Consider the following 115,343-nt stretch of genomic DNA (forward strand, 5'->3'; position numbering starts at 1 on the left):
TAAGCGTTATGCTCTTCCAAACAGTGAAGTCATGATTCACCAACCACTAGGCGGTGCCCAAGGTCAAGCAACAGAAATTGAAATTGCGGCAAAACGAATCCTTTCTTTACGCGATAAACTGAACCAAGTACTTGCTGAACGTACTGGTCAGCCAATTGAAGTCATTGAGCGCGATACAGATCGTGACAACTTCAAAACAGCGGAAGAAGCACTTCAATACGGACTCATTGACAAAGTCTTGACCCGTAATACAGAAGAACAAAAATAATGATCACAACACAAACCGTCTGCTCCTTGAACAGACGGTTTTTTGTTTTAATCCTACTTTAAGACAGCTCCGTCCATTTCTGCTGAAGAGACGGTGTTTGATAAGAAGCCATCTGCGTGATTAATTCCTCCGGTTCGCTCGAAGCATGTAACAATTGAAGGTGTGATTCATTTGAAAAGCCTTCCTGTACACTAAACTTCACCATGTCCATAAGCGGGTTGAAATAGTCATTCACTTGATACAATCCAATCGGCTTTTGATGGATGCCGATTTGTGCCCAGCACAGCACCTCAAATAATTCTTCATATGTACCAAAGCCACCTGGCATCGCAATAAACCCATCGGCCAGCTCGCTCATTTTCGCTTTTCGCTCATGCATGCCTGTTACCTCAATTAACTCTGTCAGCTCTTGATGCACGACTTCTCCTCTAAAAAGCCCCTTAGGCATGACACCGATCACTTGCCCGCCATGTCTCATGACCTCATCGGCAATCGCGCCCATTAACCCGATACGCGATCCGCCGTAAACAAGACGAATGCCCTGCTTCGCCATATAAGCCCCCAGCTCTACAGCCTTTTGTTTGTAGACATCGTTTACACCTGGATTTGAACCAGCAAACACACAAATCGTTTTCATCAAAACAGCTCCATCTCTCTCTATGATTTCTTCACTCATTCTACTATAATGATTTGTAAAAAAACAGCCGTTTCTTCTATATATAGTGTAAAATCAAAAGAGTGAACACCATATAAGGAGCTGTATAGAGAGAATGCAAACAACTGAAATGGAGAAGTGGATCAAGGATTTTTATCAAATGAGAAATTGGACAGAATATGGACCGTTTATCCGGTTAGGCTTCTTAATGGAAGAAACGGGAGAACTCGCTCGTGCTGTTAGAGCAATAGAAATTGGACGAGACCGGCCTGATGAGCAGAGACAGGAATCATCTGAGCTGAAGAAAGAACTCATTGAAGAAATGGGAGATGTCTTAGCAAACCTCCTCATTTTAGCGGATCTCTATGACGTCACAGTAGAAGAGGTCTTCAGCGCTCATCAACAGAAACTCACAAAGCGTTTTTCTGGAGAAAAAGAGTCAGTAAAAAACACGTGACCAAGCTGTCACGTGTTTTTCTAAGCCTTAAAGATGCTGTGGTGAGATGTCATCTGTTCGTTCAAAGAAATGCTGCTTTCCGATATGATGGAAAAGACCTGTTCGATGCAAAAGCTCCTTAGGCTGTGATTGAAGCCCAACGATCATCAGCTTTCCATTATGATGCTTTAACCGATTGGAGATATTCATGAGAACCGCTTCTGCCGACGTGTCCATATAATTGACTTTATTCATAAGCAGAATGAGTGTTTTCGGTTTTGTTTGAACATGGTCCAAAATCGAATTTTCCAATGAATCTGTTGTTCCGAAGAAGAGCGGCCCTTCGATGGAATACATACTGATCCCTTTCTCGTCTACCTGTTTTTCTAAAGCAGCTGCTGTTTCCATCTGAGGAACAGCGACATTTGTATGGATATTGGTCGTCTGGCTCATTTTTTTGATAAAAGCGATAAACGCTAAAATGAGCCCAGCGGTAACGCCAATAATCAAATCACCGATCACTGTGAGCAGGAAGGTCACGACAAGTACAAGCGAATCGGCATTTTTCACTTTCACAATATTGATAAATTCTTTTCTCTCACTCATATTCCAAGCAACAAACATTAAAATTGGTGCCATTGCAGCAAGTGGAATCATCGACGCATATGGCGCAAATACCATTAAAATTAACAAAACGACAACGCCATGCACAACACCAGAAATCGGACTTGCTCCGCCATTTTTTATGTTCGTTGCCGTGCGGGCAATAGCGCCCGTCGCTGGAATTCCTCCGAAAAGCGGTGCCGCCATATTGGCAATTCCTTGCCCAACAAGCTCTTTATTGCTGTCATGCTTAGAGCCTTTCATATTATCAGCAACCATTGCGGACAAAATCGATTCCACACCGCCTAAAAGTGCAATGATAATTGCTGGAGGCAGGAGGTATATCATTTTTTCAATCGTCAATTCAGGAAAAGCGAAGGTTGGCAGCTGACGAGGGATTTCACCATATGCAGAGCCAATCGTTTCAACTTGTCCTTGAAAGAAGAGAACAGCGAGAAACGTAGAAGCCAATAGACCTAATAGAGCACCAGGTATTTTGGGAATGTATTTTTGTGCCGCCAAAATCACAATGAGCCCGGTGACGGCTGTGATGATGGCGAGACTGTTTGTGGTACCGAGATGGACCACGATTTCTCTCATATTGAGGAAAAAACTTTCATGTTTTTCAACACCCTTTAATCCGAGGAAGTTGGCAATCTGTCCTGAAAAAATAATGACAGCAATGCCAGCAGTAAAACCGATGATAACCGGACGAGGAATAAACTTCATGAGCTTTCCTAGTTTGAATATTCCGAATAATACAAGCATACAGCCTGCCATAAAACCGGCAATGAGCAAGTTTTCAATACCGTACTGGCTGACGATCCCGAATAAAATTGGAACAAACGCCCCAGTCGGCCCACCGATCTGATACTTTGAACCACCAAACAATGAAATCAAAATGCCGGCAACGATGACTGTGTATAATCCATATTCTGGTCCGACACCAGATGCAATGGCAAATGCCATGCCTAAAGGAATTGCCACAACCCCCACGACAAGCCCAGCGATTAAATCGCGTCTAAACTTTGATGAATTGTACCCTTCAAATCTTCCATAAAAACGCATGGTATGTGTTGGCCTCCTTTAAGTATGTGTAGATGATTTAGGTATACTGCGGGTCAATCAGTTTATCTTTCACAACGACATCCAGCTTTCCTGTTGCTGGATGAATCACCAGTCCATGAACAGCCACATCACTTGGCATCAGTGGATGCTCTTTCACTAATTTCACACTTTGGGCCACGCTCTCTTCAACTGAATCAAAGCCTGTCAGCCAGCCCTTTAAATCGACTCCTGAGTTTTTTACAATGCTTAAGCATTTCTCTTCGATTCCACGTGCTTTCGCCTTTTCAAGTAAAGGATCCGCCGCAAGACCTGCCATTCCGCATTCATGATGACCTACAATGCATACTTCCTCTGCCTTTAGCTCATAGATAGCTAAAAGGATACTCCGCATCACACTGCCGAACGGATGTGTCACGATGGCTCCAGCATTCTTAATGATCTTTGCATCCCCGTTGCGCAGCCCCATAGATTGCGGCAATAATTCCAAAAGGCGGGTATCCATGCATGTTAAAATGACCAGTTTTTTCTCAGGAAATTTCCCCGCTTTGTAAGGCTCATAATGTCTCTCATTCACAAACTCTGAATTGTGCTGAAGAATCTGTTCTAATTTTGATCCCATTTTGCCATCTCCCATCTTTTTTTAAGTAACGTAAGCTCGTGCCCGTCCCCCTTTTCCTTCTCGTGTTCTCAAGAATAGAGAAGAAAAATGATAGAAAAAAAAGAAAAAAATGAGAAAACGATGAGAAGAAATATCATTATTTTCTCTATTTTACGCTGCATCCCAGCGGATTCGCGGGTTTGTTTTCAATCTATTATTCTCATCACACTAAAAGACAATAAAATGGTTTAGTAGAAAATGACCATCCCGTTTAATACATTTCAAATATAATAAATTTTCTATCAAAAAGTCTCGATCTATTTTCCAGTTTGTCAGATAATCTCTCGTAAAATCTTGCAAATTCACATGTCTCCTCTACTATCCGCTTATTTTTATATAGATAAAAAATGCATCAGATGGCATATGAATCTACTTTTTCATTAAGAAAATGTCTTTCTTTACCGTTATTTTAGTATATTAAATATTGAGCTGCTAACATTCAAACGTGTTCTGCCGAAATGGTTGCTTTATAATAAAAGGAGTAAGATGACCATGTGAAAGGAGCGAATTGACTGTGACACCACACATTTTTGTCGCCAAACCCTTACCTGCTTCTTTTGAGGAAATGCTAAAGGAACATTGTACATACGAGGTTTGGCAATCCAAAGACCCTATTCCAAGAGACATTTTGTTTGAAAAGCTGCAGCACGCTGATGGTCTTTTAACGTCTGGAACGAAAATCGATCAAGAGCTGTTAGATCACGCACCAAAACTCAAGGTAGTGAGTAATAACTCTGTCGGCTATGACAATTTCGATATAGAAGCGATGAGGCAAAGAGGCGTGATTGGTACGCACACCCCTTATACGCTCGATCATACCGTGGCTGACCTTGCCTTTTCGCTCATTCTCTCCTCTGCGCGAAGAATCGCCGAGCTTGATCGTTTTATCCGTGAAGGAAAATGGACAAAATTCGTACAGGAAGAAGAGATCTTTGGCATCGATGTACATCACCAAACGCTCGGTATTATTGGCATGGGACGTATTGGAGAACAAGTTGCCAAACGGGCAGCACATGGTTTTGATATGAATGTTCTTTATCATAACCGAAGCCGGAATGAAAAGGCTGAATCGGCGTATGGCGCTGTCTATTGTGCACTTGATGATCTTTTAAAACAAGCTGATATCATTGTGTTGATTACACCGCTGACCGAGGAAACGTATCATATGATTGGGGAACGAGAATTGAAGTTAATGAAGCAAACGGCTTTATTTGTAAACATTTCCCGCGGGAAAACAGTGGATGAAAAAAGCCTCATTCAAGCACTTCAGAAGGGATGGATCAAAGGCGCTGGTCTTGATGTGTATGAGCAGGAACCGCTTCAAGAGGATCATCCTTTCAAAGAGATGAACAATGTCACCCTAGCCCCTCACATCGGTTCCGCTACTGAAACAACAAGGGATCTCATGCTGAAACGAGCCATTCATAATGTGATTCATGGAATAGATGGGAAGGCGCCTGTTGATGTTGTGAAGGAGCTTGCTTCCTCTTGATCAAATAAGACGCAGGGAACTGAACTGCGTCTTTTTATTTATTTCTTTAAGAGGCTTCAGGAGAAAAGTCTCATTTTAGCAAAGATCCTGATTCTTTACATTTCCTTCATGTTCGGGTGCTATAATATGAGGTAGACAAGCATCAAGAGGACGGCATCGGATTTCCTTAATAGGAGGATGAAGATGAAAAGATTGAGTTCAGTTTTGACTATGTTCGCTCTGATCGCTGCTATTCTGTTTTCTGGATTTATCCCGCAGCAAGTTCATGCAGAAACACCTCTTACACCAACAGCCACAACTGAAAATGCTTCTATTCAGCTCACGCCAGATGTACGTACCCTTGCCGTCATTAATACGTTTGATGGTGTAGCAGATTATTTAATTCGCTACAAACGACTGCCTGATAACTACATTACGAAATCACAAGCAAGTGCTCTCGGATGGGTGGCATCTAAGGGAAATCTAGCAGAAGTGGCGCCAGGTAAAAGCATCGGTGGAGATATTTTCTCAAACCGGGAAGGACGTCTTCCTTCAGCAAGCGGCCGCACATGGCGTGAGGCAGACATCAACTACGTTTCAGGCTTCCGCAATGCTGACCGTCTTGTGTATTCAAGCGACTGGCTCATTTACAAAACAACAGACCATTATGCGACTTTCACACGTATTCGATAATCAATAAAAAAGACAGCCCTGTTTCATCTGGGGCTGTCTTTTAGTATGGTTTACGGTATAAGCTTTTTCACGTAATCCTCAAAAGGAACCGGAAGCGGCTTTTTCGACACTTCTTCATGTTCATGTGTGGTGACATGATCCTCAGTAACGACCACACGTCCTGTTGGCGTGAGCTTTGACGCAAGTGGTCTTTTGTTAAAAGTAGAGGATTCATTTTCATAAATCTCGTGTCTCAATTGGACCAATGCAGCCTCGTCCACCTCGTTCAATGTGAAAGCATAGCCTGTTTCAGCACCATCTCCCCTATCTAATTGGAGTAGATGTGTCCCCTTTTCGGTTTTCTCTGCTTTGACGCGAAACCGAATAGACGCTCCTTCCACCCAATCTTCTGTAAAAGGCACAGGCTGAAGAGGTAAATTCACACCAAATCCCCCATCAATGAGAAAGCGTTCGTTATGATGCTTCAACATAATGGCTACATGCGTGCCATCAATGGCCCACGTGTCCGCTTCTTTGATATACACTGTCCCTTGAAGAAGCTGTACAGAGAGCCCAGCCTCTTTTAACACATAGTATAAGAGAGGATTGAGATCGTAACAAAGACCTCCTCTGTTTTCTTCAAGAAGATGCTGCTTCAACCCTTCTTGATTCAAAGCGTAGGATTGTTTGTTCAGAACAGATCTATTTTCAAATGGAAAGGTATAGGCCATTTTTTTTAATAATACAGGTAAGTCATTAAAGGTGATCGACTGGCCTTCATATCCGATCTTCTGTAAAAAAGCTGATTGAATCATGACATTCCCTCCTAAAAAACTGAGCCTTTGAAGAGACTCAGTTTTCTTGATTGATAAAATCTGTTAACGCCTCAATGGCTTCTTGTTCGTCCGCACCATCTGCAATCAGTGTGACAGTAACCCCAGAGCTGATCGCTAGACTCATGAGACCCATAATGCTTTTCGCATTGACTTTTTTCCCATCTTTCTCTAGAAAAATATCAGCTCCAAAGCGATTAGCCTCTTGTACGAACAAAGCAGCTGGACGTGCCTGCAAGCCTGTTTTCAGCTGGATGGTGACCGTTTTTTCCACCATATGATCTGCCTCCCTTTTTCATTCTCCTATTTGAGTGTAACAGCTTGTCCGTTTCGTAATTGTTCTGCGATTTGATCTAGCTTTCTTAAACGGTGGTTAATCCCTGACTTGCTGATCTTGCCGCTTTCCACCATTTCTCCAAGTTCCTTCAGCGTGACCTCTTGATAGTCGACTCGCAGTTTAGCAATTTCACGAAGCTTTTCCGGCAGGGCATCAAGTCCAATTTTTTCATCAATAAATTGAATGTTCTCGACCTGACGCAGTGATGCACCAATCGTTTTATTCAAGTTTGCTGTTTCACAATTGACGAGCCGGTTGACGGAGTTCCTCATGTCTCGAACGATTCGCACATCTTCAAAGCGAAGCAGTGAGTTATGAGCGCCCACAACACTTAAAAATTCCGTGATTTTTTCTGCTTCCTTCATGTACGTAATGTACCCTTTTTTGCGCTCAAGTGTTTTACTATTGAGATGAAATTGATTCATCAGCTCACAAAGGGCATCATTATGTTCTTTATATAGTGAAAAAATCTCAAGGTGATAGGAGGACGTTTCTGGGTTATTCACAGAACCGCCTGCTAAAAAAGCACCTCTCATATAGGAGCGCTTGCAGCATCTTTTCTTCACGAGCTCTTCTGAAATATTGCGCTCAAATACAAATTGCTCACCTAATATTTTTAAATCCTCTAAAATGGTTTTCGCTCGTTCTACCAGTCTGACAATATACACGTTATTCTTTTTCAATCTCATTTTTTTACGGACGAGCAGTTCGACTGTCACATCGTATTTCTTTTTGAGCAGCGTATAAATACGTCTTGCAATGGCTGCGTTCTCTGTCTGTATATCTAAAATCAATTTTCGATTAGAGAAAGATAATGAACCGTTCATACGGATGAGGGCAGAAAGCTCTGCTTTTGTGCAGCAGTCCTTCACGTCCAGATTAGTCAGCTCTTTTTTTGTTTCGGATGCAAATGACATCCTTGCCACCCCCATTCCTATTTTTTCTGATGCAGCAGATCAACAAGCAGCGAGGCTACTTTCAGCGTGTCATGACGAATGACATGCTGGTCGTATGTAATGATTTCTCCAGGAATCACTTCTAGTCCCATTGCTTTCAGTGCATCTGTGTCGAATTGGACAGGCTGTGCCTGTTCTTCTGCATATTTTGCTTTGATTTCTTCTGGAATTTCTTTATTGTTCACAAAAATCGTATCAATAAATGGACGATCCATATGATCATTTAATGCCTGAACATGATCTGCTGCACTGTAGGAAAGCGTTTCCCCCGGCTGCGTCATGACATTGCAAATATACACTTTTTTCGCCTTTGAGCGAATCACTTCTTCTCCAATATGCGGCACAAGCAAGTTTGGCAAAATACTCGTATACAGACTACCAGGCCCAATGACGATCAAATCCGCCTCACGAATGACTTGAATAGATTCTGGCAGCGGTTCAATCGTATCGGGTGTGAGAAACACTCGTTTAATTCGCTCACCATAGGTGGGAATTTTCGATTCTCCTGTCACCATTTGCCCATTTTCTAATTCCGCATGAAGAACAACACTTGAATTTGCTGCTGGCAATACTTTTCCTCTCACATTTAAAACCTTGCTCATTTCAGTGACGGCATGAAAAAAATCACCGGTTATATTTGTCATGGCCGCAAGAATGAGGTTGCCGAGTGAGTGGCCTGTTAAGTCATTCCCTTTGTTAAAACGGTGCTGAAATAAATCTTCTACAAGCGGTTCAACATCAGAGAGAGCTGCAAGGACATTTCGAATATCACCTGGAGGGGGAATATTCAAATCATGCCGCAGTCTGCCTGAGCTGCCTCCGTCGTCAGCAACCGTTACTATAGCGGTAATGTCCACTGGCTTCGTTTTTAGCCCTCTGAGCAAAACAGATAAGCCAGTGCCACCGCCAAGAATGACCACCTTTGGTAGTGTCGTCATCTATTTTCTGCTTCTCTTTTCAATGTCCCGGTGAGTGACATGTGTATAGTAATCGTTTTTAAAATACTCCGATAAATAGTTGGCCAGCGTCACAGATCGATGCTGCCCGCCTGTACAGCCGATGGCGATCACAAGCTGACTTTTTCCTTCCCTCTTATACGACGGAAGCATAAAGCTGAGAAGATCGATTAATTTCTCTGTGAATTTTTGCGTTTCACTCCATTTCATCACATAGGAGCGCACTTCTTCATCGTTTCCAGTCTGTGGACGCATACTCTCAATATAGTAAGGATTCGGCAGGAATCTCACGTCAAAGACAAGATCAGCATCAATCGGCAGACCGTATTTAAAGCCAAAGGACATCACGTTTACTGTAAACACCTGACCTTGGTTTGTCGCAAAGTGCGTGACGATTTTTTCTCGCAGCTGTTTTGGTTTTAAATCCGATGTATCAAAAATCATTTGAGACCGGCCTTTTAACTCCTCTAACAGCTCGCGCTCCATTGCAATTCCTTCAAGCGGCAAACCTGTTGTCGCAAGGGGGTGCGAACGTCTCGTTTCTTTGTATCTTGAGACAAGCACCTTATCATTTGCATCTAAAAATAGAATCCTTGGCGTGATCCAGTCAAGATCACTCATTTCATCTAATGCCGCAATTAAGCTGTCAAAAAATTCGCGTCCGCGCAAATCCATCACAAGAGCGACCTTGCTCATCTTGGAATTCGATTCCTTCATGAGCTCTAGGAACTTCGGTAAAAGTGATGGCGGCAGGTTATCAACACAAAAGTAGCCTAAATCTTCAAAGCTTTGAATGGCGACGGTTTTCCCCGCACCTGACATTCCTGTAATAATCACAAGCTGAATATCTTCTTGTTTGTGTGTATTCATGCCTGCTTCCTCTCCTTCTTTATGAAAACGGTTCATGTATTATTCTCCCTGAGGATCTAACCGATAAGCAATCAGCTCAAAATCGGGTGTATACGTAAAAGTGCCGTGCAGAAGTCCTTTTCCTTTGAGCATGAAATCAAGAATATGGGAATCTCCTGGAGCCATCGGCAAATGAGGCACATCCTTTACGTCATGCCATTTTAAAATGCCTTCCTCTGACTCTGTTACGTTTTTTCCGGTAAATGAATCTGCCATAAAGGTGAACATCATCCACTCTTGAACGATTTGATCGCCTTCTTTTATGATAAAGGTAAAAACACCTTTCAGTTGCGGATTTAAAATATAAATACCTGTTTCTTCTCTATATTCTCGAACGACTGAATCTTTGACCGATTCTCCGCTTTCCATTTTGCCGCCCGGTGCTACCCACCAGCCCCGTCTTGGCTTTTGCAGCAAGAGAACTTGATCTTCGTGATGCAGCACACAATTGGTTACTCGTTGCATCAGCTGTCACCTACTCTTTTATGTCTTTAACTTATTATACAGGTTCAACCTGACTCCCACAATGAACATGCCCGTTCTTCCCCGAAAACAGACCGGTTTTCGTTTGAATGATGTAACGAGCCATTTCTCTACTCTTTATTTTACAGCATCTAACGGTTCTCCATGCGTCATTTGTGAACATCTCGTGAATTTCTGATTTCAGGCAAAAAAAAGGACACGGATTCACATCCGTGCCAAACATGTATTCCTTATAAAAGGGGGTCAATTACTAGTTTTATCATAACGGAAAATTATTTCACCCGTGTTACATTCCAGTTAAAAGCCCATGACGCTATATTAAGGATTTACGACAGCCATTTATTTCGTTGCTTTGAGTTTTTCAGCAAGCTCTTCTACATAATGCTGTGCGCTTTGTGCTGCAATACTTCCGTCTCCTGTTGCTGTGACAATTTGACGAAGTGTTTTTTCACGAATGTCACCCGCTGCGAAAATACCTTCCACTCTCGTTTCCATTCTTTCGTTTGTCTCGATGTAGCCTTCTTTATTTGTAATGCCGAGATTTTCAAATGGTTTAGACAGTGGCAGCATTCCGATATAGATAAAGGCGCCGTCTGTTTTAAACTCTTCTTCTTCACCAGTCACCGTATCAACCAATGTCACACTGCCGACTTTCCCGTTTTCTTCATTGATCTGTTTCACGGTTTTGTTCCACATGAAGTCAATTTTTTCATTATCAAAGGCACGCGCTTGTAAAATGCTTTGTGCACGAAGTTTATCGCGTCTATGGATAATCGTTACTTTAGAAGCGAAGCGTGTGAGATACACACCCTCTTCTACAGCAGAATCTCCGCCGCCAATGACGACAAGCTCTTTGTTTTTAAAGAATGCTCCGTCACATACTGCACAATATGATACGCCGCGGCCGCCAAGTTCTTTTTCACCTGGTGCACCGATTTTTTTGTATTCAGCCCCTGCCGCGATAATGACAGAGCGTCCTTTGTATTCTTTTGAGCCGGCTTTGACGATTTTGTATTCTTCACCGTTCACGATTTCTTTGATATCGCCATACGCATACTCTGCACCGAATTTCTTCGCATGCTCAAACATTTTATTTGAAAGTTCCGGCCCCAAAATGCTTTCAAAGCCAGGATAGTTCTCGACATCTTCCGTATTCGCCATTTGTCCGCCTGGAATTCCTCTTTCAATCATTAATGTTGAAAGATTTCCCCGTGATGTATAAACAGCGGCTGTCATTCCGGCAGGACCCGCTCCAATGATGATCGTATCGTAGATTTTTTCTTCTGACACAACTGTCACTCCCTCTTCAATTGCTGCTCGCATTTCTTATTAGAATGCCCTTGGGTGATGCTTCCATTCATGACAGAGAGCATCATTTCCACTCTTAGTTTTTATTCCTTACCCATATCCTATTAAATCTGCGGGGAATAAGCGAATCATTTGCTCATATCTTCAAAAAAAGAAAAAGCTTCCTTAAACTGCTGTTTAAGGAAGCCTGTTTACGGTTATATAAAAAGTAATGATTTATTCAACGACTCTTCTTACAACGCCTTTGAATGCTTTTTTCCAGTATACGTTGCTCATTGAGTCAACTGAAACACCGCGAGAGCTGTTATCGTTCAAGAATGTACCGTTTCCTAAGTAAATACCAACGTGTCCATTTACTTTATACGTATCAAAGAACACAAGGTCTCCGCGTTTCATGTCAGATGCACTTACAGCTCTTCCTTTACCTACAAGCGAATCTGTTGTTGTACCGCCAACTGGTCCAAGGTTGATACCTGCTGATGCAAAAGCCCAGCGAACGAATGAAGAACAGTCAAAACGACGTGCGTCAATATCGGCTTGTGATCTGCCGCCGCCCCATTTATATGGAGATTGTCCAACAATAGTAGAACCTGTGCTGATTGCACCTTCAATTCCGCCTACGTTACTGCTGACAGGTGATCCACCGCCAGTAGATGGCTTCTTGCTTGGTGAACTGCTGTTGCTGTTATTATTGTTATTGTTGTTATTAGATGACCCGCTGTTACTTGAAGATGGGCTGCTATCGTTATTTGAGCTGTTGTCTTCCGCTTGAACACTAGCTTGACGCTGCTGCTGTTGTCTTTGCGCTTTTTCTTCTTTTGCTTTTTGAGCTGCTTCTCTAGCTTCTTTTTCAGCTTGTTTTTGTGCAGCTACTGTTGCGTCCTTTTCAGATGCAATGCTGTTAGCCTCACTGTTTAACTCGCTGATTTCAGAAAAAGCACTTCCTTTTTGCTTTTTCACTTGCTTGAATAGCTTGTCTTTTTCATCAAGCTGTTTATTCAGGTCTGATTGAAGTGTTTCAAGCTTTGCAAGTGTGCTTTGCACATTTTCAAGCTTTGTGTTTAATTCGTTTTCAGACTTTTGAAGCTCTGCCTTGTCTTTTTCCTGCTCTTTAATGATTTCACTGTCTGCGTTGATCAGTGTAGAAACTGCACCTGCACGGCTGATGAAATCGCTAAAGCTTTTTGCTCCTAGTAATACATCTATGTATTTCGTAGAACCACCGCTCTCTTGAAGGGCACGTACACGCTTTTTCAAGAACTCGTTTCTTTCTTCAATACGTTTTTCTGTATCAGCAATTTCTTTTTTCAGTGCTTTGATTTCTTTTTTTGTTTTTTCATTTTCTTTTTGTTTTTCTTCGATTTGATCACTTGTTTTTAAAGCTTTCTCATCAATATCTTTAAGCTTTTGTGCAAGTGCCTCTTGTTTTGCTTCAAGCTTTGAAAGCTCTTCTTTTTTCTTTTGAAGATTCTTGTTTACCTCAGATTGCTTGCTGTCTAGTTCTTGTTTCTTTTGTTCAAAGTTCTGTGCGTTTGCTTCATGTGTAAATGGAATAAATAAACCGCTCGCTCCGATCACCGAAGCTAAACCGAAAGTAATAAACTTTTTCACAAATAGTTCCTCCTTTGACAATTTCCCAAGCGACATTAGAAAGCAGCAAATTCTCTGCGACCAATCTGTGCTCTCTATGTCTTTCTTCCTGATTGTTCAGTCAGATGTTGACCAGATTGTTTCATCACTGGGTGTTTCATTATGTATAGTAAAATATTTAAATATCTATCTTTGTTTTAATCCACGATTTTCATTATACATGAGACATCGACAAAATGAGCTAATATTTTTATTACATTTATGTTTCAAAAACATGTCGTGATTGTCATACTTCGCCAATTCCTTGCAAATCCCACCTTTTTATCCAAGAAAAAAGCATGACCTTTTCGGCCATGCTGGGATGTTCTGAATCTATTTACCTATTTAATCAATTAACGTACAGATTTCTCGTTCGTATTTTGACAGTGTTTGAACACTGATTTGAAAAGCAGACGCAATGTCTTTTTTGCTGACAGCTGATTCTTCTTGTTCATTCATCCATAGATAATAAGATGCTGCTGCCCAGGCAGGCGCATTTTTCTTATCAATACCAGAAGCACGTGCCTGCTGAATAATATGGAATAACCAAAAATAAGGCATATGGCTGTCAGGCTGAACGGCTTCCTCTAAACTGGATGCCGCCTGTTTTGCAAAAACTGCATCTTCTGAAAAAGACTTTTCTTTCATTTCATCTTCATACAAAAGCAGTTCTATGAATTGCTGTTCAAAGGCCGTTTTCGCTGCACGTGCATCAAGGACAGACTGCAGAACGTCACGTTCTCCTTTTTGTTTGCTGACATAGTACGCAGTCAGACGTTCCTCAATCGAGACCATTGGCTCAGTCTCCTCAGGTTTATCCTGCCACGGCTTGATCTCATCTGCGTCGATATCTTCTTCGACCATCTTATCCCAAACCGTTTGGGCGAGCGTTTTGTGGCCTGTATGATAGGCTGCGCTTGCAAGCCAGTATAAAAATGTACTATCTCCCTGAAAACCTGTTTTGTACAAAGAATAAAGCCATTTAAAGGCCCATTCAAATTCTCCTACAAGGGCAAATGTTGCACCAAGCTTATAACGCTGTTCACTTAGTATTGGATACACGTGCGTTAATTGCTTCGCTAACTTGTTGACCTTCTCTTCTTCTTTTTCATAATGGTAGAAGACTAGCTGATTGCAAAGGGCATGCAGATTACCGGGATTTTCATGAAGGACCCGGTTCAACATTTCTTTCGCCTGATGGATTCGGCCAGAATAAAAATAGGCCAAAGCGAGATTGTTATACGCTGACCAAAATTCTGGATACTCAACAATCATCTGTTCCAGCATCTCAATGGCTTCATCGAGTCTGCCGCTTTCAAGCAAATGGTTTGCTTGATCCTGCTTCACAATCAGGTCATCCTGATCATAAGGAAAATCTTCGTCCTCTTCGTCGCTCATATCGAGCAGGTCCAGGAGGTCGTCATTTTCATCCGCAAATTCCCCGTTCTCTTCCAGTGCGGCATAAGCAGTAGCTGATTTATATGCCTCTTGAAATAGTCCGAGATTGGCATAATTATTGGCTTTAAAGTAGTGACACTCAGACATGTTTTCATCGATGTGTTCGAGGATGAAATCAAGCAGTTCGTTTGATTGCTGGTAATGACCCATTTCAGTATAAATAATGGCAAGCTGTGACAGCATTTCTACATTTTCAGGCTCAAGTACGATGGCCCGCTGTATTAGCTTACTTGCCCTAGACAAATTTCTTTCTCTATATGCTTTAAGACCTTTATGAAAAAAGTAATGCCCATCTTGAAAAAGCTGGACGACTTGTGTGTGATTATTTTGAGAAGTGTATTTACTCACCGATACCCTCCATTTCGAACAGTGTACCGTGTGTAGTATAACATACTTCACCAGTCGTCACATAGAACAAAAGGAAAGGAAGGATTTGTTTTTCATTTAAAAATAAAAAGCCTGGGATATCCCCCGGCTTTTCATTCACCTTGATGACGCTTTTTTAATACCTTTAATACATCATCAAGCGGTAATTGCTGTTCACGTAATAGCACAAGAAGATGATAGAGGAGGTCCGCTGTTTCCCATTTCAATTCTTCTTGATCCCGGTTTTTCGCTGCAATGATCACCTCAGACGCTTCTTCCCCTACCTTTTTCAGGATTTTATCGACCCCTTTTTCAAATAGATAGGTAGTATAAGCACCTTCAGGCATTTCCGCCTGACGCTTTGCAATGACCTGTTCAAGTTCATTTAATATCGCAAAACGATCCTGCTCTTCGCTTTGACGCTTTACGCCTTCTTCCGAAAAACAGCTATAGCTGCCAGTATGACAGGCTGGGCCGCTTGGCGCGACAAGGACAAGCAAAGCGTCCTTGTCGCAGTCATATCGGATAGAACTCACTTGCTGGGTATGTCCGGAGGTGGCGCCTTTGTGCCAAAGCTCGTTTCTCGACCGGCTATAAAACCATGTTTCACCTGTCTCCAGCGTTTTTTCATAGGATTCTTGATTCATATATGCCAGCGTCAGTACTTCCTTACTTTGAGCATCCTGTACAATCGCAGGAATCAGGCCTGCTTCATTAAAAGTTAATTCATTTGCCTGTTTCATCTGACCTTCACCCCGTGTTCTCTCAAATATGTCTTTACCTCGTGAATGGAGGTTTCTTTGTAATGGAAAATGGAGGCTGCTAATGCTGCATCAGCTTCTCCTTTTGTAAATGCCTCCAGCATATGCTGGGCATTGCCAGCGCCGCCAGAAGCGATAACTGGCACAGTGACTGCCTCTGATACAAGCTTTGTCAATCGATGATCAAAGCCTGTCTTTTCACCATCGGCATCCATACTTGTCAGTAAAATCTCTCCTGCACCTCTTTGCACAGCTTCCTTCGCCCAGTCGCTAACCTCTAAATCTGTTTGACGGCGTCCCCCGTGTGTATAGACCATATATGCTTTTTTCTCTTCATCGTATTTTGCATCAATTGCGACAACGATACACTGGGAGCCAAAAAAGTCAGCACCTTCTGAAATCAGTTCTGGCCTTAACACAGCTGCTGTATTGACAGATACTTTGTCTGCACCCGCTCTTAATATACGCTTCATGTCATCAAGGTGGTTAATCCCGCCTCCTACCGTAAATGGTATGGCAAGAGTGGACGCGACTTGTTTAACCACATCCACCATCGTTTTCCGGCCTTCATGCGACGCAGAAATATCTAGAAAGACAAGTTCATCCGCCCCTGCCTCATCATAGATCTGCGCTAATTCTACCGGATCACCAGCATCCTTTAAGCCTAGGAATTGCACTCCTTTGACAACACGCCCTTCCTTCACATCAAGACATGGGATGATTCGTTTTGTCATCATATGCGGTCAAGCCCTTCAAATGCTTCCGCTAAAGTAAACTGCTTCGTGTAAAGTGCTTTTCCAATGATCGCACCAGACACACCAGTTTCTTTTTGCGCTGACAGCTTTTGAAGATCAGCTACCGCGCTGACACCGCCTGAAGCAATCACTTGTTTGCCGGTTGCTTCTGCTAAGCGAACCGTGCTTTCCACATTGGGACCAGACAGCATGCCATCCATTTGAATATCGGTGAAAATAAAGACCTCTGCGCCTTCCTTTGCCAATTCCCTGCCGAGCTCCTCTGCCTTCACTTTAGACGTTTCAAGCCACCCTTCAGTCGATACAAAGCCATTTCGCGCATCAATCCCAATTGCGATTTTCTCTCCAAATTGCGCCAGCATTTTTTTCACAAAGGCTGGGTTAGATACAGCTGAGCTGCCAAGTATCACTCTATCGACGCCGCTCTTTAAATAAAAAGCAACGTCTTCTTCTGTCCGAATACCGCCGCCGATTTGTACCTTCACATCTAAAGAAGATGCAATCGCCAGCACATGCTCATGATTGACACGTTTCCCTGCTTTTGCACCATCTAGATCCACAAGATGAATCCACGTTGCTCCATCCTTCGCAAATTTCGCGGCCATGTCGAGCGGTGAATCTCCATAAATGGTTTCTTGATCATAATCACCTTGTACAAGACGTACACATTTGCCATTTCTCATATCAATCGCTGGATATAATGTAAACTCACTCATTTGCTCACCCTCTGTTCGTTTGCTAATTGAATAAATTGTTTGAGCAGCGCCATTCCCGTTGTACTGCTTTTTTCAGGGTGAAACTGTGCACCAAGCACATTTCCCTTGCCAACGATTGCTGGTACTTGAACACCATAGTCCGCGCTTGCTAATTGCTCATCTGGGTTCATATCACTCACATAATAAGAGTGAACAAAGTATGCAAATCCTTCTGGTACACCGTCAAACAATGGGGAGGGCTGATGAAATGTGAGCTCATTCCACCCCATATGAGGTACCTTCAGCCTTTTCCCGTCCTGATCACGATCTTTTAAAAGAACGACACGCCCTTTTAACAGCCCCAATCCTTTTGTGCGGCCTGCCTCTTCGCTTTCTTCAAATAACAGCTGCATGCCAAGGCAAATGCCGAATAACAGCTTTCCTTCCTGCACAACTTGATGAATAAACGCCTCAAGTCCAGTCTCTTTTAACAGCTGCATTGCATCACGAAACGAACCAACTCCGGGCAAAATATAAGCATCTGCTTTTTTCAGCTCCTCCACATCAGAGGAAACGATATAACGGGCACCTGCTCGTTCCAATGCTTTTGATACGCTGAACAAATTTCCCATTCCGTAATCAATGACTCCGATCATTAGAGCATCCCCTTTGTCGAAGGAATTCCTTTCACACGTGGATCAATGGTTGTTGCTTCATCTAAGGCACGTGCCATCGCTTTAAAAATGGCTTCAATCATATGGTGTGTATTGGTTCCGTAGTGAACAATGACATGAAGGTTGATCCGGGCTTCAAGTGCAAATTTCCACAGAAACTCATGTACTAGCTCTGTATCAAAGGTACCTACCTTTTGACTTGGAAAGGCCGCTCTCATTTCCAAATGAGGACGATTGCTTAAATCGACCACGACCTGGGCAAGAGTTTCGTCCATCGGAACAAAGCTTGAACCATACCGCTTAATTCCCTTTTTATCGCCTAACGCTTCCTTAAACATTTGCCCGAGCACAATGCCGATATCTTCTGTTGTGTGGTGATCATCAACATCCGTATCTCCTTTCGCATCGACAGTCAAATTAAAGTGTCCATGCTTCGTGAATAAATCAAGCATGTGCGTCATAAAAGGGACGTCTGTTTGAATATCTGCTTTTCCTTCTCCATCAATTTCTAGCGCTAATGAAATGTTCGTTTCATTTGTTTTTCTCGCTGTTTTCGCCTGTCTCATTACGATTCCTCCCGCTTTCTCGCTTCAATCGACCTTGCATGTGCTTCAAGCCCTTCTAATCTGGCAAAAGCGGCAATGCTTTCCCGATGTGTTTCAAAGGCCTCTTGACTATATGAAATAATGCTCGTTTTCTTTTGAAAATCAGTCACACCAAGCGGGCTGGAGAATCGAGCTGTTCCGTTTGTTGGCAGCACATGATTCGGCCCTGCAAAATAATCGCCCACCGGCTCTGGACTATAGCGTCCTAAGAAAATCGCACCCGCATGCTTGATTTGACCAAGAAGTGATTCTGGATATGCTGTTAGCACCTCTAAGTGCTCTGGTGCTAATTGATTGACGACGTCTACTGCACGATCGATTGATTCTGTCACGTAAATATGGCCATGATCTTGAATGGATTGTGCTGCGATTGATTTTCTCGGCAAAGTATCCAGCTGCTTTCTGACTTCAGCCTGCACGCTTTCAGCAAGTGTCTTAGACGGTGTTACCAAAATACTAGATGCAAGGGCATCATGCTCTGCCTGCGAAAGTAAATCCGCCGCTACCTCATGCGCGATTGCTGTTTCGTCTGCTAGAACTGCAATTTCACTTGGACCTGCAATCATATCAATATCTACCTGACCAAATACTTCCCTCTTTGCCAGCGCTACATAAATGTTCCCTGGACCCGTGATTTTATCAACAGGCTTGATGCTTTCCGTTCCATAGGCAAGTGCCGCAATCGCCTGTGCACCGCCCATTTTATACATCTCAGAAATACCAAGCTCCTTCGCCGCAGCTAAGACAGCGTCAGAGAGACGTCCATCTTTCCCAGGGGGTGTCACAAGAACGATTCGTTCAACGCCAGCAACTAGCGCAGGGATTACATTCATTAAGACGGATGATGGATAAGCAGCTGTTCCACCCGGGACATACACACCTACCGCATCAAGCGGTGTCACCTTTTGACCAAGCATTGAGCCGTCCTTTTGGTGATAAAACCAAGAAGAGGTCAGCTGGCGCTCGTGGTATGTGCGAATATGCTTGATAGCCGTTTGGATAATCTGAACCATCTCTTTATCCAAACGTTGGTAAGCTTCTTCCATTTCACCTTCTGTGACAAGCGGATGTTCAATCAACACACCGTCAAATTGCTTTGTAAAAGACCGTACAGCTTCATCACCATTTGTTCTCACTTCTTGTATAATGCGCTGAACAGCCTGACGCTGCTCTTCTGTTCCTGTATCTAAAGACCGTTTGAGTGAGAGAGTATCTGTCTCACCTTCTTGTATGCAGGTGATGTTCATGATGATTCCTCCCCTTCTCCTTCAATGATTCTTGCAAGACGCTGTGCCATTTCATCGATCACCGTATCCTTCATCCTGTAGCTCACAGGATTGACAATAAAACGTGACGTGATATCACAAATATGCTCCGTTTCCACAAGTCCATTTTCCTTTAGTGTTTGACCTGTAGAGACAATGTCAACAATGCGATCGGCAAGCCCAATGAGCGGTGCTAATTCAATGGAGCCATTTAGCTTAATGATCTCCACCTGCTCCCCTTGCTCTCTAAAATAGGAAGATGCGACATTTGGGTATTTTGTTGCCACACGCGGTGCGACACCACCCCAGCTCGCTCCTGGCAAACCAGCAACAGCTAAATGACATTTACTGATGTTTAAATCGAGCACTTCGTACACATCACGAGCTTCTTCGAGCATGACATCCTTCCCTGCAATGCCAACATCCGCCACACCGTGCTCTACGTAGGTGGTCACATCCATTGGCTTAGCTAAAATAAAGCGGAGGTTTTCTTCTGGTACATCTATGATTAATTTTCTTGAATCCTCGAATTCCTCTGGCAGCTGGTACCCCGCCTGTCTTAACAGCCCGGCTGCTTCTTCAAATATCCGGCCCTTTGGCATCGCCATCGTCAACACTTTACCCATTTCGCTCTTCCTTTCTAGCGCCGATAAAATAAGTCACCTGTTCAAATGCCTTGGTCATCGCGTCAATATTTTCAATCCCCGCTAAGTCTTGCAGGACGATCTTTTTCCCTTTTGACCGCTCCTTTTCTGCAAAAGCAAAAGCTTCAAGTCTTTGTTCTTTGCTAAAAATCACAGCTTCCTGCGGCTCATTGATCTCTTTCGCATCCAGCGCTTCAAGAAGACGGTCTAGTCGAAGTCCGAACCCTGTAGCTGGTGCGGGTGCATTAAAATGAGCAAGTAATTGATCATATCTACCGCCACTTCCGATGACCGATCCAACATGATCAGCAAATACTTCAAACAAAATACCCGTATAATAGCTCATATGACTCACCATGCTTAAATCTAAACGGATATATTCTGTACAGCCGTAATCTTCAAGTGTCTCCCATAGCGACTTTAGCTGTGCGAGCACCTCTTTTCCTTCTTGTGAAACGACGATTTCCTCTGCCCGCTCTATCACTTCTTGGCCGCCTCTTAACTCTAAAAGCTGTAACAGCCTCATTTTATCGATGGAGGAAAGCGGTAATTGTTTCACATGCTGACGGTATCCTACATAATTCTTTTCATATAAGAAGCGGCGAAGGACGTTTGCACGCTCTGTATTTCCGAGTACATCGACAAATAACGTCTCTGCTAAAGCGACATGCCCAATCGCGATTTTGAAGGACCTTAGCCCGGCATTTTTTAAGGCAAATACGGCAAGTGCGATGACTTCAGCATCTGCACTAATTGAACCATCACCAATCAATTCAATTCCGACCTGCTCAAATTCCGAAGGCCTTCCGCCTTCTCTTTCCTGCGCACGAAACACACTCGCTGCATACCCGACACGAAGCGGATACGCCTGTTCATGAAGCTTAGAAGCCGCCACCCTTGCAATCGGACCTGTCATATCAGGTCTCAGTACAAGGGTTTGCCCGTTTTGATCAAGAAGTTTAAAAAGTTGTGTATCAGTAATCGCCGATTGCACACCGACTGTATCGTAAAATTCAAGCGTTGGTGTCTCCATTAAACGGAAACCCCAACCATTCATGACCTCTGTTAAAGAATGTCTCACTTTTTTCTTCGTCTCATACAATCCAGGTAATGAATCCCGCATACCATATGGTTTCTCAAACATAAACATGTTCTTCCGCACCTCCAACACATTAAAACAAAAAATTCCGAATCCTTTAGTTCGCTAATATGATAATATGCTAACAAAATAAAGTGATTAAATCAATCATTTTTATTTCTCTCTATTTTCATCAACATATTCTGGAATTATTACATTCAAGTGACACCTGTGCCTTTTCTGTATGTTCGGTGAAGGAACGTGCTATAATACTTAAAAATATTGAATAACACAGGAGATTAACAGTGAAGTTCATCCAGACATTAATCTTAACTTTGTTGTGCGCATGTCTTGTTTATTTCGGCTTTATATACGTTTCACAAATCGACCAAGTCAAGAAAACAGCTTCGCCGCAAGAAGCAGCAAAAAAAGAAAACGATACGGCACTCGCAGCTGAAGAAACTCGTTCAACAAAAAAAGCAGAAACCACACATCATTCACTAAAAGGAAGCAAAAAAGCCATGGACGTCATTCTCTACAATCAAATGGATGCACCAAGGCTTTATAATGGATGCGAAGTCACGAGCTTAGCGATGCTGCTTCATTACAGCGGCTATGAGCAAGTAACGAAAAACGCATTGGCAAATGAAATCAAACGTGTTCCGCTCAATTATGAAAATGGCTTAAAAGGTGACCCTCATGACGGGTTTGTAGGCGATATGGAGAATGGACCGGGTCTTGGGGTTTACCACGAACCGATTTATCAGCTTGCGAAAAAATACGCGGGCGATCAAGTTGTCGACTTAACCGGAAAGCCTGTTAAAAAGGCCATCTATCAGTCACTTGAAAAGGGCTACCCTGTTTGGGTGATTACGACATCCACCTTTGACAAAACCGATAATATCGAAACTTGGAATACACCAAATGGCAAAATAGATGTAAGCTTTAATGTGCATAGCGTAGTTATCACAGGCTATGACAAGAAGCATGTCTACTTGAATAACCCATATGGAGAAAAGAATCAAAAGGTCGACCGTGATCAATTTGAAGATTCTTGGAAACAGATGGGCAGTCAGGCGATTATCATTAAAGCGTAAAAAAACAACCTCTATCCGCATAGAGGTTGTTTTTAAATGATTTATTTTTCTAGTAATTCCTTCAGGCGGTCTTCAAGCTTTTCAGCCGTCATTGCACCTCCGCCCAAGCTGAAGTATTCATCCCCTCTTTTTAATAAAAGTGTAGGATAGCCATTCACATGAAGTTGATGAACCTTCGCAAAGTCAGCATATGCATCATTGATCGCTTCTTTTGTTTTCATACGTTCAATGACTGCGTCAGGATCAAGATGATGCGCCAAAGCGATCTCCCGATACGTTTCCTCATCACTCAGACTTTTTCCGTCTTGATAAAAAGCCTTTTGCATCGATGAAGCCAAGTACAATGAACGCTCAGGTGCGATGGATCTTAATGCAGAAAAACCAATGGCCGCAGCCTCAGAGTCTAAAAGAAACGTTCCGTTTGCTAGCAGCTTTTGATAACGTTCACCAAACTCGACACCAGTCAGCTGACTAATACGTTGATTTGCTTCTGGGATGTGTGGATAATCTTTTATCGGTAGACTCCTTTCCCCTACAAATAAACCACCCGACACAAGTGTTAGTGATATATCCGGATGATTTTCATGCAAAGTGCGGATACTGTTTGAAAATCCATAACACCAGCCACAATACGCATCCCATACATAAATGAAAGACAATTCTTGCTCGTTCATACGTTAGATTCCCCATTTATCATTTTTAGGCGGCCATGAAACTGCTTATTCAGCTTCAGATACAACGGTAAAACGTTCTCCAACATGGGCTGCCTGCTCCACTTCATCAACCAGTGCAATGGCGTAGTCAGCATAGCTTACATAGCTGTCACCTTTAGAATTGACAATTAGATTGTCTTTCCCTTTCACGTATGAACCTGTACGTTTGCCAGCTGGATTAAAGAATGCGGCAGGGCTGAGGAATGTCCATTTTAATCCCTCTGACTGTTGAAGATCTTTTAGATTTTCTCCTTGCTGAGAAGCAGTAGGCACATACTCCTTCGGAAATTCTGGTGTGTCCACAAGTCTTGTTGTTTTCGCCTCATCTACAAATAGACTTCCTGCTCCGCCCACAACGATTAAACGAGTCTCAGGTGTTTCTTTTAAAATATCAATCAGCTTTTTCCCAGCTTCTACGTGAAGATGCTCCTGTCCAGGGGGTGCGCCAAATGCATTCACAATCACATCAAATCCTTTGATGTCATCTGCTTGCAAGTGAAACACATCCTTCTCAAGAACAGCTAGTGATGAATCAGTCATTTTTTGTGCATCTCGGACGATTGCCGTTACTTCATGTCCTCTTGATTGAGCCTCTTTCACAATTTCTTGTCCTGCTTTTCCTGTTGCGCCAATAATTCCAATTTTCATGTTAACTCCTCCTACAATATGGTTTTATGTTGATAAAGAAAGGTGTAACTATTTCGGTTACAACAGAGGTAAAAAAAATTGAATTGATCATCCAATTTTTTTGATTAGCACATGCGTTAGTTCACTTAATTTGATCTCAGCAAGTACTTGCTCCATCGCACTTTGAGCGCGGCATAAAATTAATTCAAGCACCGCTTGAATATTTGCACCGATCGGACAGTCAGGATTTGGGCTTTCATGAATTTGAAACAATTCACCCTCATCTACGACTTCAACCGCTTTATACACATCGAGCAATGTGATGTCGTCTTCACTGCGGTTCAGCTGCGAACCACCTTTGCCAAGACTCGTTGAGATTAGGCCTGCTTTTTTCAATTTACTCATAATGCGGCGGATGACCACTGGGTTTGTATTCACACTTCCTGCGATATCCTCCGATGTCTGTAAAGATCCTTTTTCAAGTGATAGCAAGGCCAGAATATGGACAGCGACAGTAAATCTGCTGCTGATTTTCATGTTTTCTCACCTCTGTTGTAATCATTATAGTTACACCATGTCACATTGTCAACAAAAAAGTCTGCCGAGCTACTCAGCAGACTTAGATTGACGTGCTTCCATTTCTTCCTTCGTATAAATCATGCGCATTGGATTTCCTCCAACAAATGAGCCTGCTGGCACATCCTTATGAACAAGTGTACCAGCCGATACGATCGCTCCATCCCCAATGGTCACACCAGGTAAAATAGTGGAATTAGCTCCAATTAAGACTTCATCACCAATATAGACTTCCCCAAGTCTGTACTCTTTAATCAAATACTCATGGGATAAGATGGTCGTGTTATAACCGATTACACTATTTCGTCCGACGGTGATTTTCTCAGGAAACATCAGATCAACCATTACCATTAAGGCAAACGCCGTATCCTCGCCGACCTTCATACGAAGAAAAGTTCGGTATATCCAATTTTTCATTCCCATAAACGGCGTGTACCTTGCCATTTGAATAAAAATGAAATTTTTCACCACTTTGAAAAAGGGAACTGTCCGATAGACTTGCCGCAGCGAATTGACCCCTTTTACTGGATATCGATCTGTTTTTCTCAACTTAATCAGCTCCAACAATCGCCAGGAGATCACTCATTTTCTTCAGCATGAAGTCAGGGCGATGCTTTAAAAGGGCCTCTTCTCCTTTAATAGACCAAGCCACACCTGCCGTTTTTGTCCCTGCCGCTTGACCAGACAAAATGTCATGATAATTATCACCAACCATCACCGCTTCATGCGGATCACTGCCAAGCTTTGATAATGCAAGCTGAACAGGCTCCGGATGCGGCTTCTCATTTTGTACATCATCGAGCGTCACAATAACCTCAAAGAACGGCTCTAAACCGGTCAGCTTCAATCCCATTAAAACCGTATCCCGTATCTTCGTTGTGACAATACCGAGCTTAAATCCTCGATCCTGCAGGACTTTCAATGTGTCTAAAACGGTCTCATATTCAGTCACAAGCAGATCATGCTGCTCATGATTAAACGTGCGGTACATCTGAATCATGTCATCCGTCAACTCAGGATCCATCGCAGAGAATGTATCAAACAAGGACGGACCAATGAAATGAAGAATATCCTCACGGCTGTACTGACCAGGGTAATAATGGTCCAGCGTATGCTGAAATGAAGCAATAATTAATTCATTTGTATTGATTAATGTGCCATCTAAATCAAATAGCACTGTGTTGATCGTCGATTCGTTCATATGGCTTCCTTTCTAACAGCTGCATGTTCCCGCTTCCGCCAAATATAGCTAATGGCAGCTGTCAATAAAATTGCAGAAATCAGGCGGATCACAAGAAGCGGCCATACTGGAATACCAAGTGGAATAAAAACCAGCGTATCTTCGACCACCGCATGGCAGGCAACGAGGAAAATAAAAGCTAGGGTTAAGTCCTTTTTACTCACACCGTCCTCTTCCACTGCCTTCATCATCACGCCGGCTCCATACGCCAGACCAATCGTTAATCCAGCCACCATTGTCATAGACGTATTTTCTTTCATCCCAAGCATTCTAGTAAAAGGTGACAGCCACTTAGACAGTGTATGAAGCCAGCCTAAATCTCTCATGAATTGAATGATGATCATGAGCGGTATAACGATACAGGCAAGCTGCAGCACACCGAGTACTGCTTTTTGTATAGCAAGAAGAACGATCATGTACCAGCTGGAAGGCACATCAGCCGCCTGAGCTGCACTCAAAAGTCCATATTGCGCCGGCTCCTCGCCTCCCTGCCAAACGAGATGAATGACAATAGCAGAAATAACAGCAAGACTGATTCTAACCAGCAAAATCACAGATACTCTCAGTCCAACCTTTGCCGCCACTGTCGATTCGATGATCAGGTTATGGCAAAAGGACAGCATCACTGCCAAAATAAACACTTCCTTCACAGGAAGCTCTAATGTCAAAATGGCTGCAATTCCCGCATACAAATTCAGCATGTTTCCTAATACAAGCGGAATCGCTGCTTCCCCCGAAAGACCAAACAGCCCCATAAATGGCTGAATGAATCGGATGATCCAATCCATGACAGGCGTATGCTGCAAGATACTGACGAGAATAGTTACTGGAAAGATAACTTTGCCAAGAGTCCAAGTTGTCGATAGCCCTGCTTTCAAGCCGTTTTTCCATGTCTCTCTCATCTCTTCTCATCCCCCCTGCTTAATTCGATGAATTGTTCTCTTTATACGGAATTGATGCGTATCCTTTCATTCTTCTAAAGAAAATCAGTAGAACAGCCACTGCGAATATCACAATTGAAATCATCTGTGCAATTCGAAGATGTTCTGTCAGCATTAAGCTGTCTGTTCTCATCCCTTCAATGAAGAAACGGCCGATTGAATACCAAATTAAATAAGACAAGAAAATTTCGCCTCTGCGCAGCGAAGTTCTCCGTAATAAAATCAATATGACAACACCGGCAAGATTCCATAATGATTCGTATAAGAACGTCGGGTGATAATAGGTACCATCAATATACATTTGATTAATGATAAACTCAGGCAGATGCAAATTTTCTAAAAAGGCTCTTGAAACCGCCTCACCATGCGCTTCTTGGTTAATAAAGTTCCCCCAGCGTCCAATTGCCTGCCCTAGTAAAATACTTGGTGCTGCGACATCAGCTATTTTCCAAAACGATACCTTTCTCACTTTTGTAAAAACGATGGCTGTCAGCACGGCACCAATCAGCCCGCCGTGAATCGCAATTCCACCATTCCAGATTTTAATGATTTCGTTTGGATGCTGCTGATAGTAATCCCATTCGAAGGATACATAATAAATTCGGGCACAAATAATCGCGATTGGAATGGCAAATAAGATTAAGTCAATAAACAGATCTTTATTGATTCCTCTTTTTTCACATTCTCTCAGTGCGAGCCAGAGTCCAAGCAAGGCTCCGACCCCAATAATCACACCATACCAATGAACCGAAATAGGTCCGAGCTGAAAAGCGATCGGATCAATTGGCTGAATTGCTTCGTTCATATAGTCAACTCCTATTCATCTTGGCCATTGTCTTCAATGACATCGGCAAGCTTACTTGTAAATTGTTCTGCTGCATTATGCCCCATACGTTTCAGCCTGAAGTTCATCGCAGCCACTTCAATGATAACCGCTAAGTTTCGACCTGGCCGCACAGGGATCGTCAGCTTCGGCACATCTGTATCAATAATTCTCATTTTCTCTTCTTCAAGTCCTAAACGATCATACTGTTTGCCTTGTTCCCAAAGCTCCAGATTCATCACAATCGTAATTCTCTTATAGCTTCTGACAGCGCCTGCTCCAAATAAGGTCATCACATTAATAATGCCTAACCCGCGGATTTCTAAAAGATGTTCAATCAGCTCTGGTGCACTTCCGACTAACGTATCCTGATCCTCTTGACGGATTTCCACGCAATCGTCTGCAACGAGGCGATGTCCCCTCTTCACTAATTCTAAGGCTGTTTCACTTTTTCCTACTCCGCTTTTCCCAATTAATAATACACCTACACCATATACATCGACGAGCACACCATGAATGGCAGTCGTTGGTGCCAGCTTACTTTCTAAAAAGTTGGTCAATCGACTCGAAAGTCTTGTCGTTTTTAGACTAGATCGTAAAACGGGCACACCATTTTCATTTGATGCTTCGATTAATTCCTTCGGCACATCACGATCTCGAGACAAAATAATGGCAGGGGTAATATCTGTACAAAGAGACATCATTCTCTGCTTTCGTTCGCGTTCTGGGAGCTGTTCAAAAAAAGAAAGCTCTGTTTTCCCTAAAAGTTGAACTCTTTCTTTTGGGTAATATGTAAAATAACCAGCCATTTCAATACCTGGTCTGGAAAGATCACTGATTGTAATGGGACGATTAATCCCTTCTTCCCCACTTACCAGTTCAAGATGAAATTGTTCCATTATGTCCTTCGTACGAACTTTCGGCACGCTTCTTCCTCCTTTTATCACAGGCGATTCAGAAATACAGCTCTATTTTATCACTTTCAATGATGAACCCAAAACAGTATTTTATCCTGTTCCTGTTTCACCGCCCTCACTGGTATAGACAACTATACTTAAAAAGAGTAAACTTAAATGAAAGATAACGAATAAGGGGGCTCAAACATGAGCGGTTCTTTATTGCTCTCCAATATTCATATTGTGACAAAGACAAAGATCATTGAAAACGGTTTTGTCGGTTTACGCGATGGCAAGATTGACTATATTTCAACATCACTACCGACAGGAAATTATGAAAAAGTATATATTTCCCGGGAAAACTTTTATTTACTCCCTGGAATGATTGATATTCACATCCATGGTGGATATGGTGCAGACATGATGGATGCGACAGCAGAAGCGATGAATACACTCGCTGACAACCTTCCATCAGAAGGAACGACAAGTTTTTTAGCGACAACCATTACACAAAACCATCATGAGATTGAGCAGGCACTTAAAAATGTCGCTCAGTGGAAACAAAGTAATGAAGAACATGCAGGAAGTCAGGCGCAATGTCTAGGAATCCACCTAGAAGGTCCATTTATTTCTAAAGATAAGGCAGGGGCACAGCCTGTTCAATGGATTAAACAGCCCGATATTCCGCTTTTTAAAAAATGGCTGGATGCAGCTGAACAGCTAATTCGAATTGTCACGTTTGCGCCTGAGGAAGACACAGATTTTGCTTTTCTGTCCCTGTTACAGGAAAAGAACATGATCCCTTCTATTGGACATACGAATGCCCAACATGACATGATTAATTTAGCAGCTAAGCATGGTGCACGCCATGTAACGCACCTTTATAATGCACTGAGTTCGTTTCAGCATCGTGAACCGAACGCTGTAGGTGCTGCTCTTACGAATGAGAACCTTTATACCGAGCTGATCACAGATGGGGTTCACTCCCATCCTCTTTCCATCAAGCTTGCGTATTTGGCAAAAGGAAGTGATCGTTTAATCATGATCACAGACTCGATGCGTGCAAAAGGGCTCGGTAATGGAACATACGAATTTGGTGGTCAGACGGTCACAGTCAGCGGCGAAAAAGCATTGCTGGAAGATGGTACACTTGCAGGATCGATTTTGCGAATGAAAGATGGCGTCAAACGGATGAAACAGCTCACAAATTGTGAGTGGACAGAGATTGCGAAAATGACCTCAACCAATGCAGCCGCTCAGCTGGGACTTGATCAACAGCTCGGTTCCATCGAAATTGGAAAACTAGCAGATTTGGTGATTTGGGATGAATCTGGTGAACTGATGATGACGATCTGCCGTGGACAAATCGTCTTTGAAAAAAAGGAGGCCAACCACTAATGAACATCATCGAATTTGAAAGCAAGGAGCAATTAGGAAAAGAAGCAGCCGCCATTATTGCACATGCAATAGCTGCTAAACCCGATGCCGTACTCGGCCTAGCAACGGGCGGTACACCTATTGATACTTACAAAGAGTTAATTCAACTTCATCAAGCACATCAATTGTCTTTCAAGCAAACAAAAACAATCAATTTAGATGAATATGCAGGGCTTGATCCAGAACACGAAAATAGTTATATGACCTACATGAAACGTCATTTATTTGACCATATTGATCTCCCTCAGAGTCAGTATTTTCTTCCAAATGGCAATGCAGCTCACTTAGAAAAGGAATGCTTAAGATATGACCAGCTTATTGAGGATGTAGGCGGCATCGATCTTCAGCTCCTTGGAATCGGTCAAAATGGACATATCGGTTTTAACGAACCTGGTACCCTTTTCAACTCAAAGACTCATGTCGTGCAATTAGATGAGAACACGAGACAGGCTAACGCAAGATACTTTTCTTCTATTGATGAGGTACCTACTCATGCGATCACAATGGGAATTGCGAGCATTCTTTCAAGTAAAAAGATTCTCCTTCTTGCTTCGGGAAAATCAAAAGCGAAAGTGATACAATATTTAGAACAGGCAGAGATTCATCCAGACTTCCCAGCATCTGCACTGAAACTCCATGAAGATGTAACAGTTTTGATTGATCGAGAAGCTGGATCACTACGCTAAAAACGAGAGGATTTTCACATGTTTATTGATAAGCAGTCACCTATTCCGATGTACCATCAGATTATGGAGAACTTGAAAAAGCAGATTGAGGATGGAACATTAGCACCTGATACACTCATTCCTTCTGAAAGAGAATATGCCGAACGCTTTGGTATTAGTCGAATGACTGTCAGACAAGCCTTATCGAATCTTGTGAACGAAGGATATTTGTATCGACAAAAAGGTAAAGGCACCTTTGTTAGCCGAAAAAAATTTGAACAGCCGCTTCAAGGCTTAACAAGCTTTTCAGAGGATATGCGGCAACGAGGGCTCAAAGCATCAAGCCAGCTGATTGACTTCAAAAAAACCGTATGTCCAGAGCACTTGCTGCCAGCCTTACAACTGTCAAATAGTGATGATGTCTTTGAACTAAAACGGATACGCCTTGCAAATGATGAACCGATGGCGATTGAAACGAGCTATATACCTGAAAGATTTGCAGGAGCTTTAACAAAGGAACATTTAACTGGCTCTTTATATGAATATATAGAAACTCATACTGGTCATGTCATTGCTCATGCCAAACAGGAGCTTGAAGCCAATGTTGCCTCAAAGGAAGAAGCATACTTGCTGTCTATTTCAACAGGCGATCCTGTACTGTCCATAACAAGAACGACTTTTTTTCAACAAGACGTTCCATTTGAGTATGTAGTTTCCGTTTATAGAGGGGATCGTTACAAGCTCATTCATACAATGGAAAGATAAACAGTGCCCCTGACACGGAGCACTGTTTTTTTATTTCCTAAGAAATTTTGTTTCGTCATCATCTTTTGTATGAATTTTCCATATTGGTGAAATGGCTTTTCCTTGGAAACGATCTTTTGCTACAGTGTACCAATAATAATCTTCATTTGGCTTTAAGCCCTTCCACTCAAAGCTCGCTTTTTTGCCGCTTTTTACGCCGCGCGCTTCTCCTAAAAGAACATTCGTGTACACATTGAGTTCAAAATAATTGGTTTTGACAGATTTCATTTTCGGTGTCAAATCCACATCGATTGAAAATTCATCTTGATCTCCATACGTTTTAGGATCGTAAAAATGCTCTTTATTCAAGTAAGGTGAATATGTTGTAAAATGAAGTTGATTTTTTTCTTGATCGGCTGTTATGACCCTCATAAACCCTTGCCCACCTTCAGGTCCTGACTGATAATCGGCGAGTATTTGATATACTTTCCTGTCTGCTTTTCCATCATGGTCATCATCAAGCTCATCTACTTTCCTGCTGGCTCCATGGTAGTGGCCGCTAAATACTGCCACAATATTAGGATGGCGTTTCACCACTTGATGGAAGATGAGATCGCCAATCGGGCTTCGGTTGCCGCTCACTAACAAATACTCATGGAAATTTAAAATGACAATACGATCTGGATGCTCAGAAATCACGCGGTTTAACCAATCAATTTCATCTTGCTTAATCCCCCAGCCCATGTACACCATCATATAATCATTGCCGCCGGCAGAGATGAGATCATAATGACCTTTATTGTTTCGATAGGATTCACCATAGTAAGGCTTATCAGCAAAGCGTTTTTCCCCGAAATATTTCCCGTATTCCGCATATAAACCGTCCTTGTGTCTAACATCATGATTTCCTGCTAAAACACCATAGGGAATGTGATTCTCATCTAATACACGCATAAATGTATCAGCACGGTGCCATTGCTTATCCTTTGAATCATCCACAATATCGCCTGTATGGAACACATATTGAATGTTTAATTTCTCCCTCTGATCTCTGATCCATTCGACCATTTGTTTAAAGATATGAGGATAGCTCTTTGCATAATATTGAGTGTCAGACATCCACACCATCTTATACGGCTTTTGCGATTTGCTGATTTCATCCTGTACTAGCAAATCAAACGTTTGATTCCTCATGTACTGTCTCACTGACAGCAGCCCTTTTAGGTAAAATTCCTTTTGATCCTTCGCAAAGTGATGAGTGATTTTATCCCACTTTTCCTGCTGGTGATTCCATGCGTACATTGTCACCTTTCTCCCCGACAATGAACTCCCTTTCCATACAGCTTCGACGACATCCTTTTCGCGCACATCATGATGAATCTTAATTTGAAAACGATGATAAGGAAAACGCTGTAAATCCTTCGTTTCAACTGCCTTCCCATCAACAAATGCAATGCGGTTCCTTTCTTGATCAGAAAAAATCATTTCTCCTTTTTGAAGAAAACTCTTTGGCGGCTCTGTCTCTGCTGCATACTTAAAAATCTTCATTGAAGGATGCAGCGATGTATATTGATAGGCACGATAAAAAGAGTAATCTAACTTATCATTGGTTGGATCCTTGGTTAGCACAGTTTGCTTTGATGATTTCATTTTCGTCTTATCTGCCACCCGTTCTGGTGTTTCTGGATGCTCATGTACGGTCTTGAACTCTTTTTTCAACGTCGACATGTTCCCAGCAGCGTCTTTTGCTTTGATCATAAACGTGTGCTTCCCAGGCTTTAATTCACTAGAGGACGTCTGATATGGCAAAGAAACTGGTTTGCCATCTACATACGCCTTCAACTCCTCTATGTCACTCCAGCGATCCGTTACTTTTGCTTTTAATGTAAAGGCGCCTTTATATTGATCCTTTGCTTGTACGTTGGTCTTAATTCTCGGCCCAATGTTATCAACTTTCACACGTACTGAAGCATGCTCGTCTGAGGTTTTGGCCTCAATTAGGTGTGGCCCTTCTTTCAGCCTTTTTGTATCCCACTTTATATAGGTTGAGACATAAGCCTCTTTTGGAATCTCAAATTGAAACGTTCTAACCTTTTTTGCGTTCCCGCTGTCTCCCATTCTCCATTCCTTTTGCGGCTTCGCATTGATTGGCTGAATTTGTGTTCCATTCGATAAGATCATCCTGACATTTTTCAATTCAAAATCATCATGATTCTCTCCAGGGAGCCTGTCTATCGGAGAAGACTTTGTGCCAGCGTGGAATGAGATCGTTTGGAGACCTGCCTTTTTTATCTCTTCTTCTGGTATTGGCATTGTATAGGTACGGTACACTTTTGTCGAATCATCAAAAACAGAAAGTAAACGCTTACCTATAGACACCCCATTTTTAAAATATAAATTTGTTCCTTTGACATCAAATGCGATATATGGATCTGCTTCAAGGGCAGCGGATACTTGCTGATTCCGTTTTCCATCAATCCGTAATTCGATGCTTTTTTTCTGATCAGACGTTGCCTTTAATGAAAATAACCCTGAAACCGTATCTCCCTCTTCTACATTGAATCGGAGACCGTGGGCTTTGCTAACCTGCTCAACATCAACCGTTTTTTTCAACGTTTTGGCTTCATTTTCGCCATCTGACGCTTCAAGCTGATATTCCAATTGTTCCTTCCCAATCAACTCAGGTGAATAAATAATATGATGAAATAACCGGTCATTTTGGTCTTTTTGCAGCAGTATTTCCTTGAACGCTTCTTTTCGATTCGTTCGATAACGCAGCTTGACGGTTTTCACGGCCTGATCATCCTGGACATCTGCTTTAATCTCTACGCTTTCAGTTGGTTTCACCGGTTTCCTTATCGTCATATCTTCAATCACAGGTTTATGGATATCTTGAGAAATTTCCTTTTTCTCAGATGGAATTTGTGCTTTTAGCACTTTACCTGGAGTGGGCTCTTCCTCAATTTTCGAAATCAGCTTCGTCTGCGTCGTACCATCCATTGGATACTTAAACAGCAAGGATTTATGCTCGCTAAACCATGATGGCTTCAAACGAAATGCGGCAGAAGAAATCTCTTCACCTATATTTGTTGTGATCGAAACAAGACGAGATTTAGAGTTGGACAGCCCTTTGCTCTCGATAATGGTTAGATGCTCGCCCTCTTTTAATTGGGTTTTGTACATGGCATTAAAGTCCGCTACAGTTAAATGCTCCTGCCCTTTTTTTCTCAGCCAAAAAACATAAGGTTTTCCAGGTGAAATGGTGATTGGATTTTTATGAAAGGAATATACATCATCCAATTCGATACCCTGCGTGGGATTGCGGTAGCGGAGCTGATAATGTTTAAGTGAGATAGGCGCATGTGTCGTGTTATACACTTCGATAAACTCAAAAGCATCTTTGCCTTTTCGGTTTTTTGAATTAACGACAATTTCTGTGATGAATAAGTCCGGAATATGCGAAAGATCCTCTTCAAATCCATTTAAATGAACCGATTTCTCTGCTGTTTTGATCACTGATTTTTGCGTAAGGAACTCTGTATAGTAATGAACGGTTGGATTCCATAATTGATCTGGCGGAATTTTCGCTGTAAATTCTGGCTTCATTCCGGGCAGCCGTTCCATTGGAATCAAGCGATACCCCAGTTCATCACTTTGTTTATAATACAAGTTCGCAGACAAAATCTGTTCTTGGTCACTAATGGACGCACGAAACTGAAGGTCATGGCTTTTTCCTTGAACCGGGCGGACATCCACATGAAATTGATCAAAGATAAAAGGCGAAAAAGGCTTGTCCGGTACATTCACTTCTGTTTGAAGAAAAGGCCTTGCTGAAGCAGGCTGACTGAAACAAAAAAGAATGATAAAAAAACATAAAAGCATGATTTGTCTGCTCACGTTCACCATCTTGCACCGCCTCCCTTCGGATATTGTGTCTCCTGAAGGTGGTTTTTATGTCAGATGGAACGGAGAAACGATACAAATTTGCACAAAAAAACCGTTAGCTTTTTTTCGCTAACGGCTCTACGATTCCTTTTTGTATCAACAGATGGAAAATGGACAAAATGACAGCCATCCAAATGGCCGTTCCGAATCCATCAATGTTAAAGCTATCTCCCATAAAGCTCGATGTCATCATGAGTGTAATGGCATTGATGACAAATAAGAACAATCCTAGAGAAAGGACGGTCACTGGAAGCGTTAAAATGATCAAAAACGGCTTCACTAAAATATTGAGCAAGGACAAAATGATACTTGCCACAATGGCTGCGCCAAACCCTTCAATATACACGCTCCCGAGCCCAGGCAGAATGCCTGAATCAAAATATCCAGCAATGACGATTAAAAGTAATGCATTTACTAAAATACTGACGATCCATCTAAGCATTTATTTAGTGCCTTCTTCCGGAACAACAAAATACCAGATGAAGTAGATCAGGAAGATCGGCATAAATGCTGTCAAAAATCCGATGATGACGGTTAAAATGCGAAGCAGCGATGCATCAACACTTAAATATTCCGCAAGTCCACCAACAACACCCGCTATTTTTTTATCTGTTGCTGAACGATAAAGCTTCTTCATGTAGAATCACTCCTTGTCTGATTGGTGCTTTACTTGTATTGAGCCTGTTTTTGTTTCTGCAAAAATGGATATACTGTGTGCCGCTTGTTGATTGGCTTTGATCATTTTCTCTTTTTGTAATGTTTCATTTTTTTCTTTAATCATCTCTGCATCAAGTAAATCGTGAGAGATAGACCCGAGATTGCTTTTCAGCTCAGCGGTCACTGCACATGCGCGCGGGATCTGAACGTCCACACTGCCTGTTGTCGTTTTCGCATAGATGGAACGGCACTTTTCATCTGACAGCTGAACCGCAATATTTCCGTTAAAGCTTTGGGCATCAATTGATTCACTTTTCCCGCGCAGGTCTATGAGCCCATTGATGGTTTCTACTTCAATCATACCACACTCGTGATCTGCCAGTTTGATTTGTCCGTTTGCTGTTTCAATTCCGACTTTTTCTGCCTGTAACGAGGCAAAAGAGACAACACCATTTGTGGTTTTCGCGGCAAGTTCTTTTGTCTTTAGCTTTTCCCCGCGAATCGGCCCATTAAACAGCTTGACCTTGATCTTATCGTATTGGATACGCGGTACGTATAAAGTAACATTGACTTTCATCGTCTTCTTTTCGGTTCGAATAAAAAATTTATCCCCTTCAAGCCCGCAGTCCAATTGATTGAGAAATTGCTGTCTTGCCTGCTCTCCATCCTCTGCACGGTAGATTTTCGCATGACATTCTGCTCGAATATCTCGATCGTCCCAAGGCATCACGTTGAGGCTGCCGTTCGCTAATTGAATATCTAAATGAGAGAGCGAGGCGTCTTTGAACTGAAAAATATGCTCAACATCAACGGACTGTCCAAAGTTCAAATCAAGATCCACGTCTTTTACCTTTTTCACTGCAGTATCTAACCAGCCAAACAGCTTTGCCCCAAGATTTTCGGTGCCGTTTCCTTTACTCTCTGCTCCAACTTTTTCTTCATGAAAGGTGTGATCATCCGTAGACTTTTCTAATGAGACGGACTGACCTTCTTCTAATTTTTCTAACAGCGTAATTGCTTCTTTTGCTGATAATACCCCGTCTTCTACTAATTTTAAAATTCGTTCTTTTTCATTCATACAAAGCCCTCCTAAGATTTGATGGATTGAAGTACTTTAATACCTTGAATGATATTCCAAATGACAGAGATCAAAAAGCCAATGGCTACTAAAAAAGACAAGATGAACACCGTCATGACTGGAATGAGCGAGTCGCCTGCCTGTGTCGCCAATAAAAACGGGATAGACCCAAAAACCAATAGAATGCATGCTGCGACCGGCAAAAGATGTGACCATAATGCCCGCATCGCATGCCGTTTCGTTTCCTTTTGGTCTACTACAAAAACCGCCACGATCGGTACGATAAACGGCATAAAAAATACACTAAAGTAACAAATAGAAGCAATAATCGACTGATCTCTATTCATATATATTCGCTCCTTCATAACGAAAATTCCTTTCTAACTCATACGTTTATTGCGTATAAAAAGTTTCAAAATCATTCGATTTACATATGACCTTAGACACAAATTATTTCTTTTTGCACCTAAGAGTAGATTCTTCACAGATTACCCTTTAAAATATGTTGAAAAGATGGTGATTATCATTATAGGGGGTAATTATTTTGACAGATCATCATAATTCAAACCACACGGCTCAAACGCTTTTAGACCTTATACAGAAACAGAAAAGCATGAACAGCGATATGATCAAGGAGCTTGAGACCATTCATCCGTCTCATCCAAAGTATGGTGATATCCGTTATTTAAAGGTACTGCTCGACAGCAGCAGCACGCATATTTTAAAGGATTTAACGCACCTCAGTAATTTAATGCCGAAGGAAGATGTGCAATAAAAGAAAAACCCCTCGATAAAAAGAGGGGTTTTCTTTATGAAGAAGTCACACTTTCTGTTTCTTTGACCAGCTGTTTCATACGCTTACGGTCACGCTCTAAAATAGGCTTCAAGTATTGGCCTGTGTAAGATGCTTCTTCTTTTGCAATGTCCTCAGGAGTGCCAGAGGCAATGATCGTTCCGCCGCCTGCACCGCCTTCTGGTCCGAGATCAACGAGGTAATCAGCAGCCTTGATAATGTCAAGGTTGTGCTCAATGACCAGCACCGTATCACCGTTCTCAACCAAACGCTGAAGCACTTTTAATAAACGGGCAATATCATCCACATGCAGACCTGTTGTCGGCTCGTCCAAAATGTAAAGAGACCTTCCGTTTGAACGGCGGTGAAGCTCAGATGCCAATTTCACGCGCTGCGCCTCTCCTCCGGACAATGTCGTTGCAGGCTGTCCAAGTGTAATGTATCCAAGCCCCACATCATAAATCGTTTGAAGCTTCCGCTTAATTTTCGGGATATTCTCGAAAAATTGGAGTGCGTCCTCCACCGTCATTTCCAGCACATCAGCAATGTTCTTCCCTTTATATGTGACCTCAAGAGTTTCACGGTTATAACGTTTCCCGTGACACACTTCACAAGGTACATACACATCTGGCAAAAAGTGCATTTCAATTTTAATGATGCCATCCCCGCGGCACGCCTCACAGCGCCCGCCTTTGACGTTAAAACTGAATCTGCCTTTTTTATAACCTCTTACCTTTGCTTCGTTGGTTTGTGCAAACACATCCCGCACATCATCAAAGACACCTGTATACGTGGCAGGGTTCGATCTCGGTGTACGGCCAATTGGAGATTGATCAATATCAATGACCTTATCCAAATGATCCATTCCTTTGATTTCTTTGTGCTGCCCTGGCTTCGCCTTCGCTCTGTGCAACTTTTGTGAAAGTGATTTTAATAGAATTTCATTCACAAGCGTACTTTTCCCTGAGCCGGATACTCCAGTCACAGCTGTAAAGACGCCAAGAGGAAACTTCGCATTCACGTTTTTCAGGTTGTTTTCTTTTGCACCTTTTATCTCAATATAGCGGCCGTCAGGCTTTCTTCTCTCAATTGGCAGCGGAATAAATTTCTCACCTGATAAATATTGTCCTGTTAATGATTTCGGGTCCTTCATGACTTCTTCTGGCGTTCCAGCTGAAATCACTTCTCCTCCATGAACTCCTGCTCCAGGTCCAATATCTATTAAATAATCAGCGGCTAGCATGGTATCTTCATCATGCTCGACGACAATCAGTGTGTTCCCGATGTCGCGCATGTTTTTCAACGTCCCAATCAACCGGTCATTATCGCGCTGATGCAGACCAATGGATGGTTCATCTAATATATAAAGAACACCTGTCAACCTTGACCCGATTTGAGTCGCCAGGCGAATCCGCTGCGCTTCTCCACCTGATAGTGTGCCAGCTGAGCGGCTCAAATTCAGATAATCTAATCCCACATTATTTAAGAAAGACAAGCGCTCTTTGATTTCACGCAAAATGAGCTGGGCAATCTGCAAATCTTTCTCAGACAACTCGATTTTTTCATAGAAATCAAGGGCATCAGAGACAGACAAATCGGTGATTTCTCCGATATGCTTGCCATTGATGAGAACCGCCAGCGTTTCTTTTTTCAGACGATATCCTTTACATGTCGGACATGGCTGATTCGCCATATATTTTTCCATTTGCTCACGAATATAATCAGAGCTGGTTTCTTTATAGCGTCGTTCAATATTACGAAGAACACCTTCAAACTCAATTTCATTTTCACGTACCTGTCCAAAATCATTTTCGTATTTAAAATAAATCCGTTCAGATCCGCTTCCATATAAAATTTTATCGAATAAATGCGATGGGATATCTTTCACAGGGATGTCCATGTCGATGCCATAATGTGTACATACGGCCTCAAGAAGCTGAGGATAGTATTGCGAGCTTTGCGGCTCCCATGGTGCAATGGCATGCTGACGTAAAGTCAGATCCTTATTAGGAATGACAAGCTCAGGGTCGACTTCTAGTTTGGAACCGAGCCCATCACAGCTCGGGCAGGCACCAAAAGGACTATTAAATGAAAACATTCTCGGCTCAAGTTCACCAATAGAGAACCCGCAATGCGGACAAGCATGATGTTCGCTGAATAACAGCTCTTCTTGTCCAATCACATCAATCATCACTCGGCCTTCGCCCAGCCGCAGCGCGGTTTCAAGTGAGTCAGACAGACGAGCAGCCACGCCTTCCTTCACCACAATTCGATCAATGACTACTTCAATGGAATGCTTCTTGTTCTTTTCAAGCTCGATATCTTCTGAAAGGTCTTCCATCTCTCCATCGACTCTCACTCGCACATAGCCCTGCTTCCGAATTTGATCAAGTACTTTCACATGTGTTCCTTTGCGGCCGGAAACAACTGGGGCAAGCACTTGTAATTTCGTTCTTTCAGGATACTCTAAAATACGATCTGTCATCTGCTCAATCGTTTGTGACGTAATTTCAATCCCATGTATAGGACAAATCGGTTTTCCGACTCGAGCATACAAGAGACGCAAATAATCATAAATCTCAGTGACAGTACCAACTGTTGATCTAGGGTTTCGGCTCGTCGTTTTCTGGTCAATACTAATCGCCGGAGAAAGACCTTCAATGGCATCTACATCCGGTTTATCCATTTGTCCAAGAAATTGGCGTGCATACGCTGAAAGAGATTCAACGTACCTGCGCTGACCTTCTGCATAAATGGTATCAAAGGCAAGCGACGATTTTCCTGAACCAGATAATCCCGTAATGACCACTAGCTGGTCACGCGGGATATTCACATCAATATTTTTAAGGTTGTGGGCTCTAGCACCTTTCACCTCTATTCGTTCCATAGCCATCAGGCAATCATCCTTCCGCTTTTAGCTCTAGCAATAGATCTCTTAATTCTGCTGCTTTTTCAAAATCAAGCGCTTTTGCTGCATCTTTCATTTCCATCTCGACTTTTTCGATCACTTTTTCTCTTTCTTTTTTGCTCATTTTCGAAAGCTTTGGTGCTGCTTTTGTTTCGTATTCTTCCGAATCCTCATGTATCTTTGTTGCCTTAATAACATCTCGAATTTTCTTATGGATCGTTTGTGGGGTAATCCCAAATTTCTCGTTATATGCTTCTTGCTGTTCTCGTCTTCGCTTCGTTTCTTGAATCGCAATGTCCATCGATTTCGTCATATTGTCTGCATACATAATGACCCGGCCTTCTGCATTTCTCGCTGCACGGCCAATCGTCTGGATGAGGGATCTTTCAGAGCGCAAAAAGCCTTCTTTATCCGCATCTAAAATGGCCACGAGCGACACCTCTGGAATATCCAGTCCTTCACGAAGAAGGTTGATTCCAACAAGCACATCATATTTACCGAGACGCAGATCACGGATAATCTCAATCCGCTCAAGGGTCTTAATTTCTGAATGCAGGTAATTTACCTTGATTCCGATTTCTTTTAAGTAATCAGTAAGATCCTCAGACATTTTCTTCGTCAATGTGGTCACGAGCACACGCTCATTTTTCTCAATTCGTGCATGAATTTCTCCAATTAAGTCATCAATTTGTCCTTCAATTGGGCGCACTTCAATAATTGGATCAAGTAATCCTGTTGGACGGATAATTTGTTCCACAACCTCAGGCGTTTTCTCAAGCTCGTATGGACCAGGCGTTGCTGATACATGCACGATATGATTGATATGCTTTTCAAACTCATTAAAGGTGAGCGGTCTGTTATCAAGTGCTGATGGAAGGCGGAATCCGTGATCAACCAACACTTGCTTTCTCGCTTGGTCCCCGTTGTACATGGCACGGATTTGCGGAATCGTCACATGCGATTCATCGACAACAATCATAAAGTCATCTGGGAAATAATCAAGCAGTGTGTAAGGTGTTGAACCAGGAGGACGCAAGGTCAGATGTCTTGAATAATTCTCGATTCCTGAACAAAAGCCCATCTCTCTCATCATCTCAAGGTCATATCTTGTCCGCTGCTCAAGGCGTTGCGCCTCAAGTAATTTTCCATTTTCGCGAAGCTTTTCGAGCTGTTCTTCTAGCTCTTGTTCAATATTGATAATGGCTTTTTCCATTTTTTCTTCTCTTGTGACGAAGTGAGATGCTGGGAAAATGGCCACATGATCACGATCACCAAGTATTTCTCCAGTCAACGCATCCACTTCACGAATACGTTCAATTTCATCACCGAAAAACTCCACTCTGATACAATGCTCATCTCGTGAAGCAGGAAAAATCTCAACGACGTCTCCTCTGACTCGGAAGGTTCCGCGCTGAAAATCTATATCATTACGAGAATACTGAATATCCACCAGCTTACGAAGGAGCTGATTGCGTTCAATCTCCATTTCAGTGCGCAAAGACAGCACAAGCTCTCTATATTCCTCTGGCGAACCTAAGCCATAAATACAGGACACACTGGCAATGATGATGACATCCCTTCTCTCAAATAACGAGGACGTAGCCGAGTGTCTCAGCTTATCAATCTCATCATTGATACTGGCATCCTTCTCAATAAATGTATCGGTCTGAGGTACATATGCCTCTGGCTGATAATAATCATAGTAACTCACAAAATATTCAACAGCATTATTCGGGAAAAATTCCTTGAATTCGCTGTATAACTGACCGGCAAGTGTCTTATTATGCGCAATGACAAGAGTCGGTTTGTTCACTTCTTTGATCAGGTTGGAGACAGTAAAGGTCTTTCCCGTACCTGTAGCACCTAACAGCGTTTGATGCTGTTTCCCCTGATGGATCCCCTCAACAAGCTTTTCAATCGCCTTTGGCTGATCTCCTTGGGGCTGATAGTTAGAAACTAATTCAAAGCGGTCACTCACATCAAAGCCTCCGTTTCGTTACGAAATCTATCTAATGAATATATTATCATAAAAGAACACAAAAATACGAACTAAAGTTCGGCTCTCACTTGATTTTTATTTCCAATACAGTCATACCCTCTCTCCCTTGGCAAATAACCCTCTTAAGAAAACCTTCCTTTCAGTATGGAACATTTTGGAGTGAGATATTCGATGAGCAGAAAAAGAAAGCTGTGCTTACTAGAAATCGTAAGCACAGCTCTTGTTTAAAACATGTCAGCTTTCAGCATTGAGATAACATCATTGTTGTTTTTCAGCTTTTTCTCTCTTTTCGATTTCTTTTTTAGCCATAAACAAAGCCCCAGCTACTAAAGAAATAATATCTAATCCCACAATAAAGTAGGTTTCTGTATAGCCTTTCATATACGAAGCAAATAAAAGCGCTGCTGTTAACGCAATGCCTACGTAATGATTATAAGTAACCTTTGAAAATAAAATAACGAGCAGGAAAGGAAAAACTAGTGCAAATATGGCTTTTGTAATCACAAAAACCCTCCCTCTTCATGGTCTACTTCCTTGATTATAGTAAAGATTGGCATATTGAACAATTCACAGTTTTCAATTTCGCCGTTTTTCTTCATATTCGTAGACTTTTGTTTTAGAAATAGAAGGAAATTAGTGAGATTGTCCCCTTTGTAAAGATAGGTCTTTCTGTCTTTGACAATAACATCCAATCAATCCTATGATTAAAATGATAGTGCGCACTATCATTTTAAAAAATAGAGAAACATACAAACCATTGGCTATTTGGATAAGGGGGCATTCCCATGTATTCAGTTTTATTTCATGCGGCTGAAGAATCCGCATCACTCGCAGGGGCAAAAGGCCTAAATTTAATCAAATTAAACAATCACGGCCTGCCAGTCCCAGATGGATTTATTATTAAAACCAACAGCTTTGAAAGCTTTCTTTCATATCACAATCTGCAGCCAGCAGAACAAAATCTTTCTCAAAAAATCAAAGAAGCATCGTTTCCTTCACAAATGGAAGCAGAGCTGCTTTCGTCCTTTCAATCATTGCGGAAGACTTATCCCTCAGTTGCAGTCCGCTCCTCTGCTGTTGCTGAAGATCTCGAAGGGGCCTCATTTGCAGGACAGTACGAGACCTATTTAAATATCAAATCAAATGAAGAATTTTTACTAGCTGTCAAAGAATGCTGGTCTTCTTATTTTGCAGCGAGAGTCGTAGACTATAAGGAAGAGATGAATGAAAACGAAGAAGAGATTCCGCTTATGGCCGTTGTCGTTCAAGGATTGGTCCATTCTGACGTCTCCGGTGTCATCTTTAGTGAGAATCCCATATCTGGAAAAACAAATGAAATGATGCTGACCGCAAGCTACGGCTTGGGAGAAGCAATTGTCTCCGGTCTTGTGACACCAGACACGTTTATTGTAGATAAAGAGAACTTTTCGATTGAAAAAACACTTGGGGCGAAAGAGCTGCAAATTGTTCCTTTCCAAGAGGGTGTCATCGAGGAGCCAGTAGCGGTGGAAATGGCTGGCCAGTTTTGCCTGAACGATGATCAATTGAAAGAAATCGCACAAATCACAAAACAAGTAGAAGCACTTTACGGACATGGAGTCGATATCGAATTTGGTATAGCAAATGGGTCGTTTTATTTACTTCAAGCAAGGCCGATTACGACAGCTCTCTCAAAATCAGCAAATGAAACAGCAGGTGCTTCTTTTCTCATGCAGCCAGAAGAGCTGCAAGATTTCTGGATTTCAATGGACGATCATATGCCTGGTCCAACAAGCCCTCTTTTCTCAAGCCTGATCATACCAGCCTTAAAAAGCGGGATGAAGAAAAATGGAGAAAAGTATCAAGTACCTGATATGAACATCAAAGATATTAAGCTTTACAGGGGACACCTATACTCTGCACCGGAAATGTCTCAAGTGGGAGAGACAGCTGCACCCGTTTTTAATGAAAGTATGTTTGAGTTATTTCCACATCTAAGTGAACGGATGTATAAGATTCTTGAAGAAAACTTCTTTCCATTTTACGAAAAACTCGATCGCCAAATAAATGAGCCTATAACCATTGAAAAAGCAATCGAAGGCTTTGAAGAATTAAAGGCTTTTTATATACGAGCATATGATGATCATTTTGATATCATCATGCCACAAGTCATTCTGTCATCCATAATCGAAGACATGCTTGTGACGTATACCGGTGATCAAACACAAGTCGTCTTGCTGCACGAAATGATGATAGGCGTGATGAACAAATCTCTTGAAATAGATAAGATGCTATCGGATATAGCAAAGGAAGTCCTTCAAGATCCAGAACTTCATCAAGCATTTATTCAGCATGAAAAGAACCCAGAGCTGTTGTATGCACTCAATCACTCGAAAAAAGGAAAACACTTCATTTCGAAATTAGAAGAATTTCTCCAAGTTTACGGCTGGCGATCTGTTAAAAGTCATGACTTTACGGAAGAAACATGGATAGAGAACCCTGAATATATATTAGATATCATTAGAAATAACATTCAGACCCGATGTGATTTTGATGAAGAATTTGCAAAAGCAGTGATCAAAAGACAAGAGACGTATAAACATTTTATGAGTCAAGTGAAGGATGAGTCGTTTAAAACAAAATTTGAGACGCTGTATCAATATGCCCTTCAAGCAGCGAATATCCGAGATGACCACCATTTCTACATTGATGCCATGTTAGATGCTAAAGCCCGGGTATATCTATTAAAAATTGGTGAACTTCTTACACAAAAAGGAGCAATTCCTCATCAAGATGATATATGGAATCTCTATGATGAAGAGGTATACAAAGCACTCACAACGTCTACCTCATTCGAATCGGTTGTCCAGCAAAGAAAAATAGAAATGAAACAAAATGAAGACATTCAACTCCCAGCTTACACCGGCACACCAACTGAAGCTGAATTGCAGCAAGTGGAAAGAATGCTTGGTTCGTTAAGAGAAAACGAAAACAACACAAACGATGTGATCCATGGAATTGGCGCATCCAGTGGTATTGTTTCTGGAAGAGTAAAAGTCATTACATGCGCTGAAGAATTCTCACAATTTCAAAAGGATGATATTTTAGTTTGCAAATCGACTACACCCTTATGGACGAGCTTATTTAGAGATGCAAAAGCAGTCATCACAGATGCTGGAGGCATTTTATCCCATTCAGCTATTATTGCTAGAGAGTATATGATGCCAGCTGTCTTAGGGACTAGAATAGCAACTGAAACACTCCAATCCGGTGACCTTGTGACAGTAGATGGCAGCAATGGACGCGTTCAGATATTAAATCAGCATTCACGTTCATGAACTAATCGTATTGGCGGTCATAGATTTTATCGGTATACTTACTTTGTTGCAAACACATTCATAACCTGAGGTGAGTATGCTTGTTAAAATCTACAAATCAACGAATCATTCGCGCAACAATGGATTTATTAACTGAAAAGGGCTATCAAAAAACAACAACCAAAGAAATAGCGACAAAAGCGAATGTGAGTGAAGCAACTATTTTCCGCAACTTTAAAAACAAACGCGGCGTCATTGCTGCCATTATGAAGATGAAATCATTACCGACAAAAACCCTAGAAGCAGAATTTAAAGGCGATTTATACACCGATTTAAAGTTTCTCGGTACCTATTTCCTTGAAAATTTGACTTCCAAAAAAGAATTTATTTATATCAGCATGCGAGAACCGGATATGTTTAAGGATTTAACGAATCATGAAAAGTTATATCCTCAAGAACTGAGAGAAATGCTGATACAATATTTCAAAAAGATGGGTGCCAAGCATCATGTATTAAAAGAAAAAGAAGACATTTATGCAGACATCTTCATTAGTACGTATTATGGATTTTTCATTCAGCAACTAGAGCAAGATTTCCAACTCGTGCTCACACAAAAAGAAGATTTTATTGAGACATGCACACACATTTTCATGAGAGGAATTTCTCCCGCTTAAAGGGTGAAATTCTTCTTTTTTACAAAAGGTGGTATACACATTGAAGTTAAACAAAGAGAGCCTCATCATCTATTCTTTGTTGCTTGGGGCTATACTAGTTCCAGTCAACTCAACGATGATCGCAGTTGCTCTATCATCCATATCAACGTATTATGATCAATCCCTTTCAAACATCACTTGGGTTGTCACAATTTATCTTATTGTCATGGCAGTCACACAGCCTATCGCTGGTAAGTTAGGAGATATATACGGACACCGGCGAATGTATTTAATTGGGGTCATGCTCTTTTTAATTGGCTCGATCGGATGTGCTTTAGCACCTAATCTAGCTTTTCTCATCATTTTTCGTTCCATTCAAGCAGCTGGTGGTGCTATTTTAACACCGAATAGCATTGCATTGATTCGTGCAACAGTATCCCCCGAAAAACTGTCTAAAACAATGGGATACTTTGGGTTTGGAGCCGGTATTGGTGCCGCACTTGGACCTTTTATTGGTTCGATTCTTATTCAGAGTTTTGATTGGCACTCTATATTCTTTGTAAATATCCCATTCTTGTTCCTTACACTTGTGACCGGCGTATTACTCATTCCAAAAATAAACCATACACGCTTACAAGTAAATGTGGACATCATTGGTTCATTGTACTTAACCATCGGGATTGCCACACTCATTCTATGCACAAAAAGCCATTTGCTAAATGAATACTTGATCTATGGAATTCTAGCGTTGATCGTCATTCCATTATTCTTTATACATGTACGGAAAGTAAAGAATCCGATCATCGATTTATCGCTTTTTAAAAACAGTTCATTTACAAATGCTAACCTGTCGATCATGCTAAGTAATTTTGTCATGTATGCCATCCTTCTAATTATGCCGCTGTTTATGGAACAACAACTTTCACTGTCTCATACACAAAGCGGTATCATTCTATCAGTATTTTCTCTTTGCATGTCTATTAGCGGCTTGCTAGGGGCAAGACTCCATCCGAAAAAAGGCGCTAAAAAAATGATTAGCTTTTCATTTATCTGCCTCACTTTATCAGGGATCATGTTAATCACACTCAGTCAGTACCCTACCTTACCACTGCTTATCGTGACACTTATCGCAGGTGGAATTTCATCAGGGATTGGAATGACTAGTATGCAGATGGCTTCTTTAACGTCTGTTGATCAAAGCTTATCCGGTTCAGCATCTGGTATTTTCTCTACCTTTCGATATTTTGGCAGTATCATTTCGTCTACATTGATTGGTGTCATGAGTGGTTTTCAATCTTTATTTATTGTATTAATGGGTGCAGGCATTCTTGGTTTCTTTTTATCTCAACGTGTAAAAACAAAATCAACCTCCCCATCATCTGAACATTCCGCCTAATGGCTCCCTTGCTCTATGTCTATTTAGAGCGGGGGAGTTTTTCATCATTTGTATCACTGTAAGCTATAGCAAGTGCATCCATCAAATCCTGAAAATCATCTTTTAAAGAAGGAAAAATGGCATACGACCAGACAAAAAAGGAACTTCAAGTACAAATTGTCTCCCCTCACTTCACCTAAAAACTCTTTTTCATTCTTTTCAGCATAGATAACTTCAATTTTTTTTCACAATTTTTGTGGTATGATTTTGAAAATAGAGAACGCAAAGGAGCGGAAGAATGGAACGCATGAAATATGTTTTAATCTGTTTATCAGCTCTACTTTTATTCTTGACAGGCTGTGGAAAAGAACAGCAATTTACACCGCCAGGCAGCTCTCAATCGATCGCTGTCATCTCTCAATTAAAAAAAGCCTCCTTTTCAATAGTTGATATACAAAAAAACAAAATGCTCTCTTCTGTGGATTTAAAACACCCACTTACTGATCTTATTCAAATCAATAAAGACGTCATCATTGCTACAAGTAAAGAGGGAGAATCCCTTATCGAAATCAATTTAAAAAAAGGGACAGCAACAGATTATATGAATTTGGATAAAGGGCTGACTTCCCTTACATATGATGCAGCTTCTCATACATTAATTGCTGCAAATTCGCAGAAAAATGTCGTTTATTTTATTGATACGAAGAGTAAAAAAATAAAATCAACTGTGAAAACCGGAAAATTACCTTCTTCTATGACACTTTCTTCATCAGGTGTTTTATTTGTTTTAAATGCAGAAAGTCATACTGTCTCAGTCATAGATATTGAAAAGGAAAAAAATATACGTACGTTTTCTGTACTTGAACGGCCTTCTGGGATTCATTTTGATGGGCAGTCCATTTGGATCGGCGGCCATGGTAAACAAGGTACCTTAAATAAGAGTATTCTTGCTTATGACCCTAAAACTGGCAAAAAACAGCGAGAAATAAAGCTAGGCGTTATGCCTGTTGCATTTTTTCCAGAGAAAAATTCTTCTACTTTATATGTACTATGTCATGGAGATCATACGCTATACAAAGTAGATACCAAAACAAATAAGCAGCTTGCTTCTGTTGAAACTGGTCAAAATCCGAATTATATCACCGCTGATACGACATCAATTTATGTGAGTAACTTGGATGACAACTCAGTATCCATCATCGATAAACACTCACTTATTATGAAAAATCAACTAAATGTCCCATCAGGACCTTATGCTATCGTGTTGGAGGAAAAGAAATGAAGGAACAAATGCGTATTTTAATCGTAGATGATGAGCTTGATATGCTTGAGTTAATCGGGTCTTTTTTAAAGAGACATGGCTTTCACATTACTACTGCGAATAATGGAAAAGATGCCTTGTATCAGCTTGATAAGGAATCTATTGACCTTGTTGTATTAGATATCATGATGCCTGACATGGATGGATTTGAAGTCTGTCAGCGTATTCGACAAACATCTCAAATTCCAATTTTATTTTTAACAGCAAGGAGTTATGAGGAGGACCGAATTAGAGGACTTGAAATTGGAGCAGATGACTACATCATGAAACCTTTCAGTCTACGTGAGCTAGCAGCAAGAATTGAAACAACCCTGAGACGAATTAGAGGTCTTTCACTAAAGCGCAGCCGAATACAGATTGGTGACATGGAGATTGATCAAGATGGCAGACAAGTTTACCTCCATCAACAGCCCGTTAATTTAACAAGAAGAGAATTTGATTTACTCATGTTTCTTTTGCTCAACCAAGGACAAGTGTTTTCAAGAGAACACCTTTATCAAAAATTGTGGGAATCACATTCAACGAGCGGCTCTTTAAGAACAGTCGATACACATATCAAAACGCTGCGACTGAAATTAAAGGAAGCAGAACGATATATTAAAACCGTTTGGGGTGTCGGCTATAAGTTTGAGGAGGAAGGATGAAGCCATTATCGATTAAAAAGAAAGTACTCTTCTTAATCCTTGCAGTGATCGGAATCGTTGCAGCCTCAGCGCTTGCCCTTACTTTTTACTTATACCAGCATTTATATATTGATAAACAGATCGATTCCTTAAGTTTGCAAGGTAAGAAGCTGGCAGAAATCTATCACACACACGGGAAAGACAAGTATTTTACCGACAGAATGAAATGGGCAAATGACTCAAGTCAGGCGAACGTTATTTTTACAGATGATCCAATGGAACTTTCAAGTGGACTTCCTTTTGATACGGACACAAATGACAATCTCATTACGTTCAAGGAACGCCAAAAGCTCCTTCAAGGTGAAACCGTTGTGTTAATTAGAGAACACCCGAAGTTTCACCAAGATATTCTTGGCATCGCCATTCCTGTTTTCTCAAGTAATGATGATCTATCGGGAACTATTTTCCTCTCCATGCCCTTATCAGATGTATATGAACCCTTTGTTCAAATTAGATTGACGCTTGGTATATCCATCTTATTGATTATGCTCCTGATATTCTTGATCGGATATAAGAGCTCCAATAAAATTGTGCAGACAATTAATAAAATGAAAGAAATTGCAATAGAAATGGAATCTGGTGATTTCTCACAACGAATGGCCGTAACCAAAAAAGGAGATGAGTTAAACCAGCTTAGTCGCTCCTTTAATAAACTGTCTTCAACTCTCGAAAAAGTTGAACAGCACCGTAGAGAATTTCTTGCGAATGTCTCTCACGAACTTAGAACGCCTTTAAGTTATATGAAAGGCTATGCAGAAGGAATTGAAGAAGGGATCATTGATCAAAAGAAAGGGATGCAAATCATCCAAGATGAGGCCGCACGTTTAAGCCGTCTTGTGCACGATCTTTTAGATCTTGCACAGTTAGAAGGAGACTCTTATCCACTAACGATGGAGCCAATTGTCTTTGCACAGCTGATCCACGATGTTCTTGATCAAATGGCATTCGTCGCAGGCAATAAAAGCATTACTTTCAAACGAATGCTTGAAGAGGATTGTATTGTTTATGGTGATAGCGACCGTCTCCAACAAGTGATACGTAATTTACTGGACAATGCCATTCATTACACGCCATCTGGGAAATCAATATCGATTGAATTACAAGCTCACCAAAGTGTTGCTCAATTGAGAGTGACTGACGAAGGCAATGGTATTCCAAAAGAAGATCTTCCACATGTTTCTGAGCGATTTTATCGTGTCAATAAAGCACGAACAAGAAAAGATGGCGGCTCTGGCCTTGGACTAGCCATTGTCTATCAAATCATCAAAAAACATCATGGGACATTCGACATTCAATCTGAGCCTGGGTTTGGTACAACAGCCATCATTCAACTTCCCAATGCTCCATTCAATGAGAGCTCACCTACTCTATAGCTACTGGCATATTTTACTCTCATTGGAATCACTATTTTATCTGATAAATTCAGTATCCATAGAACTTTCTACAACTTGAACAGCTCTTTTCATTAAGAGCTGTTTTTATTTCTAAAAAATAAAAAAATGGCCTTTTTTTATTAACATTTTATTCATATTTGCTTGTTACACTTTTTTCAAGTGAAGAAAAAGGAGTGACATGCTTTTGATCAGACGTTTTCAGAAATTTGATATTTATTTATTTTTCATATTGATCTTATCTGCCATCTTAAACATTTATAACATTTGGGAAGATGATACGGTGAATGCGTATTATACTGCGGCTGTCACAAGTATGATGCAAAGCTGGCATAATTTCTTCTTTGCTTCATTTGATCCAGCAGGATATGTCACGGTGGATAAACCCCCGCTCACCTTCTGGCTGCAAACGATGAGTGCCAAAATTTTTGGTCTCCATGGATGGAGCGTCATCTTGCCTCAAGCTTTAGCAGGCATTGGATCTGTTTATCTGATCTATCGTCTTGTCAAACCAACTTTTGGTCAAGCAGCGGCAAGATTAGCGGCACTTATCATGGCGTGTACACCTATTGCGGTTGCTGTATCTCGAACAAATAATATTGACAGCTTACTTGTCTTTATACTTTTACTAGCAACAGGAATGATGTTCAAGGCTGTAAAACAGCAAAAGGTTCTTTGGGCGATTGTTTCGTTTGCGATGATTGGCGTCGGCTTTAATACAAAAATGCTACAAGCCTATATGATCGTACCAGCACTCATTCTTTTTTACATCATTGCCTACCGAACGACATGGAAGAAAAAGTTGTTATCACTGATGATTTCAATGATTGTTCTTTTAGGTGTATCTGCTTCTTGGTCTATCGCTGTTGATCTCACTTATAAAGACAATCGCCCTTATATGGGATCAAGTCAATCGAACTCAGCACTAGAATTAGCCTTTGGTTACAACGGTCTTCAGCGGTTGACTGGTCAACAGTCTGGCGGGGGAGGTGGCACAAATCAGGGTGAGGGACAGCCACCTTCACAGCAGGGTGATCAGCAAAATGACAATGATTCATCCACCATGCCTCAGCCGCCATCTAATGGAAATCAAAACAACTCAGACAATTCAAACCAATCATCCAGTCAGGAACAGCCTTCAATGCAAGGACCACCAAGCAGTGCAAACGGCACAACACCACCTGATATGCCATTTGGCGGTAATGGTGATGGGCCGCCAAATGGCGTGGGCGGAAAAATGGGAAATGGCTCCGGCATGTTTGGTACAGGAACCAAAGGACCGCTACGTCTGTTCCAATCTGAACTATCCGATCAAATCAGCTGGCTGCTTCCATTTGCAATCTTCGGTGCGATTGGTATCTTCTTCTCGACTGCCTTTGAAAGAAGACGTCTCAATACAAAACAAAAAGAAACTCTATTTTGGTTAGCTTGGCTTATACCTGTTGCTGCATTTTTCAGTGTAGCAGGATTTTTCCATCATTATTATTTGATCATGCTGGCACCACCAATTGCTGTATTAGCAGGAGCCGGATGGGTTTCGATGACACAATTATTTCAAACAGGAACTGGGTTTAAAAAATGGCTGCTTCCAATTGCGATATTCGTTACAACAGCATTTGAAACCTTTATCCTATCCACTTTTACAAGCACGATCGGTCTTGGACTAAGCATTGCAGTCGGTATCATTGGTGTTGGAACAATCCTTTCTCTGCTTTTGATAAAAGGAAAAGAAAAACGAAAACAATTCGTGTCTCTCATCGCCATCCTTGGCATGCTGGTTGCACCACTATACTGGGCAAGCACACCTCTTCTTTATGGAGGAAATAGTATGCTTCCAGAGGCTGGTCCTCAGCTTGCCACTTCAAGTGGCAGCATGAGTTCACAAGTCAATGAAAAGTTGATCAGCTATCTTGAGAAAAACAATACGGGAGAAGAATTCCTATTCGGAACAACAGATGCAACCACTGCTTCACCTTACATTATTAAAACTGGAAAAGCTGTTATGGCATTAGGTGGATTTAGTGGATCTGATAACATTCTCACTCTTAGTGAATTCAAACAGCTCGTCAAAGACGGCAAAATCAAATACTTCTATCTTTCTGGTATGAGAGGCGGCAGCTCTGACATTCTAACTTGGATTCAAAAAAATGGAAAAGAAGTATCTGCTTCTAAATGGCAGAACAGCTCTACATCCAAAGTGAACCAACAAACAGACAGCCAACAATCAGAACAAAATGATCAGTCAAATGGACGAATGGGCGGAATGGAGAGCGGCACTCTTTATGAACTATCCGTTGATTAATTCATCTATTAAAAGGGAGGAACGATGACTGATGGAAAAGAACATACAATATTCTATTGTAGTCCCAGTCTATAATGAAGAGCTTGTGATCCATGAATCCTATCAGCGACTGAAAACAGTCATGGATTCGACGGGAGAAGCATACGAGCTTCTCTTCGTCAATGACGGTAGTATGGATCGAACAGCTGAACTAATTAAAGGGTATTCCCAAAACGATCCAAAGGTAAGACTCATTGATTTCTCACGTAACTTCGGACACCAAATTGCAATTACAGCTGGGGTGGATTATGCAAAGGGAGAAGCTGTCATCGTGATAGATGCAGACCTACAAGATCCGCCTGAATTGATATTAGAGATGATCGCAAAATGGAAAGAAGGCTATGAAGTCGTATACGCCGTGCGCACCAAACGAAAAGGTGAATCTTTTTTCAAAAAGCAAACCGCTTCCCTTTTCTATCGCGTTTTACGTCAGATCACCGAAGTAGATATCCCAATCGACACCGGTGACTTCAGGTTAATGGATCGTAGAGTGTGCCATGAAATGAGAAAAATACGAGAAAAAAATCCATTTGTTCGCGGTCTAGTCAGCTGGGTAGGTTTCAAACAGATTGCAGTAGAGTACGTTCGAGATGAACGTCTAGCAGGAGAAACCAAATATCCGCTCAAAAAGATGCTTAAGCTCTCGATGGATGGAATCACTTCCTTTTCCTATAAACCTTTGAAGCTAGCGAGTATAGCAGGAATTGCCCTTTCCGCTATCGGATTCATTTCAATGTTTCTTGTACTTTACTTAAAGCTTTTTACAAACAGCACCATTACAGGATGGAGTTCATTAATTGTCATACAGCTGTTCTTTAGCGGCATTATCCTCTTTATGCTGGGAATGATTGGGGAATACATCGGCCGAATCTACGACGAGGCAAAAGATCGACCACTTTACATCGTAAGAGAGAGTTACGGGCTTCAGTCAAAGCCACATCCTGTTCAACCCCCTGTTCATTTCAAGCAATACAAACAGCATTAAAAAAGCGTGTGAGACCTGTTTCAAGGTCCCGCACGCTTTTTGTATTAAGCAGCAGTTTCAAACCGCTTTCTGTTAATGAAGAAAGAAAGAGTAATCATCAGATAAATGCCCATTGTGACCATTGTTTGGACAATTGGAGTTGTTGACACAACGCCGATGAAAATGGCAATGATCGCAATCACAGAAAACCATGTTGTAAAAGGATACAGCTTCACACGATATCCTCCTGGTTCTGCTACACTTCGAGATTTTAAATGCCCGACAGCAATAATAAACCAGATGAATAAGACCGTATAGCTTAAAGATCCCATTAAATAATTAAAGGTTTGACTTCCTACAAAAAGAGAAATCAATACAGCGGCATACAATGTAGATGTACACACTAGGATTGCTCTAACAGGCACCTGCTGTTTTGATAGCTTTGAGAAGCCCTTCCATACACGTCCATCCATCGCTTGCGTATAAAGTACCCTTGAGGATGCGTACAGTCCAGAGTTCATAGAAGACAAGATCGCTAGTAAAATGATACCGTTCATGATATCACTTGCGTATGGCACGCCAATTGTTGCAAACACGGTGACGAATGGACTCACTTGCTCATTGTTTACTTGATTCCAAGGAATCAAGCTGACGATGATGAAGAACGGCAGTACATAGAAACCGATGATTCGTACAAATGTACTTTGAATAGCCTTTGGAATGACTTTTTCAGGGTTTTTTGTTTCTGCTAATGTGACCCCAATCATTTCCGTCCCGCCATATGAATACACCACAACAAGCATAGCCGCAATTAAGCCGCCCGTTCCATTCGGGAAAAATCCTCCATGGCCGGTTAAGTTGGATAATCCCGGTGCTGCATGCTGACCAAATGAGACAAAAAGCATGGTTAACCCAATGATAATAAATAAAATAATGACAGCAATTTTAATAGAAGCTAACCAGTACTCCGTCTCAGCAAACATTTTAACGGAACAAACATTGATCAATGTCACAACAAGTGAAATGATTAACACAAGTATCCAAATCGGCACCTGTGGGAACCAGTACTGAATAAAGATCGCAGATACGATCGCTTCTGCTGCAATGTTCAGCACCCACATTTTCCAGTATATCCAATCTAAGAAATAGGCCGGATATTTGCCTAACACAGGTTCAATTAAATCACGAAATGTTCTTGCACCAGGTCGTGCAACCGTCATTTCAGCAAGTCCTTGCATAATAAATAATAAAATAAGACCACCAATCATATATGCCAAAATGACAGCAGGACCTGCGATATCAATAGCAGAGCTGCTTCCTTTAAAAAGACCAGCACCAATTGCACCGCCAAGTGCGAGCATCATAATATGCCTTGACGTCATTGTTCGTTTTAACTGCACATGTTCCTTTTCCATTTTCTTTAGCTCCTTTAAATTTGAATCTTCAGACAAATATAAGATAAAAGCATATAAAAAGGCCAGTCATCTCCTGAAGAGACGACTGACCTTGCAACCGCGTTACCACTCTAATTGATTCAACCCTAGCTGAATCCAACTTAAAACCCGTTAACGGAGGTCACACGTAAAGACTTACTATTCATTCAGTCTTACCGCTCTTTGAGCGAGTTCAATGATTCGTTTTACTGCGTTGCACCAACCCGCAGCTCTCTTAAAAAACGGATGTTCATCTACTATTCTCAAGTCAAAGCGTTTATAGTCAATTTGTATATTCATCAAAGATTTTATTTTTTAAATATACTGACTAACCACGCAATTGTCAACATCCTTTTTCAGACATTCTCTTTTAACGAATCCAAACAGCTACTTCATCCATCGGACGGCGCGTTTTGCCGCGCTTCGGCTCGGTCACACGATAACCAAAGGCTGCCATGACAGAAATATCATACTGACCATCCTCAAGCAGCCCTTCTTCATCTAGAATGCGATGAATCTCATCGTAGCTGAATCCCTCGACTGGACATGAATCAATACCAATTTGCGCAGCGGCTGTCATCATGTTTCCAAGGGCAATATACGTTTGTTTTGAAGCCCAATCAAAGAGCGTACGTTCATTTTCTAACAAATGAAGATCATTCTCTTGGAATTCTTGGTAGCGTCCCTTCACCATCTCGAACGTTTCGTCTGTCATTCCTTTGATTTGCTTGTTGATGTATTCTGCATATGCTGAATCATAACGGGCGTCTGTTCTTGCCAAGATGATCACAAAATGGCTCGCAGTCGGAAGCTGCTTTTGCGCTCCCCATGTATACTCTTTTAATTTTTCTCTAAATGCTTCATTTTGAACAACGAGGAACTTCCAAGGTTCAAACCCTACAGAGCTTGGGGAAAGTCTTCCTGTTTCTAAAATAAACGCAAAATCATCTTCTGATATTTTTTTCGCTGGATCAAACTCTTTTGTCGCATGGCGGAACTCATACGCCTCAATGATTTCTTTTTTTAATTGCTCTTTGTCTCGCATTGTATTCATCCTTTCTATTATCCAATTAGGGGGTGTGTTTCATCAATCCAATTTCTTTCCATTCACATATAGAAATTGTTATGATAAGAAAACAAACAGCCCGAATGTGTGATGTGATATCTCTATGGTATAAGAAAAGCTTCGAGTGATTCAAGTACGCACATTTTTGTTCGTTAGTTACCATCTTGTTCGTATATCACCAAATTTGCCTTAGAAAGGAGTCTTAAGATGAGTGCACCATCCAATCCAGTCAGTATTGTTAATCATGGCTGTCCCGTTTCAGTGACGACAAGTGTCATCGGAGGGAAATGGAAAGGAGTGATCCTTTATCATTTGACTTGCGGACCAAAACGCTACAATGAATTGCGCCGGCTTCTGCCAAGAATTTCTCAGCGTGTCCTCACACTGCAATTGCGTGAGCTTGAACAAGACGGCGTTGTTCATAGAGAAGTCTATGAGGAGGTCCCCCCTCGTGTCGAATATTCACTCACTTCTCTCGGAAATACCTTAAAGCCTATCATCTTCGCCATGCGTGAATGGGGCGAATCCTACGGGAAAGAAGCGCGCCCAAAAGAAAAAAGCTGCCATCTCTAGCAGCTTTTTTTAAGATGAAATTGCCGTTGGTTCTTGCTGTGGATCATCCTTTACAAACAGGATGCCAAGCTGATGATGCTCCCCTTCATAAGAAGCCCGTTTCTCAAATCTTGTCTGACCATTTAAGCCAATGATCTCGAGCTTTGTTAGAGCACGATTGGTTTGAAGGGCTTCATAAAATTCCGAAACGGTTTTTACCTCAATTCCATTCACTTTTGTAATGACCTCTCCGATCTCAAGCTTTAAATCAGCCGCTGGTGTATTTGGAATAATTCCTAGCACCATCAGCCCTTGATTACGCTTAGAGAAGTAGAACGGGGCAGCATTGTCATTGACCCTCTGCTTCCATGAGAGAAAGGCTCTTCCTATCACCGCAATCAATACAGCTCCCCAAGCAATCGGTTCAAACCAAATACTTGCAGCACCTAATAAGGCGACAGCGAGTCCGAGCATGAGAATACGCCGCGCTGTAATTTGAATACTAACAATTGGCAGTGAGCCTTGAATTCTCTGACCGAATCCGATGATATAAGGAATCAAAATAAATGAAAAGCTTTGATCATGCACTTGAAGCACCGGCCACCATGGCAGAGAAGAAGTGAATTCACCTGCTGGCATCAGCAAAACAAGCGGTAAAAGCCACAGACGGTTTGCCCGCTGCTGACCAATTAAAAGTCCTCTCGCACTCATCACCATAGCAGGCGATGTACGTAAATGCGCCGTTCGATAGGCTAGGATCCCCTCGGTCATTAATAAAAGTCCTAGCAGAATGACAACGGCTGATGCATTCATCATTGAGAGCTGCGGCAGCCAAGAATGACTCACTTGGAAATGCATCAGTCCAAGTGCCGCAATAAAACTGAAACCGAGTGTGTATGCAGACGAAAGCGCACTCGCCTTAAAGAATAAAGAGAAAACGATGGTCATCGCTGCAATCAGCACGATGAATCCAGGGGGGAGGGCAATCCCTAAGCCTACTGAAATGACGGATAGGCATATCCCTAGAATCCATCCCTTTGAATATGTAAATTTAAGTTCATCGTATACATCTTCTATTCTTGTTTGAAACGCTTTTCTCTCCCGCTTTACGCGGATGTAGCCATGCAATAGGCTGATTAATATCATGAAATAAAAAAGAGGATGGATTAAAAACAGACCGACCGCTTTTAATCCGGCTCCCATCCACTCCGAGCTCATTATCGTTCACCGCCCAAGTCAAGCATTTTCTCTTATTCTATCAAATAAATCGATGCTTGACATCAGGTTTATTTCTCCTGATTCATCCAAAGTGTGACATTCGACAGTGAAAAATCTTTTAAGTAGTGATTGACATCTACATCTAGTATGCCGCCGAGCAGCTGCATCGACCTCTTGATGTCGGTTAAGTTTATACCAAGTCTCTTATGATTATCCATTAAATAATTGAAGTATATCTCAGCACAGTCTTCATCGATTTCGTCGACTGATTCTACCGTTGTGTAATTGACCAAGTACCTGCTTAACAGCATGAGCAGACTTAATGCCTTTGTAGCGGAAAACGTCACATCTTTCGAACGACTCTTAAGTTCCTCTACCAACTCGTAATATTTTTTCTCTCTCACAATACTTGCCCTTTTCAATTGTGTACCCCCATTTACTAGTTCTTTTAAGAAAAGCGCAAACCTCGGTACAGCTTAATGCTCAAGCTGAATATCCGCAAAAAATAAAATATTTAAAATGAGTGCTACTTTTTATTGTAAGAATTATTTATGTAACATACAACTTTCAAAAGTTTCATTTTCATGACATGTTTAAATCAACAGAAAGTCTCTTATATACATATGTTATCGGGTAAAATCGAAGGAATGTTATGTTTTTTGTAAAATAAATGAATATATTTCTCGATATAATTTATTTTTAATCATAAATTATTACATGTTCATGACACTTATGAACCAAAAAAAAGAGGCTATTATTCGCCTCTTTATTTTTTAAGATATAGTGCTTTTAGTGCAGTCTGTAATTGAAGGTCATTTTTTTCGTATGATTTCACTTCATCCACCATTTTGTTCATCATTTCCGCTGTTTTCAAATCAATGACACCTGATTTATCGAGATTGTATGTGCTTTGGAAGGCAAGTACGGCCTTTTTCGTTTCTTCATCAAAGTATCCATCTACTCTGCCAGGGTCAAATGACAATCCCTTTAACAGTGTCTGGGCTTGTCTCACTTCTTCATTGTTCATATCAAGCTGAAGCGGTTCTTTTAGCTGAAGCGGACCTGCGGTAAAGTAATCCGGCTGATGAATTGCAATTGTCGGTACGACGCCTTTTTTGTGAATCCAATTGCCTTTTGGCGTGAGCCATTTATACAGCGTTAATTTAATATTACTTCCATCTCCCATCGGAACCGCCTGCTGCACAGTTCCTTTTCCAAAGGAGACATCACCGACGACTTCATACTTGCCAGCTTCTTTCATGGCTCCAGCAAGTATTTCCGAAGCGGAAGCACTGCCTTTATCAATTAAGACATTGACTGGGTAAGGTTTTTGTTCTTTCAGTTTTGAAAAATATCGTTTCCGGTCGCCATTCCGTTCTGCGATTTGAATATAGGGCTGATCTTTCGTAATAAAATGCTTCAAAATATCTTCCACACTTTGCAGATAGCCGCCAGGGTTTCCTCTCACATCCAGTACAAGGCCTTCTATGCCCTTTTTCTCGAGCTGTTTCAGGCTTGACGTGAAATCCTTCGCCGTATCTTCAGAGAAGCTGGAGATCGCAATATAGCCTGTTTTATGCCCATTGACCTCTTTTACAGAGGAAGTCACTGTTTCAAGCGGGATTTCCTCTCGTTTGATATGGAACGTTAGCTCTTTTTCAATCCCATTTCGTTTGATTGTTAAGGCGACAGAAGTTCCTTTTTTCCCTCTTATTTTCAGCACAGCATCGTTTAAGCTTTTTTCTTTCATCGGTTCACCGTCAATGCTGATGACTTCATCTTTCGGCTTTAGACCCGCTTTTGCCGCAGGGGATTTTTTAAAGGCGGAGACGATAATGATTTTTCCTTCATCCATCCCCACTTCTGCCCCAATCCCCTCAAAGGAAGAATCAAGCGAATCAGAAAATTGCTTTGCGGTTTGCTTGTCCATGTATACTGAATATGGATCGTTTAACGTCGAAAGCATTCCTTGGATCGCGCCTTCAAGTAGCTTTTGCCGATCCACTTCCTCTACATATTCATTCGAAATAAGGTCATAGGCTTTCTCGATCTTTTCCATCCCATTCTCTTTCGCCTTATCACTTGATTGAGCTTGTCCAGCCATTGCAGCAGCTGCTTGCGGTGACTCCGCATGAGTTCCTTCTTTATGCGTCATCACACCTGCACTTATTAAGAGAACGACACTTGCCATAATAGATGCGATTTGTTTTTTCATATTTGGCCTCCTTCTTCAACTCTTCCTGATGACCTGAGTTATTATATGCCAGAAGAAGGGATTTCATGTAAAGACATTCTCCCGTGAAGGCTTGACGAATCATTTTATTAGGTGTAATTTTTATTTTGTTATGATTGAGAAGGAGTCTTCGCTATGTATATTATCTTGACGATGCTTTTATTAGGAATTTTATTAGGTTTTGTAGGAGCAGGCGGGGCGGGATTTGTCATCGCATTGCTTACATTAATTTTTGATATCCCTATCCATACAGCACTCGGGACGTCATTAGCCGCTATGGCATTTACGACACTATCAGGTGCATATAGCCACTACAGGGAAGGGAACATTCAGTTGAAATCTGGTTTGATTGTCGGGGCTCTGGCTTGTATTGCTTCTTTTGCCGGGGCTAAGGTCGCTCCTTTTATTCCAGAAGAGAGTCTGCACTATTTAACAGCAGGGATGCTTTTTTTATCCGCTGTTTTTATGATGATCAAACTATTTGTTCTTAATGAAGAGGCTGAGCAGCAGCCGCTTTCTTCACGCCAGCTGATGACAAGAGGCATTATTTTAGGCCTTGTGTCTGGAATGCTGTCAGGCATGTTTGGTATCGGGTCTGCACCGTTTATTCAAGTAGGACTTTTGATTTTACTGAAGCTGTCGATTCGGCAAGCTGTTGGCACGACGATGCTTGTCATTATTCCGATTTCCATCGGCGGTGGAATTGGATATATTTCAGAGGGCTATGTTGATTTTATCTTGCTGATCCAAATATTAATTGGAACCGTCTTAGGCGCATTTATAGGCGCGAAATTCACACGCCTTGCACCGAAGCTCTTATTGAAATCAGCTGTTCTGTTAACACCTATTATTGCCGGGTTACTGCTGTTATTTTAATTCTATCTATACAAAAAAAGCCGATAACGTCATGTTATCGGCTTTTTGATTAGCGGATATATTGCGCTGGATTGACTGCATTTGATTTCGCGCCATTCCATAATCCTTTATGAATTTCAAAATGAAGATGCTGACCATGCGATTGGCCGGTATTTCCCATATAGCCAAGGAATTGTCCTTGTTCAACTCTCTGTCCTGTTGACACACTTCTTGTAGACAGGTGGGCGTATACAGTTTGATATGTCTGTCCATTGATATTGTGCGTAATGAACACAACATTTCCGTAGCTCGATGAGTAGCTTGAGTTTGTGACGGTTCCAGATGCTGCTGCATAGACAGGAACTGTGCCTTTTGCTGCAATATCTAATCCGAAGTGGTTTCCGCCAGAACGTCCGCCAAAGCCAGATGAGAAACGCCCTGCAGCTGGTTTAATAAAGCCTGAGCTGCTTGCTGGTGTATCAGATACTTGATCTGATCCGCCGCTACGAGGTGCAGGTGCATTTTTTTCAGCTGCTTGTTTTGCTTTCGCCGCTTCTTCCTTTTGACGGTGTGCTTCCTCAGACTTCACAGCCGCTTTTTGGTTCGCGAGAATTTCTTGTTCATTCTCAAGCTTACCTAGTTCATCATGTGCATGATTTTTTTTATCTGTCACATCACCTAAAATGTGTTCTTTTTCTTTGTGCTTCTTAGATAAATCTTTTTTCAGTGCTTCTAACTCTTTCAGAGATGTTTCAAGTCCACTTAGCTGATTATTTAGCTCTGCTTCTTTTTGCTCCACCAGCTTTAAATCATTTTCATGTTCTGTAATCATGTCTTTGTCTGCTTCGACAATCGTTGTGACAGCCCCAACACGACCGACAAAATCACTAAAGCTGCGAGCACCTAGCAGCACATCTAAATAGTTGATCGTACCGCCGCTTTTTTGCATAGAACGAATTCGGTCTTTGAAAATGGCTTTTCTTTTTTCAATTCGCTCATTGATGACTTGAATGTCTTTTTTCAGCTGTTTGATCTCTTGCTTCGTTTTTTTAACTTCTTTCTCTTTTTCAGCGACTTTTTCAGTTGCAGTACTTACCTTTTGGTCAATTTGTTCAATTTCTTTCTTGAGCTTTGATTCTTTCTTTTCAAGCTTTGCCAGCTCTGACTTCTTCTTCTTCAAGTTTGATTCAGTCTTCGATGTTTTCTCTTCGATTTGTTGACGTTTTTGATCTAGGTCTTCGTATGCGAATGCACGATTCTCGTTCCCTGGAATGTATAGCCACGTTGTTCCAATAAACGCTGCCATTCCAGCCATCATCAGCTTTCTTTTCAAAACGATATTCCCCTCCCATGACAACTGTCGACATGAAGAGCCGACCGGATGAATCGGATCAACCGGTCACATCTTCTATAGAATCCTCGAATGCTGCCATCAAAATATATTTATACTTTTAAGAATTTACGGATAGACGTTAAGCTTCCCCATACCCCAATGATTGCACCGATCACTAGCAGGATCAGTGATACTTGATAGACAAATGGGTTGTATGGAAGCATTGAAATAAATGAGCCCTGTACTCTCGGTGCGACCCAGCCCACTGCATATTGATACGTGCCAAGCAATAGAGCAATAGGTATAATGGAGCCAAATACACCAAGCAATAATCCTTCAATGAAGAATGGCCAGCGGATAAACCAGTTCGTTGCACCTACCAGCTTCATAATCTCAATTTCTTTACGTCTAGCAAAGATCGTAATTTTGATCGTATTGGAGATTAAGAACATAGCTGTAAATAACAGCCCAATAATGAGCACAATGCCGACATTACGCGCTACTCCGACTACATTAAAGAGTCGGCTGACCTCTTCTTTCCCATAGGTTACTTTATATGTACCCTTTAGGTTTTCTAATTTCTTCGCTACTTTTGGTGTATCGTGAGGATCTGTTGTTTTCACAATGAACGCATCGTTTAATGGATTTTCTTGATCAACAAGTCCCATGGATTGTCCATTTTCTCCGAAGCTTTTAATCAAAGCTTTCAGTTCGTCATCCTTAGATGAGTACTTCACATTACTGATTTCAGGAATCTTTTCAATTTCTGCTTTTAATTCATCCTGCTGCTTTTGATTCGCCGTTAATTCGATTAATACTTTTACTTCTACTTCTTTTTCAGCGTTCGATGCCATGTTATTCAAGTTGAGCATAATCACAAGGAAAACCCCAACTAAAATCAATGTGACAGTAACCGCACTAATTGATGCAAAAGTCATCCACGTGTTTCTTCCTAGTGAACGGAAGCTCTCACGTAAATGCCGCGAGAGAGTTTTAATCATAAATTCCGTACTCCCCTCTTGCTTCGTCACGCACAATCATTCCATCTTCGATTGCGATGACGCGTTTCTTCATGGTGTTTACAATTTCTTTGTTGTGTGTCGCCATAACCACTGTTGTTCCGCGGTTATTAATCTCTTCGAGCGTCTTCATGATTTCCCAGGAAGTGTCTGGATCAAGGTTTCCTGTCGGCTCATCTGCAATGACGACCTCAGGGCTATTGACGATCGACCGAGCGATAGATACCCGCTGCTGTTCACCGCCGGACAGCTGGTCAGGAAATTGGCGCGCTCTGTGCTTTAGCTGGACTAGATCGAGAACGTCAAGCACTTTTTTCTTAATGATATGAGGCTGTTCACCAATCACTTCAAGAGCAAATGCAACGTTCTCAAACACTGTAAGAGTTGGAAGCAGCTTGAAATCTTGGAATACTACGCCAATTTCTCTTCTTACGTAAGGAATTTCTTTTTCCTTCATTGAACCTAAATCTTTGTTATTAATTAAGATTTGCCCTTTGGTTGGCTTCTCTTCACGATACATCATTTTGATGAAAGTGGATTTACCAGCACCACTGGGACCAACAACATACACAAACTCTCCTGGATGGATAGAGACATTGATTCCATTGATCGCCTTTACGCCATTAGGATAGATCTTGTAGACTTCCTTCATTTGAATCATGTAATCACCTAATCTTTTCTTATTCGCTGACTAACAGCTTATCATGATGTTTTGACACTTCTCGTCAAAAAACGTTATGTATGGTTACGCACATACCCTTCGATACTTACTAGCAATTTATGTCCTTTTCATCCAAAAAGATGAAAAAATTGAATCGTCTCATTTTCAACAACTCCAATTATACGTCATGAATCGACGCAATGGTATTACATTTATATTTCAAAACTTATAAATAAAAGGTAAATAGAACAATCAAAACCGAAAAACATGCCTTTATACCCTTATTTTTTAAATAAAAATTTAATATAATGCGTTTTCATACTATCCAAAAGTCTTTTTCTACATATAAAAAACAAAAAAACCTTGTCGATTAGACAAAGGTTTTATTTTTTCTCTGCAAGCCATTTTGCTACTTCTTTTGCTTGCTTCTCATCTACCATTCCGCTTGGCATAGAGCCTTTACCGTTTTGCGCAATATCTGCGATTTGGCTTTCATTATATTTCTTCCCTACTTCTTTCAGGCTTGGTCCGCCTCCGCCAGATAGGTCTTTCCCATGACAGCCAATACAGTTTTGCTGATAGATCTCCTCACCACTGCTCACAGATGAAGCACTTTTGCTGCCTTCTTTTTCGCTGCTGCTTGAATTTCCTCCACAAGCCGCCAGAACAAGAAGCATTGATGCAAATAGCATCGTTAATCCGCTTTTTTTCATCTATTTCCCTCCCTTACAATCATTTGGTCAACGCTATTATATCCTTGTTTATGCCCTTTTAAAACCCTCACCAAGCACCTCTTTTGCATCCATTACAATGACAAATGCTGATGCATCGATTGCTTTCACCACTTGTTTCAACTTTGTGAATTGTGACTGCCCAACGACACACATCAAAATTGGGCGGTCATGATCGGTATATCCTCCGACTGCTGAGATCTTCGTCACACCGCGGTCAATTTGATCAAAAACCGCCTGTCTGACCTCATCTTCATGCCCTGTAATGATCATCGCCATTTTCGAATGACTGAAGCCAGCCTGTACCACATCAATCGTTTTACTCGAAATAAACACACCAATAACCGCGTACAGCCCCTCTTCGATTCCAAAGACTGTCATTGCAGCCAGAACAATCAAACCATCCATCATCGCTAAGCATGTGCCTAGCGTGAGTCCGGTGTACTTATTGATGATTTTGGCAGCGAGTGCCGTTCCACCTGTTGATCCATTCCCAAGGAACACGAGCCCTATACCGATTCCAATGACCACACCGCCAAAAATAGCTGCCAGCAGCGCTTCATGTGTGACAGGTGCAATATGTCTTGTGACAAACACCATGAAAGGTAAAAAAATCGAGCCGACGAGTGTTTTCACTCCAAATGTACCGCCTAATAAATAAAAGCCAGCAATAAACAACGGAATATTGAGCCCCCATTGCACATACGCTGCTTCAAAGCCGAATGACTGCATAATGGTACTAATTCCGCTCACACCGCCTGCTGCAATCTGATTCGGCAATAATAACGTATTAAATCCAATCGCCACAATGGCAGATCCGATTAAAATGAACAAATAATTTTTCACTTCGATCCAAAATTGTGAATGTCCCTGCTTCATGTCTTTCTTCCTCCGTTACTTCTGAATGCACACCTATTTTAAGCCCTCTTAAAACGATTGTAAATAACAGCCAAATGCAGTGCTAATGGATTAATACTTTATCACACAGACGGATCAGCGTACTTGCCGGTTGGCATAGGAGTAAATGATGGTATATTTAATATGTACATGAGAAAGAAGGGGCATGCGATGAAGAAAATACTGAAGATAACAGGTATGACATTACTTGCACTGATCATCTTAGCTTTTGGTGCTTTCTATATATGGAGCCGCTTTACATACGGACCATCAGAAGCATTAAAAAAACAGGTGAACATGGAGCAAGTGGAACATAAAAACGATGTTTATACTTTTAAAGCATCAAAAAGTGATACTGGCATCATTCTCTATCCTGGGGCAAAGGTGGAACCACTTGCGTATGCCTATATTGGGGATACGCTGATGAAAAAAGGCTACTCTGTCTTTATCCCTGACATGCCATTTTCCTTTGCGATCTTCAATTCAAACAAAGCGCAGGACATCATCAAAGATCATCAAACGATCAAACACTGGTATATTGGCGGACATTCACTTGGCGGAGCAGCTGCCGCTATGTTTGCAGAAAAAAATCAGAGCAAGCTAGATGGACTCTTTTTCCTAGCATCTTATCCAGCATCAGATGACCTGAAACAATCGTCACTAAAAGTCCTCTCTATTTCAGGTGAAAAGGATGGGCTGGCAACACAAGAGAAAATCAAGAAATCGAAAGCAAATCTGCCGTCTCAAACCGTTTATCATGAAATAAAAGGCGGGAATCATGCGCAATTTGGCATGTATGGCAAACAAAAAGGGGATCAGCCGGCGGACATTCCAGCCCTGTCGCAGCAAAATGATCTCATTCAGACAATGCTGGATTGGCTGAAGCCAGCAAAAAAGCTCCCATAACGGGAGCTTTTCATTTTTATTTTTTCGTCACTTCTAAAAATTCTTCAGCATCTGCTACAGCCAAACGAATGGCTTCTTCCCAAAATGCTTTTTGGGTAAGGTCAACGCCTAGATGCTTTTTAGCTAAATCTTCCACTGTCATTGAAGCAGTATCTTTTAATAATGCAATGTATTTCTCTTCAAACGATGTACCAGCCTGCAATGCTTTTGCATAAATTCCTAACGAGAACATGTATCCAAAGGTGTATGGGAAATTATAAAATGGAACATTCGTGATATGGAAATGCAGCTTAGACGCCCAGAAATGAGGATGGTATTCATCTAATGAGTCACCAAACGCTTCCTTCTGCGCTTCGACCATCAATTCATTCAATCGGTCAGCCGGCACTTCTCCTTGTTTACGCTCTTCATAAAATCGCTGTTCAAATAAGAAACGAGATTGAATGTTCATGAAGAATGCTACACTGCGCTGCAGCTTATCCTCTAACAAGCTGAGACGCTCCTCTTCATATGCCGCTTCTTTTAATGAAGCATCAGCTACAATCATTTCTGCGAAGGTAGACGCTGTTTCAGCTACATTCATTGCGTATTTGCGATTCAGAATGCGAACATCCTGCATCACGTCCTGATGGAATGAATGACCAAGCTCATGCGCTAGTGTCGCCACATTGGATGGACTTCCTGAGAAGGTCATAAAAATGCGTGATTCTCCGCTGTCAGGGAAATTTGTACAAAAGCCGCCTACCCGCTTGTTTGGACGGTCCTCAGCTTCTACCCAGCGTTCGTTAAAGGCTTTTTCTGTAAAAGCAGCGAGCTCTTCTCCAAATCCAGCGAAGTGTTTCACAATAAAAGCAGCTGCTTCTTGATAAGGATAGATTTTGGTCTCACTGCCGATAGGAGCCCCAACATCAAACCAGCTCAGCTTATCCACTCCAAGCATCTCAGCTTTTCGATGTAAATAATCAATGAATGGCTGCTTATGTTCATCAATCACAGACCACATTGTATCAAGGGTTTCTTGTTTCATACGACAAATTTCAAGCGGCTCTTTTAAAATGTGATCCCAGCCTCTTGCTTCATACACTTGCAAACGAAAACCAGCAAGGTGGTTGAGCGTACTTGCAAATAAATGTTCATCCTGCGTCCATGCATGCTCTAGGTTGTGGTAAACGGCTTTTCTGATTTCACGATCTGAATCATCCATAGCATTTTCCGCTTGGCCTACAGAGATCATCTGCGTTTCACCATGCTGTTCAAACGGAATGGTAATTTTATTCACTAAGCTGGAATAAAGCTCATCCCACGCATGGTACCCATCTACAGCCAGCTTTTGGATCAGTGTTTCTTGTTCAACAGGTAATTGATCCTTCACACGGTCTCTTCGCTCATTTAATATGTAGCGGACATCTGAAAAGACTGCTGAATTCATCAGTTCTTCCCACTTGTTTGCAGGAATAGCAGCAAGCGCTTGATCAAACAGTGCAAGGATGGTTCCTAAATCCGCTTCTAGCTTGGCAATCGTACCTCGAAGGCTGCCTGCTTTCATATCCTTCGTATTTTGAGCTTGGAGGCAGGATACAAATGAACCTGCTTGAGACAATTTTTTATATGTAGTTTCATACGTGTCAAGGACAGACGTTAATTTGCTTTCAATGTGTGTATCTTCTTTTGAAAAGGCATCCACCTTTTGTCGTAATTCATCTAATAGCTGCTGAATGGTTTGCAGGTATGTCTTAAATTCTGGTGAAGAACTGCCTCCTTTAAAAAAGGCATCTAAATCCCACGTTTCTTGCAATGGTGTTAATCCCAAAATATTTCCCCCTTTATTTGCTAATTTCATCATACAAAGGATATAGAATCAGTATGTCGTAAGTATTCCTTTATATTCATTATATTTTCTCACAATTAAAAAAACCCGGCAAGAAGCCGAGTTTTTATGATAATTTCGAACGTAGGTATGCATCGATAAATGAATCTAAATCTCCATCCATCACCGCTTGAACATTTCCCATCTCCGTATTGGTTCGATGGTCTTTCACAAGAGAATAAGGGTGGAATACATAAGAGCGAATCTGGCTGCCCCAGCCAATTTCTTTCTGCTCTCCTCTGATTTCATCCAATTCTGCCTGCTGTTCTTCGATCCGTTTTTGATAAAGTTTCGATTTCAACATTTTCATCGCACGTTCTCTGTTTTTGATTTGTGATCTTTCTGTTTGGCACGTCACGACGACATTGGTTGGAATGTGTGTAATACGAACAGCAGAGTCCGTCGTATTAACGTGCTGTCCGCCTGCACCGCTTGCACGATACGTATCTACCTTGATATCCTCTGTGCGAATATCAATATCAATTTCTTCATTGAATTCCGGCATAACATCACATGAAACGAAGGATGTATGTCTACGGCCAGATGAATCAAAAGGAGAAATACGGACCAAACGATGGACACCTTTTTCTGCTTTTAAATAACCGTACGCATTATGCCCTTTGATCAGCAATGTCACCGACTTAATTCCTGCCTCATCACCTGGAAGGTAATCAAGCGTTTCGACCTTAAAGCCTCTGCGCTCTGCCCAGCGAGTGTACATTCTCAGAAGCATAGAACCCCAGTCCTGTGATTCGGTACCGCCTGCACCTGGGTGAAGCTCCAGAATGGCATTGTTTTTATCATAAGGTTCGCTTAAGAGAAGCTGCAGCTCAAATTCGTTAAATTGCTTCGTTAAGTTCTTCAGCTCTTTTTCAAGCTCTGCATGAAGCTCTTCGTCATAATCTTCCTTTAATAAGTCATGCGTCATTTGCAGCTCTTCATGCGATTCACTGAGCTCATGATAGGAATTCACAGAATCCTTCAGTGCATTGGCTTCATTGATAACGCCTTGAGCCTTTTGCTGATCATTCCAAAAATCAGCCTCTGACATCGTCGCTTCAAGCTCTGCGATTTTGGCTTCTTTTGTTTCTAAGTCAAAGAGACCCCCTAAAATCAGCTAGTCTGCTAGCCATATTTTCAAGCTCTTGTCTAATTTCTACTAATTCCATATCCTTCACCTCATAGATGTATGGGGGCTGACATGAATAGAAAGAGGTTTTCACCTCTTTCCATTACTTATTCTGTCTTCCCATGACAATTTTTATATTTCTTGCCGCTTCCGCAGTGACATGGAGAGTTTCGTCCAATGTCTACGACTTTACGTACCGGCTTTTTCTTCACTGTCTTCTCCTCATCGCCCTCTTGTGGCTGATGAGCCGTTGTTTGACCTTGAACCACTTCTTCACGTTCTAGGTTGTTTTGGATTTCTGATTTCAAGACATACTTGGCCACATCATCTTCAATTGAAGCAACCATATGCTCAAACATCGCAAATCCTTCCATTTGGTATTCACGTAGCGGATTCGTTTGTGCATACGCACGTAAATGAATACCCTGACGCAGCTGATCCATTGCATCGATATGGTCCATCCACTTCGAATCCACCGCACGAAGAACGATGACTTTTTCAAATTCACGCATTTGTTCTTCGCCAAATGTTTCTTCTTTTGCATCGTATTTTTCTTTAATACGATCCATGATGAAAGTTGTGATTTCATCTGCTTCTTTACCGAAGATATCTTTGACCGTGATGGCACCTTCGTCTAAATAGTTCGTGTTGATTAATTCAACAAGACCATCTAGTTTCCATTCTTCAGGCAGCTCTTCTTTTGGCGTATAAGATCCCACAGCACGCTCAATTGAAGATTGGATCATATTGATGACAATTGATTTTAAGTTGTCGGAATCGATGACTTCAAAACGCTGTTTGTAGATCACTTCACGCTGTTGACGAAGCACATCGTCATATTGCAGAAGCTGCTTACGGGAATCAAAGTTGTTCCCCTCTACACGTTTTTGAGATGATTCAACGGCTTTAGACACCATTTTACTTTGGATTGGTGTAGAGTCATCCATGCCAAAGCGGTCAAGCATCGCCATCGTTCGCTCTGCACCAAATCGGCGCATCAATTCATCTTCCATGGATAGATAGAATTGGGTAATCCCTGGGTCTCCTTGACGTCCAGAACGTCCGCGAAGCTGGTTATCAATACGACGGGATTCATGACGCTCTGTCCCGATAACAGCCAGACCTCCAAGTTCTTTTACACCTTCTCCAAGCTTGATGTCAGTACCACGTCCTGCCATGTTTGTCGCAATGGTCACAGCACCTTTTTGACCAGCCTCTTCAATAATTTGTGCTTCACGCTCATGGTTTTTCGCGTTTAACACTTGATGAGGAATGCCTTTATTTTTAAGCAGCTTAGAAATAAGCTCAGATGTCTCAACTGCTACTGTTCCGACAAGAACTGGCTGTCCTGTCATATAGCGCTGCGCAACATCTTCAGCCACTGCTTTAAATTTACCATCCATTGTGCGGTAAATTAAATCAGGTCTGTCATCACGAACTACTGGTTGATTGGTCGGGATTGACACAACCTGCATGTTGTAAATGTTACGGAATTCTTCTTCTTCCGTTTTTGCTGTACCAGTCATACCAGATAACTTTTCATACATACGGAAGTAGTTCTGGAACGTAATTGTTGCTAGTGTCATGCTTTCGTTCTGCACTTCAAGACCTTCTTTTGCTTCGATGGCTTGATGCAGACCTTCACTATAACGGCGTCCTTTCATTAAACGTCCTGTGAAGGAGTCTACGATGACTACTTGGCCTTCTTCTACCACATAATCCACGTCTTTTTGCATCGCAACATGTGCTTTCAGTGCCTGAGCGATGTGATGGTTCAGCGCGACATGTTTAACATCAAACAGGTTCTCGATGCCAAATGCTTTTTCCGCCTTCGTCATTCCGCTTTCAGTCAGCTGCACACTTTTTGTTTTAATATCATACGTGAAATCATCTTCGATTTTTAATGTGCGGACAAATGCATTGGCTTGTACGTAAAGCTTTGTTGATTTCGCAGCTTGTCCAGAAATAATAAGAGGTGTTCTCGCTTCATCAATTAAAATGGAGTCAACCTCATCGATCACAGCATAATGAAGTGGTCTCTGAACCATCTGCTCTTTATAAAGCACCATGTTATCTCGTAAATAGTCAAAGCCGAGTTCATTGTTTGTTGAATACGTGATATCAGCGGCGTACGCTTCTCTTTTTTCATCTTTGTCTAAGCTGTTTAAGTTTAAGCCGACCGTTAAACCAAGGAATTCAAAAATTTTGCCCATTTCCTGCGCATCACGGCTTGCCAAATATTCGTTGACTGTCACGATGTGGACGCCTTTTCCAGAAAGAGCATTTAAGTAAACAGGCATTGTGGATGTCAATGTTTTCCCTTCACCTGTTTTCATTTCAGCGATGTTGCCTTCGTGAAGTGCGATCCCCCCCATAAGCTGCACCTTAAATGGGAACATTCCTGTTACGCGGCGGGAAGCCTCGCGAACCGTAGCAAATGCTTCAACCAACAGGTCATCCACGGATTGTCCTTTTTCAAGTTTTTCTTTAAATTCAATCGTTTTATTTCGTAAAGCCTCGTCAGATAATTTTTCAAAATCTTGAGCGAGAGCTTCGATTTCATTTGCCTTTTTTTCATATCGGCTGATCGTACGTTTCGTAGGATCAAACACTTTGTTTAAGATTCCAAGCATATAATAACGCTCCTCTATTTCATGCAATTTTTCGGCATGTCCAAAAGTTTGACAGGTCCATATTTACCTGCATTTATCATACCATACCTTCTTTCATTTCCAAAGAATTTGCCATAATTTCGCACAAAAAACCCGCCCCTTATGAAAGGAACGGGTTTACTTTATTTAGGTTGTTTTTGAATCAGCATCTACTGATATTTAAGCGTTTGGCTCAATGAGTCCATATTTACCGTCATTTCGGCGATAAACCACATTGGTCAAATTTGTCTCAGCATTTGTGAAAACGAAGAAACTATGACCTAACATGTTCATTTGGAGAATGGCCTCTTCGCTATCCATCGGCTTTAAGTTGAAACGTTTTTGTCTGACGATTTCTGTTTCATCAATCTCTTCGTCATCTTGAACTGCTACTTCAGCCGTACCATTTCCTCCAGCAAATAAGTGCTTTTTGGCACCTTGCTCGCGGAATTTACGGTTTACTTTTGTTTTGTGCTTTCTAATTTGACGTTCTAATTTACTGGCTGCTAGGTCTACTGCATTGTACATATCCTCATTATGCACCTCAGCTCGAAGTGCTAGATCAGTCATTGGAATGGTAACCTCAACTTTAGATTCTTGATCGTTGTAAAACTTCAAGTTCACGTTGACTGAAGCATCAACATCTGTCTCAAAATAACGCTCCAGCTTTCCAATTTTTTTCTCGACATGATCTCTTAGTGCAGGTGTTACGTCGATGTTTTCTCCTCTGACATTGTAATTCATGTAAAGAACGCCTCCTTTAAAATTAAGGATATGTAAACCTATTTCTACTTTTCCCTCCTTTTCTCCTGCTCAAACGTAAAAAAAATGTGAATATTTATTGAAATTTGTCGAATTTTGCGGTGCTTCAACTGTTTCTTGATAGGTGATGAATATATATTCGGCTGATTCTTGAAAAAGACCAGCGCACATTAAATGGTAAAAGATGATATCGATGTTTTCAGCGATTGAGACAAGGATTTTAAATCCTCCGCAGCGGCTTTCATTTCTTCATTTGCCGCTAATGATTCTTCAACAGCAGCAGACATATACTCTGTTTCTTCTGAGTTTCGTTTCGCACCTTCTTCAATGACACCAACCGTTTGAGAAATTTCCTCTGTACTAGCAGAAATCTGTTCTGCAGTGGCTGACAGTTCTTCGGCTTTCATTGAAATATCACGAATAGATTCCAAGATTTCATGGAAGCTCTGTTCAGATAATTGTGATACTTTTACACCCTCTGCTACATCCCGCTCAACCTTCGTCATCGATTGCGATGACCTTTCTGTATCTTTGTTCACGTTCTCGAGTAATTGACTAATTTGATCTGTCAGCTGACTAGATTCTTCTGCCAGCTTCCTCACTTCATCTGCTACAACTGCAAAACCTCTTCCATGTTCTCCCGCTCTTGCTGCTTCTATGGCTGCGTTTAAAGCAAGTAAATTCGTCTGGTCAGCAATGGCATGGATATGACCTAACAGACCTTGAATGCCTGTAAACTGCGCTTGTACATTGGCCATTGTGGAATGGTGTTCATTCACAGACTCTTTAATAGAACTCATTTGTTTCACAAATTGTTGAATAAGAGCGGCACCCTCTTCAGCCTTTTCAGTCACTGAAATTGAGTGACCCGAAACATCGGACGTGTGTACAGCTGCGTTTTGCATGCCAGTAGATACTTCTTGAATGGCAGAGGCGACTTTTCCGACCGCATCTGATTGTTCACGTGAAGCTTCACTGACCTGTTCGATCGAGCTAGATGTCTGCTCACTAGCCGATATCGTTTGACTGATGGTTTCCTCAAATTGAGCAGCAGAATCAGCAAGCTGTCTTGATCCGCTTTGCACCTGCAAAATAAGCTGACGCAAATGAGCCGTCATTTGATTAAAGGCTGTGCCGAGCTGACCAATCTCATTTTTAGAGGTCACTTCAATCTCTTCAAGGGTCAGGTCACCATCTGCCATCCTTCTTGCGGCATTTGTGACAGAAACAATTGGTTTTGTCATGCGATGAACGAATCTGACACCAATCACCAGAAAGCCAACAATAATCGCTGCACTGACCAAAATGAGTGTAAGCAATAATTGATTACTATCTTGATTGAGCTGATTGATTTTTTGATCACGTTGTTTTAGCTGGTTTTGAGCGAATTCTTTTGTAAAGGTATGTATTTCTTGTTCGATAGGTTGTAATTCTTGAGTGAGGCGGGTGTTGAATTCTTTTTGATTTTGCATATTTAATGAATTAAATAATCGATTCGTTGAGGTGTAGTAGAGATAATTTTTTTCTGAGATTTGATCTAATAGATTTTTTGCTTGTTTGACCGTACTTAATTTTGAAGCTTCTGTTGTTTTCTTATTAATATCTTCATATGTTTGCTCAATTTTCTGCAAATTTTCAGCATCTTGGACGACGACATATGTTTTGATCTGTGCTTCCTGCTTTTGCAGAAGCGCCTCTAATTCCAGCGAGGTCTGATAAAGCTTCACTTCCTTGCTTAATAACGCTTTATAGGATTGATCTGTTTTGTAATAGAGAAAGCTTGAGAATCCTAACATACTGACAAACAATACACATATGACAATAAGCCCAAATAAAAATTGATTTTTTAGTCTCATAATTTCCTCCGAATGGTCTGAATTGGACAAAAATTAATGAATGACATACGGCCTCATACAGGCATGTATTTCATCCATCCACTTTCTATATTCAGGTATAAAATATGATTTCAGGAATGATTGGAAGTGATTTGAAGGGAATGTATAGAAAGCTAGTATATCAAAACTTAAAAATATTTGATCAAACGAACGAATCGTTTTGGCAAAGTGTTCATTTTCAATAATTGAAAGCAGAAGGGGGTGTGTTGTGTCTAAATGAAAGAAGGCATGGATCAGATCATTAAAGATCCGATCCCCTTCTGTTTTGTCAAAATCCTTCTCAATTTCATCTAAATATTTTAGACTCTCTTCTATCGTGTATAGAAGTTCATAATATGTGGTTAATAAAATATAGTCATTTGAACGATACGCCACAGGTCTCACCTATTTATTTCCGTTTATCGTAATATACGCCGTCACTTGTTATGGGCTGGTATGGATTTTGATAATTCAGCTGTTTTGTTTTCTTTTTTTGAATGGCTTGAATATCTGCTTTTATCCCATTTTGGATAACCGTTAATTGCTTCGCCATCTGTTGATCTGTTTGTATGATTTCTCGGATTTTCTCTTTTTCTTGATCCGTCAATTCATGCTTTATATCTCTCATTAATTCGTCTCTCTCAATTAAAAAGGCATCAAAGTCTTCAACCAGTGTCTCACTTTGTGGATTTTCCGCTATTTCTGCTGCCATTTTTAATGTTTGATCACGCAGCTGGTCCACAATACTCATAGAGAGCCCCCGATAGAGTGGTGACGGCCTTTTCGATCGGTTTGAATGACTTCCTTCCACGCATCACGGAAATCAGTTACGTACTCTTCTACTTCATTCAATATCTCTTCGTCATTTTGAAGATTAGCTTCTATCAGTCTGCGATAAATGTAATCATACATACTTGCCATACTCTTTGATACGTCATAGGAACGATTTAAGGTGACATTTAATTCTTGAATGATGTTTTGAGCCTTTTTCAGGTTCAAGTTTCTCGTTTCTGCATCCTCTTTTTGAATGGCATGCTTCGCTATTCTGATGAACTTTAAGCAGCCTTCATAAAGCATAAGCGTCAACTCGGCAGGTGTTGCGGTCTCAATAGAATTTTTCTGATAGGCGGCATAAGGGTTCTGTATTGCCATATGTTATAAACCTCCAATTATTGTCCAAGCAGTTGAGAAAGGTAGCCAGATTGGTTGTTTAGCTTTTGAATTGCACTATCCATGGCGTTAAACTTTTTGTAGTAACGGGCTTCAACCATTTTTAAACGATCTTGGAATGTACTCATTCGTTTTGTCAAAGAATCAAGGTCCTTACCAAGTCCGTATTCCTTTAATTCCATTGTTGTGCTTCCCGCCTTTGTTTGAATGCTCTTCGTGAAGGCAGTTAAGGAATTTTTGACACGATAAATGATTCCTTGTTCTTGATATTGCTGCTGTGCTTTGTCTTTATCTTTTGAATCCACATTTAAACTACCCGAGATAAACATTTGTCTGACTTTCTCCGGGTCTTCTTCAATGGCTTTTCTTAATTTCTCTACTCCATTTATATCTTTACTAAATTCCAGCTTTCCGCCATCTTTATACTTGGATGATGTCTCAATACCGATTTGTGTGAGTTGGATTTTATTCGCATCACTTGTCGTAATATTAGCATACAAATCACTTCTTATTTTAGAGGCACCAGATCGTAAAATGGAATCACTTCTCAGCAAGCCAGACTTCGCAGTCGTTTCCCATAGCTCTATTTCTTTTTCAGACATCCCTTTTTTCTCTTCAGCCGTTAATGGTTGATAGTCTCTGTTTTTCTTTTCATTGACTTTACCATTAATCTGCTCAACGAGCTCATTGTATTTATCAACAAATTGTTTAATTTTGTCATAGATTGCATCCACATCTGTTGAAACGTTTAAGCTGACAGGCTGATCCGTTGTTCCTTTAAGTTCGTACGTAATATCAGCCTGTGTGAATGTATTGTTGTTATTTTCCATTTTCAGACCATTAATCTCGTATTGCGCTTTCTGTCCTTGAGTGGTCGCAACTAATTTGTTATCTCCATCTACTTGGAAGCCTAATTGCGTTAAAAATGAAGCTGAATTGCCATCAGCTGCTTTAATACTGACACCCTCACCAGTTGTCCGAGAAGTAAGAGCAATTGTATCCACGTAGTTAGTGCCATCAGAGATTTGGCCTTTGTAAGCCGTCACACCTAATTGCGCGCTGTTCAGCTTTTTCACGATGTCATCGATTGTATCGGAATCAGAGGTATTGATCGTCACCATTTTCGGTTTTGTTGAATCTGGTGTCGTCACTTCAAACGTAAACGTGCCATTTGCTGGTGTAAATCCAGATGTACCAGAGGATTTGAAGACAGAAGCTGTCGCTAGTTGAGTGACATGAATAGAGCCAGAGGTCGCATTTGTTGACCCAGTTGCTGTGACAGCAGATTCATTAGAGCTTGTTACCTTTTTTGCGCCATATGTACTTGGACGCGTTAAGTTTAAACTGTTGATCAAATCATCTAATTCTTTGATTTTCGAGTTAACCTCGCGATAGCTGTCTCTTTGCCATTCAAGTGTTTGTTTCTGGCGTGTCATTTTATCAAGTGGTGCCTGCTCCGTTTTCATCAGCTTTGATACGATTTCATCAATATCGAACACATTTGAAAATCCAGTAATACGATTGACCATTGTTTATGTTCTCCCTTCATTTACATTCTTTTATCTACAAATAAACCGACAATTTCTGTCATTGCCGCATAGAAATCAAGCCATTCCTTGGAAGGAATTTCTCTAATAACTTCTTCTGTTTGGTTATCTACGACTTTGACATAATATTCATTGAGTTTTTCATGTAATTCAAATTGAAGATGAAATTGAGTAGGTTCAATCAGCTTGTTTGCGCCTTGAAGCGTTTTTTCAATTTCTTCTTTTGAAACAGCCCTGCCATTTGCTTGTGAGTCAGAGTTTACATTGTCATTCTGGTTATTAGAAACACGGGTTTGAAATGCATCGATAATTGGCTCTAGTGATGTCAACTTACCAACAGACATAGTTATTCAGCTCCTGTGCTTTAATCTATCTTTTATATCGGCTTTGAATTTGCAAATTAAATATAGATGGACCGATTTGTTAAAGTTTCCTATAGATCATGAACATCTGTATCGGAACGCTTTCACACGGAGAAGGACAGCTGAATGCAATAAAAAAATCCTCACTTTTTTTGTGAGGATAATTGAGAGAGGATATCTAAGGATAAGCTCGCAGCACGATTGTTCTCTTCTTGAATAGACAGGTACACTTCTTTCCTGTGAATATCAATGTGCTTAGGAGCCTCAATCCCGACTTTCACTTGATCGCCCTCGATTGAAATAATCTTGACTTCAATATCATCGCCTATTTGAATTGACTGGTTTAATTTACGAGACAGCACTAACATGAGGATGCCACCTCTAACAAATGTTTTGTATGATAGGCTGAATCATGCAAAATCACCTGCTTGGCTTTCATGTTTTTCCGGTTCACAATAATAGGCGCTCTTAAATTAGCTGTTGTTTTTTCAATAGATGATTCCATTGTTAAAATAACCATTACTTCCACATCATTGGCATCTTCTACTTCCAGAATGTCTACAACCGTTTCGTCTAAATCAAATTCGTATTGATTGAAGAATAAAAACGGACTGCTGACGATAAAGCCTAATGCTGCGTTTTTCAATGATTGAAGAACTAAAAACGGAGATTCTTCTGATAAAGGCAAAATGACAAACTGTTTTTGATCCAGAAATCCTGGTATCCCGTTAGAGAAGTTGATGATTTGCTCCTCTTTGATTGTCACTTCACCATGGTATTTTGTTTGAATGATCATAATTCACGACCTTTTCGTTTTTCTTAACTATACCTTATCACCATTTTGGCCCGTTTCGTCAACTTCTATTTTTAATTCTGGGTATTGTAACATATCAATATTGACCTTACCTGGCTGGTAGTTAACGATTGGTTTATGAGGTGTTGCCTCTATGATAGCTTTTTGCGGCTCCACATCAATTTGAAGCTCAGAAGGCTGATAGTGAATTTTCACACTAAAGAATGAAGGTATCACACCAATGGTGAATTGTTTTGCTGGAGGACTGCCGTTGATCTTGGCAAATTCAGCAATCGCATTTCCACCATTCTCGATCTTGATAAGTTCACTTCCTTCTTCCGCTCTTCGGCCCATTCCTTCTCCAACAGCCCGCTTCCCCTCAGCTGCCCATTCCTCAGAACGTCTAAAAATCGACTTGATGTCCATATCGGCAAATGCCTCGGTTTGATCAATGGTTAATTTCGACGGTGTCCTTTTGATATCCATGACAGCGCGCGGCTGCTGAATCTCAAGATCCGCTCGTGGCTGCTCTACTTCTTGCCTAGAAGGAGTTGTCGACATTTGAAGCTTTGCATAGGTTTGCTGCATTAACAATCTAGGGATTTGCATATATTCACCTCCATGATGCAAAAAAGCACCCTACGGATGCTTTTTATTATCTTAAGAAATCAACAAGGGATGGCTGAATGACTTTAGCTGTTGTCGCTAAAGCAGCTCTATTCACCGTCTCTTGTTGAAGAAGATCAAGAATTGCCTTTTCACTTTCAACATCTTCATTATCTGATTTAGCATTTTTCAATACTTGGTATTGTGAAGTTAAACGACTTCCTACTAAGTCAACACGATTCGAACGCGCTCCTAGGTCAGATCGCTCAGCACTCATCACTTCTTTAAACTGATCGATACTTCCTAATGCATCATCAGAATTCGCGAATGTTCCATTTTTCAATGAATTTTCTAAATCAGTCAGCATTTCAATGACATTTTGACCGTTGGCCTGTCCACCAAACGCTGAAATTGGATTTGAGTTTACATTTAAAGTAATCCCATCAGAAATATTCGCTTGAACAGCATTCGCACCTGTATAATTTTCGAAGTTAAATGTATACGTTCCGTCTGCATTCTCAACAACTGGTTTAACATTTGTATTTGTCCCATTAAATACGAACTTACCTAGCATTTGAGTGTTCATTGCATCGATGATTTGATTCTTCATCTGACCAATTTCCACTCCGATAGCTGCTAAATCTTCTGGCTGCTTTGTTCCGTTTGCCGCATCAAGCACTTTATCTCGTATATTTGACATAATATCAATAATTTCAGTGACACTTGTTTCAGATGTATCAATCCAGTTTTGTGCTTCATTTAAGTTATTTTTATACTGTTCATTTCGAAACAAGGCAGTACTATATTGAAGGCTTTTTACTGCTGCAACAGGATCATCAGACGTATTCGTGAAACGTCTTCCTGTTTGTGCCTGCTCATTAATCTTAGAAAGTTTTTCGTAACTTTTACTAATATTTCGAAGTGAGTTTTGAGAAATCATACCTTGTGTGACTCGCATCCGTTATCCCTACCTTCCTACGACACCCATGCCGTTTATTACCTTATCCAGTACTTCATCTTGTAATGTCATAATTCTCGCAGCCGCATTATATGCATGCTGGAATTGGATCATATTCGTCATTTCTTCATCGATGGAGACAGCGCTAGTCGACATTCTACGTTCATTGGCTGAATTGACAAGAGCAGCTGAACTGCTTTCAAGCGTCATGTTCTTTTTCCCTTGTACCCCCATCTCAGCAATGACATTTTGGTAATAATCCTGAATTGTCGTTGTATTTCCACCGATTGGTAACTTTAAGTCTTGTATATTAGCTAATTTCGTAGCATTCGAACCGTCACCTTGTGTTTGATTGAGAGATGCTGCGATATTATCTGTTGATGCTAAAATGACATCGCTCACTTTAATACGAGCTGCCAAACCTTTATTTAATTCATTGTTATTCTCGATATCAAAAAAGTCTTGTCCACTTGCACCAGTTAACGTGTACCCCTGCTTATGTACATCGTTAAATGTATCCATGAATACTTGTGCTACTTCATCCAGTTCTGCAAGCATATCTGGATACATGCCTTTTTCAGCACCGTTTGACATGTAGCCATAAGCCTCAACAAGTGCTTTTACTTTACCGTTTACTTGTAATTGATCCGCTGCAATAGTTGTTGTTCCGAATTGAAGTGAGTTAACAAGTCCCGTAGTATTATCGTAAGAGATTTGCAGTTCAGACTTTTCATTTGTAATACCATTCAAAATGTTTCCAGCAGATTGTCCATTTGCACCGATAATGTCGATGTTGACAGTTCCTTCAGCAATTTTAAGTGCATTACCGCCAGGTGGATTGTAGCTGACCTTAATATCAACAAGTGAGGATAATTGATCTACCAAAGTATCACGTGTATCATAAAGATCATTTGGAAGATATCCATTTGGCTCAACTGCTGCAATCTGTTTGTTCACTTCATCTATTTGAGATAATAGAGTGTTTACATCTTTGGCTGTTGAATCGAGTTCCGTTTTCAAATTCTTTTGTACCGTTGTTAAAGAAGAATTGAGCAGACGGAATTGGTCAACTAGAGCCTGTGCACTTGTTTTAACAACTGTACGTGCAGAAGCTGTATCAGCATTTTTTGTTTCTGATAAGACCTGTAATGATTTCCATAGGTTATCAAAAGCTCTGTTCAAGCCTTCATCCGTCAAATCATTCATAACCCCTTCCATCTGTGAAAGGGCATCTGACTTCGTTGAGTAGTAAGACAAGTTGTTGTTATGATCTCTATATTGTAGATCTAAAAAGCTATCTCGAATTCTTTCAACCGTTCCAACTTGTACACCTGTCCCCATTTGACCATACGTCTTTCCATCATAAACAGAAAGGACTGGATAAGGATTTTCTGCTTTAAAGGTCACTCTTTGTCTTGAGTAGCCTTCCGTATTTGCATTGGAGACGTTGTTTGATGTGACATAAAGCCCTGCACGCTGGGCTGTGATTCCTCTTTTTGCCGTTTCTAGTCCCATGAATGTAGAACCCATTGGTATCCTCCTTGTTTACGCCTTTGAATCAAACAAAGCCCTTTGCTGTTTAGGCTTTGAACTCTCAAGACCATTTTGTCCGTAATTCATATTTTCTTTATTGGGGTTAACGAGATCGAATGTCAGTGAAATAAATTGAAGTGACTGCTGAATAAGCTGCTTGTTCAGTTCATTTACATCTTTTAGTTCCACCATGATGTCATTTAGTTTCTCATATAATGAAATGAGCTCTTCTTGATCTGTACCTTCAGCCTTTTCGATACATGCAGTGATGGTTGGTGATTGATCACTTTGTAAAAATTGAACGGTCGCTTCAATTCGTTTTTCTTCTAATTGAGAAATGGCCTGAATATACTTTTGCTCTAAATTCAGAACCTCTGAAAGAGCATCAATCTCATTGCTTTTCAGCATTTCTGTTTTATCCTTAGACAACTTTAATAGCTGTTCATGCAATCCATAGAGACGATGCAGTTCTTCAATAATTATTTTAACTGACATTCACGCTGCTCCCTTTTGTTATTGTTGTTTATAAAAATTCAGCATTTTATCTGCAATGCCTTTTGTATCTACTTGATATGTTCCGGCTTCAATGCTTTTTTTAATTTGGTCAATTTTATCTTGACGTTCTCTCATAATATTCGGCACCTTTTGCATTTCGATTGCCTTTTTAGAAATTTCGACTTTATCAGTTGATTTTGCTTGATTCGATTGCAACGTTTGTTTCTCATATGTTTTCTTGTAAGGATTTACTGGTTGTGTTCCATATCGATTAATTTTCACGGGATTCCTCTCGCTTTCCGTTACAGTCTGTCTTGATTCTATCCATTTTATCGACCAAACTGCAACTTAGTTTAGGGAATCAGTCGTTTTTAGGATTAATGGCATAATAGGTGTCTTTTTTCCTAGATTCAATCTCCCTTTTACGCTCTTCTTCTTGGTTCATTTGGCTGATTTGCGAATGAATATCCTGTTCACATTGGCTGCATAGCTTGTTTTTCCTGATCGCTTTGCCACATCTTTCACAAGGATAATTAATATTCGGAAATTGACTAATTTGCAGTCTTTTCAAACGAATAAATTTCAAGATTAATTCTTCATCAACTTCAGTTGCATCTACTATTTCAGCGATGGTTGATTGTCTATTACTTTGTTTTCTTAAGAATTTATATACGATATCAAAAGAACGTTCTTCTTCTTCATAGCATTTGTTACAAACCGTTTGGATGGTGGTTTTTAAAAATAGCTGATTACATTGTGGACAGTTTGCCAATTGATTCATAACCAAAACCCCTTACGTTATTTTCTTTTCTTATTATCGGTTAATTATCATGATTTTTAACTACGTATCAACGTAAAAGAAGAAACACTTTTGGCACCTGCGTCTTTTAAAATTCTTGCTGCATCATAAATGGTTGCTCCCGTTGTATAGATATCATCAACTAATATAATATCCCTTTTAACAATCACATCTGTATGCTTTATTTGAAACAATCCTTTTTGATCTAGGCGTTCATTTTTCTTTTTTTTGGACTGCTTACTTTGATGTATTTTCACGAGTGGCTGCAATATTGGCTTACCTATCAAAGAAGCGATGATGACGGACTGATTAAATCCTCTTTCTTTTAGTCTTTCATGACTTAAAGGGATCGGAATCAGTAATGGTTCTTTTATGCTGAAGGAATGTTTAAATGCTGCTTGTACATCTCGTTTAAACAGCTCAACTAAAGCCGTATCACCCCGAAATTTAAAGCGGGCAAGGACATCTTTCATCAACTCATTGTAAGTATAAACTGACCTATTTTTCACAAGAACTTTAGTAGAATCAGGGCGTTCATTCCATCTATCGCAGTCCTGGCACATTTGGTCATTTGACTGCGCCCTTCCACACGTTGGACAAATAGGACGCTCAATCTTTACTAAGTCATTCTTACATGCTACACAAAGACGATCATCATTTAATAGTAGGAATGATTTCCAGGTAAAAGCCGGCACAAAATGTCCCTCACAAATTTGGCAATTCAATTGTTTTTCTTGTTCAGCAGCAGACGATTTTCACACCTTGGAAATGCGGAGACCTTGGAAGCTGCTTCTGTCAGAATAACTAGCATAGCAGTATTCTTCTGTTTATCCACCATCTCAGATTTACTGTAAGATATTTTATCGATGTCTGTTATATATTGTGGTTTCACTTGATTCAGTGAAATTGCTAATACATCTTCCATACACTTTTCACAATGACAAATCATGTTTAATTGGTTGAGATATTGATAGAGAATTTCCTTGAGTAGTATTTCTTTTGCATTGAGTAGCATATTTTGTCTCTCCTGCCATTTGTGTATTGTGAATATAATGTACCATGATTTAGTTGAACCCACACTGTTTTTCAGAAAACTCATTTGCAGCCGTATCATTCATTTTAACGATATGCTTCTTTGCTTGTTTCATACTTCTCGTTAAACCAAAATGAAAAAGGAAAACGTCTCCTGTACAATAATCCGGGTGTCTGCCTACTCTTCCAGAAATCTGAACAAGTGCACTCTCTGTAAAAATAGTAGATTCCGAACCTAATACCCCCACTTGAACATTTGGAATGGTTACGCCTCTTTCTAGAATAGTGGTTGTAACTAGTACATCGTATACGTAATCTCTAAAGTGCTGAACCTTTTGTTTCCTATCTGGATCATCGGCAGACACTCCCTCCACGTTTAAGGAGTGTTCTCGAAGAATTTTCGTTACCTTCTTCATGGTAGCAATTGAAGGAACAAAAAGTAATACTCTTCTTTTATTTGCAATATGTCTCTGCATCCAATTCATCACTTTACGGGGCAGCTGATTCTTTTTTAATTTCTTTTTCCAATGTCCAATCCAATGAAAGGTCGGTACGGGTAATGGTTGTTTATGAAAACGCAGAGGAATTTTTATCGCTTCCAGTTTTCCACTAGAAACCTCTCTCGTCATTTTTTTAGAGGGTGTCGCACTTAAATAAATCCTAACCCCTCCGTTCTTTCTCATCGCCTTTAGAACAGCAAATTGGAGACGTTCATCCATTGAATAAGGAAAGGCATCGACTTCATCTACAATGACCACATCAAATGCATTTTTGTACCTCATCAGCTGATGGGTTGTGGCGATCACTAGCGGTGCAATCTGAAACCTTTGAGAACTGCCTCCATAAAGTACGGCTATTGTCATCCCTTGAAATGCTTTTCTAAGTCGTGGTTCGAGTTCAAGCACAACATCTGTTCTAGGGGTCGCAATACAGACACTCATTCCTTGATTTAATGCATATTCGATTCCGTGAAAAAGCACCTCCGTTTTCCCTGCCCCGCAAACCGCCCAAACAAGCAGATCAAATTTGCTTTTGATAGCTTCAATCATTTTTTCTGACGCTCTTTTTTGTCCTTTAGACAGCTCTCCCTGCCATGTTAATTCAGCTCGATATGTTTCTACTTTTTGTGGACCTGTCCATTCATAAAGAAACCCACATTCAGTTGCTTTTCCCATCATGATGCATGACCTACAGTACACACAATCCTTTTGACACACTTCACATGGAGAGTGAGCAAAGTACCGCTTGTGTGATACACCGCACCGGCAGCATGTAAAACCATTTGCTTTCCTCTCAATCGCAGGTGTTCGATTGACTAAGCCCTTCTCCTCCAGCCAATCCAATTTGTACTGTGGGCACCTTGTTTCGGCGGTGAGCAAATGGCGTGAATGCAGCTGCCGCATTAGTTCCATTGCTTTGTCCATATTCAACTTAACCAAACACCTTTCAATTGATGTTTGCCTATTATGCGCAAAGACATGACCTTTCGTCCAACGGGTAAAATAGAAAAACAAAACCCCTTTTCCATAAGAAAAGAGGTTTTTTAGGAATTATCTAATCACCCAGCCAAGAGCTAAAGAGCCTTCACCTAGATGGGTGCCGATCACGGCACCAAAGTAGCTTTTATAAAATTCAACATGAGGATATTTTTCTGATAAGTGCGCAATTAATTCTTCTGCTTCTTCTTCTCTATTACCATGTATCAGTGTTGCTCTCATCGGAACACCACGTGATGCATCTTCATCAAATAATTCAAAAATACGTGAAATGGCTTTTTTACGTGTGCGAATCTTCTCAAAAGGGACAATTAGCTTGTTGTCAAAATGCAGAATAGGCTTTACCTTTAAGAGGCTTCCAATAAAAGCCTGTGCACCATTTAATCTGCCGCCTCTTTGCAAATGAGTTAAATCATCTACCATAAAATACGCCCGCTGACTTTCTTTCAGGTAATTTAGATGTGCTAACACTTCTTCTAAAGAAGCACCTTCTTGGATTTTTTCAGCAGCTTCTAACACATAAAAACCTTGTGCCATACAGCTTGTTTCTGTATCAAACGGGTAAATATCAATCCCTTCAACTAGATCATTCGCTGAAGCAGCACTATTATACGTTCCACTAATTCCACTTGAAAGGTGAATACTAATCACGGCGTCGTATGTTTCACTTAGTTTTTCATATAAGGCTATTAATTCACCAAAAGCAGGCTGAGAGGTTGTTGGAAGATCTTTGTGTTTTTTGATTTCTTCATAATATGTCTTCCAGTCCATTTCTATTTCTTCACGGTATGATTCACTGCCAAAGATGACGTTGAGGGGGATCATATGAATATTATATTTATCACGTAGCTCTTGTGGTAGATAAGCAGTACTGTCTGTTACAACGGCTATTTTCATTCTTAAATACCTTCCTTATTCGTTATGTTACTCTTTTTTATTTTAAAAGAATGATCATTTTTTCATTAGATTTATAATAGTAATCAAAAAAGCCTGCCTAATCAATAGGCAAGCCCGCTATATCCGAAAAAGACTCCTTACCCTGTCTATCATTTCCCTCCAGCTAAAATGTGAGAGAACAAAAAACAGGCGAAAAAGGAGTACTTGTCCGGAACATTATCTCATTTCTACCCAGCCGTTTTTAATTGCTACAACAACAGCTTGTGTACGGTCGTTTACATTCATTTTTTGCAAAATGTTACTCACGTGGTTTTTGACTGTTTTCTCACTAATAAAGAGCGATTCACCAATTCCTCTGTTGCTCTTTCCGTCAGCTAACATTTGAAGAACTTCGCATTCACGTCTAGTTAAGATATGAAGTGGTCTGCGAATTTCAGGATATACCTCGTGCTGTGGATGTGCTGAAACGCCGCTAGTTGCTAGGCGTCGGAATTCATTTACTAAATTATGAGTGACTTTCGGATGTAAATAAGAGCCTCCGTCAGCTACAACTTTCACTGCTTCGATGAGTGTGTCTGCATCCATTTCTTTTAACAGGTAGCCTCTCGCTCCTGTTTTCAATGCATGTGTTACATAGTTTTCATCATCATGAATAGATAGAATAATGACTTTTGATTCGGGATAAAGCTCAACAAGCTGCTTTGTAGCTTCAACACCATTTACATTCGGCATATTAATGTCCATAATGACAACATCCGGATGATAGTGTTCTACGATACGTGCAGCTTCGTCACCGTCGTCTCCTTCTGCAACTACTTCAAAAGTAGGTTCAAAATCTAAAATCCGTTTGACACCTTCACGGAATAATTGGTGGTCATCAATAATTACAATATTTACTTTAGTCACAAGCTACGCCTCCCCATGTTTATTGTTCTACACCTGAACTTTATGGTCAATATGTCTTTTGACTCTATTTTACAATTTTATTTTGCAATGTTAGCGGCACGCGAATCATGATGAATGTCCCTAGACCTATTTTTGAGTCTATGGTCATTTTACCTTCCAGTAAGTCTACGCGTTCTTTCATGCCAAGTAAACCGAAGGATTTGTTTTTGTTTGTTTTCACATCTTTCATATCAAAGCCTTTTCCATCGTCTTTAATAATTAAGGTCACAAAGTCTTTCGTTACTTCTACTTTGACAGAGATTTCTTCGGCTTCTGAATGCTTTAATGAATTTGTGACAGCTTCTTGGGCTAGTCTAAACAGTGCTACTTCAAATTGAGAAGCAATTCTTTCGCTTTCTGTATCACCTAGGCATTGGAACGTAATTTTGGTTTTCCCATCATATTCTTCAATTGTGTTTAAGTATTTTCTTAGTGTTGGAATCAGTCCCAAATCATCTAAAGCCATCGGTCTTAAATCATAAATGATTCTTCTTACTTCGTACAGTGCATTTCGCACATTTTGTCTGAGACTTCTAATTTCTTTAAAGCCTTCTTCTGTACCGCGGTCTCTAAAAATCCGTTCAATTAATTCGGAACGCATCATCACGTTTGCCAGCATTTGAGCAGGGCCGTCATGAATTTCCCGAGACACTCTTTTGCGTTCTTCTTCTTGGGCTTCAATAATTCTGAGCCCAAAATCTTGTTTTGCCTGAGCATCTTCAAGTAAAACGCCGACCTGGCGTAAATCCTGGTTGAGATAGTTGAGAACAACTGTAATCTGGCTCACAAGGGTTTCAGAGCGTTCTATGACGTCTTGCAAGCTTAGTAATCGTCTTTCCAGATCGTCTCTTCTTTCTCTCAGCTGCTTCTCGCGCTGCTGAATCATGGTAAGTTCCACCTGCAAGTTATGTGCTTTTTCGTAGGCCTCCCGTATTTCTTCTTCGCTGAATTTGTTGAAGTTTCTGCTGACCTCAGATAAGCGATTTCTAGCATGTCTTGTATGGACTTCCAGCTTATCCCCGAAATCAATTACTTCGTTTACTTGTTGCTTGATTTGCTTCAGCTCTTCTACTAGGCTTTCATATTGTTGACGGGACTGTTCGCCTATTCTAAATACTTCGTCCTTGCTGCCATCAACTGTACTTAGCATTTTCATGATGATTGAATCCAATAATTTCGGATCCATTTTGGGTGTTGTCATGGCTTTTCCCTCCCGTAACAGTGATGTCATCTTTTTTTATTATAAATGTCATTGATCTGCATTTTATGTCGAATTATAATGAAAGAATGCGTATAAATCTTGAAGTTTTTATGACGACCCTTTTTCCGCTCCTATCATCATAACAAAATACGCTGTAAAATTCTAAAACCAATGCAAATTTTCACTAGTCTTACAATTTGCTTGTCAGGAGGGTATGTCTTTTGCTGAATCGCTATCTTACAGTAAAAAGTCGTGGCGAGCATGAGATCGTCATTGAAAAATCACGTTTTATTTGTCATATACAGCGTGCTGTCTCAGAAGAAGAAGCACAAGCATTTATACAATCCATTAAAAAACAACATTGGAATGCTACACATAACTGTTCAGCCTATCTCATTGGTGAACATGACCTCATTCAAAAAGCGAATGATGATGGTGAACCAAGTGGTACAGCAGGTGTCCCAATGCTTGAAGTGCTAAAAAAACGGAAGCTGAAAGATACAGTCGTTGTGGTCACTCGTTATTTCGGCGGTATCAAGCTAGGTGCCGGTGGATTGATTCGTGCCTACGGAAAATCTGTATCAGAAGCTATCAACCATGTTGGAATGGTAGAGCGCTGTTTAATGCGTACAATGCACACAACAATAGATTATACATGGCTTGGAAAGGTAGAGAATGAGCTTAGAGCCTCATCTTTTCAGCTAAAAGAAATCCATTATGCAGAAGATGTTATTTTTGAGACATATGTCGAAGAAACACAAACAGAGCAGTTCATTGAGTGGATGACTGAGCTGACAAATGGAAAGAGTGTTACAAAAGAAGGCGAATTGATTTATTTAGAAAAGGACATTGGTCCGATAAAGGAGACAGATGAATGGCACAACGAGTAAAAGTGCGTGTACGAAAGAAAAAGAGTAAGAAGAAGAGAATTATCAAACGTATTCTGGTCTTATTTTTGCTACTTATCATCTGCATGGGCGGATTCGCAGTATATAAAATCGTCAATACTCTTCAAGCTGCTGACAAAACATATGATGAACTAAACCGTGGAGAGAAATCGAATCTTCGTGATGCTGTCATTGATATTAAGAAAAAACCTTTCTCTGTATTATTTGTCGGAATTGAGGATTATGCCACAAAGGGTGATCATGGCCGTTCAGATTCACTCATTGTCGCAACGATTAACCCTCAAGACAAAACGATGAAAATGGTTAGTATTCCTCGTGACACACGCGTACAGCTTGCAAGTGATACAACAGGAAGTAAAGAAAAGATTAATGCAGCATTTGCTAAAGGTGGTAAAGACGAAACGATCGAAACTGTCGAACAATTCTTGCATATTCCGATTGATAAGTATGCAACCGTTGATTTCGACGGATTCAAGGATGTCATTGATGAAGTCGGCGGAATTGATATCGATGTTCCATTTGACTTCAATGAAAAAAGTGATGTTAAAAAATCGAAAAAGATTTACTTCAAAAAAGGCAATATGCATTTAAACGGGGAAGAAGCACTTGCTTACGCACGGATGAGAAAACAAGATCCACGCGGTGATTTCGGACGTAACGATCGTCAGAAACAAATTTTACGTGCAATGATTGATCAAATGGCGAAGCCAAATAACATTGCGAACGTCGATAACATCGCTAAAGAGGTCAGTGATCACATTACGACCAATTTCCGTATCACAGAAGGTCTTGCGCTTCAGCAAATCTACAGCGGATTTAAAGGAGACGACACAGAAACACTTTCTATTAAGGGATCAGACCTTTATTTAGGGCCAAATCGCACGTATTACTTTGAGCCAGATCCGACCAATTTAGCTAACGTCCAAAATGAATTACGGACGCATTTAAAGCTTCCTACTGAATCTTCAACTGAAACAGATTCACAAACCAATCCATCCTCTGGTGAAACAGGGTCAAGTGATACAACTAACTCATCGACCAGCACACCTGGACAATAATAAAAACAGCCCAGTTCCTAGGAACGGGCTGTTTTTTACTGCCTTTTGACCATTCGTTTATAAAATTTCGTAAATGGTTTAAATTCTTCATTCACCAAGCCTGTGACTTCTGCAATCACTTGCATGAACATGACCAGTAAAAAGATAATAATCAGTGATAACCAAATGGTGGCGCTTGTCAGCAAAATCGCACTTAGACTAAAGACTAAGCCAATCATATAAATCACGATGACAGCCATGCGATGGGACAAGCCAAAGGCCATCAGTCTATGATGAATATGAGATTTGTCAGGTGCTGAGATTGGCTGTTTGTTTAATATTCGTCTAATGATGGCAAAGGTGGTATCGAAAATAGGGACACCTAAGATGATCACTGGGACAACTACACTAAACAAAGTGACACTTTTGTATAGCCCTAATAGTGACAGTACCGAAATCATATAGCCTAAAAAAAGCGAACCGGTGTCACCCATAAAAATTTTCGCCGGATGAAAGTTGTAAAAAAGAAAGCCGATGGTACTGCCAATGACAACAAGGGATAAAGAAAGAATCAAAATTTTATCAGCTGAAAATGCCATCACGGCAATGGTTGATAAACCGATGACAGAAATACCGGCAGCCAGTCCATCAAGGCCGTCAATTAAATTAATGGCATTTGTGATTCCGACAATCCATAACACGGTTAGGGGATATGCCATCCAGCCTAACTCAATTCGATCTGTTAAGAAAGGAACAGAGAAAAAGTCCATTTTTAAGCCTGTGCTTACAATCAGACAAGCAACAAGAACTTGTACGAGAAATTTGAATTTTGCACTTAAATTATATTTATCATCAAATATACCTAGAATGACGATAAGTACGGCACCAACTGAAATTGCTGTAATTTTATTATGTAGAAACAGCCCGCCTGCTAATGCTCCAGCCGCTACCCCAATAAAAATTGCCAAACCGCCCATTCGAGGCATTACTTTATCATGAACTTTTCGTTTATTCGGCTGGTCCACTGCACCAATCTTAATTGCAAACTTTTTGACGATTGGTGTCACAATTAAAACTGTAGCCAGAGAGACAAAAAACGCTAATAAGGCGCGTTCGTAATCCATAGGTCAGTCTCCTTCTAAATTGAAATCTGTATTTTGTATATTGGCCGCTCTTTCCATTATACAATTGAATAGAGGATGATCACAAGCTTCCCCTGTGAAGAAGAAACAAATAAAAACGCACAATCCCTGATGAATTATGCGTTTTCTTTAATATTCGTTAGTTCCACCATGTTTGTGAACAGCGCGTGCCAATCTTTTTTCTTCGCACGGCTTTGTCTTAGATGTCTATAATCCATATCGTCTTTTTTGCTGATCACTTTTTGGCAGGCTTCTACGAAGAGTGCAGGATCTTCGCCCTCTAAATATTCATACACATCATTCTCTTTTAGCCTTTCCGTTGACGGAAGATTTAAACCGACAACCGGTATTCCTGCGGCTAAAAATTCATATAGCTTGAGCGGGAACACGGCTTGATTGTAAGGAGATTGTTTGTATGGCATCATGCCTACATCAATCAGCTTCATATACGCAGGCACTTCTTCTGGTGCAACAGCACCTGTCCAAATCACATTTGGCAGTTTAAGTGCATGCTGAAAAGATGGATCACCATTTGTTCCATCCGGACCGACAAATAAAAATGTCCAATCAGGCTGCATGCGGGCAGCTTCTGCTATCATGTCAAAATCCAGCTTCGGCTTGATGCCTCCAATAAAACCAAGAACAGTTCCTTCTCTTCCTCCCAGCACATCCTCCTTACATGGAAGATTGCTTTTGGCAAACACATCGTACTCAACGCCATTTTCCACTGTAAAGACATCTTTCGGTTCACCCATGAGACGTTTTTTAATTTGATCGTGCAAGTATTGAGAAGAGCATGTAATGCTGTGTGCGTATTTGATGATTCGATTTTCTGCTTTCACAATGACACGCTGCCTCATATAAGAAAGCAAATTATTTTTGCCGCTTATCGGCTCTCCCCACAGGTCACTGCAGTCATAGACAATATGTTTCCATTCAAATAAAGAAGATAAGAGCGGAAAGCCCGGAAACGTATACCATAAGCAAACAGCGATTCCCTTCTTTTCCTCCTGCCGTAAATGCTCAAGAAGTGGGGACAATTTATGAATATAGAACATGTCTTGATATCGGCCAAAGCGAAAAAATTTGTTCTTAAGCACATCAGGAATGGTCAATTGCTTCATTCGATCGGTTATGGGCTGAAAGGGAGCTTTATGACGGGATGCAGATGGGCATACCCAGATGACCTCTTTCGTTTCTGGATCAGATGCTAGAAATTCCGCCAGTCGATGCCGTCTGTACCTCAAGCCGTCCTGTCCCCATTCTCCCGTCGCTACGATAACATGTATGATCGAGTCTGCTTTCACCTTTATCACCTTTTTTCCCTTCTGTTTTATAAGCGCTTCTTCACAGCATTTGTCGCATAGTGTATAAAACACCAAGATGCTTTGACAAAATGAAGCTGCTCAATTTCTCTGTAGACGAACCACGTTTTTTTCGCTGCTTTCCACTTGTTACTAGAGATCGAGTTCCCAACGATGCGGTATTCACTGAGCGGTTCACTCATACCATAGGCTGTAAATCCTCTTTTTAATATGGACAGCCACGTTGCTAAATCCTGTCTTGTGCGGATGTTCGGCATTTCTATATGTCCGATCTTCTGTACATCAAGCATCACCGTTAAACAGCCGATAATGGTATTTTTCAAAGCTTCATCATAAGTTAATCTTGCTGGTGCAGTGACGGTTTTTTCTAATGGTTCTCCATTTTCTGCGATAATATCATATGCCGTGAATGTAAAGGCATAATCGTTTGTCAGCATGAAGTCTACCTGCTTTTCGAGCTTCATCTCTTTCCACTTATCATCGCTGTCTAAAAAAGCAATAAAGCGGCCTTTTGCCTTTTTGATGGCTGTATTTCTAGCGATGGCGGCTCCCCCATTTTTCTCTAAATAAATGACGTTGATTCTGTCGTCTGCTTCACTTAAGTCCCCAAGCAGCTTCCTTGTTCCATCTGTTGAACAATCATCTGCGATGATCAGTTCCCAATTGGAATAAGTTTGGGCAAGGACGGAATGAACTGTATCCGTTAAATAACGTTCCGCATTATAGGCCGGTGTAATGATTGATACTAACGGTTGATTGTTCACCTAAGACTCATCTCCAGTTCATCATTAAGATTCTTTGAACACTTCGGGCAAGACCACAAACATGAGCGAGATACTAAAGCCAATGACAAGTCCAAGCAGTGCACGTTTTTTCGCTGACATGCCTTTATTGCCTTCATCAAGAACTTGAGCAGGATCCACAATCTTCGCCTGCTTCATTCCAAGCTTTGTAGACTCCAATTCATATAGGAATCGTTCTTTATCTACTTTGGAATCGTTGCTGACAGATTCGTCTTTTAAAGCAGATAATCTACTTTCAATCACCTGCTGCCTTTTTGTAAATAATGCTTTGTCTTGCTTCAGAAATGTATCTGACACCTGCTTCACGACAGCTAAAGCATGATCCTTCTCAGCATCTGTGAAGGACAGCTGTAATTGTGTATCTGATTGATTGGTGAGGATGAGGCGGCTTTTCACATCCTGCCTTTCTTCTTCTTTGATGTCACTGAGTGCTTCATTCAAAAATGCATCGCTTTTTAATAGAGATGTCACTTCAGCTATATTGTTATACACTCCGTCATCATATTTACCAAGCGTGAGAGTAACAGCAGCTGTGTAACTAGACTGCTGCGTTGTTCCTTTGGCAAAAAAGAATCCAAAAGCGCCTAATACGACAGGCAGCAGCACGAGCCATACGATATACTTTTTGATTCGCTTCCCTATTCTAGATATGAAACCAGACATGTTCATTCTCCCAACATTGACGTATTTGCTTTTTCACTAGTGTAGCCATACCAGCGCAGCATCACACACGGTTTACCAAGTCTTAAACCGCTGTTTGTTTTTCAACATATTCACCGCTGCGATCACGAGTCCTAAAAAGACCCAGTGGAAATATAAATTCGAGACAGAACTAGGACTGATACTTGAAACGAGAAAGCTCAGCATGGCAGCGAACAAACCTTCAATGATCATTTTTGCTGATCTTGTGTCAGCCCATTGATATTGTTTATACAGCGTGAACATGAGATAAGCGTAGACGGAGATATAGCCCAGCATGACCGCAAATCCAAAGTTCGTCATCACTTCCAGCAGCCAATTGTGCACTTCAACCACTTGATCTGTATCAAAGATTGAAAAGTGGGCTAAGTAGTAAGACACATTCCCCGCTCCGACACCAAATCCGTATGAATCCGTAAAGAAATGCCATGCATTTTTGATCAAATTCGCTCTCGCAATGTTGGATGGGAGTGGTTCACTAAAAGAATGCGCGACCTGAGAAGCGAGAAACAAGTCATAAAAGACTGAATAAATCTTGGCTGAAAAAACAACGATACAGATGACACCAAGTCCGCCTGCTGCGATGAGTGACCACTTTTTGAGAAAGCGCGGCATGAGCAGCCACACATAGATGGCGACTCCTGCAAATATGCCAAGCAGGCTTGCGCGGGATTCTGTTAACAAAATGAGATACAGTGCTGCGATGGCGCCAAATAATCCAAATGCTTTGATATAACCATTTTTCATTTGACGCATACACGCTAAATATAAGAAAAAACTAATCGATAAAAACGTCGCAAAATCATTTTGATTAAAAAAGACAGCTGTAGGATAGTGCTGTTTATACGCCGGCCCAAGATATAATGAAGTATTCGGTAAATGGTTCAAAGTAAAGTGATTATAAAACCCTATCCCCATGACAAATACAGTCATGACGAGCCAAATGCTATAAAAGGTGACCACTTGATCCATTCGCTGGATGTACATGACCACAAGAAAGACAAACCCCACCCCCATCGCAAGCAGGGACATATTTTTGAGACCGTCTGTCACCGAATGAGCCCACAGCAGTGAGATGAGCCCATAAAGAAACCATGCAGCGAAAAAACCAAGAATCCCTTTTACACGAATCTGCTGCCACTGCGATATGTACGTCCCCTTATCTCTCATCCGCCATATGAATAATGCAAAGGCAGCAATGAGCATAATACGGTAGAGAAAAAGACTAAAGAACCCAGCACTAATTGAAAAGAAAGCATTGTTGAGAAAGGTCATTGCAATTAAAAGATAAATGGCTGACATGAACACTTGCTCACCGTTCATGTATAGCTTCATTAACACGAGAAAAGCCGTCAGGATCAAAAGCAGGACCGGAATAGCGACGATCTTTTTTAACCCGATGGGCTGCGCAGACGCCATTTGTACAAGTCCTACCCCTGCTGCAAATAATATACATCCGATCATGATTTGCCATGCTGTTTGTTTCACGCTCATACCCATTTTCCTCCTAAGCAACCCATCCGATTTGAGGGATTAAGCCTTGACTTCCTGTTTATAGTAGGAAATGGTACGAGCCAAACCTTCCTGTAAACTCACAACAGGCTCCCAAGCTAAGACTTGTTTCGTTTCCTCATTTGCTAATGTACTATGCACGATATCTCCTGCACGCTGCGGTTTGTAAATCGGTTCAAGCTGTGATCTTGTTACCCGTTTCATCGTTTGAAACAGTTCATTCACAGTGATGGAATGACCACACGAAATATTTAAACAAACGTTTGATTGGGCTGTTAATGCCGCAACATTCGCTGCCGCTAGATCACCCACATAGATAAAGTCTCTTGTTTGTTCCCCATCTCCAAAGATAAAAGGGGCCTCATCCTTTGCAAACTTATCAGAGAAAATTGAGACAACACCGCCTTCGCCAAGTGCGTCTTGGCGCGGACCATATACATTGCTGTACCTAAGAATACAATAGTCCACATCATAAAGTGATTTTGCCATTTCTAAATACCGCTCTACTGTCAGTTTTGCTAAGCCATAAGGTGAACCAGGCTTCAGCCGGTGAGCGGTGTCTACTGGCAGATACACCGGGTCTCCATAGACAGCTGCTGATGAGGCAAAGATGACTTTTTCCACCCCTGCTTCAGCCGCAGCTTTCATGACGTGCAGAGATCCTTTGATATTGACCTCTTCGTCATAAACGAAATCCTGAACGGAAATGGCTACACTTACTTGTGCTGCAAGATGAATAATATAATCCGGCGCGATTTGTTTGATCAAATCAATCGTCGCTGGCTTTGTGACATCTGCCTCTATGCATTGCACGGAAAGATGGGCAATATTTTCTCGAGATCCAGTTGAAAAGTTATCAAGAATGATGGGCTCATAGCCTTTTTCTAGTAAAGCCTCTACCGTATGTGATCCAATAAACCCGCTTCCCCCAGTAACCAATACTTTCTTCATCCAAGCTCCCCCTGTTATTGTGCCTTCGATACCAATTCTGCTTCCCATACACTCGGGCGGCCGATAGACTGGTAAATAAATCCTCTCTCTTTCATTTCTGCTGGATCAAACAAATTCCTTCCATCAATTACAATTGGCGAACGAAGCAACTGCTTGATCTGGTCTTTATCCATCTTCTGTACGTCATCCCATTCTGTTAGGATGAGACAGGCATCGGTATCTTTTACTGTTTCATACAGGTCATTGCTGAAAACCGCTTGCGGACCAAGCTCCCGCTCAGCTTCCATATAAGCAATCGGATCATAGGCTTTTACAAAAGCACCTAGCTCTCTCAGCATTGGGATAATATCTAATGCAGGTGCGGAACGCATATCATTCGTATTCGGTTTGAATGCAAGACCTAAGACAGAAATGGTTTTTCCTTTAATATCACCGAACACACTCATCAGTTTGCTGACAAGGTGGGCTCTTTGGTTGTTGTTCGTTTCAATGACAGATTCGATCAGCTTGAACCGATACCCGGATGTTTCGGCAATTTTGAGAAGAGCCATTGTGTCTTTCGGAAAACAAGAACCCCCAAATCCAATGCCTGCTTTTAAAAATTTATGCCCGATGCGGCTGTCTAATCCAACTCCTTCACTGACTTTTTCAACGTCAGCGCCTACCCTTTCGCAAATATTTGCAATGTCATTAATGAAAGAGATTTTTGTGGCAAGCATGGCATTTGCAGCATACTTAATCATTTCAGCACTTTCTAAGTTGGTCTCCACAACCTCTGTTTGAAACGGATCATGCAGCCTTTTGATGGTAGTGGAAGCATGAGTGCTTGTTGAACCAATGACCGCCCGCTCCATATTCATCGTGTCTTGAATTGCAGAGCCTTCTCGGAGAAACTCTGGATTGGATACGACGTCAAAGGGATATTTGCTGCGCGATGCCTTTTCCACAATGGCTTGAACGAGACGGCCTGTTCCAACGGGCACTGTGCTTTTATTGACGATGATTTTATAGCCATTCAGGTGTTCACCGATCGTTTGAGCGACGGCTTTCACATACGTTAAATCTGCTTCCCCTTGTGGTGTCATCGGTGTCCCTACAGCAATATAGATAATCTCTGATTCCCTAATAGCGGCAGGAATATTCGTTGTAAAAAACAGTCTTCCTTCTTCTGTATTCTTTTCAATCAATTCCTTTAAACCTGGTTCATAAATGGGAACGACACCACTTTTTAAGCTGTTGATTTTTGATTCATCGATGTCACAGCAGATGACACGATTTCCGATATCAGCAAAACAAGTACCCGATACTAACCCGACATACCCTGTTCCAATCACAGCAATTTTCTTCAACATTTTTCATCCTCTCAGTAAAAGCATATTGTCCGTTCCAAGCTGTTTATCTATCTATCATTCTTTGCACATTTCATCTTGTTTAAACGATGGATGTTGATTGATTGAGCACCTTCTCATATTGCTGAATGAGGTGCTTCGCATTATGTTCTGATGAATATTCTGTATGAACCATTTCATGAAGATCGCTTTTCACTTGCTCATTCCATCTGTTTTCATAAAGGCAGGCGTGAATCGCCTCTTTCAACTGACTCGCCGAACGTGGTTCAACGAGCAGGTGTTGATAGGTAGAAAATAAGGATGGGAGACCGCCAACCCGTGTTGCAATGACAGGTACTTTTAAAGCGAGCGCTTCTAGAACGACGGTTGGCATTCCTTCACTGTAGGAAGGGAGTGCAAACAGATCAGCTGCCATTAAGTAGTCTCTTACCTGCTCATTCGGCACCTGCCCTGGAAGTATGATAGATGCTCCCGCCCGTTCCGTGAGCTCCTTTGCAAGGGGGCCTTTTCCGACAAAGACTGCTTTCACACCATCCATGCTGCTGACAGCATCAGCTAATTCAAGCAAGCCCTTCTCTTTCACTAAACGCCCGACGAAAACAACGAGCTTATCTTGAAGCGGTAAACCTAAGTGCTTTCTGATGCCTTTTTGATCTTCTTCCGTTCTTGAAAATGATTGGAGCGGTATACCAAGCGGAAGACATTTTGCTTCTACCTTCGTCATATCATTTGTCTTTTTAGCGAGCTCCTCACTCACCGTCAGAACAACAGACGCCTGCTTCACCGCCGTTTCAAAGGCTGCCTGTGCCCCTTTGCTATAGCTCGGATATACGTTCACATCACTGCCGTGTAAGGTCAGAAGATAAGGGATTTGCGTTTCTTTCTGAATGACAGCCGCCGCTCCGCCAGACGGCATGGCAAAATGCGCATGGATGAAATCTGGTGACAGCTGATGATGCTGCATTGCCCGGAGAACGGAAGCCGCTATTCGTTTACTCGGCTGTGCCCATTTCAGCTGTCCAGGGAGCGCTCGATAAGACGGTCTGTAAACTGTCACTCCGTTCCGCACTTCCTGTTCAGGCAGCTCTTTTTTCTGCCGATAGGATGCCTTGAGCATCCGTAAAACCGGCGGATTCTCTGGATTAGGACAAATGACAGTCACTTCTATTCCTTGTTTGAGCAGCTCCTGGACTTGCGTTTCATGAAATACGCCCTCACTCGGATGTTTTTCACTAGGATATACACTTGTCAGCCATAGTACCTTCATGACGAACGACCTCTTCTCAATAATTTGCCTGCAGCCTGGGGATACATTTTGATGAGCAACAAGCCATACAATGCAGCACTGACACAAACAGTCAGAAGTAATTGAAGTGAAATATCTGCTGATGTCAGCTTCATTCCTTGATGTAAAGCTATCGCACAGATCGCCATAAGCAGTGTCATGATAGCAGGCTTTCCAAGTGATTTTAAATACACCTTCATATCAAGCTGAATGACATATGCCATGAGCCATCTACCGACAATAAAGTTGAGCAGGCTGACACCTGAGTAAATCCAAGCTACTGTAAGCAGACTGCCTGTCATGACACCTGCATATAATGCGCAGCCATACACGATGAGCATCCCCGTATCCCAATAAAAGGCTAAGTCCGCTCTCCCTTTTGCAAGAAGTATGGAACCGTTTGGATTCATCAGCACACGCAGCAGGCCGACAATGCACAATATATTTAAAACCGGAACCGCTACTAGCCATTTCTCTCCAAACACGACTTCTATAAAACTGTCTGATACGGCAGCAAGGCCGATTAATAATGGAAAACTAACCAATGCGAGCATATTCGTCATACTGAGGAAGCCCTCACGCAGCATGGAGTGATCACGCTGACTTTTTGCGAAAACTGGGAAAGCCACTCTCGTCACAATCGGATTTATCTTCAGTACGGGTATCGTCACAATTTGATACGCCAAGCTGTAAATACCTAACGCCTCCGCTCCAAGAAATCGGCCGATTAAAATCATGTCGATGTTTGATCCTGCTCGGTTGACCAGTCTGGATGCGAGCTGGAATGCACCGAATGAGAAAAATTCCTTCACCTCTCCTAATGCAAAAACAGGTGCTGGACGCCACTTCTTCCAATAAGCCGCTGCATACATGAGACCTTTTCCTGATTGCAGCAGCACTTGAGAAATGACATAGGCGATAATCGGATTCATGAAGAAGGCGAAAACGAGTAAAACGAGCAGCGATATGATGGTCGCAATAGCTTCAATGGTGCTTAATGTTTTAAAGGCTAAGTCTTTTTGCATCATATACTGGTACTGCTGGCCAATCGGTGCGATTAGAAACATGATCGATAATAGCTTGAGCAGACCCTCTAGCTCTGGCCGGTTATAAAAAGCGGCTATCATTGGGCTTAGCAGGATGAGCAGACAAAACAAGATAATCCCTGTGAGCAAGTTGATCCAATATAATGTAGATAATTGACGTTCTGTCGTTTGTTCCTTTTGAATGATCGCTGCCCCAATTCCTAGATCAAGTAAAATCTGCGTAAATATTGTGACAGTTGTGATCATGCCAACGAGTCCAAACTCCTTGAGTGACATCACATTCCCTAAAAAGGCGAACTGTGCAATTTGGATAATGGTGATGATCAATGCGGACAAGCTTGTCCATTTTGCCCCGCCTAGCATGCGTTTTTTCATACTTGCCATTTCTCTTCCCTACTTTACTTATCTGGCTCCGTCACCAGTCATGATGACTTTTAACGTTTTTACCATAATCTTCGTGTCGAGAGAAAATGTCAAGTTTTGAATATACTGTAAGTCGTGTGTTAATTTTTCACTTGGACTCATTTCATATCCGCCATTTACTTGAGCAAGACCTGTCAGCCCCGGCTTTACTGCCAATCTTTTTGTGAAGCCTGGAATCGTCCGATTAAATTCTGCGGTAAACATCGGTCTTTCCGGACGAGGACCTACGATACTCATTTCTCCTTTTAACACGTTGATAAATTGCGGAAGTTCATCAATTCTTGTTTTACGAATGAATGCCCCCACTTTGGTGATACGCGGATCATTTTTTTGAGCCCATTTCGCCCCTCCACTTTCTGCGTCAGTTCTCATCGATCTGAGCTTCCATAATTTAAAGTAAACACCGTCTTTCCCCACCCTTTCCTGCATATAAAAGGCTGGCCCTGGTGTTTCCAGCTTAATCAAAAGAGCAAACAGCAAAATGATTGGCGTACTCAACATCAATCCGATGAACGAGAACATTAAATCTATGAAACGTTTTGCAAATAAATAACGAACCATATGTTCTGTTAAGGCAAAAGAGTGATTTCGTCTCACTTCATATTCTCTGTAAAGGTTCATCGCTTTCTCTGCACTCACTGACCTGCACCTCACCATTCAAAGTAGTTGTTGTGTAAAGAGATGTTCTATGAAAGTCAGTTTAGCAGAGCAACATTAAGCAAATGTAAATGCGCTGTTAAGTCTTGTAAAACTGTGTTAAGAATGTGCACTTATATCAAGTTATGCCCTTTTCAACGTAAAAAAGACCCGCAATTCTGCGGGTCTCCGGGTCTTTTCTTTATTTTGCTTTTACAGATTCGATCGTTTTCAATCGAAGTGTTCCATTTGCATCTTTTGTATAGGTTACTTTTACTTTTGATTCTTCTTTTAAGCTGTTCACTTGTTTAGAAAAGGTATTTCCGAATTGAATCGCTACTTCTTTTCCATCAATGTTGACAGCAATTGTATGTCCATCAGCCAAACCGACATATGTGCCTTCTTTGGTGACTTCATTTTTCTTACTAGTTGTTGATTCTTTCTTTGTTTTAGAGTCAGATTTTGAGTCAGTTTTTGATTGGTCTTTAGCAGGTTCTTCTTTTGTAATTTCTTTGCTTGAGCTGTCTTTTGCTTCTTCATCAGATTGACCTGCTGGTTCTTCTGTTTGAGCAGCTGTTTCTTTGCTTTGATCATCTGATTTTTCATTTTTTGATGATTGATCATCTTCTGATTTTTCGTCTGCAGCCTTATCTTTGTTTTGATCGGTTGCTTCAGTTGTTTCTTTTTGACTGTCATCCTTTTTGTTATCGCTTGATTGATTTGTTGTGCCGCACGCTGTGAGCAATACTCCTAGAAGCAATACGAGAAACGGCATTGTGATTAATTTTTTCAAGATCGTCACCTCTTCATGATTTGTCGGTTTGCTGAAGATTTATGCGTAAACCATTCACCTTCTATGTTTCAATTATAACAAACATAGCCAAAAATGAAATGTATTTTTAACTTGACAATGTTTCTTTGTGGACTTTTAAAAAAAGGCTGCCGAGTTCTTACTCGAGCAGCCTAAGAGGAGTATCTGAGGCACCCCTCAGGTTTGTGTTTTCTTATCTAAAATAACCTGACACACCGCTTGAAATGCCTGACGCTAAACGATCTTTATACGTAGCAGATTTCAAGATGTTTGAATCAACTGGACTAGAAACAAAACCAGTTTCTAAAAGAACACTCGGCATCTTAGAATATTTAATGACGTAGAAGCCAGCTGTTTTCACACCACGGTCTCTTGTCCCTAGTGCACTAACCATTTTTGGCTGGATGTTTTGCGCCAGCTTCAGGCTGTTTGCAGCCGCATATGTTTTGTCATAGTATGTTTCTGTTCCATTTGCACTGCTGTTATCATTTGAGTTCGCATGGACACTAATGAAGATATCCGCTTTCGCATTGGCACCTTTGCTCACTCGTGTTTGAAGACTATCAAATGTGTCTGATGTTCTTGACATGGTCACAAGTGCACCAGCGTTGTTTAATTTCGTATTTAAACGCTTTGCTACGTCTAAATTCAAATTCTTTTCATATAATCCGTAACCTACAGCTCCTGAATCATGCGCGCCATGACCTGGATCAATGAATACTTTTTTCCCAACAGCCGGGTTTTTCAGCTGGTTTACAACAGTTGGAGTGACAGTATTTGTACTGCCTACAACAGTAAATTTAGTGATTTTCTTGCTGCTCACTGTTGCTCTTGTTACTTTTGGCAGCGTCTTTTCATTCGTTAGAAGCAATGCTTTGTTTTGCTTCGCCGCAATGCCAGCAGCAGAAGATGAAGTGGCATAGCCAAATCCTCTTCCTACATAGGTATTATTGACGCTCATATTGTATTTTTTCACAATATTTGCCGCGACATCATAACGAGTCGATCCTTTGATTCGTGTTGGAGACTTCAATTGGTTATAAGCTGCTTTTGTGACGTAGTTCTCTCCGCCGACTACAATGGTTTGTTTGACATTGCTTGCTTTTGCAACAGAAGCGATTTCAGAACGAAGTCCCTTTTTATCTGTGTATAGAATCGGGAATCCTTTTTGAGCGGCTACAGGTGCAATTGCAATCCCATGTGCATAGAAAGAACCCTCAACGACAACGACGCCTGCTGGCTTTTTCATTTTTTTCGCGATATTAGCAGATAGCTCATATCGGTTTTTTCCTGAAATACGCTGTGTGGAGATGCCCATTTTCTTCACTTGGTTGACCACGTTGTTTGACACACTTGATGTGCTGCCTAAAACGATCACCGTTTTTGTTTTTAATGAAGTTAAGGCTTTCTTTGTATCACCCGAAAGGCTTTTACTGTTTGTGTAAAGAACTGGTCCATTTTTTTGATGTGCAAGTGGAATTCCTGCTGTTGCATCTGCATACGCAGTTTTTCCTACTAAAACGACTGTACTTGCAGTTCCCCATCCTTTTTTCGCTACGTTTGCCGCTACAGCATATCTGCTACCGCCATCAATTCGTGAGACTGAATTGTCTGCCAAAGCTGTTGGAACGATAACGAAAATAGCGATGAGGCTGAGGATGGCTGTTTTCATCAATGAGCGCATCTTCTATGTCCTCCTTTTACCCTTTAATAGTTTGTTAGTTTTGTACCTGGATAGTAGAACGAGAGTATGGAAGAATATGAGTTTCCAGATTCAGCTCTCGCTTTGGCTCCGTATTGGCTCATACCAATGCCGTGGCCATATCCTTTTCCTGAAATCGTGAAGTCATTTGTGTTGTTTTTGACTGACGCAAACGTGCTTTTCACTTTTGTTGCGCCCATGACTGATCGAAACTCGGTCATCTTCATACTTGCCGTTGTGCTTTTGTTCACCGAATATGTGCCTGTTTTGTTTTTCAGATGGTATGTCAGTTTGATCGATACCGTCTTCGCACGCTGGCCTTTTGTTTTCCCTGAGAACGTCAGGCTTGAGATGGATGCGATTTTCATATCAGATGCAGCAGTTTCTTTGTTTTTAAGCAGCCATGATTTCAGGCCAGCAAGGTCAGCTGCATTTGTCTCTTTTGCCTTAGACCATTGAGATGCTGCTGTGCTAGCAGTCAATGTCGTGCTCAGTTGTTTTTTAGAGAGTTTCAGTGTCCATGGATTGACTGGATCTTTTGGATCCTTTTTGGCCACTAAGTATGGCAGTGCATTTCCCCATACTTCTTCACTTGCCTCTGTATAACCGCCATTGCTAGAGTAATAGGTTGCTGAAATGAGTTGATTGTTGTATTTCAGAACCTTTCCTTTTGTGGCATCGACAGCTTTTGTCGAATTTGTGTACCAGTTATATCCTCCATAGACTTGGAAGGCTGTTGTATCAGGGACGACTTTTCCAATACTTTTCACAGAATACGTTCTAGCGGCAACTGCCTGTGCTTTTAACGCTTCAACATTCCAGCTTGCAGGCATTTCATTTGGCACTACGCCTTTTAGATAGTCTTCAAATGGAATATTTTCGAGAGTCGGCCTGATATACCCTGATTCAATTGCAAAGTTTACGCTGCCTAAATACGGCTTTCCTGCAATTTGAAGGACATTTTTTGTTGAATATTTCTCAGGAACAACTCTTACTGTGCTATACGTTTTTATGCCTTTTAATGAAATTTTTCCGTTAGAAATATTCAATTGGTAGTTTTGATTTTTTTTCAGATAAACTTGTTTGGCTAAGGAATTTTTCAAGCTATCTTTAATCGCACTTGTGCTGCCCGCAAGATGATAAGCATATGTACCTTTTTCCTTCAACAGTGCTTTTAAAGACGCTGTGACAGAATCGGGTTTCACATACACAACGGTACTGTTAGATTTTGCAGCCAATTGCGACAGCGGCATAGCATAAATATAGCTCGAAGCTTTCGCCAAATAAACTTTATCTGCATTAATATTTAATTTCTTTATAATATTCACAGATAATTCATAGCGATTGGCACCGCTGATTCTTGTCACCTGTGAGGTTTTTTTGATTTGATTTTCAACTTTTTGTCCAGTACTTTTCGTACTGCCGATGATGATCACTTTACTTGGCATTCTATAAGACGGAATGGAATCTTTTTTTGTTAACAGGATAGGGTATCCCTTTCTCGATGCATAGGATGCAATGGCAATCCCATTCATAAATGAGTTCCCGCCGACAACGACAGCTTGCTTATAGTTACCCATTTCTTTAGCGATTTTTTGGGAGATTTCAAACTTGTCTTTTCCACTAATACGTCTGACTTTGCCATACTTTTTAATAGATTTCTCAGCAGCTGTTGAAATGCTTTTCGTATTTCCGACAATCAGAATGTTATCCGGCTTCATTTTCTTCAGCTGGTTTTCTGTTGTTTTCGTCAGTTTTTCAATATTCGTATACAAAATAGGTGCGCCCAATTTGTATGCTAACGGTGATACAGAAATAGCATGATCAAATGCATCACGACTGACAATGACAACAGTTGAAGGATTTTTCCAGCCAGCAGATGCAATGCTATTGGCTACTTCATAGCGATTTTTGCCGTCATATCTTTTCGTCACAGCAACATTTGATCCTGATAGCTTGTATTCCCCAGTTGTTGAGATATCCATGCTTGTTTTGTTTCCGATATAATTAGACAATTTCACTGAAATTGCCGAGCTTGCCATGGCAGACTGAAAGGGTGCGACTAGTAGAGTCAGTATCATGAGAACGATTAGTGTAACGCCTGTTTTCTTCAATTTTGTTCATCCCGCCCATCTTTTTTACTTCTGTTTTTCAATCTTCTGGATTTCCTTTTGACCACTGTCATTAATAAAGTAAGAGATTTCTACTGTGTCTCCTGGTTTAAATTCATTTAACACATCTTTAAAATTATCCGTAAATTCATAGCTTAAGGTCGTATTCACTTTTTTCACTTCGACTGTATGTGCATCAGCCATTCCAATAAATTCAGCTTTCTCTTCCAGCACCTGAGGAGTTGAACTGCTTGTCTTGTTTTCTCCTGTGGACTGCTCAGCCGTTCCACATGCAGTGAGCACGATACCTAGTAGCAGTATTAAGAACGGTAAAACGACGATTTTCTTCATTTTTTTCACCTCATGTCTTTGTATCGTCTTATAACTTATTATTTTAAGGTAAATTTAAGGTTTTTTGAAACCTTTTTTTTGTTACAACGTCTATATCTAGGTTCAGAGTAAAAAAATAACTTGTTTATCAAGATTCGTAAACCTATAATCATGGAAGAATCATAGAAAAGGTGAGGGACATTATGAGAGCTGAAAGAAAAAGAAAGAAGAAAAAGGTTCTTTGGATTGTTTTATCGATTATTGGCTTATTCGTATTAGCAACTGGCGGATACGCATATCATCTTTGGAACACAGCAGCATCGACCGTCGCAGGCATTCAGGAGAATTTAAAGAAGTCAGATAAGCGTGACAAAGATGTCGATTTAAATAAGAAAGACCCGATTTCTATTTTAGTCATGGGTGTCGATGAACGAAAAAATGACCGAGGCCGTGCAGATACATTAATATACATGACAGTAAATCCGAAAACGAAAACGACCGAGATGGTGAGCATCCCGCGTGATACGTATACGAAAATTGTCGGAAAAGGCACAATGGATAAAATCAACCATTCCTACGCATTCGGCGGTACACAAATGGCAGCAGATACTGTAGAGGAACTGCTTGATGTACCTGTTGATTACTTCGTTAAAGTCAATATGGAAAGCTTTAAGGATATTGTCGATACACTTGGCGGCATTACGGTGAACAGCACATTTGCATTTAGCTATGATGGCCATTCATTTGGTACAGGAGAGATTAACCTGAACGGGGATCAAGCCCTTGCCTATACGAGAATGAGAAAGCAGGATCCAAAAGGTGATTTCGGACGTCAGCAAAGACAGCGCCAAGTCATTGAGGGCATCATTGCAAAAGGTGCCAACATTTCATCTATAACGAAATTCGGCGATATGTTCAAAGTCGTAGAAAACAATATGAAGACAAATATGTCATTTGACGATATGTGGACGATGATGAATGATTATCGTGATGCAAGACAGCATGTAAAGCAGCACGAGCTGAAAGGATCAGGCGCACGTATCAATAACATTTATTACTACCAGCTTGATGACAGCAGTCTGGCTAAAGTGAAGAAGGAATTGAAGGAAAGTCTAGAGCAGTAAAAAAGAAGACTACAGAAATGTAGTCTTCTTTTTTTATGATTGAAATGGAACTGGTTTTTCTTCGCTTAATCCAAAACGATGGAGAAGCTCTTCGACAATTCGTTTTGACGCTTGTCCATCACCATATGGATTAGACGCCTTCGACATGTTGTCGTACTCTTTCTGATCGTCTAGCAGCTGTTTTGCCATATTGTAGATGGTCTCTTCATCTGTACCCGCGAGCTTAAGCGTACCAGCTTTCACACCTTCAGGGCGTTCTGTTGTATCGCGCAGCACTAGTACTGGCTTCCCTAGAGAAGGCGCCTCCTCTTGTACACCGCCAGAATCCGTTAATATAAAGTGTGAGGCAGCAGCGAAGTTATGGAAATCAACAACTTCAAGCGGCTCAATTAAGTGCACACGATCAAGATCACTGAATTCTGTCTGAGCCGCATCACGAACAGCAGGGTTTAAATGTACAGGATATACAACCTGAACATCTTCAAACTCTTCTACAATACGTCTAATCGCTCTAAACATGTTTTTCATCGGCTGGCCGAGATTTTCTCTGCGATGAGCCGTTAACAAAATCATTTTATCTGTTCCTATTTTCTCTAAAATAGGGTGTTGATACTGCTCTGTAACCGTTGTTTGCAATGCATCAATCGCTGTATTCCCCGTCACACAAATCGTCTCTTCTTTTTTATTTTCAATTAAAAGATTCTGTTTCGCCTCATTTGTTGGAGCAAAATGAATATCGGCAATCGTGCCTGTCATTTGTCGGTTCAATTCCTCAGGGAACGGCGAGTATTTATTGTGTGTTCTTAAACCCGCTTCAACGTGACCGACAGAAATTTGGTGGTAGAATGCGGCCAAGCTTCCTGCAAAGGTTGTAGTGGTGTCTCCATGAACAAGGACAATATCAGGCTTTTCCTCTTGGAATAATTGATCTAGTTTCAAAAGTGCATTTGATGTGATTTCAGATAATGTCTGGCGTTCTTTCATAATATTTAAATCATGATCTGGTTGAATGTTAAAGGCTTTCAACACTTGATCAAGCATTTGCCGATGCTGTGCAGTCACAGTGACTGAGGATTTGATTTGCGGATGTCTTTTTAGCTCAAGGACAAGGGGTGCCATTTTAATCGCTTCAGGCCTCGTCCCGAATACAGTCATTACATGTAATGTCTTCAATAGTCGATGCCTCTTTCCTTCTCATTTATCATAAGTGTATTATACAAAAGAATAGAAACGAATCCTAATCATTCTATTTTCAATTTTTACATCGCCTTTACTCTTTTCAACATAAAAATTTACACAAACTCTTTACAATAGATATTGAATCAGATCATGCATTTATCGTAAATCATTTGTCATTTCTATCATTTGTAAGTTACACTTTATGAAAGATGAAAAATGAAGTCAAATCATTTTTTCTATATGTAAGGAAGGTGCAAAGTTCATTGAAAAAAGTACGTAAAGCCATTATACCAGCTGCAGGTCTCGGAACACGTTTCCTCCCTGCAACAAAAGCAATGCCTAAAGAAATGCTTCCAATCGTTGATAAACCTACCATTCAATATATTATTGAAGAAGCTGTTGAATCAGGAATCGAAGACATTATTATCGTCACTGGAAAAGGGAAAAGAGCCATTGAGGATCATTTTGATTTTGCACCAGAGTTAGAGCGCAATCTTGAGGAAAAGGGAAAGAGTGAGCTTTTAGAGAAAGTGAGAAAATCCTCTAACATTGCTGACATCCATTACATACGTCAAAAAGAGCCAAAAGGACTCGGTCACGCCGTTTGGTGCGCACGTAACTTTATCGGTGATGAGCCTTTTGCTGTTTTATTAGGTGATGACATTGTTCAAGCCGAAACACCTGGGCTTCGCCAGCTGATGGATGAATACGAAAAAACCCTTTCATCTGTCATCGGGGTTCAGCAAGTAGCAGACAGCGATACGCATCGCTACGGGATCATCGACCCTCTAACACAAGAAGGGCGCCGCTATCAAGTCAAAAACTTTGTTGAAAAGCCGCCGCAAGGAACAGCACCATCGAACCTAGCCATCTTAGGGCGCTATATTTTCACACCAGAGATCTTTATGTACCTCGATCAGCAAGAAATTGGTGCAGGCGGAGAAATTCAGCTGACAGATGCCATTCAAAAGCTGAATGACATCCAGCGCGTATTTGCCTATGATTTCGAAGGGAAACGATACGATGTCGGCGAGAAGCAAGGCTTCATTGAAACAACGCTTGAGTTTGCTCTTCAGGATGAAGAATTAAAAAAGAAACTCATTCCATTTATGAAACAGCTTCTCGAAAAAGAAGAAGTGAACTAAAAAAGCTGCCGACATCGGCAGCTTTTTTAATTCATGACTGAAATAGTCAGTGTATGCTGTTCATTATCAATGACAAACAGATTGTTTTCGCCCTTCACTGCGAATTTCGTTTGTTTCTCATTCATCCAGACATTCTGTTCTGTCAACCCAAGTGTGGAAGGAGAGATCGGCATAATCTCGCGAAACACAATGGTGTTTGCCTGACCATTTTGAATGACATAGTCAGTTTTCTCTGTGGTCAATCGTTCAATCGTATCTCCTTGATCACTTTTGATCGAGCTCAGCGTCTGCATTCTTTGTTTTAGCACAGATTCTTCTTTTCCAAGGAAAGAAAGTAGATACTCATATGAACCTGCTGATGCAGGCGATACATATGAATTAAACTGTCCTGGTCCAATGGATAATGACTTTAAATCCTCTGCATTTTGAAGCGCATCAGGTTTAACAAAATACTTTTCTGATGCTGTTTTAATTTGAACGGTTTTTTTATTTTCAGCCACAGCCTGTACTGCTTGTCCAAATGGCAAAGTGACATCAGCCTTTTTTTTCATGGCTTGGTCTTTGTAAACCTTAAGTGGGTCAGCCGTGACAATCATCTGTTGATCCACCTTTTTCATATCGGGCGCCCCCTTCGTCTGCGGGTTCTTTGACTGAGGCGCTTCTGCCTTATCTGATGAAATTACACCAAATGTCGCAAGTGTACGAAGCGGGCGATCTGAAAACATTGATAAGGCAAGCAAAATCGTTAAGGCCGCTAAAACTGTCACTTGAAATGCGGGTCCGAACAATGAGCGCCGTTTTCCGTTCTCTTGATAACGAGACACCTTTTCTGTCTTTTGTACGCCTTTTCTGCCTTCCTTATGTTCCATTTGATATTTTTGTTTCTCTTTCTTGGAAAGCTTGTTAAACCAATCAACAAACTCCTTATACTCTTTCACGACCTTTTTCGTATCATCAAACATACGAAGTTCACCATAATGCATCCAAGCCACCCGATCACAGATTTTTTGGATTTGGCTAATAGAATGACTGACAAAAAAGATCGTCTTTCCTTGTTCTTTGAATTCTGTAATGCGGTCCACACATTTTTGATAGAAGGTTTGGTCTCCAACAGACAGTGCTTCATCAATAATAAGGATATCTGGATCGATATGTGCTGAAATGGCAAAACCAAGACGGGATTTCATTCCGCTTGAATAGCTCTTTACAGGCTGGTCAATAAAGTCACCAATATCCGCAAACTCTACGATTTTTTCATAAAGTTCGTCTATCTCTTTATTCGTCAGTCCCATCATTAAGCACTTTAAACGAATGTTATCTTTTCCGCTTAATTGGTTGTTCAGCCCTGCTGCAATGGCAATTAGCGATGGCTGGCCGTCCATATCAATTTCACCACTTGTCGGTGGAATGATTTTCGCTAGAAGGTTCGACATTGTCGATTTCCCAGATCCGTTAATCCCCACAAAACCAATGGTCTCGCCTTCATATACATCAAAGGACACATCACGAACAGCAAAGAAACCTTTTTCATTTTTATTAGGTAAAAACAGTCCTTTAATCTTATCCGACTGTTTTTTATATAGGACGTATTGCTTGGATACGTTTCGAAACGAAACCTTTAGTTTCATCGTATAATCTCCTTACTTTTTAAAGAAAATCGACAAATTTATCCCTAAATTTCATATGAAGCAATGAACCGACTGTTAAAAGAAGAAGCGTGATCAGCCAAAAATAAAGTGTGTATTTGACATCATGGAAGAACCATTCTCCCTTTAACAAACTATTTCTAAAACCATCAATAATGTAGAAAAGAGGATTCAATCTTAATATGTCCCCAATCCACGCTTTGTCTCCAGTGAGCTTTTCTGAGATATTCCAAAAAATCGGCAGCAAAAAGAAAAGTAATCTTGTCACAGATTGTAAAAGAAATTGATAGTCTCTCACGAGTACACTAATCGTGGAATTAAACAAACTAAACGAAAACATAAACGCGATCATACAAATAAGATAGTATATATATTGCAGCCAATGCGCGTCAGGGTATATGCCATAGGAAATCAGCACAATCAGATAGACACCCATCATAACAAAGTAGCTGAACAAGTTGGACATAATCACCACAGAAGGCAGCGCACTAATCGGAAAATTCATTTTCGATACCATATTAATGCGTTTAAACACACTGTTTGATCCATCAAGAATCGTCGGACTAATGAAGAACCAAGGGATTAAACCGGCAAGCATCCAGATGATAAATGGAACCTCCATGTCTCCAATGGCAATTGGCTGTCCTCCGCGAATACCCATACCGAAAACAAACCAGTATGCCAGCATCTGCATTAATGGATTTAAAAACTGCCATAAAACACCCAAATAATTCATCTGATATTTTGATTTTGTTTCATAAACAGCAAGTCGCATAATCAGCGGAAGTGAGCTGATCTGCTCTCTTAATATTGTAAACAATGCGTTCATTCTAATCTTCCTTAGATATTAGTTTTTGGGATTGCCTCTTTAAAAAAATCACCGCTCATAATTGTAACAGATGTTGAGAAATATTTCACTTTTCAAATCGAATGAGTATATTAAATAGTAGGGAAATTTGATCAAAACAAACACTGGTATATTCAGCTATTCTAGGTTACTAATTACCTTATTATATCATTGCTTTATAATTGCCATTAGAATATAATTATCAGGATAATTGCATTTCCAAAATAAATATCATTTTCCTATTATATATATTACATGAAGGGGCTTAACATTAATGAGAATCAAGCAATTCAAAAAAATCGTTACAAGAAAGATTAAATTTATTTTAGATCCACTAATTGAATTTTCCAGAGATTCGCGACTTCGTATTAGAAGTAAATACACCTCCTATTTAGAGAAAAACCCAGTAAGAAGTAATTATATTCTATATGAAGCTTATCATGGCAAAAGTATTTCTGGAAATTGTTATGCAATTTTTCTAGGCTTGATGAAAGATAGTACTTTTAAAGATTTACATCATGTTTGGGTCATTAATGATTTTAATGATCCAATGATTGCAGAATTAAAGCAGAAAACTTCTAATATTTCCTTTGTTAAAGTTGATAGTAACGAATATCTAAAATATTTAGCAACTTCTAAATATTTAGTTAATGATACATCATTTCCTTTTTATTTTATTAAAAGAGACGAGCAAGTTTATATTAATACATGGCATGGAACTCCTTTAAAAACTTTAGGGAAGGATCTTAATAAAAGATCAATGTCTGGTCATAAAAATATCCAAAGAAATTTGCTTCATTGTGATTACCTTATTAGCCCGAATACTTTTACGTATGAAAAGTTACTAAAATCAAATGATGTATTTGGGATATTTGCCGGGAAAATTGCAAATATCGGTTATCCTAGAGTAGATTTAACATTAAACACTAGCAGTGAAAGTGTGAAAGAAAGATTAGACTTACCTTTTAATAAAAAAATTGTTCTTTATGCTCCAACATGGAGAGGAACAATAGGTGCCGAAGAGGATACTTGCTATACATTGCATAGTGAAGTTGTGAAAATTCAGCAGGCGCTTGGTGATGATTACTTAGTACTTTTAAAATCCCATTACTTTTCTTATAAATTTTTTAAACAGAGCGGTCTTGAACATCTTTGTGTTCCAAACTGGATTGATACAAATGAACTTTTATCGGCTATAGACATTTTAATTACAGATTATTCAAGTATCTTTTTCGATTTCCTACCTTTAAAAAGACCTGTCTTTTTCTATATGCCTGACTTACGTGAATATGAATCAGAGAGAGGTTTTTATATAGATATAACCAAACTTCCAGGACCTATCTGTGAAAGTATAATTGATTTAATTGACAGCCTAGGCCAACTAAACAGTTTAAATAACTTCAATAAACAATTTGAAAGTCAATACAATGAGTTTTTAGATGAATACTGCTCTTATGATGACGGAAATGCTACTGATCGACTCATTGACATAATATTCAAAGGGAAAAATCAAGATGAATTAATCAAGGTTGAAAGCAATAAACAAAAATTACTTTTTTATTGTGGGGGCTTCTACAATAATGGTATAACCGTTTCAGCGACTAA

Annotated in this window: 111 protein-coding genes, 1 pseudogene and 1 other annotated feature (2 of these 113 only partly in view); of the genes and pseudogenes, 25 read left to right on the top strand and 87 right to left on the bottom strand. The window is 40.8% G+C overall.

All coding sequences use genetic code 11. The features are described 5' to 3' along the window. Positions 1-268: the end of an ATP-dependent Clp endopeptidase proteolytic subunit ClpP gene (gene clpP / locus ACN6NB_RS16345; RefSeq protein ID WP_007500118.1), read on the top strand. Its footprint begins 329 nt before the window's first position; the window shows 268 of its 597 coding nt (coding positions 330-597); the start codon falls outside the window, past its left edge; the stop codon is at positions 266-268. 58 nt (positions 269-326) lie between these two features. On the opposite strand, the gene ACN6NB_RS16350 is transcribed toward clpP, so the two are convergent. Further along, positions 327-905: an LOG family protein gene (locus ACN6NB_RS16350; RefSeq protein WP_041088147.1), complete on the bottom strand. Its 579-nt coding sequence runs from the start codon at positions 903-905 to the stop codon at positions 327-329. Positions 906-1,038: 133 nt separating this feature from the next. On the opposite strand from ACN6NB_RS16350, the gene ACN6NB_RS16355 reads away from it, so the two are divergent. Further along, the gene (locus tag ACN6NB_RS16355) at positions 1,039-1,380 is read left to right on the top strand and encodes a MazG nucleotide pyrophosphohydrolase domain-containing protein (protein ID WP_058837578.1); all 342 of its coding nucleotides are present in this window, start codon (positions 1,039-1,041) and stop codon (positions 1,378-1,380) included. A 27-nt stretch (positions 1,381-1,407) separates the two neighbouring features. Here the strand turns inward: ACN6NB_RS16355 and ACN6NB_RS16360 are convergent, their stop codons facing one another. Continuing rightward, positions 1,408-3,030, bottom strand: a complete 1,623-nt coding sequence (locus ACN6NB_RS16360; protein ID WP_047203861.1) for a SulP family inorganic anion transporter — start codon at positions 3,028-3,030, stop codon at positions 1,408-1,410. Between the two features lie 37 nt (positions 3,031-3,067). Then, a complete protein-coding gene (locus ACN6NB_RS16365; RefSeq protein WP_047203875.1) occupies positions 3,068-3,649 on the bottom strand; it encodes a beta-class carbonic anhydrase in 582 nt (193 codons plus the stop codon). Between the two features lie 553 nt (positions 3,650-4,202). Between ACN6NB_RS16365 and ACN6NB_RS16370 the strand changes: the two genes are divergently transcribed. Continuing rightward, positions 4,203-5,180: a 2-hydroxyacid dehydrogenase gene (locus tag ACN6NB_RS16370; RefSeq protein ID WP_064498004.1), complete on the top strand. Its 978-nt coding sequence runs from the start codon at positions 4,203-4,205 to the stop codon at positions 5,178-5,180. Positions 5,181-5,525: 345 nt separating this feature from the next. After that, positions 5,526-5,852: pseudogene (locus ACN6NB_RS16375) on the top strand (ribonuclease); the annotation flags it as partial. 50 nt (positions 5,853-5,902) lie between these two features. Here ACN6NB_RS16375 and ACN6NB_RS16380 read toward each other — a convergent pair. The 17 genes from ACN6NB_RS16380 to ACN6NB_RS16460 form a co-directional block, all read right to left on the bottom strand. After that, positions 5,903-6,646: an arylamine N-acetyltransferase family protein gene (locus ACN6NB_RS16380; RefSeq protein WP_064498003.1), complete on the bottom strand. Its 744-nt coding sequence runs from the start codon at positions 6,644-6,646 to the stop codon at positions 5,903-5,905. A gap of 37 nt (positions 6,647-6,683) precedes the next feature. Beyond that, positions 6,684-6,941, bottom strand: coding sequence for an HPr family phosphocarrier protein (locus ACN6NB_RS16385; protein ID WP_024423549.1), 258 nt, complete (start codon positions 6,939-6,941; stop codon positions 6,684-6,686). 26 nt (positions 6,942-6,967) lie between these two features. Then, complete coding sequence (whiA, locus tag ACN6NB_RS16390; protein ID WP_024423550.1) at positions 6,968-7,918, bottom strand: DNA-binding protein WhiA; 951 nt, start codon at positions 7,916-7,918, stop codon at positions 6,968-6,970. Positions 7,919-7,935: 17 nt separating this feature from the next. After that, the gene (locus tag ACN6NB_RS16395) at positions 7,936-8,895 is read right to left on the bottom strand and encodes a gluconeogenesis factor YvcK family protein (RefSeq protein WP_034281026.1); all 960 of its coding nucleotides are present in this window, start codon (positions 8,893-8,895) and stop codon (positions 7,936-7,938) included. After that, a complete protein-coding gene (rapZ, locus tag ACN6NB_RS16400) occupies positions 8,896-9,783 on the bottom strand; it encodes an RNase adapter RapZ (RefSeq protein ID WP_039183329.1) in 888 nt (295 codons plus the stop codon). It lies immediately after the preceding gene. A 39-nt stretch (positions 9,784-9,822) separates the two neighbouring features. After that, complete coding sequence (locus tag ACN6NB_RS16405) at positions 9,823-10,287, bottom strand: 8-oxo-dGTP diphosphatase (RefSeq protein ID WP_024423553.1); 465 nt, start codon at positions 10,285-10,287, stop codon at positions 9,823-9,825. A gap of 357 nt (positions 10,288-10,644) precedes the next feature. Next, a complete protein-coding gene (gene trxB / locus ACN6NB_RS16410; protein WP_039183330.1) occupies positions 10,645-11,595 on the bottom strand; it encodes a thioredoxin-disulfide reductase in 951 nt (316 codons plus the stop codon). Positions 11,596-11,829: 234 nt separating this feature from the next. Further along, on the bottom strand, positions 11,830-13,224 hold the full coding sequence (locus ACN6NB_RS16415; RefSeq protein WP_058837575.1) for a C40 family peptidase: 1,395 nt from the start codon (positions 13,222-13,224) through the stop codon (positions 11,830-11,832). Positions 13,225-13,587: 363 nt separating this feature from the next. Further along, the gene (locus ACN6NB_RS16420; protein WP_144490035.1) at positions 13,588-15,048 is read right to left on the bottom strand and encodes a tetratricopeptide repeat protein; all 1,461 of its coding nucleotides are present in this window, start codon (positions 15,046-15,048) and stop codon (positions 13,588-13,590) included. Between the two features lie 131 nt (positions 15,049-15,179). Further along, a complete protein-coding gene (gene hisIE / locus ACN6NB_RS16425) occupies positions 15,180-15,809 on the bottom strand; it encodes a bifunctional phosphoribosyl-AMP cyclohydrolase/phosphoribosyl-ATP diphosphatase HisIE (RefSeq protein WP_058837573.1) in 630 nt (209 codons plus the stop codon). Beyond that, positions 15,806-16,564, bottom strand: a complete 759-nt coding sequence (gene hisF, locus ACN6NB_RS16430; RefSeq protein WP_047201833.1) for an imidazole glycerol phosphate synthase subunit HisF — start codon at positions 16,562-16,564, stop codon at positions 15,806-15,808. Before hisF ends, hisIE begins: the two co-directional genes overlap by 4 nt. Further along, complete coding sequence (hisA, locus tag ACN6NB_RS16435; RefSeq protein WP_144490033.1) at positions 16,561-17,298, bottom strand: 1-(5-phosphoribosyl)-5-[(5-phosphoribosylamino)methylideneamino]imidazole-4-carboxamide isomerase; 738 nt, start codon at positions 17,296-17,298, stop codon at positions 16,561-16,563. Before hisA ends, hisF begins: the two co-directional genes overlap by 4 nt. After that, on the bottom strand, positions 17,295-17,933 hold the full coding sequence (gene hisH, locus ACN6NB_RS16440; protein ID WP_058837571.1) for an imidazole glycerol phosphate synthase subunit HisH: 639 nt from the start codon (positions 17,931-17,933) through the stop codon (positions 17,295-17,297). The genes hisA and hisH overlap by 4 nt, the downstream gene beginning before the upstream one ends. Then, positions 17,933-18,517, bottom strand: coding sequence for an imidazoleglycerol-phosphate dehydratase HisB (gene hisB / locus ACN6NB_RS16445; RefSeq protein WP_024423560.1), 585 nt, complete (start codon positions 18,515-18,517; stop codon positions 17,933-17,935). The genes hisH and hisB overlap by 1 nt, the downstream gene beginning before the upstream one ends. Further along, on the bottom strand, positions 18,517-19,803 hold the full coding sequence (hisD, locus tag ACN6NB_RS16450; RefSeq protein WP_144491528.1) for a histidinol dehydrogenase: 1,287 nt from the start codon (positions 19,801-19,803) through the stop codon (positions 18,517-18,519). The genes hisB and hisD overlap by 1 nt, the downstream gene beginning before the upstream one ends. Further along, entirely contained in the window at positions 19,800-20,447 is a 648-nt protein-coding gene (gene hisG / locus ACN6NB_RS16455; protein ID WP_059376603.1) for an ATP phosphoribosyltransferase, read from the bottom strand. The genes hisD and hisG overlap by 4 nt, the downstream gene beginning before the upstream one ends. Further along, positions 20,440-21,615, bottom strand: coding sequence for an ATP phosphoribosyltransferase regulatory subunit (locus ACN6NB_RS16460; RefSeq protein ID WP_058837568.1), 1,176 nt, complete (start codon positions 21,613-21,615; stop codon positions 20,440-20,442). Before ACN6NB_RS16460 ends, hisG begins: the two co-directional genes overlap by 8 nt. Positions 21,616-21,848: 233 nt before the next feature. Between ACN6NB_RS16460 and ACN6NB_RS16465 the strand changes: the two genes are divergently transcribed. After that, positions 21,849-22,640 carry a C39 family peptidase gene (locus ACN6NB_RS16465; protein WP_144491529.1) on the top strand — a complete coding sequence of 264 codons (792 nt, stop codon included), beginning with the start codon at positions 21,849-21,851 and terminating at the stop codon, positions 22,638-22,640. A gap of 41 nt (positions 22,641-22,681) precedes the next feature. Here the strand turns inward: ACN6NB_RS16465 and ACN6NB_RS16470 are convergent, their stop codons facing one another. The 8 genes from ACN6NB_RS16470 to hprK form a co-directional block, all read right to left on the bottom strand. Next, a complete protein-coding gene (locus tag ACN6NB_RS16470) occupies positions 22,682-23,314 on the bottom strand; it encodes a DsbA family protein (protein WP_144491530.1) in 633 nt (210 codons plus the stop codon). 45 nt (positions 23,315-23,359) lie between these two features. Next, positions 23,360-24,001 (bottom strand): NAD(P)-dependent oxidoreductase, encoded by a 642-nt coding sequence (locus ACN6NB_RS16475; RefSeq protein WP_106025584.1) that lies wholly within the window; start codon positions 23,999-24,001, stop codon positions 23,360-23,362. 87 nt (positions 24,002-24,088) lie between these two features. Next, positions 24,089-24,517: an Rrf2 family transcriptional regulator gene (locus tag ACN6NB_RS16480; RefSeq protein ID WP_024423567.1), complete on the bottom strand. Its 429-nt coding sequence runs from the start codon at positions 24,515-24,517 to the stop codon at positions 24,089-24,091. A gap of 69 nt (positions 24,518-24,586) precedes the next feature. Further along, entirely contained in the window at positions 24,587-25,105 is a 519-nt protein-coding gene (locus ACN6NB_RS16485) for an acyltransferase (RefSeq protein WP_039181684.1), read from the bottom strand. A 1-nt stretch (position 25,106) separates the two neighbouring features. Next, positions 25,107-25,757: a pyrophosphatase PpaX gene (gene ppaX / locus ACN6NB_RS16490; protein WP_039181686.1), complete on the bottom strand. Its 651-nt coding sequence runs from the start codon at positions 25,755-25,757 to the stop codon at positions 25,107-25,109. Further along, on the bottom strand, positions 25,754-26,698 hold the full coding sequence (locus ACN6NB_RS16495; protein ID WP_039181688.1) for a nucleoside recognition domain-containing protein: 945 nt from the start codon (positions 26,696-26,698) through the stop codon (positions 25,754-25,756). Before ACN6NB_RS16495 ends, ppaX begins: the two co-directional genes overlap by 4 nt. A gap of 19 nt (positions 26,699-26,717) precedes the next feature. Then, on the bottom strand, positions 26,718-27,542 hold the full coding sequence (gene lgt, locus ACN6NB_RS16500; RefSeq protein WP_126682342.1) for a prolipoprotein diacylglyceryl transferase: 825 nt from the start codon (positions 27,540-27,542) through the stop codon (positions 26,718-26,720). An 11-nt stretch (positions 27,543-27,553) separates the two neighbouring features. Next, complete coding sequence (gene hprK / locus ACN6NB_RS16505) at positions 27,554-28,486, bottom strand: HPr(Ser) kinase/phosphatase (RefSeq protein WP_024423572.1); 933 nt, start codon at positions 28,484-28,486, stop codon at positions 27,554-27,556. Between the two features lie 177 nt (positions 28,487-28,663). On the opposite strand from hprK, the gene nagA reads away from it, so the two are divergent. From nagA to ACN6NB_RS16520, 3 genes are read left to right on the top strand one after another with little or no spacing between them, the layout of a single operon-like run. Beyond that, positions 28,664-29,854, top strand: a complete 1,191-nt coding sequence (nagA, locus tag ACN6NB_RS16510) for an N-acetylglucosamine-6-phosphate deacetylase (protein ID WP_144491531.1) — start codon at positions 28,664-28,666, stop codon at positions 29,852-29,854. Next, positions 29,854-30,579, top strand: a complete 726-nt coding sequence (gene nagB / locus ACN6NB_RS16515) for a glucosamine-6-phosphate deaminase (protein ID WP_144491532.1) — start codon at positions 29,854-29,856, stop codon at positions 30,577-30,579. Before nagA ends, nagB begins: the two co-directional genes overlap by 1 nt. An 18-nt stretch (positions 30,580-30,597) precedes the next feature. Continuing rightward, on the top strand, positions 30,598-31,323 hold the full coding sequence (locus ACN6NB_RS16520) for a GntR family transcriptional regulator (protein WP_144491533.1): 726 nt from the start codon (positions 30,598-30,600) through the stop codon (positions 31,321-31,323). A 30-nt stretch (positions 31,324-31,353) separates the two neighbouring features. Here ACN6NB_RS16520 and ACN6NB_RS16525 read toward each other — a convergent pair whose 3' ends face one another. From ACN6NB_RS16525 to ACN6NB_RS16545, 5 genes are all read right to left on the bottom strand, one after another. Further along, on the bottom strand, positions 31,354-35,208 hold the full coding sequence (locus tag ACN6NB_RS16525) for a lamin tail domain-containing metallophosphoesterase family protein (RefSeq protein WP_474253497.1): 3,855 nt from the start codon (positions 35,206-35,208) through the stop codon (positions 31,354-31,356). Between the two features lie 94 nt (positions 35,209-35,302). Beyond that, positions 35,303-35,689: a phage holin family protein gene (locus tag ACN6NB_RS16530; RefSeq protein WP_024423577.1), complete on the bottom strand. Its 387-nt coding sequence runs from the start codon at positions 35,687-35,689 to the stop codon at positions 35,303-35,305. Beyond that, a complete protein-coding gene (locus ACN6NB_RS16535; RefSeq protein ID WP_024423578.1) occupies positions 35,690-35,884 on the bottom strand; it encodes a PspC domain-containing protein in 195 nt (64 codons plus the stop codon). 6 nt (positions 35,885-35,890) lie between these two features. Further along, on the bottom strand, positions 35,891-36,982 hold the full coding sequence (locus tag ACN6NB_RS16540; RefSeq protein ID WP_041088096.1) for a DUF4097 family beta strand repeat-containing protein: 1,092 nt from the start codon (positions 36,980-36,982) through the stop codon (positions 35,891-35,893). A gap of 11 nt (positions 36,983-36,993) precedes the next feature. After that, entirely contained in the window at positions 36,994-37,329 is a 336-nt protein-coding gene (locus ACN6NB_RS16545) for a membrane protein (protein WP_041088094.1), read from the bottom strand. A gap of 197 nt (positions 37,330-37,526) precedes the next feature. Between ACN6NB_RS16545 and ACN6NB_RS16550 the strand changes: the two genes are divergently transcribed. After that, the gene (locus ACN6NB_RS16550; RefSeq protein ID WP_034281058.1) at positions 37,527-37,757 is read left to right on the top strand and encodes a hypothetical protein; all 231 of its coding nucleotides are present in this window, start codon (positions 37,527-37,529) and stop codon (positions 37,755-37,757) included. 34 nt (positions 37,758-37,791) lie between these two features. On the opposite strand, the gene uvrA is transcribed toward ACN6NB_RS16550, so the two are convergent. From uvrA to ACN6NB_RS16565, 3 genes are all read right to left on the bottom strand, one after another. Continuing rightward, positions 37,792-40,668, bottom strand: coding sequence for an excinuclease ABC subunit UvrA (gene uvrA, locus ACN6NB_RS16555; RefSeq protein WP_064497992.1), 2,877 nt, complete (start codon positions 40,666-40,668; stop codon positions 37,792-37,794). A gap of 7 nt (positions 40,669-40,675) precedes the next feature. Beyond that, positions 40,676-42,661 (bottom strand): excinuclease ABC subunit UvrB, encoded by a 1,986-nt coding sequence (gene uvrB / locus ACN6NB_RS16560; RefSeq protein ID WP_064497991.1) that lies wholly within the window; start codon positions 42,659-42,661, stop codon positions 40,676-40,678. 279 nt (positions 42,662-42,940) lie between these two features. Continuing rightward, on the bottom strand, positions 42,941-43,186 hold the full coding sequence (locus ACN6NB_RS16565) for a CsbA family protein (RefSeq protein WP_064497990.1): 246 nt from the start codon (positions 43,184-43,186) through the stop codon (positions 42,941-42,943). A 281-nt stretch (positions 43,187-43,467) separates the two neighbouring features. On the opposite strand from ACN6NB_RS16565, the gene ACN6NB_RS16570 reads away from it, so the two are divergent. The 8 genes from ACN6NB_RS16570 to ACN6NB_RS16605 all read left to right on the top strand — a co-directional run bounded on the left by ACN6NB_RS16570 (position 43,468) and on the right by ACN6NB_RS16605 (position 54,727). Beyond that, positions 43,468-45,999 (top strand): PEP/pyruvate-binding domain-containing protein, encoded by a 2,532-nt coding sequence (locus ACN6NB_RS16570; protein ID WP_144490015.1) that lies wholly within the window; start codon positions 43,468-43,470, stop codon positions 45,997-45,999. An 80-nt stretch (positions 46,000-46,079) separates the two neighbouring features. Then, the gene (locus ACN6NB_RS16575) at positions 46,080-46,652 is read left to right on the top strand and encodes a TetR/AcrR family transcriptional regulator (protein ID WP_039181719.1); all 573 of its coding nucleotides are present in this window, start codon (positions 46,080-46,082) and stop codon (positions 46,650-46,652) included. A 40-nt stretch (positions 46,653-46,692) separates the two neighbouring features. Beyond that, complete coding sequence (locus ACN6NB_RS16580; RefSeq protein WP_059377552.1) at positions 46,693-48,027, top strand: MFS transporter; 1,335 nt, start codon at positions 46,693-46,695, stop codon at positions 48,025-48,027. 277 nt (positions 48,028-48,304) lie between these two features. Next, the gene (locus ACN6NB_RS16585) at positions 48,305-49,288 is read left to right on the top strand and encodes a YncE family protein (RefSeq protein ID WP_099663653.1); all 984 of its coding nucleotides are present in this window, start codon (positions 48,305-48,307) and stop codon (positions 49,286-49,288) included. After that, positions 49,285-49,971: a response regulator transcription factor gene (locus ACN6NB_RS16590; RefSeq protein WP_144516289.1), complete on the top strand. Its 687-nt coding sequence runs from the start codon at positions 49,285-49,287 to the stop codon at positions 49,969-49,971. Before ACN6NB_RS16585 ends, ACN6NB_RS16590 begins: the two co-directional genes overlap by 4 nt. After that, positions 49,968-51,383: a HAMP domain-containing sensor histidine kinase gene (locus ACN6NB_RS16595; RefSeq protein ID WP_144516287.1), complete on the top strand. Its 1,416-nt coding sequence runs from the start codon at positions 49,968-49,970 to the stop codon at positions 51,381-51,383. The genes ACN6NB_RS16590 and ACN6NB_RS16595 overlap by 4 nt, the downstream gene beginning before the upstream one ends. A gap of 205 nt (positions 51,384-51,588) precedes the next feature. Then, positions 51,589-53,703, top strand: a complete 2,115-nt coding sequence (locus ACN6NB_RS16600; protein WP_144516285.1) for an ArnT family glycosyltransferase — start codon at positions 51,589-51,591, stop codon at positions 53,701-53,703. A gap of 31 nt (positions 53,704-53,734) precedes the next feature. Further along, positions 53,735-54,727, top strand: coding sequence for a glycosyltransferase family 2 protein (locus tag ACN6NB_RS16605; protein ID WP_341084686.1), 993 nt, complete (start codon positions 53,735-53,737; stop codon positions 54,725-54,727). 44 nt (positions 54,728-54,771) lie between these two features. On the opposite strand, the gene ACN6NB_RS16610 is transcribed toward ACN6NB_RS16605, so the two are convergent. Together ACN6NB_RS16610 and ACN6NB_RS16615 are read right to left on the bottom strand one after the other, a co-directional pair. Beyond that, positions 54,772-56,121 (bottom strand): amino acid permease, encoded by a 1,350-nt coding sequence (locus ACN6NB_RS16610; RefSeq protein WP_059377561.1) that lies wholly within the window; start codon positions 56,119-56,121, stop codon positions 54,772-54,774. 74 nt (positions 56,122-56,195) lie between these two features. Continuing rightward, positions 56,196-56,420, bottom strand: a binding site (T-box leader). Between the two features lie 89 nt (positions 56,421-56,509). Continuing rightward, the gene (locus ACN6NB_RS16615) at positions 56,510-57,184 is read right to left on the bottom strand and encodes an NAD(P)H-dependent oxidoreductase (RefSeq protein WP_039181741.1); all 675 of its coding nucleotides are present in this window, start codon (positions 57,182-57,184) and stop codon (positions 56,510-56,512) included. Positions 57,185-57,412: 228 nt separating this feature from the next. Between ACN6NB_RS16615 and ACN6NB_RS16620 the strand changes: the two genes are divergently transcribed. Continuing rightward, a complete protein-coding gene (locus ACN6NB_RS16620) occupies positions 57,413-57,778 on the top strand; it encodes a winged helix-turn-helix transcriptional regulator (protein ID WP_024423595.1) in 366 nt (121 codons plus the stop codon). A 9-nt stretch (positions 57,779-57,787) separates the two neighbouring features. Here ACN6NB_RS16620 and ACN6NB_RS16625 read toward each other — a convergent pair whose 3' ends face one another. The 3 genes from ACN6NB_RS16625 to ctpB form a co-directional block, all read right to left on the bottom strand. After that, a complete protein-coding gene (locus ACN6NB_RS16625) occupies positions 57,788-58,975 on the bottom strand; it encodes a PDZ domain-containing protein (RefSeq protein ID WP_024426241.1) in 1,188 nt (395 codons plus the stop codon). A 68-nt stretch (positions 58,976-59,043) separates the two neighbouring features. Continuing rightward, complete coding sequence (locus ACN6NB_RS16630; protein WP_003212923.1) at positions 59,044-59,397, bottom strand: swarming motility protein SwrAA; 354 nt, start codon at positions 59,395-59,397, stop codon at positions 59,044-59,046. A 344-nt stretch (positions 59,398-59,741) separates the two neighbouring features. After that, complete coding sequence (gene ctpB / locus ACN6NB_RS16635; protein ID WP_039181746.1) at positions 59,742-61,190, bottom strand: carboxy-terminal processing protease CtpB; 1,449 nt, start codon at positions 61,188-61,190, stop codon at positions 59,742-59,744. A 153-nt stretch (positions 61,191-61,343) separates the two neighbouring features. Here ctpB and ACN6NB_RS16640 point away from each other — a divergent pair, with 153 nt between their 5' ends. After that, positions 61,344-62,084 carry a sulfite exporter TauE/SafE family protein gene (locus tag ACN6NB_RS16640; RefSeq protein WP_024423598.1) on the top strand — a complete coding sequence of 247 codons (741 nt, stop codon included), beginning with the start codon at positions 61,344-61,346 and terminating at the stop codon, positions 62,082-62,084. Between the two features lie 49 nt (positions 62,085-62,133). On the opposite strand, the gene ACN6NB_RS16645 is transcribed toward ACN6NB_RS16640, so the two are convergent. The 5 genes from ACN6NB_RS16645 to ACN6NB_RS16665 form a co-directional block, all read right to left on the bottom strand. After that, complete coding sequence (locus tag ACN6NB_RS16645) at positions 62,134-63,396, bottom strand: murein hydrolase activator EnvC family protein (RefSeq protein WP_039181752.1); 1,263 nt, start codon at positions 63,394-63,396, stop codon at positions 62,134-62,136. 110 nt (positions 63,397-63,506) lie between these two features. Beyond that, positions 63,507-64,397 (bottom strand): permease-like cell division protein FtsX, encoded by an 891-nt coding sequence (gene ftsX, locus ACN6NB_RS16650; RefSeq protein ID WP_039181755.1) that lies wholly within the window; start codon positions 64,395-64,397, stop codon positions 63,507-63,509. Further along, positions 64,390-65,076: a cell division ATP-binding protein FtsE gene (ftsE, locus tag ACN6NB_RS16655; protein WP_024423601.1), complete on the bottom strand. Its 687-nt coding sequence runs from the start codon at positions 65,074-65,076 to the stop codon at positions 64,390-64,392. The genes ftsX and ftsE overlap by 8 nt, the downstream gene beginning before the upstream one ends. 383 nt (positions 65,077-65,459) lie before the next feature. Further along, positions 65,460-65,789: a cytochrome c551 gene (gene cccB, locus ACN6NB_RS16660; RefSeq protein ID WP_039181758.1), complete on the bottom strand. Its 330-nt coding sequence runs from the start codon at positions 65,787-65,789 to the stop codon at positions 65,460-65,462. A gap of 48 nt (positions 65,790-65,837) precedes the next feature. Further along, positions 65,838-66,686, bottom strand: a complete 849-nt coding sequence (locus tag ACN6NB_RS16665; protein ID WP_024426245.1) for a YitT family protein — start codon at positions 66,684-66,686, stop codon at positions 65,838-65,840. 189 nt (positions 66,687-66,875) lie between these two features. On the opposite strand from ACN6NB_RS16665, the gene ACN6NB_RS16670 reads away from it, so the two are divergent. Next, complete coding sequence (locus ACN6NB_RS16670; RefSeq protein WP_039181762.1) at positions 66,876-67,610, top strand: alpha/beta fold hydrolase; 735 nt, start codon at positions 66,876-66,878, stop codon at positions 67,608-67,610. A 16-nt stretch (positions 67,611-67,626) separates the two neighbouring features. Here the strand turns inward: ACN6NB_RS16670 and ACN6NB_RS16675 are convergent, their stop codons facing one another. The 24 genes from ACN6NB_RS16675 to degS all read right to left on the bottom strand — a co-directional run bounded on the left by ACN6NB_RS16675 (position 67,627) and on the right by degS (position 89,727). Continuing rightward, positions 67,627-69,420: a M3 family oligoendopeptidase gene (locus ACN6NB_RS16675; protein ID WP_144516281.1), complete on the bottom strand. Its 1,794-nt coding sequence runs from the start codon at positions 69,418-69,420 to the stop codon at positions 67,627-67,629. 124 nt (positions 69,421-69,544) lie between these two features. Continuing rightward, positions 69,545-70,646 (bottom strand): peptide chain release factor 2 gene (gene prfB, locus ACN6NB_RS16680; protein WP_098677688.1). Its coding sequence is split into 2 segments (ribosomal slippage): positions 69,545-70,573 and positions 70,575-70,646, totalling 1,101 coding nucleotides; the frame shifts between segments, so codons are not numbered across the junction. A gap of 67 nt (positions 70,647-70,713) precedes the next feature. Beyond that, positions 70,714-73,239, bottom strand: coding sequence for a preprotein translocase subunit SecA (gene secA / locus ACN6NB_RS16685; RefSeq protein WP_034281086.1), 2,526 nt, complete (start codon positions 73,237-73,239; stop codon positions 70,714-70,716). 198 nt (positions 73,240-73,437) lie between these two features. Further along, positions 73,438-74,001, bottom strand: coding sequence for a ribosome hibernation-promoting factor, HPF/YfiA family (gene hpf / locus ACN6NB_RS16690; RefSeq protein ID WP_024423608.1), 564 nt, complete (start codon positions 73,999-74,001; stop codon positions 73,438-73,440). Between the two features lie 188 nt (positions 74,002-74,189). Next, positions 74,190-75,875, bottom strand: a complete 1,686-nt coding sequence (locus tag ACN6NB_RS16695) for a methyl-accepting chemotaxis protein (protein ID WP_047201869.1) — start codon at positions 75,873-75,875, stop codon at positions 74,190-74,192. A 33-nt stretch (positions 75,876-75,908) separates the two neighbouring features. Further along, a complete protein-coding gene (locus ACN6NB_RS16700) occupies positions 75,909-76,289 on the bottom strand; it encodes a DUF8042 domain-containing protein (protein WP_039181775.1) in 381 nt (126 codons plus the stop codon). Between the two features lie 13 nt (positions 76,290-76,302). Then, positions 76,303-76,644: a flagellar protein FliT gene (fliT, locus tag ACN6NB_RS16705; RefSeq protein WP_126682362.1), complete on the bottom strand. Its 342-nt coding sequence runs from the start codon at positions 76,642-76,644 to the stop codon at positions 76,303-76,305. After that, positions 76,641-77,045 (bottom strand): flagellar export chaperone FliS, encoded by a 405-nt coding sequence (gene fliS / locus ACN6NB_RS16710; protein WP_024423612.1) that lies wholly within the window; start codon positions 77,043-77,045, stop codon positions 76,641-76,643. The genes fliT and fliS overlap by 4 nt, the downstream gene beginning before the upstream one ends. A 17-nt stretch (positions 77,046-77,062) precedes the next feature. Beyond that, positions 77,063-78,592, bottom strand: coding sequence for a flagellar hook-associated protein 2 (locus tag ACN6NB_RS16715; RefSeq protein ID WP_126682363.1), 1,530 nt, complete (start codon positions 78,590-78,592; stop codon positions 77,063-77,065). 20 nt (positions 78,593-78,612) lie between these two features. After that, positions 78,613-78,954 (bottom strand): flagellar protein FlaG, encoded by a 342-nt coding sequence (gene flaG, locus ACN6NB_RS16720; RefSeq protein ID WP_039181788.1) that lies wholly within the window; start codon positions 78,952-78,954, stop codon positions 78,613-78,615. A 161-nt stretch (positions 78,955-79,115) separates the two neighbouring features. After that, positions 79,116-79,340: a carbon storage regulator CsrA gene (csrA, locus tag ACN6NB_RS16725; protein WP_060698451.1), complete on the bottom strand. Its 225-nt coding sequence runs from the start codon at positions 79,338-79,340 to the stop codon at positions 79,116-79,118. Then, a complete protein-coding gene (gene fliW, locus ACN6NB_RS16730) occupies positions 79,334-79,768 on the bottom strand; it encodes a flagellar assembly protein FliW (protein ID WP_041088051.1) in 435 nt (144 codons plus the stop codon). Before fliW ends, csrA begins: the two co-directional genes overlap by 7 nt. 27 nt (positions 79,769-79,795) lie before the next feature. Further along, a complete protein-coding gene (locus ACN6NB_RS16735) occupies positions 79,796-80,374 on the bottom strand; it encodes a DUF6470 family protein (protein ID WP_095409672.1) in 579 nt (192 codons plus the stop codon). Positions 80,375-80,420: 46 nt separating this feature from the next. Further along, positions 80,421-81,329 (bottom strand): flagellar hook-associated protein FlgL, encoded by a 909-nt coding sequence (flgL, locus tag ACN6NB_RS16740; protein WP_144491539.1) that lies wholly within the window; start codon positions 81,327-81,329, stop codon positions 80,421-80,423. A 9-nt stretch (positions 81,330-81,338) separates the two neighbouring features. After that, complete coding sequence (gene flgK / locus ACN6NB_RS16745; RefSeq protein WP_041088045.1) at positions 81,339-82,859, bottom strand: flagellar hook-associated protein FlgK; 1,521 nt, start codon at positions 82,857-82,859, stop codon at positions 81,339-81,341. Positions 82,860-82,874: 15 nt separating this feature from the next. Next, positions 82,875-83,357, bottom strand: a complete 483-nt coding sequence (locus ACN6NB_RS16750) for a flagellar protein FlgN (RefSeq protein ID WP_024423619.1) — start codon at positions 83,355-83,357, stop codon at positions 82,875-82,877. An 18-nt stretch (positions 83,358-83,375) separates the two neighbouring features. Then, a complete protein-coding gene (flgM, locus tag ACN6NB_RS16755) occupies positions 83,376-83,639 on the bottom strand; it encodes a flagellar biosynthesis anti-sigma factor FlgM (RefSeq protein ID WP_024423620.1) in 264 nt (87 codons plus the stop codon). Positions 83,640-83,718: 79 nt separating this feature from the next. Beyond that, a complete protein-coding gene (locus ACN6NB_RS16760) occupies positions 83,719-84,138 on the bottom strand; it encodes a TIGR03826 family flagellar region protein (protein ID WP_039181808.1) in 420 nt (139 codons plus the stop codon). A 56-nt stretch (positions 84,139-84,194) separates the two neighbouring features. After that, entirely contained in the window at positions 84,195-84,851 is a 657-nt protein-coding gene (locus ACN6NB_RS16765; protein WP_327842111.1) for a ComF family protein, read from the bottom strand. Between the two features lie 26 nt (positions 84,852-84,877). Beyond that, a complete protein-coding gene (gene comFB / locus ACN6NB_RS16770) occupies positions 84,878-85,171 on the bottom strand; it encodes a late competence protein ComFB (RefSeq protein WP_039181811.1) in 294 nt (97 codons plus the stop codon). A 49-nt stretch (positions 85,172-85,220) separates the two neighbouring features. Then, a complete protein-coding gene (locus ACN6NB_RS16775; protein WP_143252282.1) occupies positions 85,221-86,618 on the bottom strand; it encodes an ATP-dependent helicase ComFA in 1,398 nt (465 codons plus the stop codon). Positions 86,619-86,738: 120 nt separating this feature from the next. Continuing rightward, a complete protein-coding gene (locus ACN6NB_RS16780) occupies positions 86,739-87,581 on the bottom strand; it encodes a DegV family protein (RefSeq protein ID WP_039181815.1) in 843 nt (280 codons plus the stop codon). Positions 87,582-87,797: 216 nt separating this feature from the next. Beyond that, entirely contained in the window at positions 87,798-88,487 is a 690-nt protein-coding gene (gene degU, locus ACN6NB_RS16785) for a two-component system response regulator DegU (RefSeq protein ID WP_008348273.1), read from the bottom strand. Positions 88,488-88,551: 64 nt separating this feature from the next. Further along, the gene (gene degS, locus ACN6NB_RS16790; protein WP_003213166.1) at positions 88,552-89,727 is read right to left on the bottom strand and encodes a two-component sensor histidine kinase DegS; all 1,176 of its coding nucleotides are present in this window, start codon (positions 89,725-89,727) and stop codon (positions 88,552-88,554) included. 221 nt (positions 89,728-89,948) lie between these two features. On the opposite strand from degS, the gene ACN6NB_RS16795 reads away from it, so the two are divergent. Beyond that, on the top strand, positions 89,949-90,617 hold the full coding sequence (locus tag ACN6NB_RS16795) for a YigZ family protein (protein ID WP_012011434.1): 669 nt from the start codon (positions 89,949-89,951) through the stop codon (positions 90,615-90,617). Continuing rightward, the gene (locus tag ACN6NB_RS16800) at positions 90,602-91,693 is read left to right on the top strand and encodes an LCP family protein (protein ID WP_034623744.1); all 1,092 of its coding nucleotides are present in this window, start codon (positions 90,602-90,604) and stop codon (positions 91,691-91,693) included. The genes ACN6NB_RS16795 and ACN6NB_RS16800 overlap by 16 nt, the downstream gene beginning before the upstream one ends. 35 nt (positions 91,694-91,728) lie before the next feature. On the opposite strand, the gene ACN6NB_RS16805 is transcribed toward ACN6NB_RS16800, so the two are convergent. The 14 genes from ACN6NB_RS16805 to ACN6NB_RS16870 all read right to left on the bottom strand — a co-directional run bounded on the left by ACN6NB_RS16805 (position 91,729) and on the right by ACN6NB_RS16870 (position 107,818). Continuing rightward, a complete protein-coding gene (locus ACN6NB_RS16805; RefSeq protein WP_034660156.1) occupies positions 91,729-92,796 on the bottom strand; it encodes a glycosyltransferase family 4 protein in 1,068 nt (355 codons plus the stop codon). Between the two features lie 134 nt (positions 92,797-92,930). Then, a complete protein-coding gene (gene tuaH / locus ACN6NB_RS16810) occupies positions 92,931-94,130 on the bottom strand; it encodes a teichuronic acid biosynthesis protein TuaH (protein WP_099663648.1) in 1,200 nt (399 codons plus the stop codon). Between the two features lie 17 nt (positions 94,131-94,147). Next, the gene (gene tuaG / locus ACN6NB_RS16815) at positions 94,148-94,903 is read right to left on the bottom strand and encodes a teichuronic acid biosynthesis protein TuaG (RefSeq protein WP_144490005.1); all 756 of its coding nucleotides are present in this window, start codon (positions 94,901-94,903) and stop codon (positions 94,148-94,150) included. Positions 94,904-94,927: 24 nt separating this feature from the next. Beyond that, entirely contained in the window at positions 94,928-95,605 is a 678-nt protein-coding gene (gene tuaF / locus ACN6NB_RS16820) for a teichuronic acid biosynthesis protein TuaF (protein WP_047201880.1), read from the bottom strand. 72 nt (positions 95,606-95,677) lie between these two features. Continuing rightward, complete coding sequence (gene tuaE, locus ACN6NB_RS16825; protein WP_144491540.1) at positions 95,678-97,135, bottom strand: teichuronic acid biosynthesis protein TuaE; 1,458 nt, start codon at positions 97,133-97,135, stop codon at positions 95,678-95,680. A gap of 39 nt (positions 97,136-97,174) precedes the next feature. Further along, positions 97,175-98,104 carry an NAD-dependent epimerase/dehydratase family protein gene (locus ACN6NB_RS16830; protein ID WP_106025564.1) on the bottom strand — a complete coding sequence of 310 codons (930 nt, stop codon included), beginning with the start codon at positions 98,102-98,104 and terminating at the stop codon, positions 97,175-97,177. Positions 98,105-98,118: 14 nt separating this feature from the next. Beyond that, a complete protein-coding gene (tuaD, locus tag ACN6NB_RS16835; protein ID WP_126682370.1) occupies positions 98,119-99,456 on the bottom strand; it encodes a UDP-glucose 6-dehydrogenase TuaD in 1,338 nt (445 codons plus the stop codon). A gap of 79 nt (positions 99,457-99,535) precedes the next feature. Next, the gene (gene tuaC, locus ACN6NB_RS16840) at positions 99,536-100,720 is read right to left on the bottom strand and encodes a teichuronic acid biosynthesis protein TuaC (RefSeq protein WP_126682371.1); all 1,185 of its coding nucleotides are present in this window, start codon (positions 100,718-100,720) and stop codon (positions 99,536-99,538) included. Beyond that, a complete protein-coding gene (tuaB, locus tag ACN6NB_RS16845; protein WP_144494040.1) occupies positions 100,717-102,168 on the bottom strand; it encodes a teichuronic acid biosynthesis protein TuaB in 1,452 nt (483 codons plus the stop codon). Before tuaB ends, tuaC begins: the two co-directional genes overlap by 4 nt. An 18-nt stretch (positions 102,169-102,186) precedes the next feature. Next, positions 102,187-102,846, bottom strand: coding sequence for a sugar transferase (locus ACN6NB_RS16850; RefSeq protein WP_034281119.1), 660 nt, complete (start codon positions 102,844-102,846; stop codon positions 102,187-102,189). A gap of 199 nt (positions 102,847-103,045) precedes the next feature. After that, positions 103,046-103,645 carry a prolipoprotein diacylglyceryl transferase gene (locus ACN6NB_RS16855; RefSeq protein ID WP_228280141.1) on the bottom strand — a complete coding sequence of 200 codons (600 nt, stop codon included), beginning with the start codon at positions 103,643-103,645 and terminating at the stop codon, positions 103,046-103,048. Between the two features lie 202 nt (positions 103,646-103,847). Further along, positions 103,848-105,338, bottom strand: coding sequence for an N-acetylmuramoyl-L-alanine amidase (locus ACN6NB_RS16860; RefSeq protein WP_039181847.1), 1,491 nt, complete (start codon positions 105,336-105,338; stop codon positions 103,848-103,850). A gap of 23 nt (positions 105,339-105,361) precedes the next feature. Continuing rightward, on the bottom strand, positions 105,362-107,470 hold the full coding sequence (locus ACN6NB_RS16865; RefSeq protein WP_126682374.1) for a SpoIID/LytB domain-containing protein: 2,109 nt from the start codon (positions 107,468-107,470) through the stop codon (positions 105,362-105,364). A 24-nt stretch (positions 107,471-107,494) separates the two neighbouring features. Next, the gene (locus ACN6NB_RS16870) at positions 107,495-107,818 is read right to left on the bottom strand and encodes a hypothetical protein (RefSeq protein ID WP_039181853.1); all 324 of its coding nucleotides are present in this window, start codon (positions 107,816-107,818) and stop codon (positions 107,495-107,497) included. Positions 107,819-108,000: 182 nt separating this feature from the next. Between ACN6NB_RS16870 and tagU the strand changes: the two genes are divergently transcribed. After that, positions 108,001-108,921, top strand: coding sequence for a polyisoprenyl-teichoic acid--peptidoglycan teichoic acid transferase TagU (tagU, locus tag ACN6NB_RS16875; RefSeq protein WP_064497965.1), 921 nt, complete (start codon positions 108,001-108,003; stop codon positions 108,919-108,921). 33 nt (positions 108,922-108,954) lie between these two features. On the opposite strand, the gene wecB is transcribed toward tagU, so the two are convergent. Next, positions 108,955-110,094 (bottom strand): non-hydrolyzing UDP-N-acetylglucosamine 2-epimerase, encoded by a 1,140-nt coding sequence (gene wecB, locus ACN6NB_RS16880; protein ID WP_144489997.1) that lies wholly within the window; start codon positions 110,092-110,094, stop codon positions 108,955-108,957. Between the two features lie 269 nt (positions 110,095-110,363). Between wecB and galU the strand changes: the two genes are divergently transcribed. Further along, the gene (gene galU, locus ACN6NB_RS16885; RefSeq protein ID WP_008343198.1) at positions 110,364-111,245 is read left to right on the top strand and encodes a UTP--glucose-1-phosphate uridylyltransferase GalU; all 882 of its coding nucleotides are present in this window, start codon (positions 110,364-110,366) and stop codon (positions 111,243-111,245) included. A 26-nt stretch (positions 111,246-111,271) separates the two neighbouring features. On the opposite strand, the gene tagH is transcribed toward galU, so the two are convergent. Further along, on the bottom strand, positions 111,272-112,873 hold the full coding sequence (gene tagH / locus ACN6NB_RS16890; RefSeq protein WP_144491543.1) for a teichoic acids export ABC transporter ATP-binding subunit TagH: 1,602 nt from the start codon (positions 112,871-112,873) through the stop codon (positions 111,272-111,274). Between the two features lie 19 nt (positions 112,874-112,892). Further along, on the bottom strand, positions 112,893-113,720 hold the full coding sequence (locus tag ACN6NB_RS16895; RefSeq protein ID WP_034281130.1) for an ABC transporter permease: 828 nt from the start codon (positions 113,718-113,720) through the stop codon (positions 112,893-112,895). A 292-nt stretch (positions 113,721-114,012) separates the two neighbouring features. Here ACN6NB_RS16895 and ACN6NB_RS16900 point away from each other — a divergent pair, with 292 nt between their 5' ends. Continuing rightward, positions 114,013-115,343, top strand: partial view of a glycosyltransferase gene (locus tag ACN6NB_RS16900; RefSeq protein ID WP_144491544.1) — the 5' portion only. It continues 1,207 nt past the right edge of the window; only the first 1,331 of its 2,538 coding nucleotides appear in the window; the start codon lies at positions 114,013-114,015; its stop codon lies beyond the right edge, outside the window.

It is taken from the genome of Bacillus sp. 11B20 (genome assembly GCF_056098985.1).

Coding starts and splice junctions, on each gene's coding strand:
- ACN6NB_RS16640 (WP_024423598.1), top strand. CDS start 61,344: ATGTATATTATCTTGACGATGCTTTTATTAGGAATTTTATTAGGTTTT.
- ACN6NB_RS16735 (WP_095409672.1), bottom strand. CDS start 80,374: ATGCAAATCCCTAGATTGTTAATGCAGCAAACCTATGCAAAGCTTCAA.
- ACN6NB_RS16615 (WP_039181741.1), bottom strand. CDS start 57,184: ATGCGAGACAAAGAGCAATTAAAAAAAGAAATCATTGAGGCGTATGAG.
- tuaD (WP_126682370.1), bottom strand. CDS start 99,456: ATGTTGAAGAAAATTGCTGTGATTGGAACAGGGTATGTCGGGTTAGTA.
- hisG (WP_059376603.1), bottom strand. CDS start 20,447: ATGGGTAAAGTGTTGACGATGGCGATGCCAAAGGGCCGGATATTTGAA.
- tagH (WP_144491543.1), bottom strand. CDS start 112,873: ATGAAACTAAAGGTTTCGTTTCGAAACGTATCCAAGCAATACGTCCTA.
- flgL (WP_144491539.1), bottom strand. CDS start 81,329: ATGCGAGTCACACAAGGTATGATTTCTCAAAACTCACTTCGAAATATT.
- hisH (WP_058837571.1), bottom strand. CDS start 17,933: ATGATCGGAGTCATTGATTACGGAATGGGAAATTTGTTCAGCGTATCA.
- secA (WP_034281086.1), bottom strand. CDS start 73,239: ATGCTTGGAATCTTAAACAAAGTGTTTGATCCTACGAAACGTACGATC.
- ACN6NB_RS16780 (WP_039181815.1), bottom strand. CDS start 87,581: ATGAAAATAGCCGTTGTAACAGACAGTACTGCTTATCTACCACAAGAG.
- ACN6NB_RS16480 (WP_024423567.1), bottom strand. CDS start 24,517: ATGAAAATCAGCAGCAGATTTACTGTCGCTGTCCATATTCTGGCCTTG.
- ACN6NB_RS16695 (WP_047201869.1), bottom strand. CDS start 75,875: ATGAGACTAAAAAATCAATTTTTATTTGGGCTTATTGTCATATGTGTA.
- hpf (WP_024423608.1), bottom strand. CDS start 74,001: ATGAATTACAATGTCAGAGGAGAAAACATCGACGTAACACCTGCACTA.
- tuaB (WP_144494040.1), bottom strand. CDS start 102,168: ATGGCAAGTATGAAAAAACGCATGCTAGGCGGGGCAAAATGGACAAGC.
- fliT (WP_126682362.1), bottom strand. CDS start 76,644: ATGAGTATTGTGGACCAGCTGCGTGATCAAACATTAAAAATGGCAGCA.
- tuaF (WP_047201880.1), bottom strand. CDS start 95,605: ATGTCTGGTTTCATATCTAGAATAGGGAAGCGAATCAAAAAGTATATC.
- ACN6NB_RS16545 (WP_041088094.1), bottom strand. CDS start 37,329: ATGAATAGAGATCAGTCGATTATTGCTTCTATTTGTTACTTTAGTGTA.
- tuaC (WP_126682371.1), bottom strand. CDS start 100,720: ATGAAGGTACTATGGCTGACAAGTGTATATCCTAGTGAAAAACATCCG.
- hisD (WP_144491528.1), bottom strand. CDS start 19,803: ATGAACATCACCTGCATACAAGAAGGTGAGACAGATACTCTCTCACTC.
- ACN6NB_RS16750 (WP_024423619.1), bottom strand. CDS start 83,357: ATGTCAGTTAAAATAATTATTGAAGAACTGCATCGTCTCTATGGATTG.
- ACN6NB_RS16395 (WP_034281026.1), bottom strand. CDS start 8,895: ATGACGACACTACCAAAGGTGGTCATTCTTGGCGGTGGCACTGGCTTA.
- cccB (WP_039181758.1), bottom strand. CDS start 65,789: ATGAAAAAAAGCGGATTAACGATGCTATTTGCATCAATGCTTCTTGTT.
- ACN6NB_RS16895 (WP_034281130.1), bottom strand. CDS start 113,720: ATGAACGCATTGTTTACAATATTAAGAGAGCAGATCAGCTCACTTCCG.
- hisF (WP_047201833.1), bottom strand. CDS start 16,564: ATGATGACAAAACGAATCATCCCATGTCTTGATGTGAAGGAAGGGCGT.
- whiA (WP_024423550.1), bottom strand. CDS start 7,918: ATGTCATTTGCATCCGAAACAAAAAAAGAGCTGACTAATCTGGACGTG.
- hisIE (WP_058837573.1), bottom strand. CDS start 15,809: ATGAAACAGGCAAATGAATTAACTTTTAATGAAGCAGGCCTGATTCCT.
- hisB (WP_024423560.1), bottom strand. CDS start 18,517: ATGAGACAGGCGAAAACAGCGAGAAAAACAAATGAAACGAACATTTCA.
- fliW (WP_041088051.1), bottom strand. CDS start 79,768: ATGATCATTCAAACAAAATACCATGGTGAAGTGACAATCAAAGAGGAG.
- comFB (WP_039181811.1), bottom strand. CDS start 85,171: ATGCTACTCAATGCAAAAGAAATACTACTCAAGGAAATTCTCTATCAA.
- nagA (WP_144491531.1), top strand. CDS start 28,664: ATGAGCGGTTCTTTATTGCTCTCCAATATTCATATTGTGACAAAGACA.
- hisA (WP_144490033.1), bottom strand. CDS start 17,298: ATGAGTGAGTTTACATTATATCCAGCGATTGATATGAGAAATGGCAAA.
- lgt (WP_126682342.1), bottom strand. CDS start 27,542: ATGAACGAAGCAATTCAGCCAATTGATCCGATCGCTTTTCAGCTCGGA.
- ACN6NB_RS16800 (WP_034623744.1), top strand. CDS start 90,602: ATGGCACAACGAGTAAAAGTGCGTGTACGAAAGAAAAAGAGTAAGAAG.
- ppaX (WP_039181686.1), bottom strand. CDS start 25,757: ATGAACGAATCGACGATCAACACAGTGCTATTTGATTTAGATGGCACA.
- ACN6NB_RS16715 (WP_126682363.1), bottom strand. CDS start 78,592: ATGGTCAATCGTATTACTGGATTTTCAAATGTGTTCGATATTGATGAA.
- ACN6NB_RS16525 (WP_474253497.1), bottom strand. CDS start 35,208: ATGGTGAACGTGAGCAGACAAATCATGCTTTTATGTTTTTTTATCATT.
- ACN6NB_RS16570 (WP_144490015.1), top strand. CDS start 43,468: ATGTATTCAGTTTTATTTCATGCGGCTGAAGAATCCGCATCACTCGCA.
- ACN6NB_RS16355 (WP_058837578.1), top strand. CDS start 1,039: ATGCAAACAACTGAAATGGAGAAGTGGATCAAGGATTTTTATCAAATG.
- ACN6NB_RS16760 (WP_039181808.1), bottom strand. CDS start 84,138: ATGAATCAATTGGCAAACTGTCCACAATGTAATCAGCTATTTTTAAAA.
- fliS (WP_024423612.1), bottom strand. CDS start 77,045: ATGGCAATACAGAACCCTTATGCCGCCTATCAGAAAAATTCTATTGAG.
- nagB (WP_144491532.1), top strand. CDS start 29,854: ATGAACATCATCGAATTTGAAAGCAAGGAGCAATTAGGAAAAGAAGCA.
- ACN6NB_RS16380 (WP_064498003.1), bottom strand. CDS start 6,646: ATGATTCAATCAGCTTTTTTACAGAAGATCGGATATGAAGGCCAGTCG.
- ACN6NB_RS16360 (WP_047203861.1), bottom strand. CDS start 3,030: ATGCGTTTTTATGGAAGATTTGAAGGGTACAATTCATCAAAGTTTAGA.
- rapZ (WP_039183329.1), bottom strand. CDS start 9,783: ATGAATACACACAAACAAGAAGATATTCAGCTTGTGATTATTACAGGA.
- ACN6NB_RS16520 (WP_144491533.1), top strand. CDS start 30,598: ATGTTTATTGATAAGCAGTCACCTATTCCGATGTACCATCAGATTATG.
- ACN6NB_RS16625 (WP_024426241.1), bottom strand. CDS start 58,975: ATGAGCTCGGAGTGGATGGGAGCCGGATTAAAAGCGGTCGGTCTGTTT.
- flgK (WP_041088045.1), bottom strand. CDS start 82,859: ATGGGTTCTACATTCATGGGACTAGAAACGGCAAAAAGAGGAATCACA.
- ACN6NB_RS16870 (WP_039181853.1), bottom strand. CDS start 107,818: ATGAAGAAAATCGTCGTTTTACCGTTCTTAATACTGCTACTAGGTATC.
- ACN6NB_RS16605 (WP_341084686.1), top strand. CDS start 53,735: ATGGAAAAGAACATACAATATTCTATTGTAGTCCCAGTCTATAATGAA.
- csrA (WP_060698451.1), bottom strand. CDS start 79,340: ATGTTAGTGCTGTCTCGTAAATTAAACCAGTCAATTCAAATAGGCGAT.
- ACN6NB_RS16460 (WP_058837568.1), bottom strand. CDS start 21,615: ATGTTTATGTTTGAGAAACCATATGGTATGCGGGATTCATTACCTGGA.
- ACN6NB_RS16665 (WP_024426245.1), bottom strand. CDS start 66,686: ATGAAGCAGGGACATTCACAATTTTGGATCGAAGTGAAAAATTATTTG.
- ctpB (WP_039181746.1), bottom strand. CDS start 61,190: ATGAAAAAACAAATCGCATCTATTATGGCAAGTGTCGTTCTCTTAATA.
- ACN6NB_RS16610 (WP_059377561.1), bottom strand. CDS start 56,121: ATGGAAAAGGAACATGTGCAGTTAAAACGAACAATGACGTCAAGGCAT.
- tuaE (WP_144491540.1), bottom strand. CDS start 97,135: ATGAGCGTGAAACAAACAGCATGGCAAATCATGATCGGATGTATATTA.
- ACN6NB_RS16385 (WP_024423549.1), bottom strand. CDS start 6,941: ATGGTGGAAAAAACGGTCACCATCCAGCTGAAAACAGGCTTGCAGGCA.
- ACN6NB_RS16595 (WP_144516287.1), top strand. CDS start 49,968: ATGAAGCCATTATCGATTAAAAAGAAAGTACTCTTCTTAATCCTTGCA.
- flaG (WP_039181788.1), bottom strand. CDS start 78,954: ATGTCTGTTGGTAAGTTGACATCACTAGAGCCAATTATCGATGCATTT.
- ACN6NB_RS16805 (WP_034660156.1), bottom strand. CDS start 92,796: ATGGATTACGAACGCGCCTTATTAGCGTTTTTTGTCTCTCTGGCTACA.
- ACN6NB_RS16470 (WP_144491530.1), bottom strand. CDS start 23,314: ATGAACGAGCAAGAATTGTCTTTCATTTATGTATGGGATGCGTATTGT.
- ftsE (WP_024423601.1), bottom strand. CDS start 65,076: ATGATTCAAATGAAGGAAGTCTACAAGATCTATCCTAATGGCGTAAAG.
- ACN6NB_RS16670 (WP_039181762.1), top strand. CDS start 66,876: ATGAAGAAAATACTGAAGATAACAGGTATGACATTACTTGCACTGATC.
- ACN6NB_RS16475 (WP_106025584.1), bottom strand. CDS start 24,001: ATGAAAATTGGAATTATTGGCGCAACAGGAAAAGCAGGACAAGAAATT.
- ACN6NB_RS16530 (WP_024423577.1), bottom strand. CDS start 35,689: ATGCTTAGATGGATCGTCAGTATTTTAGTAAATGCATTACTTTTAATC.
- ACN6NB_RS16590 (WP_144516289.1), top strand. CDS start 49,285: ATGAAGGAACAAATGCGTATTTTAATCGTAGATGATGAGCTTGATATG.
- ACN6NB_RS16495 (WP_039181688.1), bottom strand. CDS start 26,698: ATGAGAGAGACATGGAAAAACGGCTTGAAAGCAGGGCTATCGACAACT.
- ACN6NB_RS16405 (WP_024423553.1), bottom strand. CDS start 10,287: ATGCAACGAGTAACCAATTGTGTGCTGCATCACGAAGATCAAGTTCTC.
- ACN6NB_RS16860 (WP_039181847.1), bottom strand. CDS start 105,338: ATGCGCTCATTGATGAAAACAGCCATCCTCAGCCTCATCGCTATTTTC.
- ACN6NB_RS16535 (WP_024423578.1), bottom strand. CDS start 35,884: ATGAAGAAGCTTTATCGTTCAGCAACAGATAAAAAAATAGCGGGTGTT.
- ACN6NB_RS16585 (WP_099663653.1), top strand. CDS start 48,305: ATGGAACGCATGAAATATGTTTTAATCTGTTTATCAGCTCTACTTTTA.
- ACN6NB_RS16365 (WP_047203875.1), bottom strand. CDS start 3,649: ATGGGATCAAAATTAGAACAGATTCTTCAGCACAATTCAGAGTTTGTG.
- degS (WP_003213166.1), bottom strand. CDS start 89,727: ATGACAACACCCAAAATGGATCCGAAATTATTGGATTCAATCATCATG.
- ACN6NB_RS16830 (WP_106025564.1), bottom strand. CDS start 98,104: ATGAAGAAAGTATTGGTTACTGGGGGAAGCGGGTTTATTGGATCACAT.
- uvrA (WP_064497992.1), bottom strand. CDS start 40,668: ATGGCTATGGAACGAATAGAGGTGAAAGGTGCTAGAGCCCACAACCTT.
- ACN6NB_RS16620 (WP_024423595.1), top strand. CDS start 57,413: ATGAGTGCACCATCCAATCCAGTCAGTATTGTTAATCATGGCTGTCCC.
- ACN6NB_RS16540 (WP_041088096.1), bottom strand. CDS start 36,982: ATGAATGAAAAAGAACGAATTTTAAAATTAGTAGAAGACGGGGTATTA.
- ACN6NB_RS16350 (WP_041088147.1), bottom strand. CDS start 905: ATGAAAACGATTTGTGTGTTTGCTGGTTCAAATCCAGGTGTAAACGAT.
- ftsX (WP_039181755.1), bottom strand. CDS start 64,397: ATGATTAAAACTCTCTCGCGGCATTTACGTGAGAGCTTCCGTTCACTA.
- tagU (WP_064497965.1), top strand. CDS start 108,001: ATGAGAGCTGAAAGAAAAAGAAAGAAGAAAAAGGTTCTTTGGATTGTT.